110 protein-coding genes and 2 tRNA genes (2 of these 112 cut by a window edge) are annotated in these 115,343 nt (G+C 31.6%); 79 read left to right on the top strand and 33 right to left on the bottom strand.

Features of this window, described 5'->3' with window-relative positions; genetic code table 11:
• The 41 genes from gmd to ACTJIW_RS01365 form a co-directional block, all read left to right on the top strand.
• Positions 1–612 carry the 3' portion of a GDP-mannose 4,6-dehydratase gene (gene gmd, locus ACTJIW_RS01565; RefSeq protein WP_121360123.1) on the top strand. Its footprint begins 507 nt before the window's first position, so the window shows 612 of its 1,119 coding nt (coding positions 508–1,119); the start codon falls outside the window, past its left edge; the stop codon is at positions 610–612.
• Between the two features lie 47 nt (positions 613–659).
• Positions 660–1,592 carry a GDP-L-fucose synthase family protein gene (locus ACTJIW_RS01560; RefSeq protein ID WP_440715321.1) on the top strand — a complete coding sequence of 311 codons (933 nt, stop codon included), beginning with the start codon at positions 660–662 and terminating at the stop codon, positions 1,590–1,592.
• 9 nt (positions 1,593–1,601) lie between these two features.
• Positions 1,602–2,573, top strand: a complete 972-nt coding sequence (locus ACTJIW_RS01555) for an MraY family glycosyltransferase (RefSeq protein WP_121360125.1) — start codon at positions 1,602–1,604, stop codon at positions 2,571–2,573.
• Entirely contained in the window at positions 2,563–2,988 is a 426-nt protein-coding gene (locus tag ACTJIW_RS01550) for a WxcM-like domain-containing protein (RefSeq protein WP_121360126.1), read from the top strand. The genes ACTJIW_RS01555 and ACTJIW_RS01550 overlap by 11 nt, the downstream gene beginning before the upstream one ends.
• Positions 2,981–4,114 carry an aminotransferase class I/II-fold pyridoxal phosphate-dependent enzyme gene (locus tag ACTJIW_RS01545; RefSeq protein WP_121360127.1) on the top strand — a complete coding sequence of 378 codons (1,134 nt, stop codon included), beginning with the start codon at positions 2,981–2,983 and terminating at the stop codon, positions 4,112–4,114. The genes ACTJIW_RS01550 and ACTJIW_RS01545 overlap by 8 nt, the downstream gene beginning before the upstream one ends.
• A gap of 30 nt (positions 4,115–4,144) precedes the next feature.
• The gene (gene rfbC, locus ACTJIW_RS01540) at positions 4,145–4,693 is read left to right on the top strand and encodes a dTDP-4-dehydrorhamnose 3,5-epimerase (protein WP_121360128.1); all 549 of its coding nucleotides are present in this window, start codon (positions 4,145–4,147) and stop codon (positions 4,691–4,693) included.
• Positions 4,693–5,538: a dTDP-4-dehydrorhamnose reductase gene (gene rfbD, locus ACTJIW_RS01535; protein WP_121360129.1), complete on the top strand. Its 846-nt coding sequence runs from the start codon at positions 4,693–4,695 to the stop codon at positions 5,536–5,538. Before rfbC ends, rfbD begins: the two co-directional genes overlap by 1 nt.
• A 36-nt stretch (positions 5,539–5,574) precedes the next feature.
• Complete coding sequence (rfbA, locus tag ACTJIW_RS01530) at positions 5,575–6,459, top strand: glucose-1-phosphate thymidylyltransferase RfbA (RefSeq protein ID WP_121360130.1); 885 nt, start codon at positions 5,575–5,577, stop codon at positions 6,457–6,459.
• 82 nt (positions 6,460–6,541) lie between these two features.
• Complete coding sequence (locus tag ACTJIW_RS01525; RefSeq protein ID WP_121360131.1) at positions 6,542–8,509, top strand: nucleoside-diphosphate sugar epimerase/dehydratase; 1,968 nt, start codon at positions 6,542–6,544, stop codon at positions 8,507–8,509.
• A 122-nt stretch (positions 8,510–8,631) separates the two neighbouring features.
• Entirely contained in the window at positions 8,632–9,498 is an 867-nt protein-coding gene (locus tag ACTJIW_RS01520) for an ABC transporter permease (protein WP_121360132.1), read from the top strand.
• A gap of 30 nt (positions 9,499–9,528) precedes the next feature.
• On the top strand, positions 9,529–10,803 hold the full coding sequence (locus tag ACTJIW_RS01515; protein WP_440715322.1) for an ABC transporter ATP-binding protein: 1,275 nt from the start codon (positions 9,529–9,531) through the stop codon (positions 10,801–10,803).
• A gap of 2 nt (positions 10,804–10,805) precedes the next feature.
• Entirely contained in the window at positions 10,806–11,495 is a 690-nt protein-coding gene (locus ACTJIW_RS01510; protein WP_121360134.1) for a WbqC family protein, read from the top strand.
• Positions 11,496–11,591: 96 nt separating this feature from the next.
• Complete coding sequence (locus ACTJIW_RS01505; RefSeq protein ID WP_121360135.1) at positions 11,592–12,221, top strand: acetyltransferase; 630 nt, start codon at positions 11,592–11,594, stop codon at positions 12,219–12,221.
• Positions 12,221–13,348, top strand: coding sequence for a dTDP-4-amino-4,6-dideoxygalactose transaminase (gene rffA / locus ACTJIW_RS01500; protein WP_440715323.1), 1,128 nt, complete (start codon positions 12,221–12,223; stop codon positions 13,346–13,348). Before ACTJIW_RS01505 ends, rffA begins: the two co-directional genes overlap by 1 nt.
• Entirely contained in the window at positions 13,341–14,510 is a 1,170-nt protein-coding gene (locus ACTJIW_RS01495; protein ID WP_440715324.1) for a hypothetical protein, read from the top strand. The genes rffA and ACTJIW_RS01495 overlap by 8 nt, the downstream gene beginning before the upstream one ends.
• The gene (locus ACTJIW_RS01490; RefSeq protein WP_121360138.1) at positions 14,510–15,541 is read left to right on the top strand and encodes a glycosyltransferase family 2 protein; all 1,032 of its coding nucleotides are present in this window, start codon (positions 14,510–14,512) and stop codon (positions 15,539–15,541) included. The genes ACTJIW_RS01495 and ACTJIW_RS01490 overlap by 1 nt, the downstream gene beginning before the upstream one ends.
• Positions 15,538–16,377 carry a glycosyltransferase family 2 protein gene (locus ACTJIW_RS01485; protein ID WP_440715325.1) on the top strand — a complete coding sequence of 280 codons (840 nt, stop codon included), beginning with the start codon at positions 15,538–15,540 and terminating at the stop codon, positions 16,375–16,377. The genes ACTJIW_RS01490 and ACTJIW_RS01485 overlap by 4 nt, the downstream gene beginning before the upstream one ends.
• Positions 16,378–16,386: 9 nt before the next feature.
• Positions 16,387–17,280, top strand: coding sequence for a glycosyltransferase family 2 protein (locus tag ACTJIW_RS01480; protein WP_121360140.1), 894 nt, complete (start codon positions 16,387–16,389; stop codon positions 17,278–17,280).
• A gap of 7 nt (positions 17,281–17,287) precedes the next feature.
• A complete protein-coding gene (locus ACTJIW_RS01475) occupies positions 17,288–18,217 on the top strand; it encodes a nucleotide-diphospho-sugar transferase (protein ID WP_433813690.1) in 930 nt (309 codons plus the stop codon).
• Complete coding sequence (locus ACTJIW_RS01470; protein WP_440715326.1) at positions 18,193–19,032, top strand: DUF5672 family protein; 840 nt, start codon at positions 18,193–18,195, stop codon at positions 19,030–19,032. Before ACTJIW_RS01475 ends, ACTJIW_RS01470 begins: the two co-directional genes overlap by 25 nt.
• Entirely contained in the window at positions 19,029–19,820 is a 792-nt protein-coding gene (locus ACTJIW_RS01465) for a glycosyltransferase family 2 protein (RefSeq protein ID WP_121360142.1), read from the top strand. The genes ACTJIW_RS01470 and ACTJIW_RS01465 overlap by 4 nt, the downstream gene beginning before the upstream one ends.
• Positions 19,805–20,695: a glycosyltransferase family A protein gene (locus ACTJIW_RS01460; RefSeq protein WP_121360143.1), complete on the top strand. Its 891-nt coding sequence runs from the start codon at positions 19,805–19,807 to the stop codon at positions 20,693–20,695. The genes ACTJIW_RS01465 and ACTJIW_RS01460 overlap by 16 nt, the downstream gene beginning before the upstream one ends.
• Positions 20,696–21,724: a glycosyltransferase gene (locus ACTJIW_RS01455; RefSeq protein ID WP_121360144.1), complete on the top strand. Its 1,029-nt coding sequence runs from the start codon at positions 20,696–20,698 to the stop codon at positions 21,722–21,724. It begins immediately after the preceding gene.
• On the top strand, positions 21,721–22,821 hold the full coding sequence (locus ACTJIW_RS01450) for a glycosyltransferase family 4 protein (RefSeq protein WP_121360145.1): 1,101 nt from the start codon (positions 21,721–21,723) through the stop codon (positions 22,819–22,821). The genes ACTJIW_RS01455 and ACTJIW_RS01450 overlap by 4 nt, the downstream gene beginning before the upstream one ends.
• A 39-nt stretch (positions 22,822–22,860) precedes the next feature.
• Positions 22,861–23,544 (top strand): cytidylyltransferase domain-containing protein, encoded by a 684-nt coding sequence (locus tag ACTJIW_RS01445; protein WP_433813680.1) that lies wholly within the window; start codon positions 22,861–22,863, stop codon positions 23,542–23,544.
• Positions 23,531–24,625, top strand: a complete 1,095-nt coding sequence (locus ACTJIW_RS01440; protein WP_121360146.1) for an acyltransferase family protein — start codon at positions 23,531–23,533, stop codon at positions 24,623–24,625. Before ACTJIW_RS01445 ends, ACTJIW_RS01440 begins: the two co-directional genes overlap by 14 nt.
• A gap of 5 nt (positions 24,626–24,630) precedes the next feature.
• Positions 24,631–25,671, top strand: coding sequence for an N-acetylneuraminate synthase (neuB, locus tag ACTJIW_RS01435; RefSeq protein WP_121360147.1), 1,041 nt, complete (start codon positions 24,631–24,633; stop codon positions 25,669–25,671).
• Complete coding sequence (neuC, locus tag ACTJIW_RS01430) at positions 25,664–26,797, top strand: UDP-N-acetylglucosamine 2-epimerase (protein ID WP_121360148.1); 1,134 nt, start codon at positions 25,664–25,666, stop codon at positions 26,795–26,797. Before neuB ends, neuC begins: the two co-directional genes overlap by 8 nt.
• A gap of 32 nt (positions 26,798–26,829) precedes the next feature.
• Complete coding sequence (locus ACTJIW_RS01425; RefSeq protein WP_121360149.1) at positions 26,830–28,263, top strand: MBOAT family O-acyltransferase; 1,434 nt, start codon at positions 26,830–26,832, stop codon at positions 28,261–28,263.
• On the top strand, positions 28,263–29,144 hold the full coding sequence (locus tag ACTJIW_RS01420) for a hypothetical protein (protein WP_440715327.1): 882 nt from the start codon (positions 28,263–28,265) through the stop codon (positions 29,142–29,144). The genes ACTJIW_RS01425 and ACTJIW_RS01420 overlap by 1 nt, the downstream gene beginning before the upstream one ends.
• Positions 29,145–29,150: 6 nt before the next feature.
• Positions 29,151–30,059, top strand: a complete 909-nt coding sequence (locus tag ACTJIW_RS01415; RefSeq protein ID WP_121360151.1) for a polysaccharide deacetylase family protein — start codon at positions 29,151–29,153, stop codon at positions 30,057–30,059.
• A gap of 5 nt (positions 30,060–30,064) precedes the next feature.
• Positions 30,065–30,898, top strand: a complete 834-nt coding sequence (locus tag ACTJIW_RS01410) for a GNAT family N-acetyltransferase (protein WP_121360152.1) — start codon at positions 30,065–30,067, stop codon at positions 30,896–30,898.
• 9 nt (positions 30,899–30,907) lie between these two features.
• A complete protein-coding gene (locus ACTJIW_RS01405; protein ID WP_121360153.1) occupies positions 30,908–32,311 on the top strand; it encodes a hypothetical protein in 1,404 nt (467 codons plus the stop codon).
• 50 nt (positions 32,312–32,361) lie between these two features.
• Complete coding sequence (locus tag ACTJIW_RS01400; protein WP_121360154.1) at positions 32,362–33,012, top strand: CatB-related O-acetyltransferase; 651 nt, start codon at positions 32,362–32,364, stop codon at positions 33,010–33,012.
• Entirely contained in the window at positions 33,013–34,170 is a 1,158-nt protein-coding gene (locus tag ACTJIW_RS01395; protein ID WP_440715328.1) for a glycosyltransferase family 4 protein, read from the top strand. It abuts the gene before it with no gap.
• On the top strand, positions 34,170–35,186 hold the full coding sequence (locus ACTJIW_RS01390) for an ATPase (RefSeq protein ID WP_274251373.1): 1,017 nt from the start codon (positions 34,170–34,172) through the stop codon (positions 35,184–35,186). Before ACTJIW_RS01395 ends, ACTJIW_RS01390 begins: the two co-directional genes overlap by 1 nt.
• Before the next feature lie 14 nt (positions 35,187–35,200).
• Positions 35,201–36,181: a hypothetical protein gene (locus tag ACTJIW_RS01385; protein ID WP_121360157.1), complete on the top strand. Its 981-nt coding sequence runs from the start codon at positions 35,201–35,203 to the stop codon at positions 36,179–36,181.
• Between the two features lie 2 nt (positions 36,182–36,183).
• Positions 36,184–37,302, top strand: a complete 1,119-nt coding sequence (locus ACTJIW_RS01380) for a glycosyltransferase (RefSeq protein WP_440715329.1) — start codon at positions 36,184–36,186, stop codon at positions 37,300–37,302.
• Positions 37,299–38,405 carry a glycosyltransferase gene (locus ACTJIW_RS01375; RefSeq protein ID WP_440715330.1) on the top strand — a complete coding sequence of 369 codons (1,107 nt, stop codon included), beginning with the start codon at positions 37,299–37,301 and terminating at the stop codon, positions 38,403–38,405. The genes ACTJIW_RS01380 and ACTJIW_RS01375 overlap by 4 nt, the downstream gene beginning before the upstream one ends.
• Positions 38,405–39,751, top strand: a complete 1,347-nt coding sequence (locus ACTJIW_RS01370) for an O-antigen ligase family protein (protein ID WP_337992966.1) — start codon at positions 38,405–38,407, stop codon at positions 39,749–39,751. The genes ACTJIW_RS01375 and ACTJIW_RS01370 overlap by 1 nt, the downstream gene beginning before the upstream one ends.
• Before the next feature lie 57 nt (positions 39,752–39,808).
• Positions 39,809–41,203 carry a sugar transferase gene (locus ACTJIW_RS01365; RefSeq protein ID WP_274251368.1) on the top strand — a complete coding sequence of 465 codons (1,395 nt, stop codon included), beginning with the start codon at positions 39,809–39,811 and terminating at the stop codon, positions 41,201–41,203.
• Here ACTJIW_RS01365 and ACTJIW_RS01360 read toward each other — a convergent pair whose 3' ends face one another.
• Complete coding sequence (locus ACTJIW_RS01360; protein WP_440715331.1) at positions 41,204–42,343, bottom strand: lipoprotein N-acyltransferase Lnb domain-containing protein; 1,140 nt, start codon at positions 42,341–42,343, stop codon at positions 41,204–41,206.
• Between the two features lie 38 nt (positions 42,344–42,381).
• Positions 42,382–43,365 carry a PorV/PorQ family protein gene (locus tag ACTJIW_RS01355; protein WP_440715434.1) on the bottom strand — a complete coding sequence of 328 codons (984 nt, stop codon included), beginning with the start codon at positions 43,363–43,365 and terminating at the stop codon, positions 42,382–42,384.
• A 327-nt stretch (positions 43,366–43,692) separates the two neighbouring features.
• On the opposite strand from ACTJIW_RS01355, the gene ACTJIW_RS01350 reads away from it, so the two are divergent.
• Together ACTJIW_RS01350 and ACTJIW_RS01345 are read left to right on the top strand one after the other, a co-directional pair.
• Positions 43,693–44,409 (top strand): CDP-alcohol phosphatidyltransferase family protein, encoded by a 717-nt coding sequence (locus ACTJIW_RS01350; RefSeq protein ID WP_044048195.1) that lies wholly within the window; start codon positions 43,693–43,695, stop codon positions 44,407–44,409.
• A gap of 10 nt (positions 44,410–44,419) precedes the next feature.
• Positions 44,420–45,259 (top strand): glycoside hydrolase family 25 protein, encoded by an 840-nt coding sequence (locus ACTJIW_RS01345; protein WP_012022392.1) that lies wholly within the window; start codon positions 44,420–44,422, stop codon positions 45,257–45,259.
• A 60-nt stretch (positions 45,260–45,319) separates the two neighbouring features.
• Here ACTJIW_RS01345 and ACTJIW_RS01340 read toward each other — a convergent pair whose 3' ends face one another.
• The 5 genes from ACTJIW_RS01340 to ACTJIW_RS01320 all read right to left on the bottom strand — a co-directional run bounded on the left by ACTJIW_RS01340 (position 45,320) and on the right by ACTJIW_RS01320 (position 48,645).
• The gene (locus ACTJIW_RS01340) at positions 45,320–45,544 is read right to left on the bottom strand and encodes a DUF5808 domain-containing protein (RefSeq protein WP_073408992.1); all 225 of its coding nucleotides are present in this window, start codon (positions 45,542–45,544) and stop codon (positions 45,320–45,322) included.
• A gap of 76 nt (positions 45,545–45,620) precedes the next feature.
• Positions 45,621–46,361: an LPS export ABC transporter ATP-binding protein gene (lptB, locus tag ACTJIW_RS01335; protein ID WP_440715332.1), complete on the bottom strand. Its 741-nt coding sequence runs from the start codon at positions 46,359–46,361 to the stop codon at positions 45,621–45,623.
• Between the two features lie 160 nt (positions 46,362–46,521).
• Positions 46,522–46,872 carry a carboxymuconolactone decarboxylase family protein gene (locus ACTJIW_RS01330; RefSeq protein ID WP_012022390.1) on the bottom strand — a complete coding sequence of 117 codons (351 nt, stop codon included), beginning with the start codon at positions 46,870–46,872 and terminating at the stop codon, positions 46,522–46,524.
• Positions 46,865–47,680, bottom strand: coding sequence for a twin-arginine translocase subunit TatC (gene tatC, locus ACTJIW_RS01325; RefSeq protein ID WP_012022389.1), 816 nt, complete (start codon positions 47,678–47,680; stop codon positions 46,865–46,867). The genes ACTJIW_RS01330 and tatC overlap by 8 nt, the downstream gene beginning before the upstream one ends.
• Complete coding sequence (locus ACTJIW_RS01320; RefSeq protein ID WP_274251365.1) at positions 47,680–48,645, bottom strand: KpsF/GutQ family sugar-phosphate isomerase; 966 nt, start codon at positions 48,643–48,645, stop codon at positions 47,680–47,682. Before ACTJIW_RS01320 ends, tatC begins: the two co-directional genes overlap by 1 nt.
• Positions 48,646–48,733: 88 nt before the next feature.
• On the opposite strand from ACTJIW_RS01320, the gene recQ reads away from it, so the two are divergent.
• On the top strand, positions 48,734–50,929 hold the full coding sequence (recQ, locus tag ACTJIW_RS01315; protein ID WP_012022387.1) for a DNA helicase RecQ: 2,196 nt from the start codon (positions 48,734–48,736) through the stop codon (positions 50,927–50,929).
• 70 nt (positions 50,930–50,999) lie between these two features.
• Here the strand turns inward: recQ and ACTJIW_RS01310 are convergent, their stop codons facing one another.
• Entirely contained in the window at positions 51,000–51,239 is a 240-nt protein-coding gene (locus ACTJIW_RS01310; RefSeq protein ID WP_073408990.1) for a hypothetical protein, read from the bottom strand.
• 332 nt (positions 51,240–51,571) lie between these two features.
• Between ACTJIW_RS01310 and ACTJIW_RS01305 the strand changes: the two genes are divergently transcribed.
• Entirely contained in the window at positions 51,572–53,131 is a 1,560-nt protein-coding gene (locus tag ACTJIW_RS01305; protein WP_440715333.1) for an NAD(P)/FAD-dependent oxidoreductase, read from the top strand.
• Between the two features lie 73 nt (positions 53,132–53,204).
• Positions 53,205–54,293 carry a DUF6630 family protein gene (locus ACTJIW_RS01300; RefSeq protein ID WP_440715334.1) on the top strand — a complete coding sequence of 363 codons (1,089 nt, stop codon included), beginning with the start codon at positions 53,205–53,207 and terminating at the stop codon, positions 54,291–54,293.
• Between the two features lie 107 nt (positions 54,294–54,400).
• Here the strand turns inward: ACTJIW_RS01300 and ACTJIW_RS01295 are convergent, their stop codons facing one another.
• Both ACTJIW_RS01295 and ACTJIW_RS01290 read right to left on the bottom strand, forming a co-directional pair.
• The gene (locus ACTJIW_RS01295; RefSeq protein WP_149206253.1) at positions 54,401–55,360 is read right to left on the bottom strand and encodes a quinone oxidoreductase family protein; all 960 of its coding nucleotides are present in this window, start codon (positions 55,358–55,360) and stop codon (positions 54,401–54,403) included.
• Between the two features lie 126 nt (positions 55,361–55,486).
• Positions 55,487–56,890 carry an aminopeptidase P N-terminal domain-containing protein gene (locus tag ACTJIW_RS01290; RefSeq protein WP_440715335.1) on the bottom strand — a complete coding sequence of 468 codons (1,404 nt, stop codon included), beginning with the start codon at positions 56,888–56,890 and terminating at the stop codon, positions 55,487–55,489.
• A gap of 262 nt (positions 56,891–57,152) precedes the next feature.
• Between ACTJIW_RS01290 and ACTJIW_RS01285 the strand changes: the two genes are divergently transcribed.
• On the top strand, positions 57,153–57,587 hold the full coding sequence (locus ACTJIW_RS01285) for an META domain-containing protein (protein ID WP_149206255.1): 435 nt from the start codon (positions 57,153–57,155) through the stop codon (positions 57,585–57,587).
• A 262-nt stretch (positions 57,588–57,849) separates the two neighbouring features.
• Here ACTJIW_RS01285 and ACTJIW_RS01280 read toward each other — a convergent pair whose 3' ends face one another.
• The 5 genes from ACTJIW_RS01280 to msrB form a co-directional block, all read right to left on the bottom strand.
• A complete protein-coding gene (locus ACTJIW_RS01280) occupies positions 57,850–59,088 on the bottom strand; it encodes an RNA polymerase sigma factor (RefSeq protein WP_440715336.1) in 1,239 nt (412 codons plus the stop codon).
• A gap of 62 nt (positions 59,089–59,150) precedes the next feature.
• The gene (locus ACTJIW_RS01275) at positions 59,151–59,489 is read right to left on the bottom strand and encodes a YciI family protein (RefSeq protein WP_073408983.1); all 339 of its coding nucleotides are present in this window, start codon (positions 59,487–59,489) and stop codon (positions 59,151–59,153) included.
• 80 nt (positions 59,490–59,569) lie between these two features.
• Positions 59,570–60,022, bottom strand: a complete 453-nt coding sequence (locus ACTJIW_RS01270; protein WP_440715337.1) for a carboxymuconolactone decarboxylase family protein — start codon at positions 60,020–60,022, stop codon at positions 59,570–59,572.
• A gap of 629 nt (positions 60,023–60,651) precedes the next feature.
• Positions 60,652–61,257 (bottom strand): peptide-methionine (S)-S-oxide reductase MsrA, encoded by a 606-nt coding sequence (msrA, locus tag ACTJIW_RS01265; protein ID WP_187775486.1) that lies wholly within the window; start codon positions 61,255–61,257, stop codon positions 60,652–60,654.
• Positions 61,258–61,264: 7 nt separating this feature from the next.
• Positions 61,265–61,819, bottom strand: coding sequence for a peptide-methionine (R)-S-oxide reductase MsrB (gene msrB, locus ACTJIW_RS01260; RefSeq protein ID WP_121360173.1), 555 nt, complete (start codon positions 61,817–61,819; stop codon positions 61,265–61,267).
• Positions 61,820–62,113: 294 nt separating this feature from the next.
• Between msrB and idi the strand changes: the two genes are divergently transcribed.
• The 7 genes from idi (at position 62,114) to ACTJIW_RS01225 (ending at position 65,223) form a co-directional block, all read left to right on the top strand.
• The gene (idi, locus tag ACTJIW_RS01255) at positions 62,114–62,641 is read left to right on the top strand and encodes an isopentenyl-diphosphate Delta-isomerase (RefSeq protein ID WP_073408979.1); all 528 of its coding nucleotides are present in this window, start codon (positions 62,114–62,116) and stop codon (positions 62,639–62,641) included.
• Between the two features lie 21 nt (positions 62,642–62,662).
• A complete protein-coding gene (locus ACTJIW_RS01250; protein ID WP_053470926.1) occupies positions 62,663–63,073 on the top strand; it encodes a 6-carboxytetrahydropterin synthase in 411 nt (136 codons plus the stop codon).
• Positions 63,074–63,076: 3 nt separating this feature from the next.
• Positions 63,077–63,535, top strand: a complete 459-nt coding sequence (locus tag ACTJIW_RS01245) for a peroxiredoxin (RefSeq protein WP_149206258.1) — start codon at positions 63,077–63,079, stop codon at positions 63,533–63,535.
• 63 nt (positions 63,536–63,598) lie between these two features.
• The gene (locus tag ACTJIW_RS01240) at positions 63,599–64,567 is read left to right on the top strand and encodes a type I phosphomannose isomerase catalytic subunit (RefSeq protein ID WP_149206259.1); all 969 of its coding nucleotides are present in this window, start codon (positions 63,599–63,601) and stop codon (positions 64,565–64,567) included.
• 57 nt (positions 64,568–64,624) lie between these two features.
• Entirely contained in the window at positions 64,625–64,891 is a 267-nt protein-coding gene (locus ACTJIW_RS01235) for a hypothetical protein (protein ID WP_012022371.1), read from the top strand.
• A gap of 76 nt (positions 64,892–64,967) precedes the next feature.
• Positions 64,968–65,041 (top strand) — tRNA-Thr (locus ACTJIW_RS01230).
• A 108-nt stretch (positions 65,042–65,149) separates the two neighbouring features.
• Positions 65,150–65,223, top strand: a tRNA-Thr gene (locus tag ACTJIW_RS01225).
• A gap of 243 nt (positions 65,224–65,466) precedes the next feature.
• Here the strand turns inward: ACTJIW_RS01225 and ACTJIW_RS01220 are convergent.
• The 5 genes from ACTJIW_RS01220 to htpG all read right to left on the bottom strand — a co-directional run bounded on the left by ACTJIW_RS01220 (position 65,467) and on the right by htpG (position 71,026).
• Positions 65,467–66,231: a DUF4369 domain-containing protein gene (locus ACTJIW_RS01220; RefSeq protein WP_440715338.1), complete on the bottom strand. Its 765-nt coding sequence runs from the start codon at positions 66,229–66,231 to the stop codon at positions 65,467–65,469.
• Positions 66,232–66,365: 134 nt separating this feature from the next.
• Positions 66,366–67,178, bottom strand: coding sequence for a hypothetical protein (locus tag ACTJIW_RS01215; RefSeq protein WP_440715339.1), 813 nt, complete (start codon positions 67,176–67,178; stop codon positions 66,366–66,368).
• 238 nt (positions 67,179–67,416) lie between these two features.
• The gene (locus ACTJIW_RS01210; RefSeq protein ID WP_440715340.1) at positions 67,417–68,526 is read right to left on the bottom strand and encodes a hypothetical protein; all 1,110 of its coding nucleotides are present in this window, start codon (positions 68,524–68,526) and stop codon (positions 67,417–67,419) included.
• A complete protein-coding gene (locus ACTJIW_RS01205) occupies positions 68,523–68,939 on the bottom strand; it encodes a hypothetical protein (protein ID WP_012022367.1) in 417 nt (138 codons plus the stop codon). Before ACTJIW_RS01205 ends, ACTJIW_RS01210 begins: the two co-directional genes overlap by 4 nt.
• A gap of 203 nt (positions 68,940–69,142) precedes the next feature.
• Positions 69,143–71,026, bottom strand: a complete 1,884-nt coding sequence (gene htpG / locus ACTJIW_RS01200) for a molecular chaperone HtpG (RefSeq protein WP_073408973.1) — start codon at positions 71,024–71,026, stop codon at positions 69,143–69,145.
• A gap of 204 nt (positions 71,027–71,230) precedes the next feature.
• Between htpG and ACTJIW_RS01195 the strand changes: the two genes are divergently transcribed.
• The 5 genes from ACTJIW_RS01195 to ACTJIW_RS01175 all read left to right on the top strand — a co-directional run bounded on the left by ACTJIW_RS01195 (position 71,231) and on the right by ACTJIW_RS01175 (position 75,609).
• The gene (locus ACTJIW_RS01195) at positions 71,231–71,728 is read left to right on the top strand and encodes a lipocalin family protein (protein ID WP_440715341.1); all 498 of its coding nucleotides are present in this window, start codon (positions 71,231–71,233) and stop codon (positions 71,726–71,728) included.
• Positions 71,729–71,746: 18 nt separating this feature from the next.
• Positions 71,747–72,442: an OmpA family protein gene (locus tag ACTJIW_RS01190; RefSeq protein WP_012022364.1), complete on the top strand. Its 696-nt coding sequence runs from the start codon at positions 71,747–71,749 to the stop codon at positions 72,440–72,442.
• Between the two features lie 106 nt (positions 72,443–72,548).
• Entirely contained in the window at positions 72,549–73,499 is a 951-nt protein-coding gene (locus tag ACTJIW_RS01185) for an ABC transporter ATP-binding protein (protein WP_012022363.1), read from the top strand.
• Between the two features lie 251 nt (positions 73,500–73,750).
• Entirely contained in the window at positions 73,751–74,758 is a 1,008-nt protein-coding gene (locus ACTJIW_RS01180; protein ID WP_073408971.1) for a 3-oxoacyl-ACP synthase III family protein, read from the top strand.
• Positions 74,759–74,937: 179 nt separating this feature from the next.
• Complete coding sequence (locus ACTJIW_RS01175; RefSeq protein WP_433813621.1) at positions 74,938–75,609, top strand: copper homeostasis protein CutC; 672 nt, start codon at positions 74,938–74,940, stop codon at positions 75,607–75,609.
• A 99-nt stretch (positions 75,610–75,708) separates the two neighbouring features.
• On the opposite strand, the gene ACTJIW_RS01170 is transcribed toward ACTJIW_RS01175, so the two are convergent.
• Positions 75,709–78,126, bottom strand: a complete 2,418-nt coding sequence (locus ACTJIW_RS01170; RefSeq protein ID WP_440715342.1) for a TonB-dependent receptor domain-containing protein — start codon at positions 78,124–78,126, stop codon at positions 75,709–75,711.
• A gap of 322 nt (positions 78,127–78,448) precedes the next feature.
• Here ACTJIW_RS01170 and argS point away from each other — a divergent pair, with 322 nt between their 5' ends.
• The gene (gene argS / locus ACTJIW_RS01165; protein ID WP_012022357.1) at positions 78,449–80,227 is read left to right on the top strand and encodes an arginine--tRNA ligase; all 1,779 of its coding nucleotides are present in this window, start codon (positions 78,449–78,451) and stop codon (positions 80,225–80,227) included.
• A 483-nt stretch (positions 80,228–80,710) separates the two neighbouring features.
• On the opposite strand, the gene ACTJIW_RS01160 is transcribed toward argS, so the two are convergent.
• Complete coding sequence (locus ACTJIW_RS01160) at positions 80,711–81,613, bottom strand: DUF6607 family protein (protein WP_274251345.1); 903 nt, start codon at positions 81,611–81,613, stop codon at positions 80,711–80,713.
• 103 nt (positions 81,614–81,716) lie between these two features.
• Here ACTJIW_RS01160 and ACTJIW_RS01155 point away from each other — a divergent pair, with 103 nt between their 5' ends.
• The 14 genes from ACTJIW_RS01155 to ACTJIW_RS01090 all read left to right on the top strand — a co-directional run bounded on the left by ACTJIW_RS01155 (position 81,717) and on the right by ACTJIW_RS01090 (position 101,125).
• Positions 81,717–83,783: a TonB-dependent receptor plug domain-containing protein gene (locus tag ACTJIW_RS01155; protein ID WP_440715343.1), complete on the top strand. Its 2,067-nt coding sequence runs from the start codon at positions 81,717–81,719 to the stop codon at positions 83,781–83,783.
• A gap of 27 nt (positions 83,784–83,810) precedes the next feature.
• On the top strand, positions 83,811–84,431 hold the full coding sequence (locus ACTJIW_RS01150; RefSeq protein WP_121360184.1) for an HmuY family protein: 621 nt from the start codon (positions 83,811–83,813) through the stop codon (positions 84,429–84,431).
• 365 nt (positions 84,432–84,796) lie between these two features.
• Positions 84,797–86,269 (top strand): SGNH/GDSL hydrolase family protein, encoded by a 1,473-nt coding sequence (locus ACTJIW_RS01145; protein ID WP_440715344.1) that lies wholly within the window; start codon positions 84,797–84,799, stop codon positions 86,267–86,269.
• 82 nt (positions 86,270–86,351) lie between these two features.
• Entirely contained in the window at positions 86,352–87,683 is a 1,332-nt protein-coding gene (locus tag ACTJIW_RS01140; protein ID WP_254796540.1) for an SGNH/GDSL hydrolase family protein, read from the top strand.
• A 1-nt stretch (position 87,684) separates the two neighbouring features.
• Positions 87,685–89,367 (top strand): MBOAT family O-acyltransferase, encoded by a 1,683-nt coding sequence (locus ACTJIW_RS01135; RefSeq protein WP_440715345.1) that lies wholly within the window; start codon positions 87,685–87,687, stop codon positions 89,365–89,367.
• Between the two features lie 359 nt (positions 89,368–89,726).
• A complete protein-coding gene (gene ffh / locus ACTJIW_RS01130; protein WP_012022351.1) occupies positions 89,727–91,079 on the top strand; it encodes a signal recognition particle protein in 1,353 nt (450 codons plus the stop codon).
• Positions 91,080–91,218: 139 nt separating this feature from the next.
• Positions 91,219–92,106, top strand: coding sequence for a bifunctional 5,10-methylenetetrahydrofolate dehydrogenase/5,10-methenyltetrahydrofolate cyclohydrolase (locus tag ACTJIW_RS01125; RefSeq protein WP_440715346.1), 888 nt, complete (start codon positions 91,219–91,221; stop codon positions 92,104–92,106).
• A 402-nt stretch (positions 92,107–92,508) separates the two neighbouring features.
• Complete coding sequence (locus ACTJIW_RS01120) at positions 92,509–93,435, top strand: magnesium transporter CorA family protein (protein WP_440715347.1); 927 nt, start codon at positions 92,509–92,511, stop codon at positions 93,433–93,435.
• A gap of 470 nt (positions 93,436–93,905) precedes the next feature.
• Complete coding sequence (locus ACTJIW_RS01115) at positions 93,906–94,499, top strand: hypothetical protein (RefSeq protein ID WP_440715348.1); 594 nt, start codon at positions 93,906–93,908, stop codon at positions 94,497–94,499.
• Positions 94,500–94,571: 72 nt separating this feature from the next.
• Positions 94,572–96,611 (top strand): outer membrane beta-barrel protein, encoded by a 2,040-nt coding sequence (locus ACTJIW_RS01110; protein WP_440715349.1) that lies wholly within the window; start codon positions 94,572–94,574, stop codon positions 96,609–96,611.
• 107 nt (positions 96,612–96,718) lie between these two features.
• Positions 96,719–97,333 (top strand): hypothetical protein, encoded by a 615-nt coding sequence (locus tag ACTJIW_RS01105; RefSeq protein WP_440715350.1) that lies wholly within the window; start codon positions 96,719–96,721, stop codon positions 97,331–97,333.
• A 4-nt stretch (positions 97,334–97,337) separates the two neighbouring features.
• A complete protein-coding gene (locus tag ACTJIW_RS01100) occupies positions 97,338–97,628 on the top strand; it encodes a winged helix-turn-helix domain-containing protein (protein ID WP_179007906.1) in 291 nt (96 codons plus the stop codon).
• 58 nt (positions 97,629–97,686) lie between these two features.
• Positions 97,687–99,072: a DUF4153 domain-containing protein gene (locus ACTJIW_RS01095; protein WP_440715351.1), complete on the top strand. Its 1,386-nt coding sequence runs from the start codon at positions 97,687–97,689 to the stop codon at positions 99,070–99,072.
• A gap of 145 nt (positions 99,073–99,217) precedes the next feature.
• Complete coding sequence (locus ACTJIW_RS01090) at positions 99,218–101,125, top strand: outer membrane protein assembly factor BamB family protein (protein ID WP_121360193.1); 1,908 nt, start codon at positions 99,218–99,220, stop codon at positions 101,123–101,125.
• A gap of 63 nt (positions 101,126–101,188) precedes the next feature.
• Here the strand turns inward: ACTJIW_RS01090 and rluF are convergent, their stop codons facing one another.
• From rluF to ACTJIW_RS01070, 4 genes are all read right to left on the bottom strand, one after another.
• Entirely contained in the window at positions 101,189–102,007 is an 819-nt protein-coding gene (rluF, locus tag ACTJIW_RS01085) for a 23S rRNA pseudouridine(2604) synthase RluF (RefSeq protein WP_121360194.1), read from the bottom strand.
• 90 nt (positions 102,008–102,097) lie between these two features.
• Complete coding sequence (locus tag ACTJIW_RS01080) at positions 102,098–102,961, bottom strand: alpha/beta fold hydrolase (RefSeq protein WP_121360195.1); 864 nt, start codon at positions 102,959–102,961, stop codon at positions 102,098–102,100.
• A gap of 169 nt (positions 102,962–103,130) precedes the next feature.
• Positions 103,131–103,910 (bottom strand): zinc ribbon domain-containing protein, encoded by a 780-nt coding sequence (locus ACTJIW_RS01075; protein ID WP_012022342.1) that lies wholly within the window; start codon positions 103,908–103,910, stop codon positions 103,131–103,133.
• 3 nt (positions 103,911–103,913) lie between these two features.
• Positions 103,914–105,008 carry a Nif3-like dinuclear metal center hexameric protein gene (locus ACTJIW_RS01070; protein WP_073408956.1) on the bottom strand — a complete coding sequence of 365 codons (1,095 nt, stop codon included), beginning with the start codon at positions 105,006–105,008 and terminating at the stop codon, positions 103,914–103,916.
• Positions 105,009–105,230: 222 nt separating this feature from the next.
• Here ACTJIW_RS01070 and ACTJIW_RS01065 point away from each other — a divergent pair, with 222 nt between their 5' ends.
• From ACTJIW_RS01065 to lpxK, 3 genes are read left to right on the top strand one after another with little or no spacing between them, the layout of a single operon-like run.
• Positions 105,231–105,479 (top strand): DUF2683 family protein, encoded by a 249-nt coding sequence (locus ACTJIW_RS01065; RefSeq protein WP_012022340.1) that lies wholly within the window; start codon positions 105,231–105,233, stop codon positions 105,477–105,479.
• A complete protein-coding gene (locus ACTJIW_RS01060; RefSeq protein ID WP_012022339.1) occupies positions 105,455–105,736 on the top strand; it encodes a Txe/YoeB family addiction module toxin in 282 nt (93 codons plus the stop codon). Before ACTJIW_RS01065 ends, ACTJIW_RS01060 begins: the two co-directional genes overlap by 25 nt.
• A gap of 4 nt (positions 105,737–105,740) precedes the next feature.
• Complete coding sequence (gene lpxK, locus ACTJIW_RS01055) at positions 105,741–106,763, top strand: tetraacyldisaccharide 4'-kinase (protein WP_121360197.1); 1,023 nt, start codon at positions 105,741–105,743, stop codon at positions 106,761–106,763.
• 13 nt (positions 106,764–106,776) lie between these two features.
• Here lpxK and ACTJIW_RS01050 read toward each other — a convergent pair whose 3' ends face one another.
• The 3 genes from ACTJIW_RS01050 to lipA all read right to left on the bottom strand — a co-directional run bounded on the left by ACTJIW_RS01050 (position 106,777) and on the right by lipA (position 110,919).
• Positions 106,777–108,951, bottom strand: coding sequence for an ATP-binding protein (locus ACTJIW_RS01050; RefSeq protein WP_121360198.1), 2,175 nt, complete (start codon positions 108,949–108,951; stop codon positions 106,777–106,779).
• A gap of 26 nt (positions 108,952–108,977) precedes the next feature.
• On the bottom strand, positions 108,978–109,976 hold the full coding sequence (gene gap, locus ACTJIW_RS01045) for a type I glyceraldehyde-3-phosphate dehydrogenase (protein WP_440715352.1): 999 nt from the start codon (positions 109,974–109,976) through the stop codon (positions 108,978–108,980).
• 76 nt (positions 109,977–110,052) lie between these two features.
• Entirely contained in the window at positions 110,053–110,919 is an 867-nt protein-coding gene (gene lipA, locus ACTJIW_RS01040) for a lipoyl synthase (RefSeq protein WP_345146528.1), read from the bottom strand.
• Positions 110,920–111,214: 295 nt separating this feature from the next.
• Between lipA and ACTJIW_RS01035 the strand changes: the two genes are divergently transcribed.
• A complete protein-coding gene (locus tag ACTJIW_RS01035; protein WP_012022334.1) occupies positions 111,215–112,084 on the top strand; it encodes a M48 family metalloprotease in 870 nt (289 codons plus the stop codon).
• Positions 112,085–112,290: 206 nt separating this feature from the next.
• Complete coding sequence (locus ACTJIW_RS01030) at positions 112,291–113,163, top strand: M48 family metalloprotease (RefSeq protein ID WP_440715353.1); 873 nt, start codon at positions 112,291–112,293, stop codon at positions 113,161–113,163.
• Positions 113,164–113,219: 56 nt separating this feature from the next.
• Here ACTJIW_RS01030 and ACTJIW_RS01025 read toward each other — a convergent pair whose 3' ends face one another.
• From ACTJIW_RS01025 to ACTJIW_RS01010, 4 genes are all read right to left on the bottom strand, one after another.
• The gene (locus ACTJIW_RS01025) at positions 113,220–113,600 is read right to left on the bottom strand and encodes a PH domain-containing protein (protein ID WP_440715354.1); all 381 of its coding nucleotides are present in this window, start codon (positions 113,598–113,600) and stop codon (positions 113,220–113,222) included.
• A 188-nt stretch (positions 113,601–113,788) separates the two neighbouring features.
• Complete coding sequence (locus ACTJIW_RS01020) at positions 113,789–114,619, bottom strand: energy transducer TonB (RefSeq protein ID WP_440715355.1); 831 nt, start codon at positions 114,617–114,619, stop codon at positions 113,789–113,791.
• A 155-nt stretch (positions 114,620–114,774) separates the two neighbouring features.
• Positions 114,775–115,326, bottom strand: a complete 552-nt coding sequence (locus ACTJIW_RS01015; protein ID WP_012022330.1) for an RNA polymerase sigma factor — start codon at positions 115,324–115,326, stop codon at positions 114,775–114,777.
• Positions 115,317–115,343: the end of a glycosyltransferase gene (locus tag ACTJIW_RS01010; RefSeq protein ID WP_012022329.1), read on the bottom strand. It continues 1,080 nt past the right edge of the window; only the last 27 of its 1,107 coding nucleotides appear in the window; its start codon lies off the right edge, out of view; its stop codon occupies positions 115,317–115,319. Before ACTJIW_RS01010 ends, ACTJIW_RS01015 begins: the two co-directional genes overlap by 10 nt.

Below are 115,343 nucleotides of genomic sequence, written 5' to 3'. Positions count from 1 at the left end.
TGGATTACCAAAAATTATCGTGAAGCTTATAATATGTTTGCTTGTAATGGAATTTTGTTTAATCATGAATCACCAAGAAGAGGAGAAACTTTTGTAACTCGTAAAATAACCATGGCTACAGCAGCTATTGCGTTAGGAGAACAAGATTGTCTATATCTAGGAAATTTAGATGCGCAGCGCGATTGGGGACATGCTAAAGACTATGTAGAGGCAATGTGGAGAATTCTGCAACAAGATGTTGCTGAAGATTATGTTATTGCTATGGGAGAAACTACTTATGTGCGTGATTTTGTTAAAATGTCATTTGCAGAGGTAGGTATAGATATCGAATTTAGAGGAGAAGGAATAAATGAAAAAGGATATGTTGCTTCTTGCAGTAATCCTGCTTATCAAATCGAAGTAGGGAAGCAGATTATTGCAGTTGATCCACAATATTTCCGACCAACGGAAGTGGATTTGCTTATTGGAGATCCTACGAAATCGAAAACTCAATTAGGCTGGGTGCCTAAGTATGATTTGGCTGGATTAGTAAAAGAAATGATGGCAGGAGATCTTCAGTATGTTTTAAAAGAAAAAATGTTAAAAGAAGTAAGATCAGCTATTAAATATTAATTTAGATAAATCAGAATAATTTTATTCTTAAATTAGAAATAAGCATTATGAATTTAAACGATAAAATATACATAGCTGGACATCGTGGAATGGTAGGTTCGGCTATTTTGCGTCAATTAAAGGGAAAAGGATATACAAATTTTGTACTAAAGACTTCTTCAGAATTAGATTTGCGAAATCAGCAAGCTGTCGCAGATTTTTTTGCAGCAGAAAAACCAGATTACGTTTTTTTAGCAGCAGCAAAAGTTGGGGGTATTATTGCTAATAACACTTATAGAGGTGATTTTATCTATGAAAATTTGATGATACAAAATAACATAATTCATCAATCGTACTTGAATAACGTACAGAAATTAATGTTTTTAGGATCCTCTTGTATTTACCCTAAAATGGCTCCGCAGCCATTAAAAGAAGAGTATATGCTCACGGGAGAATTGGAGTCTACAAATGAGCCTTATGCAATCGCTAAAATTGCAGGAATTAAAATGTGTGATGCATATAGAGACCAATTTGGGTGTAATTTTATTTCTGTGATGCCAACAAATTTGTATGGCCCCAACGATAACTATGATCTAAAAAACTCGCATGTCCTTCCAGCGATGCTGAGAAAATTTATTACTGCAAAACGTAATGATGATGCTTCAGTTACAATTTGGGGAACAGGCAGCCCGAAAAGAGAATTTCTGCATGCAGATGATCTTGCTGAAGCTTGTTTGTTTTTAATGGAAAATTATAATGAACAGGGATTAGTAAATATTGGTGTAGGTGAAGATATATCAATTTTAGATTTGGCAGCTTTGGTTAAAAAAGTAGTAGGTTTCGAAGGAGAAATTCTGACAGATACATCTAAACCTGACGGAACTCCTCGTAAGCTTATGGATGTTTCAAAATTAAATAGTTTTGGATGGAAAGCGAAAACAAGCTTGGAAGAAGGCATTCAAAAAGTTTACAATGAAATAAAAGACACTCACTGGGGGTAAATTCGTCAAATGGAATATACAATTTTAGGAATTATTTTAATGGTCATCATACTGCTTTATTTTATGGCGGCTGATCATTTTAATATAATTGATAATCCTAATCAAAGAAGTTCTCATACTGAGGTAACGTTGAGAGGAGGAGGAATAATTTTTTGGTTTTCTGCTTTATTATATTTTGTACAGCATATACACAATAATTATTTTTTCTTTACTGGAATAACATTAGTTAGTTTGGTCAGCTTTTGGGATGACATCAAAAGTTTGTCTAATAAAATCAGAATTGGAATTCATTTTCTTTCAATCACGTTAATTTTTTATGATTTAAACTTATTTACTTTAGTTCCAATTTGGGCTGTTCTAATAAGTTACATACTAGCCATTGGATTAATTAATGCCTATAACTTTATGGATGGAATTAATGGAATTACTGGTCTTTATACTTTAGCTGTGATGGGGGCATTATTATATGTAAATGAAAAAATTCAACTTTTTATAGATGGAGAATTCATAAAGTATGCAATAATTGCAAGCTTAGTTTTTTTGTTTTTCAATTATAGAAAAAAAGCAAAATGTTTTGCAGGTGATGTAGGAAGTATTGCAATCGCTTTCTGGATAATTTACTTAGTTTTAAAACTAATTTTAATTACAAATTCTCTAATTTGGATTTTGTTTTTAGCAGTTTATGGAGTAGATGCGGTATGTACAATTATTCATCGTCTTTTTTTAAGACAAAATATTTTTGAAGCACATCGTTTGCATTTATACCAAGTGTTAAGTAATGAATATAAAATGCAGCATAGATTGGTTTCTTTATTTTATGCATTAGTTCAAACAGGGATTTCTTTTTTAGTTATACCCCTTTATAATAAAGTCGAAGATTCAATTTTGTTTTTAATTATACTTATACCTTTACTGTTGGTATACACATCAAAGTTTTATTTATTAAACAAGCATAATTTAAAATTAAAGCATGATTCCTAAAATTATTCAGGGAGGAAATTTTTCAGATCATCGTGGGACTATCTCATATGTAAATGATTTTAATTTTAAAGAAATTGAAAGGTTTTATATCATTAGTAATTCTGATGAAAATCCAATTCGTGCATGGCAAGGCCATAAATTAGATTCCAAAAACTTTTATTGCTTAAGAGGTTCTTTCAAGATTCATTTTATAAAAATCGATAATTGGGAGAAACCTTCAAAAGATTTAATTATTGAAACTGTCATGGTTTCAGAATTTGATAGTAAAATAGTTCATATTCCTGCTGGTTATGCCAATGCTATAGAATCTATAGAAACAGATTCAAAACTAATTTCTTTTTCAACTTTACCACTTGCAAATGTTACTGAAGATGATGTGCGATATCCTTCAGATTACTGGTCTATAAATGGATAATAAAAGAATTTATTTATCACTTTCAGTACAAAGTGGCTTCGAACAAGAATATGTTCAAAAAGCATTAGAAACAAATTGGATAACTTCCGGAGGTCCAAATGTTGATGATTTTGAAAATAAACTTGAGAATTATTTTAATAAAGAATCATTTGTGACAGCATTAAATTCTGGGACATCAGCTATTCATTTAGCACTGATTTTATTAGATGTGAAAGCTGGGGATGAAGTAATTTGTCAAAGCATGACATTTTCGGCATCCGCAAATCCTATTTTATATCAAGGTGCTATGCCTGTTTTTGTTGATAGTGAAACTGATACGTGGAATATTTGTCCTGAAAATCTTGAAATAGCAATAAAAGATAGAATATTAAAAGGGAAAAAGCCTAAAGCTATTATTGCTGTTCATTTATATGGAATACCTTATAAGGTTGATGATGTTCATGCCATAGCAGATAGATATGGAATACCAATTATTGAAGATAGTGCAGAAGCTTTAGGAAGTACATACAATGGTAAAAAATGTGGAAGTTTTGGGAGCTTTGGAATTCTTTCTTTTAATGGTAATAAAATTATTACAACCTCAAGTGGAGGGGCTTTAATTACAAATTCTAAAAAATTAAAAGAAAAAGCAATTTTTTATTCAAATCAATCAAAGGATATTGCTGTGCATTATCAACATAGTGAAATAGGGTATAATTATAGGATGAGTAATATTTGTGCTGGTATCGGTTTAGGACAAATAAAAATATTAGATAAAAATGTTGAAGCGCGAAGAAAGAATCATTTTTTTTATAAAGAGATTTTTAAAGAGATCAAAAATGTAAAACTTTCTGAAGTATTAGATGAAACTCTTTTTTCGAATTTTTGGTTGAATACAATTCTTATAAAACCAAGTAATGATATAAATAAGGAGAATTTAAGATTGACACTAGAAAATGCCAACATTGAAAGTCGTCCTCTTTGGAAACCGATGCATTTACAACCAATTTTTAATAAATATCCTTATTACGGAAGCAATATTGCTGAGAAGCTATTTAATATGGGCTTATGTTTACCATCAGGTTCAAACTTAACAATTGAAGATAAAAATAGAATTAGAAAAGTAATTGAAACTTTTTTTAATTAAGCTAAAAATAAAGAAGAATTATATTTTAAAATGAAAATTGAAAAAACGTTTATAAAAGATTTAGTAATTGTAGAGCCAATAATATTTGGAGATGAAAGAGGTTACTTTTTTGAATCTTACAGTAAAACTAAATTTGAAGATCTAGGCATCAATATTGATTTTGTTCAAGACAATCAATCGTTCTCAAAAAAGGGAACCTTGAGAGGTTTACATTATCAAAATCCTCCATTTGCACAAACTAAATTAATACGTGTTCTAGAAGGTGAAATTATTGATGTTGCAGTAGATTTAAGAAAAGATTCAGAAACATTTGGAAAAGCATTCAGTATCCTATTGTCAGCTGAAAATAGAAAGCAGTTATTAGTACCTCAAGGATTTGCTCATGGATTTTCAGTTCTTAGCGAGACAGCTTCAGTAATGTACAAATGTGATCAATTTTACAATAAAGCTTCAGAAGGAGGAATTAAATTTGATGATCCTTCTTTAAATATTGATTGGGGAATGGATTTAAAGGATGCCATTGTTTCTGAAAAAGATCAAATACTTCCTTTTATAGATAATTGTAATCGTTTATTTTAATGAAAAAGATTCTTGTAACAGGAGCAAACGGACAGTTAGGATCTGAACTTTTTGTTTTATCAACTTCTTATCGAGAATTTGAATGGGTTTTTGCAGATAGAACAAAAGTTACATTAGATAATTTAGAATTACTTAAAAATCAGTTAAACGAAATTAAACCTGATATTGTTTTTAATTGTGGTGCTTATACTGCAGTGGATAAGGCTGAAACTGAAAAAGGACTAGCTTTTACAATAAATCATTTAGCTGTAGAATTAATAGCAAAATATGCGTTTGAAAAAAACATAAAATTAATTCATATTTCAACAGATTATGTGTTTGACGGGTCTTCTTCGTCAGCTTTAAATGAAGAAGCAAAGACTAAATCAATAAATGTATATGGAGAAAGTAAATTAGCAGGAGAATTAGCGTGTTTGAAAGAAAATCCAAATTCAATTATAATTAGAACATCTTGGGTTTACAGCAAATTTGGAAATAATTTTGTAAAAACGATGCAGCGACTAATGCAGGAAAGAGATGAAATTAATGTTGTAAATGATCAGGTAGGTTCGCCAACATATGCTGCAGATTTAGCTCAAGCAATGATTGATATTCTAAGATCTTCAAATTGGGTTCCAGGAATTTACAATTATTCAAATGAAGGGGAAATTAGCTGGTATGAATTTGCGCTCTCTATAAAAGAATTTGGAGAATATAATTGTAAAGTTGGAGGTATTTCATCTTCATCCTATCCTACTCCAGCAAAACGCCCCAAATTTTCGTTATTAGATAAGAAAAAAATAAAAGAAACTTATAATTTACAGATACCTGATTATAAGAAAAGTTTAAAAAAGATGTTTATATAATTAAGATCCTAAAGATCTAATTTAAATTCAAGATTTATGAAGGGAATTATTTTGGCTGGAGGTTCTGGCACACGTTTACATCCTTTAACATTAGCAATGAGCAAACAAATGATGCCTGTTTATGATAAACCAATGATTTATTATCCATTATCAACATTGATGATGTCAGGAATCGATGAAATTCTTATCATATCAACTCCTCATGATTTACCAAATTTCAAAAAGCTATTGGGTGACGGATCAAGTCTAGGATGTAAATTTAGTTATGCAGAACAACCTATACCAAATGGCCTTGCACAGGCTTTTGTAATTGGAGAAGAGTTTATAGGTAACGATGATGTTGCTTTGATTTTAGGAGATAATATATTTTTTGGATCTAATATGCAAGAGTTGTTAAAATCTAACACAAAGCCAAAAGGCGGTGTTGTCTTTGCTTATCATGTTTCTGATCCAGAGCGTTATGGAGTCGTTGAATTTGATGAAAACCTGAATGCAATTTCTATTGAAGAAAAACCTGAAGAGCCAAAATCTAATTTTGCAGTTCCTGGACTTTATTTTTATGATAACTCTGTAGTAGAAATAGCTAAAAATATAAAACCAAGTGCTCGTGGAGAATATGAGATTACTGATGTTAACAAAGTATATTTAAAAAACAATGCTTTGAAAGTAGCCATTTTGAGCAGAGGTACAGCTTGGTTAGATACAGGAACATTTAACAGCCTAATGCAAGCGGGGCAATTTGTACAAGTTCTGGAAGAACGACAAGGTTTAAAAGTTGGCTGCGTTGAAGAAATTGCTTGGAGACAAGGGTTTATTAATGATGAACAATTGGAAAATTTAGCATTGCCTTTAGTTAAATCTGGTTATGGAACATATTTAATAGAATTTTTAAAACAAAAGAAAAAAGGAGCAAAAGTTTAATTTGTGTAAGAAATAAATTTTTAATCCTTTAATTTGTATTTTTGTAAGAAAGACAAAGTTTACAAAATTAAACCAAACCAAATTGGATACAGATAATAAAAACAAAATATCGTCGATATTATATAATTCTTTGTCCCCAAGGAATTTAAGAGCAAATATTAATAATCTTAGTTATTTGCCTCGATGGATTATCGTTGCAATTGATGTAATGGTTCTTATTTTTTCATTTTCTTTTACTTATATGCTTTTCGAAGGAACAGCATTGGGGTATATAATTACTTCACATCAATTTGCTTTTGTTGGGGGATTACTTTTTGTAAATATATTTTTCTTTTGGCTATTTAGAACATATTCAGGAATTATAAGGCACTCATCTTACATAGATGCCATAAAGCTGTTGTTTTCACAAATGTCGGTTTTAGTGTTTTTCTTGTTTTTTAATTTAGTATTCGAATTATATACAGGGCACAAGGCATTTTTAAATACGGCATTATTTATTAATCTTGTGTTATCATTTTGTGGTTTGTTTTTATATCGAGTAATTGTAAAACAGACTTTCGAAATGTATTTTTCTGAAAAAACAAATTCAAAGCTAATCAGAACTGTAATTTATGGAACAGATGCTAATGCAATTTCTGTGGCTAATGCATTAAAATTTGAAACACCATCTAGATTTAAAATTGTTGGTTTTGTAGATAAAAATAATCAAAATGCATCTAAACGTATGTTAGATTTGCCAATTTTGATTTTAAGAAAAAAACTTCCTGCTTTAATGCGTTCAGTTGCTGCTGAAGGAGTTATTATTGCTGATAAAAGTTTAACAAAAGATGAACAATTAATTATCGTTGATCAATGTCTGGAGTTTAACTATAGAGTTTATACAGTTCCTTTGATTTCAGATTGGGAAAATCAAAAAGAGATTTCCCAAAAAGTAAAAAACATACAGATTGAAGATTTATTAGAAAGAAAACCAATTGTGTTAGACAGTAAATCAATTTCTAAACAGTTAAAAGATAAAACAGTTCTTATAACTGGTGCTGCCGGATCAATAGGAAGTGAAATAGTAAGGCAGGTTCTTGGTTTTAATCCTAAAACAATTATTATTCTGGATCATGCTGAAACCCCATTGCACAATTTGTGTTTAGAAACCCTTAGTATGAATTCCTCAGCTAAAATTGTAGCAGTGATTGCTGATGTAAAAAGCAAAAAGGCATTAGAAAAAGTATTTAAAAATTACAACCCACATGTGGTTTATCATGCTGCAGCTTATAAACATGTTCCATTAATGGAAGAAAATCCATCGCAAGCTATTTTAACAAATATAAAAGGGACAAAAAATCTTGCCGATTTATCTTGTAAATATCATGTGAAAAAATTTGTAATGGTATCGACAGATAAAGCTGTTAACCCAAGCAATGTTATGGGAGCTAGTAAGCGAATAGCTGAGAAATATGTACAATCTTTATCTTTAAAAAATCAAAAAGAAAATATTCCAGGAGTAACTAAATTTATTACGACACGTTTCGGAAATGTTTTAGGTTCTAATGGATCTGTAGTACCCTTGTTTACTAAGCAAATTGCTGAAGGAGGACCAGTCACCATAACTCACCAAGATATCATCAGATATTTTATGACTATCCCAGAAGCTTGTCAATTAGTTTTAGAAGCTGGTGCGATGGGTAATGGTGGAGAGATTTACATTTTTGATATGGGTAAACCAGTTCGAATACTTGATTTGGCTAAAAAGATGATAAAACTTGCTGGATTTATACCTGACAAAGAGATTAAAATAAAAATTGTTGGATTAAGACCTGGAGAAAAGTTATATGAAGAATTATTAAATGATACTTCTAAAACATTACCAACGTATCATAATAAAATTATGATTGCTCAGGAAATTCAAGATGAATATGAAGATTTGCATATTGATATTGATGAGCTGATTGGTATTGCAGATTTTTATGAAAATGATGATATTGTTGCAAAAATGAAAAAAATTGTTCCGGAATTCAAAAGCATGAATTCTACTTTTGAGGTTTTAGATAAATAACTTTTTGAATTCTACTTTTAAGATTTATTATATAAAAGAGGTGCTTTTTAAGTACCTCTTTGTATTTTAAATAATTTTTAAAATAGTAAAAAACCTATTAAATAAAAGATAACTAATTAAAAATGAATAATACAAAATTGTCAGATGATTGGCTGTTTGAAATAAAACCCAAGAATAAATTTTTATCACTTAATTTTAAAGAAATTTGGCAATATCGTGATTTACTTCTTTTGTTTGTTAAAAGAGATATTATTACAGTTTATAAACAGACAATTTTAGGTCCTTTGTGGTATTTAATTCAGCCTTTATTTACTTCGGTTACGTTTACTATAATATTTAATAATGTTGCGGGAATTTCTACAGGAGCAGTTCCTCCTTTTCTGTTTAATCTTGCAGGAATAACAGTTTGGAATTATTTTACATCCTGTTTGACAGGAACTTCAGATACATTTAAAACAAATGCTGCGATTTTTGGAAAAGTTTATTTTCCAAGAATTATAACACCACTATCAGTTGTAATTTCTAATCTGATAAAGTTTGGAATTCAATTTTTAATTTTTGTTTTCTTTTACATCTATTTTTACTTTAATGGAGCAGATTTGAATCTAAATATATGGCTCGTTTTTTTTCCATTATTAATTGTTATTATGGGAATTTTGGGACTAGGACTTGGAATGTTAATCTCTTCTTTAGTTACTAAATATCGAGATTTTTCAAATTTAATTGGTTTTGGGATACAGTTATTAATGTATTTATCTGCGGTAATTTATCCCATGGAACTTGTTAGAGAAAAGTTGCCAAAATTTCGATGGCTTGTCGAACTTAACCCTCTCGCTTATGTAATTGAAGCTTCACGTTTTATGCTTTTAAATATTGGAGAGATATCTATTACTGGACTTTTATATATAATTATAGTAACGATGATTGTGTTTTTTGTTGGGCTTTTAATTTTTAATAAAACAGAAAAGAGTTTTATAGATACTGTTTAAATTATTTTTATCATTAATAACCTGTTTAATTTGAAAGATATTATTTTAAAGGCTGAAAATATTTCTAAGCAATATCGTTTAGGACAAGTAGGTACTGGGACACTCAGTCATGATTTAAATCGCTGGTGGCATCAAATACGAGGAAAAGAAAATCCGTATTTAAAAATTGGAGATACAAATGATCGTTCTACAAAAGGCAATTCGGATTATGTTTGGGCATTAAAGGATATAAATTTTGAAGTAGAACGAGGTGAAGTTTTAGGAATTATAGGTAAAAATGGAGCAGGAAAGTCAACTCTTTTAAAAATACTTTCAAAAGTTACAGCACCAACAACAGGAAGTATAAAATCTCGAGGACGTATTGCTTCTCTATTAGAAGTTGGGACTGGATTTAATGGAGAAATGACCGGTCGAGAGAATATTTTTCTTAATGGTGCTATTTTAGGAATGACTAAAAAAGAAATCACCACAAAACTTGATGAAATTATTGAATTTTCTGGTTGTGAACGTTATATAGATACTCCTGTGAAAAGATATAGCTCTGGAATGACAGTTCGTTTGGCATTTGCCGTTGCAGCTTTTCTTGAGCCTGAAATTTTAGTAATTGATGAGGTTCTGGCCGTTGGAGATGCTGAATTTCAGAAAAAAGCAATTGGAAAGATGCAGGATATCTCCAAAGGAGAAGGTAGAACCGTTTTATTTGTGAGTCATAATATGGCAGCTGTTGAAACACTTTGTAGTAGAGTTATCAGTATGAATAATGGAAGTATTTTTGGAAATGGAAATCCAACTAAAGTAATATCGGAATATTTACAAAGCAATTCTTTTTCTGAACGAATCATTAGTTTTGATAATATTGATAAGGCCAAAGGAAATGAAAATATAAAAATTCTTTATGCCGCAATCGAAAATGCATCAACCCAGGATAAAAATGAAGTTATTGATGTCACATCTGCAGTCGACTTTAGAATTAAAATTGTCAATAAAACAAAGAATGAACGAATTTCTATAGGATATGACTTGCTAACCATAAAAGGTGATGTAGTATTTGGTTCAGGAGGTAAATTTGATTGTAAGATTGGGGAACTTACAGATATTAGCTGTCGAATCCCAGCAAATTTTTTGAACGACGACGTATATCAAATTTACTGTTATTTTCATACAAATGAAATGAAAGAACTATTTAGTGATGAAGAGTTATTAACTTTTGAAGTAAAGGATGTTAAGAGGGAATCTGGATATTTAGGAAAAGTCAATGGTTTTATTAGACCTTCGTTGACTTGGAGCTTGAATAATAAAATTTAAAAATGAAAAAAATAGTTATTACTCAATCTAATTATATCCCGTGGAAAGGCTATTTTGATGCTATTGCTTTATCAGATGAATTTGTAATATATGATGATATGCAGTTTACCAAAAGAGATTGGAGAAACAGAAATATTATTAAAACACCTAATGGTAATAAATGGTTGACAATTCCTGTTGAAGTAAAAGGCAAATATTTTCAAAAGATAAATGAAACCAAAATTTCAGATAAAAAATGGAATGTAGATCACTGGAATAGTATTAAGACTAATTATTCTAAATCTAAAAAATTTATAGATTTTAAAGATTTTTTTGAAGAATTATACCTTAATTCCACATCACTTTATTTAACAGAAATAAATTTTAGATTCATTTCTGCTATTTGTGAAATATTAAAAATAGAATCAAATATTAGGTTTTCTTCTGAATTTAGACTGAAAGAAGAACGTTCAGAACGATTAGCAGATATCTGTCTAAATTTAAATGGAACAGATTATTATTCAGGTCCCTCCGCTAAATCTTATATGGATGAAAAGGTTTTTAATGAAGCTGGTATAAAAGTCCATTATTTTGATTACTCAGGTTATCCAGAATATCAGCAGTTACAAGATCCTTTTGAGCATCATGTGTCTGTTTTGGATTTGATTTTTTGTGAGGGAAAAAATGCAGTTGATTTTTTAAAAAAAAGCTAAAAATGCTTAATCAAATATATTTGACAGAAATAATATTTTATCTGATAGTACTAATATAATAATATCTTTTTTACAATTAAAGAAACCGATATTAATATGAAAACATTAGCAATCATTGGTTCAGGAGATTTAGGACGGCAATTAGCATATTATGCTTTATCTGATTTACATTATAGTAGTGTAGTGTTTTTTGATGATTTTTCCGAAGAAAAAATAGTAAACGGTATTCCCATAATTGGAAGAACAGAGGATGTCGAAAAAGCTTTTGAATTGAAACAATTTGATGAATTGCTGATTGGAATTGGATACAAACATTTGGCAGAAAAAAAAAAAATATTCGAAAAATTTCAGATAAAAATCCCTTTTGGCAAAATTATACATTCAACGGCTTTGATAGATTCAACAGCAATAATAGAAAAAGGTACAGTAATTTATCCTGGTTGTATCGTTGATACTAATGCAATAATTAAAGAAAATACAGTTTTAAATATTGGCTGCACAATTGCACACGATGTTATTATTGGTAGCCACTCATTCTTATCACCAAGAATTGCCGTTGCGGGATTTACAATAATCGAAGAACAATGTTTTTTAGGAATAAATTCGACAATAATAGATAATATTAATATTACAGCTAAAACTCAAATAGGAGCTGGATCACTAGTCACAAAATCTATAAATAAAAAAGGTTTATATGTGGGGAGTCCGGTACGATTTATACGATAATGATAAATTTTAATAAGCCATATTTAACAGGTAAAGAAACTCAATATATTGAGGATGCTGTAGCTTCCGGGAAAATATCAGGAAATGGAAAATACACACAATTGTGCCAGCATTTTTTTGAACAAAAGTATGGTTACGGAAAATGTTTGTTGACAACATCTTGTACAGATGCACTAGAAATGGCTGCTATTTTAATAAATATAGAGCCCGGCGACGAAGTTATAATTCCTTCATACACTTTTGTTTCTACTTCAAATGCATTTGTACTAAGAGGAGCAAAGATTATATTCGCTGATTCAAGTGAAGAAAACCCTAATATAGATACTACTAAATTAGAAGCTTTAATAACACCTAAAACCAAAGCTATAGTTCCTGTGCATTATGCAGGTATTGCTTGTGATATGGATACTATAATGGAATTAGCCAATCGATACAATTTATTTGTTATAGAAGATGCTGCCCAGGCGGTAGATAGTTTTTATACAGGGAAAGATGGTGTAAAAAAAGCTTTAGGATCTATAGGACATTTAGCAGCTTTTTCATTTCATGAAACCAAAAATATTATTTCAGGAGAAGGCGGAATGTTAGCCATTAATGATATGCAATTTGCCAATCGAGCTGAAATTATATGGGAAAAAGGAACTAATCGATCTGCTTTTTTCAGAGGAGAAGTAGACAAGTATGGCTGGGTAGATATAGGATCCTCATTTTTACCATCCGAAGTTATTGCAGCTTTCCTTTGGGCGCAAATAGAACAACTAAATAAGATACAGGTAAATAGAAAAGAAATTTGGACACAGTATTATAATGGTTTAAAAGATATCAACAGTAGTTTTAAATTACCGCAAATACCAAATTATGCCACAAATAATGCACATATGTTTTATTTGGTTTTTGAGTCTCTAGAAAAAAGAAATGAATGTATTTCTCGCTTGAAAAATAATCAAATTCATGCTGTTTTTCATTATCTGAGTTTACATAGAAGTTCATATTATGCAGACAAATATAAAGGGGAAGAGTTGTTTTGGAGTAATCATTATTCTGACAGGTTATTACGATTACCATTTTATTATGAGTTGTCAAATGCGGATATTGAATTAATCGTAACTATAATTAAGAATGAGTAAGAAAAAGATATTATTTGTTGTTTCTGATTTTTACCACAATGGTGCACAACGAGAGATGTATGAGTTAGATTGTGCATTAAATAAAAATAAATTTGAAGTAACCCTGTTAAGTCTGACCGGTTTAAATACCAGATTGGATCTGCCTGATTATTTTTACGAAAAACATCTCAGATTAGGCTCTAAAATTCTCTTTTATCAAGATGTTGTGGTACAATTAGAAAATAGACTGGGCACTAAAATATTAAAAAGATTATTGAATAAGATATTAAATAAAAAGATAAAGAAAAAAAACAGCAAAAATCTTACTCTTCTTTTTAATAATTACGACCAAGTAGTGTTCATGGGAGAATATGTATATCAATATTTATCACCAGTTATTTTAAAGGATTATTTTAAAGAAATATTAATTTTTGTTATGTCTTCAAGATTTCAATCTGAAAGTTACAGAGATTTTGAAAAGAATAATCGATATCTATTTATAGGCGGTTTTGATAGTTTAAAACAGATAGAATATGAATTTGAAGGTTTTAGTGATTATAAATATCAAATGTTGTATCTGAGTCTAACCGTTACAAAAGAATATAATAAATGGGGATTTAATGAAAATAATGAAACAAAGAAAGTAGGAATATTTACCCGATTACATAGAGATAAACCTTTAGATCCTTTTTTATACGCTTATCAGGTTTTGTTAAATCAGGGTTTGAATATAGAATTGCACATATTTGGAGTTGGAGATGTTAAATATGCTGGATATGATCGTTACATTAATAATCTTGATTTAAATGGAAAAATTCATTTTAGAGGACATCAGATTGATATGAAAAAAACTATTTTGGAAGAAAAAATAGATATGGTTTGGTTTCAGGGATATAATAACTTACCAGCTGGTTATGCAGGATTAGAAGTTTGTTTGACAGGAACTCCTCAGCTTTTTTGGGATTTTTTTATAGGTGAAAATCAACAAATAAATAGATTAGATGAAAATGTTATTTACCCTCATTATAAAGATTTATTATCATTTGTCGAAGCCAGTAAAAAAGTTTTGTATGATTTTGAAGTGGCTGAATCGCTTTCAAAAAAGCAATTTCAAGATGTTTATGACAATCGTGATATTTTCAAAAATGTCGAAACCATCGAGAAAATATTTTTAGAGGAATAATGTACAATAATAAAAATCCCAAAATAACTGTATTGTTGCCTGTATATAATTGCGAATTATATATTAAAGGAGCAATAGATAGTATTCTAAATCAAACTTTTGATGATTTTGAATTTTTGATTATAGACGATGCCTCTACTGATAAAACAGTTCACTTAATAAAGACATATAGTGATGAAAGAATAAGGCTGATTGAGAAAACAATTAACAAAGGTTTGACAGATAGTTTAAATTTGGGAATACAGCTGGCTCAAGGAAAATATATTGCTAGAATGGATGGTGATGATGTAAGTGTCAAGATACGATTTGAAAAGCAAGTTACTTTTTTAGAGTTAAATCCAGATGTTGTTTTGTGCGGATCAAATTTTACAATCATAGGAACAGAAGATAGAATTATAGTACCTGAAAAGAATGAAGATATTAGGTTGGCATTACTGGAAAGAAATTGTATAGCACATCCTTCTGTAATGATTCGAAAGCAAACCTTAGTAGATTTTTCACTACTCTATGATGAAACAAAAGAGCCGGCAGAAGATTATGATTTATGGGTTAGATTGATGGCTAAAGGAAAACTACATAATTTGCAGCAAGAATTGTTAAGATATAGGATACATAATGCACAAGTTTCTCAAAAAAGAATTGAAGAGCAAAGTAATTTAACATTAGAAACAAGAATTCAAGCTTTAAAATGTTTAGAATCTTCCTTAGATGGCACTGAAATTAATTTGTTAAAAAAGATAATGACAGGAAGCATTTTTTATACTTTCAATGAAATTGAAGTTTTTATTGAATTACGTAGAAAAATGATTTTGGCTAATTCAAAACATTTTTTTGAATTTCAGAATTTTAAAAAATATTTTTTTGATTTCGAGTATAAATTGATGAAGAGATATTTTTTTAAAGCTAAAAGATTTTCACCAACATTGTATATTCAATATTTTAAAATAAAATCAAAACTCGAGGTGAAATTTAGAATTGCTGATGAATTTAAGTTGCTTGTTAAGTCGCTATTTTATTACAAGGTAAAATGAAAAAACAATTAGTTTCAATTATAGTCCCTTCTTATAATCAAGCTCAATATTTAGATGAAGCATTACAGTCAGTTTTAGATCAAGCATATCAGGAATGGGAATGTATTATTGTCAATGATGGCAGTCCAGATAATACTAAAGAAATAGCAGAAAAATGGACCGAAAAAGATTCTAGATTTATTTATTTAGAAAAAATAAACAGTGGTTTAAGTGGCGCTAGAAATTACGGAATCGAACGTGCAAAAGGTGTTTTTATTCTTCCTTTGGATGCAGATGATAGAATATCTTCTGAATACATTAGTTTAGCAATAAAATCTTTTGAAGAGAATAATGATATAAAAGTTGTGTATTGTAAAGCGGAGAAATTTGGAGATGATTTTGGCATTTGGGAATTGCCGGAATTTTCTCGATTACTTTTATGTCAAAGAAATTTGATTTTCTGTTCAGCAATGTTTCGAAAGTTTGATTGGCAAACAGTTGGAGGTTACGACGTAAAGATGATATATGGATGGGAAGATTGGGAGTTTTGGATTGCTATTTTAAAGAATGGCGGTGAAGTAAAATGTTTAGATGAAATTGGTTTCTATTATAGGATTAAAGAGACTTCTATGCTCAAGCAATTAGATGAGGGCAAAATAAATTATTTATATGAATACATAAGTATTAAACATGCCGATTTTTTTGTTAAACAATTAGGCTCTTTTCAAAAATTACTCGAAAATGTAGAAAATGCAAAAAATGAAAACAACCAACTACTAAAAAGTGAAAAATTTGTTATTGATGCTTTTTGTTCTAGATTTTTTGGTTTTTCTCTATTTGGTATTTATAAAAAATAAAAAATAGGCATGATAGGAATAATAATCCCCTATTACAAACGTACTTTTTTTGAGGAAACTTTAGTGTCTTTAGCACTTCAGACTGATAAACGATTTAAAGTTTACATTGGTGATGATGCTAGTCCAGAAAATCCAGCTTTATTACTTAAAAAGTATAAGGAAAAGATTGATTTCGTATATCACCGTTTTGAATCAAACCTTGGAAGCATTTCTTTAACGCAGCAATGGGAAAGATGTATTAAACTTTCTAATGGAGAAGAGTGGCTGATGATTTTAGGTGATGATGATTACTTAGAAGAAACAGTTATTGAAAATTGGTATAAAAATTATAAAGATTTTAACGAGAAATCAAACGTAATACGATTTGCAACAAAAGTTGTATTAGAAGAAACAAATGATATTTCAGATGCTTATACACATCCTGTGTGGGAATCGGCTGGGGATTCTTTGGTTAGAATTTTTAAAGGAATCACAAGAGCTTCACTTTCAGAATATATTTTTTCAAAAGCAGTTTATCTAAAATTTGGTTTTAAAAATTATCCATTAGCTTGGTGCAGTGATCATAAGGCGTTCTTAGATTTTGCCGATGGCAAATTAATTTATACAATAAATGAATCAATAGTGTTTTTTCGAATTTCTGCAATAAATATTTCTGGACAGTCAAATATACTCTTGAAACAGGAAACAAATACAGTTTTTTTTAAAGATGTGATTGCAGATTATATACATTTGTTTAATAAAACACAACGCTTAGAACTATTAATGAACTATGAGATTGCAGTAAAAAAGTATCGAAAACTATTTTTTAGTGAGTGGATTTTTTTATTACAGCGATACCTGTTAAACTTTCAATTTATTGCATTTGCTAAATTGGTGAGAAGAATTTTTATGAGTATTTTTTAATTTAATTATGTTTGAAACTCCTATTCTATTTCTAATATTCAATCGGATCGATACTGCTTCCAGAGTTTTTGAAGAAATAAAAAAACAAAAACCAAAATTTTTATATATAGCTGCCGATGGAGCACGTAAGCATATCGACGGAGAATATGAAAAATGTAGAAAAACCAGAGAAATTATTATTAATAATATCGATTGGGACTGCGAAGTAAAAACCTTATTTAGAGATGAAAATTTTGGTTGTGGACTTGCAGTATCAGAGGCCATAACTTGGTTTTTTGAAAATGTTGAGCAAGGAATTATATTGGAAGATGATTGTCTTCCGCATTTTTCTTTTTTTAAATATTGTGAGGAGCTTTTAAATAAATATAAAGAGAATGAAAGTGTTTTTGCTATTGGAGGGAGTAATCTTCAGGGAGGAAAACAAATAGGAAATGCTTCTTATTTTTTTTCTCAGTATGCATACATTTGGGGGTGGGCAACATGGAAAAGGTCCTGGGATTTATATGATTTTGAGTTAAAAAAGCTAGATGAATTTAAAAATAACAAAATAATTAATAAAGTTGATAATAGAGCTGTTTTTAGTGACTATTGGATTTCAATATTCGAACAAGTCAAAAATAAAAAAATTGATACTTGGGATTATCAATGGAATTTTTGTGTTTGGAATAATCAGGGAGTTACGATTGTTCCCAATGTAAATTTAATATCCAATATAGGGTTTGGAGAAGATGCGACTCACACTATTGAGGAAAGTCCTTTTGATAGTATGAAGACAAACGAGATAGCTGAAATTATTCATCCAAGAAAAATCAAATTCAATAAAAATGCTGATAAGTATATAACAAGAACAGCTTACAAAATCAGAGAAAATAAAAAATATAATCTAAAAAGTCTTATCAAAAGTATCATTTTATGGGGAAAGAAGAAATTTGCATAGTAATACCCATATTTAAAGAAGAATTAAATGTTTACGAAATAAAATCTGTAAAACAATGTATAAGCATTCTTTCTGATTATTCGATTTATTTTATACATCCGCATGGATTAAATTTAGATTTCTATAAAACAAAATTTCCAGATATTGAACTTTTTATGGATTTAGATAAATCCTATTTTAAAGGTATTGTAGGTTATAATAAGTTAATGCTAAATGTAAGTTTTTATAAGATTTTTAAAAAATATAAGTATATGCTTATTTATCATACTGATTGCTATGTTTTTCGAGATGAGCTATTGGACTGGGCTAAAAAAAAATACGATTATATAGGAGGAATATGGTTTGAAGGATTTGTTAGTGATCCCTATTTAGGTGCAAAAATTTGGAAAGCAGGAAATGGTGGTTTTTCACTGCGTAAAATTGATAGTTTCATAAAAATATTATCATCAAAAAAACCAATAAAATATTTTTCAGAATTATTTAAACAAAAGAAAAAATTTTTAAAGATTAATAGATTACAATTTATTAAACAATTAGTTTTTCTACCATTAAATATGCTTGGGTATAAAAATAATTATTCCTATTATGCTAGGAATTATAAGCTAAACGAAGACTTTTTTTTTGTAGAAGCGTTTGAAAACAATAAAAGCTTTAAGATTCCTTCAGTAAAAGATGCTTTGTTTTTTTCTTGGGACAGGCATCCAGCTTACTTATATCAGAATTTAAATAGCATCCCTTTTGGATGCCACGCTTGGTTTCGAGATGATGTTCCTTATGAACAAAATAAAGATTTTTGGCTAAATAAAATAAAATGAGGAATCTGACACTTTCAATTATTACTATAAACTATAACAACCTGCAAGGATTAAAAAAAACGATTGCTAGTGTTGTTAATCAGACATGGAGAGATTTCGAATTCATAATTATTGATGGAGGATCAACAGATGGCAGTGCCCCATATATAAAAAGTCAAACTGAGACTATCGATTATTGGGTCTCAGAACCTGATAAAGGAATCTATAATGCTATGAATAAAGGTGTTAAAATAGCAAAAGGAGAATATTTATTGTTTTTAAATAGTGGTGACTTTCTTAACAGTTTAACCTCTTTAGAAGATTTTATTAATCATGTGGATTTTAAGGGAGATATCATTTATGGAGATTACCAATTTGAAGACAGACGTAAAAATTACCCGGATTATTTAACTCCTTTATATTTTTTACAAGGTACTTTACCACACCAGAGTACATTTTTTAGAAAAAAAGTTTTTAATGAAATTGGACTATTTTCAGAACAATATAAAATAGTTTCTGACCGAGATTTTTATATAAGATGCTTTTTAAGTAATAATTTCGTTTTTAATCATGTTAGTTATCCATTGACTTTTTTTGACTTGTCAGGTATTAGTAACAATATTTCATATGAAAAGAAACAAATGGAAGAAAACGAAATGATTTTTAAGAATAATTATGGAATTTATTATGAAGATTATAAAAACATGATACTCTTGAAAAAAGACATCGATAAGTTAAAAGAAAGGAAGTTTTCTCTAATAATGTATAAAGTTTTAAAAAAAATTAAAAATGCATGCAAAAGCCATTAGTCTCGGTTATCATTACAACATATAATAGGAATAATTATTTAAAAAAAGCTCTTGAATCCGTTCTTAATCAAAGCTATAAAAATTTAGATATTATTGTAGTTGATGATGGAAGTTTTGGAGATGAAAATCAAAATTTATGTTCTAAATATAGTTTCATAAATTACATAAAAATTGAAAATTCTGGAGGTCCATGTAAACCAAGAAATGAAGGAATAAAAATATCAAAAGGCTCTTACATTACATTTCTGGATGATGATGATATTTGGGAATTTAATAAAATAGAAATACTGTTAGATGTCTTAGAAAGTAATCCTTCATTTGGATTAGCACACCATTATTGTAAGCTAATTGATGAAAATGATAAAGATTTAGAAAAATATGTGGGTAGACCTGGAAAATTAGAAGATAAGCACGGAAATATATCAATGAAAATGATTGGTAATTATACTGTGAGTGATTATCCTCTTTGTAGGACAGAAATTATAAAAAAAGTTGGTTTTTTTAATGAAAGAATGATTGCCGCTGGAGAAGATGTAGAGTATTGGAATAGAGCATCTTTTTTTACGAAATTTTATTATGTTGATTTACCGCTTACAAAATACAGAATCCATTTTTCGAATAATTCAGAAATTAATAGACAAGAATATTTAAAATTAAATATTTTTAATAAGTATTTTTTAACTGAGTATAAAAATAGAGGGATTATTTCTGAAACCGAATTCAATGTATATATTCAAAAATTAGTTCATAATCAGATAAAGATGTTTAAAACTAATTTTTTAAAAAGCTTGATTATTTTAAATAAGTTAGATCCTTTTTGGTTTATGAAATGGAAAAGTATTAAATTATTTATTTTTATTTTAATAAAGAGGTAAATGCGAATAGGTTTTAATCCTAATAAAGACAAAGTACAGAAAATCAATGATTTTTTTCATCAGGTCATAGTACCTGTTTATATCCCTAATCATGAAGGATACTTTAAAGATAGTTTTAAAATATTACAGCATTGTTTAGAATCACTTTTTAAGACATGTCATAATAAAACGTATTTTACAATTGTTAATAATGGGAGTTGTACTGAAGTGATATCTTATTTAGACTCTTTGTATCATGATAAAACCATAAACGAATTAATTCACACTACCAATATTGGCAAACTTAATGCTGTTTTAAAAGGTATTTCGGGACATGATTTTCTTCTTGTAACTGTTACAGATTGTGATGTTCTTTTTTTAAATGGATGGCAGTTAGAAACATATAACGTTTTTGAGAAGTTTCCAAAAACAGGAGCAGTTTGTCCAACACCATCTTCAAAATCTTTAAAAAATTATACGTTTAATATTTGGTTTGATTTATTTTTTTCAAAACTGCTTCGATTTACAAAAGTAAAAAACCCAATTGCTTTAAAAGCTTTTGCAGAAAGCGTAGGAAATCCGGATATGTATAATGAAATCCATTTCGAAAAGTATCTGACTGTATCAAATGGAGACTTTAAGGCTGTTGTTGGTGCGGGGCATTTTGCAACAACTTATAGAAAAGAAGTTTTTGAAAGTAATGAGATTAAAAGTTCCAGTTACGTGCTTGGCGGAGATAGTGAAGCCAAATTACTAGATCATCCTGTTGTAAAAAAGGGATTGTGGAGACTTTCAACAGAAGAAAATTTTGCTTACCATTTAGGAAATGTTGAAGAAAACTGGATGAAGGAAATTTTAGAAAATATAAAACAAAACGATTTCCAACCTCTTGAGACGCTTTTTCTGCAAAAAAATAGACCTCCAAATAAAGCAACTATTTTTTGCCATAAATTGTTTTCAAAAATTCTAACTAGAAAAAAAATATGGTATTATTGTATGCAAATGAAAGGACTCTCTAGAGATGAGACATTAAAATACAATAAAAAATGAATAAGTCTCCTAAAGTAATTCTGCTATCACAAGTGCCATTGCCTTTTGCAAAAATTGGAAGCTGGACAACTCTCTATAAAAGTTATTTAGAAAGTGAACATAAAATAGATTATATCGTTTGTCCGGAACCCGAAAAATTATTTGATGGTATAAAATATAGTTTTGTTGTTTCTAATTTTTGGCATAAAGTTCAACGAAAATTTTTTAAAAAGAAAAATCTAGAATTTTTTGAGGCTTTGGATAAAATTATTTTTCCTAGCGAGAAATATATAATCCAAATCATTGATAATTATGGAATCGTAAAACCTCTTAAAAACTATCTTCTATCAAAGCGCATTGATAAACAATGCTATATACAGTTTTTTTACCATGGTTATCCACCATATAATTATCAAGATTCACAGCAGAATTTTTATCAAATTATAGATGAAATTATTTTACTTACTAATGATAGCTATGTAGAGTACAAAAAACAGATTAATACCTTGCCAAACTATTTCTCAATTTTACCAAATGGGATTGATACTGAAAAATTTAAAAAGGTATCAAATTTAGAAAAAACTAAACTGAAAGATAAATTAGGTTTTGGTGATAAGAAGGTGTTTATCTGGTGTTCACAAGATAGACCCAAAAAAGGGCTTCATTTAATTTTAGATGCATGGAAAAGAGTTTATGCTTCGCATAAAGAAATTGTATTATTAGTTATTGGCTGTAACCCAAGAAAAGAAATGGATGGTGTTATGTTTTTAGGCAAAATATTTAATGATGAACTTCCAAAGTATTATCAAGCTTCAGACTGTTATTTATTCCCAACATTATGTCATGAAGGATTTGGGCTCAGTCTTGTCGAAGCATTACATTGTGGGAACTATTGTATCGCTTCTGCTTTGGGCGGTATTCCAGAAGTATTGCAATATGGAAAATTGGGAAAATTAATTGAAAACCCGCATTTTGTAGAAATGTGGGAAAATGCTATTGTCGAATTTATAGAAAATCCACTAAAATTTGATTTTCTTTTAGAAGATTTATATACAACTGATAAATGGAATTTAGGTATGAATGAAATTATTGAAAAAGCTAAATCAAGATTAGCATAATCAAATTGTAAAACCAGATCAGATTTAAATATTAGTAGATTGAAAAAAGAAATGAAGACAATAGCTATAATTCCAGCTCGAGGAGGATCGAAACGAATTCATAAAAAAAACATTCAATTATTGGGAGGGCTTCCTTTAATTGTTCATTCAATATTATATGCTAAGGAGAATAGTGATGTAATAGAAAATATTTACGTTTCAACTGACGATGCTGAAATAAAAAAAATTGCATTACAACTAAGCGTAAAAGTTATAGATAGACCACTTTCTATTTCGGGAGATTTAGAACCAACGGTTTCTGCTTTAAAACATGTTTTAGAATCGATTGATTCAGATGTAGAAAATGTTGTTTTATTACAACCGACAAATCCATTAAGACCTCAGAATTTATTAAAAGAAACTTTCAAAAAGTATAAAAAAGATAAATTGGACAGTGTATTTACTGTTTCAAGAAATCATCAAAAATTAGGAAAAATTATTAATAATAAATTTAAGCCTTTTAATTACACTATAGGGCAGAGAAGTCAAGATTTAGAGCCGCTTTTTTTTGAAAATGGACTACTTTATATTTCAAAAGCATCTTTAATCATGAAAGATATTATTATTTCTGAAAATGCATTACCTTTTGAAGTAAATCATCCATTTGCACAAATTGATATTGATACTCTCGAAGATTTAGAATACGCAGAGATTATATATAATAAGATTAATGGAAAAAAGTAGTGGTTATTTTCCAAATCTTAATGGAGTAAGATTTATTGCAGCTTTAATCGTAATAATTAGTCATATTGAATTAAATAAATCTTATTTTGAGTATAGTAATAGCTTTCAAGCAATAAAATTTTTAGGGAAATTAGGTGTGTCACTTTTCTTTGTTTTAAGTGGTTTTCTAATTACTTTTTTATTATTGAAGGAAAAAAAAGACTATAAAAAAATCAATCTTAAATTCTTTTACTTTAGAAGGATTTTAAGAATTTGGCCGCTTTATTTCCTTGTTGTAATAATGTCTTTGTTTATCTTGCCGAATTTTGAAATATTCAATATTCCAAATTTAAAACTTGAATATACAAGTAGTATTGAATTTGTTAAAGTTCTTGTTTTACTAATGTTTTTTCTGCCAAATGTACTCATTATAATAAAGCTTATTCCTTTTGCCACACAAACATGGTCAATAGGTACTGAAGAACAATTTTATCTTATTTGGCCACTGTTGATTAGTAAAACAGATCATTTAAAAAGATATTTTTTAGGAATAATTCTGTTTTATAATTTAGTCTTGATATTTATGTACAATTCTTCTTTTGATCATATTGTTTACATTAAATTAATACGGGGTTATATCGAAACAATTCAATTGGATTCTCTTACTTTTGGGGCCCTGGGAGGGTATTTTTTATTTCATAAAAACAAAATAATTGATGTAATAATAAATAATTATATCTTTTGTTTAAGTATTCTTCTAATGATAATAAGTTTGTTTTTTGATCCTTATATAATTTATTTTAAAACATCTCTGAATGCTGTTTTTTTTATAATAATTATATTGAATTTGGTTCAGAATAAAGATATTGCTGGACTTTTGGAAAACAGATTTTTTTTTAAATTAGGAGAGATTTCCTATGGTTTATATATGTACCATCAAATAGTTATTGTTTTTTTTATAAACTGTTTTATAAGGCTGAATTTTTTCTCAAATTCTATGCTTTACATTTTTACATTTGCAGGAACAATTTTAGTTTCACATTTATCATATAAGTTTTTTGAAAAACCCTTTATATTAAAAAAAGAAAAATATAAATTTTAAAAAGAATGAATCCATATATAGAAATTGCAGGTCGTAAAATTGGGCCAGATTTTCCACCATTAGTTATTGCTGAAATCGGAATCAATCACGAAGGTTCTTTAAAAACAGCCAAAGAAATGGTTGATGCAGCTTATCGAGCAGGAGTTGAGGTTGTAAAACATCAAACTCATATTGTAGAAGATGAAATGTCTGGAGCTGCAAAAAAAGTGATTCCAGGAAATGCAGATGTTTCTATTTATGAAATTATGGAAAGATGCTCGTTAAATGAATCTGAAGAGCTAGAATTGAAAAATTATGTTGAAAGCAAAGGAATGATTTTTATTTCCACACCTTTTTCAAGAGCTGCTGCCGAAAGATTAAAGAAATTTGATATTCCAGCTTACAAAATTGGTTCAGGAGAATGTAATAATTATCCATTATTAGAACATATTGCCTCTTTTGGCAAGCCTGTAATATTAAGTACGGGTATGAATACAATTGAAAGCATTCGAAAAGCAGTTGATATTTTTGATAAACATAATATCCCAGTAGCTTTATTGCATACCACAAATTTATATCCAACTCCTATTCATTTAGTTCGGTTTGGTGCAATGGTTGAGCTGCATAATGCTTTTCCAAATAAAATATTTGGATTAAGTGATCATACTTTGAATAATAATGCTTGTTTAGGAGCAGTCGCTCTTGGAGCAAGTATTTTGGAAAGGCATTTTACAGATCATATGCAGCGAACAGGCCCAGATATTGTTTGTAGTATGGATGAAAAAGTATGTGGAGAATTGATTGTTTCAAGTGCAGAAATTGCCTTAATGAGAGGTGGAACGAAAAAACCGGCTCTTGAAGAACAGGTTACAATTGATTTTGCCTTTGCTACTGTTTGTTCTATAAAATCAATTAAAAAAGGAGAGATTTTATCGAAAGAGAATATTTGGGTTAAACGTCCTGGAACTGGTAAAATTTTAGCAGAATATTTTAATGATATAATTGGAAAAACTGCTGTGAGAGATATTGAAAATGACGAACAATTAGACTTTACTGATTTTGAGTAATTCTTCAAAAAAAATATTATTCCTCACAGGAACCCGTGCAGATTTCGGAAAAATAAAGTCCCTTATTCAAACTCTCGAAGAACAGCAGGATTTTGAAGTTTTTGTTTTCGTTACTGGAATGCATTTACAAGAAATTTATGGTTATACATTGATCGAAATAGAGCGCTGTAACTTTAAAAACGTTTTTACTTTCGAAAATCATACACATGAAACGACTATGGATTTGACTCTGGCAAAAACAATTGAAGGTTTATCGAGTTATTCCAAAACAATAAATCCTGATATGATTGTGGTTCATGGAGATAGGGTAGAAACTCTTGCGGGTGCTATCGTAGGATCTTTAAATAACATTTTAGTAGCTCACATTGAAGGCGGAGAAGTTTCTGGAACTGTAGATGAACTAATACGCCATAGTGTTAGCAAACTAAGTCATATACATTTTGTATCTAATAAACAGGCAGCTAAAAGATTGCTCCAAATGGGAGAAGTAAGAGAATCTATTTTTACTATTGGTTCGCCAGATATAGATATTATGTTTTCTAACAATTTACCATCTATTGAAACTGCGAAGAAATATTATGTAATTCCGTTTGATGATTATGCGCTTGTAATGTTCCATCCTGTTACTACTGAGTTTCATTCTATGAAACAATATGCAATTGATTTTGTAGATTCTTTACTCGAAGATAGTCACAATTACATTGTAGTTTTTCCTAACAATGATTTAGGCAGTCAGTATATAATTGATGAGTTTAAAAGATTAGAAGCAAACACAAGATTTAGAATTTTTCCGTCACTCCGATTTGAATATTTTTTAACATTATTAAAAAATAGCCAGTTTATAATGGGGAATAGCAGTGCAGGAATTCGTGAAGCTCCTTATTATGGAATTCCAATTATAAATATTGGAACACGCCAGCAAAACAGAGCAATTCATGCAGATATTATTAATGTTGATTATTCAAAAAAAAATATAAAAGAAGCGCTTTCTAAAATCGATTCTCACAAAGTTCAAATTTCTGAAAATGATTTTGGTGAAGGAAATAGTAACGAATTGTTTTTGCAATCATTAAAGAAAAACGATATTTGGCTACTAAATCATCAAAAACAATTTAGAGATATATAATTGCGTTTTTGCTAATACCACATTAAGTACCTATGTTTTTTAATTCTATAGCATTTGCTATTTTTCTGCCAATTGTTTTTTTTCTATATTGGTTTGTTTTCAATAAAAACAAAAGCACGCAAAATGCTTTACTAATTGTCGCCAGTTATTACTTTTATTCATGTTGGGATTGGAGATTTCTATTTTTATTAGTTTTCTCAACATTCTTAGATTACTATACCGGAATTCAAATAGAAAAAGGAAAATCGGAGAAAAGCCGGAAATTTTGGTTTTGGCTGAGCATTCTGGTAAATCTTGGTTTTTTAGGGCTGTTTAAATATTATAATTTTTTTGCATCGTCTTTCTCAGAGTTATTAAATTCTGTGGGAATTAAAGCAAGCCCTATTTTGTTAAATGTTATTCTTCCGGTTGGTATTTCCTTCTACACCTTTCACGGACTTTCCTATGTAATCGATATTTATTTTAAAAGAATAAAAGCAGAATACAATTTTGTAGATTATTCCTTATTTGTTAGTTATTTCCCGCTTTTGGTCGCTGGACCAATAGAAAGGGCTACACATTTATTGCCACAGGTAAAAGTTAAACGCGAATTTAATTTTCAGACGGCCAAAGAAGGAGTTTGCCAGATTATTTGGGGATTAGTAAAAAAAGTAGTTATTGCAGATACTTGTGCACCATATGCAAATGCCATTTTTGATAATTACACTTCAATGAACTCTTTCTCATTAATTATGGGAGCTGTATATTTTGCTTTTCAGATTTATGGAGATTTTTCTGGATATTCAGATATAGCTCTTGGTGTTTCAAAATTATTTGGTTTAGATCTGTTGAGAAATTTCAATTACCCATATTTTTCAAGAGATATCGCCGAGTTTTGGCGTCGCTGGCATATTTCACTTTCATCATGGTTTAGAGATTATTTATATATACCATTAGGAGGAAGCAAAGGCGGGTTATGGATGAAAATTAGAAATACATTCATAATTTTTATAGTTAGTGGTTTTTGGCACGGAGCAAATTGGACATACATTGCTTGGGGTTTTATAAACGCAGTATATTTCCTTCCATTGCTGTTAACGAAAAGTAACAGAAACAATATTGAGGATATAGTGTTGAAACGAAATTTTGATTCAGTAAAAGTACTTTTAAGTATTTTTTCAACTTTTCTAATAACTTGTGTAGCTTGGGTGTTTTTTAGGGCAAAAACAATATCTGATGCTTTTTTGTACTTAAAACGAGTTCTTGTAAACAGAGATTTTAGCTTTCAATATTTAGATAATGAGCGTTACAGTTATGAATTACTTCTTTTGATTGGATTATTTGTTTTGATCGAATGGAATAATCGAAATAAAATAGAACCACTTTCGGGAAAATGGAGTATGCTAAAAGTAGCTTTGGCAATTTTAGCGATTATGGCCTTAGGAACTTTTTCAGATTATAAAGAATTTATATATTTTCAATTTTAATGAAGAAATTTTTAATTTATATAACTAAGATTATTTTAGTTATTATACTCATAGCATTTTTATTAGATGGATTGTATACTTATATTTTCATGCATTCTAATAATAGAGGGAAAATTGAAAAAGTTTTTAATTCAAAAGTTCAGAAATATGATGTAGTGATCTTGGGGTCTTCAAGAGCAAATAATCATTTTGTTGCACAAATGTTTGAAGAAAAAGGACTCAAAGCTTTTAATTACGGAATGAGCGGTGGACATTTATTTGAAGCATCTTTGATGTTGAAATTAATGATTGAAAGAAAGTATATAATAAAGAATGTTGTTTTAGAAGCAGACTTAAATCTATCTAATGATCATCAGGCTGAAGGTATTTCTGCTTTATTTCTGCCTTATATTCACAATTCTGAGATAATTAAAGAACATTTTAAAGAAGAAAACGACTTTGCAGAGTTGTATTATTTACCCTTTTACAGATATATTAAATACGATAATAAAATTGGTTTTAGAGAAACACTATTTGCCGCATTTCAAAAAAAGACAAATACATTAGATAATCTAGGCTATTATCCTTTGGTTAAACATGAAAATGCAAATATGAAAAATGATATTGTAAATTTAAATCCTCTGATTCATAATAAGTATTACGAAGAAATTAAAAGTATTTGCAAAGCCAATAATATCAATTTTATTGCAGTAATGACTCCAATATGTGAAAATACGAAGGGAATGAATTATTTCGAAAAAGTAAAAAAAAACTATCCGGAAATTCATAATTATGAAAATGTAGTTATAGAAGATAAATATTTTTCGTCATGCGGACACATGAATGATGCTGGAGCTAGAATTTTTACGGCTAAAATATTAAATGATTTTTTTCAAAAATAATATTTTATGCTTACAGTTATTAACTATCATTATGTCAGAGAGGATTTTAATTCAAAATACCCCAGTATTTTTGGAGTAACTCCTTATGAATTTAAAAAACAATTATTATTACTAACTAATAAAGGAGAGTTTATAAATCCACCTGATTTAGTCAATAATATTGATAAAGTCCTACCATCGAAAAACAATTACTTTTTTGTCACCTTTGATGATGGCTTAAAGGAGCAGTTTGACTTGAGTCTGCCTATATTAGATGAACTAGAGATACCGGCAGTATTTTTCGTAAATACTTTAAATTTTGAAAATAAAAAAGTTAGTACAGTTCATAAAATACATTTATTGAGATCCATAATTGATCCTGAATTATTTCTAGTAAAAATTAATGAGAATGTTAAAATTGATTTTTCAGATGCGGATAAAAATAAATCGCATGCTATATATCGTTACGATACTAATTTAAATGCTGAGTTAAAGTATATTTTAAATTTCAAGTTTTCTTTTAAACAGCAAGAATTGATTATTAATAAAATGTTTGATAATTATTTTGATGAAACACAGGTTTTACAAGATTTATATATGAGCGATCAAAATTTACAAGTTTTGGGACAAAAAAAATATCTAGGGAGTCATACACACAGCCACTATCCTCTAGGATTAACAGATTCGGAAATAATTAGATTTGAGTTAGAACATAGTAAGAAATATTTAGAAAAACTTACGGATTCAAAGATAAATATGGTTTCGTATCCATACGGCACAGATGAAGTCTGTACAGACGAGGTATCTATAATTGCAAAAAATACAGGTTACAATTTAGGATTTACCACAAAAAGAGGTAGTAATATTGGAAATGAAAATCATCTTTTATTAAATAGATTTGATTGTAACGATTTACCAGGAGGAAAAAATAGCTAAGATATATGATAACAAGAGAAGCAACAATAAACGATTGGGATAAACTGCAAGAATTTTTTACTAGAATTTACAGAGAGAATCATCCATTGCAAAATAAAAAGTTTTGGGAATGGCAATATGGAGATCCTAATTATGGACAATCTTTTATCTGTTTAAATGATAACGGGAAGATTGTTGGTCATGTTGGAGGAAATTTTCAAGGGGGTATTGCATGGATAATCAATGTTTATCTCGATGAGGAATGTAGAGGAAAAGGAGTTTTGGGCAAACTTTACAATTTAGCAAGAAAGTATTACCCTTTAGCAGCCACGGCAGCAAATGAGGCAGGTCTCGGCTTATACAAAAATATGAGATGGATTCGTTATTATGATTTAGTTAGATATGTGAAAATTAATCCTGATTTTAAAGATGAAAATTTTGAATTCTTGTGTAAAAAGATTGAAGTGTCAATAGATGATTTAATTATTAAAGATACTCATTATTTTCAACAGCCATCAATTAAAGGAATTAAACTAAAAGATGGTTCACGTGCAGTAAGTCAGGAAAATACAGGAGGTTTAAGGGTAGTTGATATTGAGAACATTGATTTACTGGAAGAAGAGGCATGGAAGTTAGGATACCTTTGGACAGATTATATTACTTCATGGAATGATCTTAAAACAAAAGAGCTAGAAAAAAATGGTTGGGTTTTAGATTATAAAAGTGTTATTCCCTGGAGATTAAATCCTGTTGAGCAAAATTATTTTTGTGATATTACATTTCTTTCAGAAGAGCCATTGGATAAAGAATTTATTGTGCATAGATCCTTTTCTGATCATGGTAGAATTGGAAGTTTATAATTACTTAACATGAGAGTTCTACTAATAGTACCAGATGGTGTAGCGGTTCGAAATTATTTGTATTCCAGTTTTATTGCTGAATTAGAAAAACAGGGTTGCAAAGTAATGCTTTATCATCAAATATCTGAAAAAGCAATTGAAGAAGTAAAATTAGTCCAGCCCAATATAATACTTATTAAACAAATTCCAGCTTTTATCGAATCACCAAAAGCTAGATTGTTGAGAGAAAGTAATGTTTATGCAAGATTATTGAGAAATAGAGAAATCCTTTCGAACAATAGCATAATGACTTTTTGGAACAATAAAGTAAAAGGATGGAAAAAAGGAATACTTCTGAAACTCTCAGAAATATTAGGAGCTGCAATTTCAAGCTCATATAAAACTATATTGAAATTTGATAAACTCTATGAAAAAGAAATTGCCAGAAGTACATTTATTAGTAAAATAGAAAAAGATTTTGATGTTTTTAATCCTGATTTTGTTTTAAATCTACATCAAAGAGCACCAATTAGTGCGCCGGTTATAGTTATTGCAAAAAAACGAAAAATTAAAACAGCAACAGTGATTTTTTCGTGGGACAATGTACCCAAAGCCAGATTAATTTCGCGCTATAATAGATATTTTGTTTGGTCAGAGTTAATGAAATCAGAATTATGTCTATTATATCCTGAAATTAAGAATGATAACGTTGAGGTTGTTGGTACGCCGCAATTTGAGTTTTATTTTCAAGATAAATTATTTAGGAATAAAGAAGATTTTTTTACAGAATATGGTTTAAATCCAAATAAAAAAACAATATGTTTTTCGGCTAACGATAGTTCATCTCCTTATGAACAAAATTATTTAGAAGATTTAGGAAGTGAATTGAGTAAAATTGATGAAGATATTAGACCTCAAGTATTGTTTAGAAGATGTCCAGTTGATAAAAGCGATAGGTTTGATGAGGTTTTAAGAAAGTATAAATCATTTATGTTCCCAATAGATCCTGATTGGAGACTTGGAAGCAATGAAAGTAATTCTTTCAGCATAACTTATCCGTCATATAATGATCTGCAATTATTAGTTAATACTATAAGGCATTGTGAGGGGGTAATAAATTTTGGAAGTACAATGGCTCATGATTTTGCAGTATTTCAAAAACCATGTTTATATCTAAATTATAACCCAATTAATAATTCTGTTTATAAAGTTGAGGATGTTTACAAATTTCAACACTTCAAAAGTTTAGATGAACTAGATGCTGTTGGCTGGATTAATCACAAAAATGAAATAATTGAAAAAGTAAAACAAGTGATTGAAGATCCAAATGAAGTTGGAAAAGATAAAAAAGTTTGGATGGAAAAAATTGTTAAGTATCCATTACAGGATTGCAGTGAAAATTTAGCTAAATATATATCCGATCTAGTACAATAGTTATTTTTCAAAATTATCAGTGCAAGCTTTAAACTCAATAAAAACATCATATGATTCAGTATGTTAGAAAAATGTTTTGGAAAATTCTGGGAATTAATTATTATAATTATTTAAAAGGGATAAACAAGACATATTTAAAAGATGCAAAATGGGCAAGTGTCGGGAATAAAACATATGATAATGGCGCTTTTGTATGGAAATGGTTCAATAATTCTAGTTTAGTAATAGGGAAATATTGTTCCATTGCAAATGATGTAAATTTTATTTGTGATCCTGGGTTTCATACACAAAGTGAAATCACTTCTTTTCCGTTATTTCATGAAGTTCTAAAGAAAAACGATAAGGTTACAATTAACGATGTATTTTATAAAGTTAGTGACATAAATGAAAAACTAAAATCTCAAAAAGCAAATATAGTAGTAGGCAATGATGTTTGGATTGGGATGAATGTGACAATTTTACCTGGAGTTAAAATTGGAAACGGAGTAACTGTTTTAGCAGGAGCTGTTGTTTCAAGCGATGTCCCAGATTATTCAGTGGCTGGTGGAGTACCAGCAGGAATAATTAAATTTAAACACAATCAACAAATTATTGATGCATTAAATAAAATTAGCTGGTGGGACTGGCCGGAAGAAAAGATTAAACTAAATATTAATGATTTCTATTTGCCAATCGAAATTTTCATTCAAAAACATTCATAAATGCATATCTGCTTCTTAACAAACGAATTTCCTAAAGAAGGATTTCCACATGGAGGAATAGGCAGTTTTGTAAAAAATATGGCAACTGCATTGGTAAAAAATGAACTGAAAGTATCTGTTGTGGGTATTAATTATATTGCAAAAGATGAAACAGAAATTCTAGGTAACATAAAAATTTATAGATTAAAAAAAAGTACAATAAAGGGACTTGCATGGTATTTAAATTCCAAAAAGATAAACAATAAAATTAAGGAAATTCATCAAAAAGATCCGGTACATATTGTCGAAACTTCTGAACTTGGATTAGCTTTTATCAATAAACTAAAAGATATAAAATACATTGTACGGTTACATGGAGGGCACCATTTTTTTGCAGAAAGTGAAAACAGAAACATTAATGAATGGAAAGGATTTCAGGAAAAAAGATCTTTTAGAAAAGCAGATGCATTCATTGCTGTTTCTCAGTATGTTAAAAATCATACCGAAAAATATTTAAGTTACCAAAATAAACCCTTAGCTTATATTAGTAACCCAATTGATACTAATTTATTTACCCCAATAATAGGAAAAGAATCTGAAAATAAAATTGTATTTGCGGGGACTGTCTGTGAAAAAAAAGGAATAAGACAGTTAATACAAGCTTTTCCACTGGTAAAAAAAGAATTCCCAAATGCAACACTAGAAATTTACGGACGAGACTGGTTTTATCCTGATGGCAGCTCTTATATTCAAATGCTTAAAGAAAAAGAATTATCTAAAATTGAAAAAATAGCCACAGATGTTCACTTTCATGGAAGTATTTCTTATACACATATACCTTTAGCATATTCTGAGGCTTCAGTTTGTGTTTTTCCTTCACATATGGAAACTCAGGGTCTTGTCGCTCCAGAAGCTATGGCAATGGAAAAACCTGTCGTTTTTACACTTTTAGGACCGGGACCAGAGACAATAGAAGATTATAAAACCGGTTTATTATGCGACCCATATAATCCGGAAAATATTGCAGATAAAATTATATGGTATTTTTCTAATAAAGAAAAAGCAAAAATTATGGGTAAACAAGCAAGAGAATTTGTAATTCAAAAATATGGTTTAGCCCATATAATAAAACAAAATATCGAATTTTTTCAGTCGTTATTATTTCAACACGATAAATAATGATTTATATAATTAAAAAAAAGATTTCAAAAAAGCTTAAGGAATTTAAGGAATATTATTCATACGTTCGTTTTTACGAAGGTGATCAGCCAGTAGTATATCTTAATGTAGCTCATCGTACAAAAGTGAGAACTTATTTAAATCTTTTTTTTAGAATTAAAGCAGTATATAAAGAACCTATTGTAATTCAATTTTCAGTTGTCCGAATGTTACTTTTGGCAAAATGGTTTAAACAGCTCGATTATATTTATTTTGCTAAACCCTTTTCAAAACTCAATAAATTAAAAACGTTTAGTCATCATAAAAGTGCAGATTTTGTTGTGAATTATAATTATAAAAAAGTTTATACAACAAGTGATTATCAAAAAAATGTTCTGCCTTACATCATGCACCCTTTCAATTACTTAGAAACTCAGGCTAATCTTTCTTCTAAAAAAATAGGAATAATACTGAGCGGGAATTTTGAAGAAAAAATTTATAATACAACTTTAATTCCGGATAATTTTAGATTACTTAACAGATGGGATATTTATCAGGAAGTAATAAAGCATAAAAGGGTACTTTCAATTTCTGGAAAAGAATTAATGGAAGATCTGGATACTAAAAAATTCAGTGATAAACTGGTTGCAATGCGATGGCAGTCCGGCGCAATTCCAAATCAAAAATGGAGATACTATTTAACAGCCGCCGATTTTATTTTTTGCGCTCCCGGAATGACAATGCCTATGTGTCATAATGTTCTAGAAGCTATGTCTGTTGGTGTTATTCCAATTTTGAATTATCCGCATTGGTTAAATCCGTCATTGCAGGATGAGTTTAACTGTCTGGTGTATCAAAGCATTTCAGATATTGAATTGATAATTGATAAGGCACTTTCATTGTCTCAAGAATTAAAAAATGAAATGGCCAAAAATGTGATCAATTATTATGATGCATATTATGGCAAATATGTTTTTGATGAAAATCAAAATACAGAACTTATCGTGTTAAATGAAAACATAAAGGATTTGATTTAAGTAAAGTTGAGTAAATGAGTGTAAAAGTATATGTTTATGGTCTTTGTAATGTTTTTTATGACGGCTATTATATCTTTGGGATTAAAAAAGTATATAAGAATTATAAGTTTAATGTTTCTAAATTTCCAGATTTAAGTCAAGGGACTTTTGCATTTATAGTTGAAGAAGGAAGTAATTTCAAGAAGATAATTATCGATTCTGGTGATGCTTCTACAATCGATTTAAAAGCATTGGATTGGTGCGACATTTACGGAAAAGTAAATTATAATTCGAATAATATTGAAACTGGAAATCAAGGAAAAATCATTTCTATAGGACCAAGTTTTGGTGTTAAAATTTGGAATCTGTTTCAAACATTTTATCATCTTACATTAAATTATTTTAGATTCAGAAAACAAATTTCAAATGCAAAAGAATTTGCAGTAAACTACTGGAGACAGCTTAAAAGACTGAAGTTAAAGGAATATGTACCAAGTGAGTCATCTCGTTCTGATGTTTTTTTTATAAATAGTATCTGGAAAAAAGAAAGTAATACCAATGCGAACCGCGCTATGTTTATACAATGCTGTAAAAGTAATAGTAATATACATTTTGAGGGAGGATTTGCACCAAGAAGTAATGGTGATAATTTAGGATATGATCATTTGATATATCCAAAGAAAGTACCATTAGAAATTTATATTAAAAAAATTAAAAAAGCAGCTTTTGTATTTAATACTCCTGCTGTACTTTCATGTCATGGCTGGAAATTAGCTGAATTTCTGGCTTTGGGAAAAGCAATCATTTCAACTCATCATTACAATAAACTACCTGCTGGATTAATACATAATCATCATTTGATTTATGCAGAGAATACTGAAGAAATAAATTTGGCAATCGATAAAATAATTGGGAATCATGATTTTAAACAAATGTTAGAGACACAAAGTAAGAAGTATTTTGATGATTATTTAGCGCCCGAAAAAGTTGTAAAAAGATTGATTGAAAAAAAATAGAAATGAAATTTGCAATAATCACACACGTCAATCATATAGAGAGAGAAAAACAATATTTTGGTTATGCGCCGTATGTGCGTGAAATGAATATTTGGTTAAAATATGTTGATGAAGTAGTAATAGTTGCACCTTTATCCAGAGGAGTTCCTGCTGAAATAGATAGTTCTTATGATCATAATAAAATAGATTTTACGAAAATTCCTGATTTTAATTTTTTAACCATAAAAAACATTTTGATTAGTCTTTTCAAAATTCCATATATTATGTGGAAGATATTTTGGGTTATGAAAAGTGCTGATCATATTCACTTAAGATGTCCGGGAAATATGGGGCTGCTGGCTTGTATAGTTCAAGTGTTTTTTCCTAAAAAAAAGAAAACAGCCAAATATGCAGGTAATTGGGATCCTCAAAGTAAACAGCCATGGACGTACAGGCTCCAGAAATGGATATTAAATAATACCTTTTTGACCCAGAATATACAGGTTTTAGTGTATGGAGAATGGAATAACCAATCTAAAAATATTAAATCATTTTTTACAGCAACATACTCAGAGAAGGACAAGGTTTTGATTAAAAAGACGGATTTTGATCAGCTTATAAAATTTATTTTTGTGGGAAGTTTAGTTACAGGAAAAAATCCGATATATGCAGTTAAAATAGTAGAAAGACTAATTAAATCTGGAAATAATGTAATGTTGAATTTATATGGAGATGGAATTGAAAGAGCTGTTTTGCAAAAATATATAGTTGAAAATGAACTTGATAAAAATGTTTTTTTAAATGGAAATCAAAATAAAGAAGTGATAAAAAAAGGATTTCAAGAAAGTCATTTCGTAATATTGCCATCAAAAAGTGAGGGGTGGCCCAAAGCCATTGCAGAAGGAATGTTTTGGGGTTGTGTTCCAATTGCGACAAAGGTTTCTTGTGTTCCTTTTATGCTGGATTATGGTAAAAGAGGTGTTTTAATGGATATGAATTTAGAGAATGATCTAATACAAATTCAAAATGCTTTTACAGATAAAAACAACTTCTTTGAAAAAAGCGCACTAGCATTGCAATGGTCACGTAATTATACTACCGATGTTTTTGAAACCGAAATTGAAAAATTACTGAGACAATGAGAATTGTACAAATTATAGATTCTCTAGAACCTGGCGGAGCAGAGCGAATGGCGGTAAACTATGCTAATGTTCTAAGTGAAAAAATCGAATTTTCAGGGTTGATTTCAACACGAAAAGAAGGATTGCTTTTGAATCAAATAGATAAAAAGGTCTCTTATTTGTTTTTAAATAAAAATAAAAAAGTTGATTTAAAAGCGGTTTTTGTATTAAGAAGATTTCTTAAAAACAATCAGATAAATTTAATTCAAGCCCACAGTTCTTCATTTTTTACAGCAGTTTTAGTGAAAATTATTTATCCTAAAATTAAAATTGTATGGCATGATCATTATGGAATTTCACAAGATTTAAATTCGCGAAAAAATTTGGTTTTAAAATTTAGTTCATTTTTTTTTGGAGGTATTATCTCTGTAAATTCAGCTTTAAAAAATTGGAGTGAATCATACTTATGGTGTTCAAATGTGAAATATTTTCCGAATTTTGTGAGTGATTTATCTAACACAGATGAAAAAAAATTATTGAAAGGAGTTCATAGAAAAAGAATTGTTTGTGTTGCCAATTTGCGTCTCCAAAAAAATCATAATTTATTGATAGAAACAGCAAATGTTATTAAAAATCAATTCCCGGAATGGACTTTTCATTTATTTGGGAAGGACTTTTTTGACGGCTATTCAAAACTATTAAAACAAAAAGTAAAAGATTTACAGCTTCAGGAAAACGTCTTTTTTTATGGAGCTGTAGACAATATAGGCGACGTTTTAAAAAACTTTGATATTGCAGTTTTACCATCACTTTCAGAAGGCCTTCCTTTGGCAGTTCTAGAATATGGATTACACAAGCTGCCCGTAGTTGCGACGAATGTTGGAGAGATTTCAAAAGTAATTATTTCAGATAAATATGGATTAGTTGTTGAATCAAATAATCTAAACCAGTTAGTACAATCAATCCAAAAGCTGATTGAAAATGAAAATGTCCGAATAGAAATGGGAATAGAACTAAGTAAATTTATAGAACTGCATTATGGTCAGGAGTCGATCATAAAAGAATATCTTTTTTGGATAGATTCTGTTTTTACTTTTAAATTGACTGATAATTTCTTATTATAATGAAGAGTAAATTGTCATATAGTTTTTTGTTGTTGCTTCATGCAGGAATTGCTCTGGCAGTCTTTGTTGTTCCCTTTCTATCCAAAGTTTATGCTTTCGTCATTCCTGTAGTGGGCTTTTTTATTGTATATAGGAATAAGAATAAAAACAATGAAGTTCTTTTCATTTCTGCATATTTAGTTGGAGCTGAAGTTTTTTTACGAATGACAGGAGGTAATTTTAATAATGAATATATTAAAGTGACAGTAGCTCTTTTTATGTTACTGGGTATGATTTATAGTAATTTTTCTAAAACTGCTTTTATATATGCCTTCTTTTTAATTTTATTAATTCCTGGAATTTTAATCACCAATGCAATTGCTTCTTTTGAAACAGATATTAGAAAAGCATTATTTTTTAATTTGTCAGGTCCATTTTGTTTGGCTATTTGTTCTATTTATACATTCAAGCGTAGAATTGCATTTTCCGATTTACAAAATATATTATTTACAATGGGGCTGCCAATTGTAACAACTGTAGTTTATTTGTTTGTATACACTCCAAGTATTAAAGAGGTAGTGACAGGAACAAGCTCCAATTTTATTACTTCAGGAGGTTTTGGACCTAATCAGGTTTCAACTATTTTAGGACTAGGAATGTTTGTTTTTTTTACACAATCGATCTTGTTTTCAAAATCAAAAAGGCTGATTATTTTAAATGCTGCACTCCTTATTTTTATAAGCTATAGAGGTATTGTTACTTTCTCCAGAGGAGGAGTCATTACTGGAGCCGCAATGATTTTGTGTGTTCTATTATTGATTTATTATTTTTCAAACTCTAAAGGTAAAACTAAGGTTGGTATACTAGTGATATTAACAGGATTATTAAGTGTTGGAATCTGGACCTATAGTTCTTTACAAACCAGCGGACTTATAGAGAAAAGATATGCAAATCAAGACGCTAAAGGAAGGATAAAAAAAGACAAACTTGGAGGGCGGGAAGCTATTATGAATGCAGATCTTAAAATATTTTTAGACAATCCAATTTTGGGAGTGGGAGTTGGAATGGGGAAAGAAGCTCGTAAAGAATCATATGGAACTGAAGTGGCTTCACATAACGAAATTTCACGTATGTTAAGTGAACACGGCATGTTTGGAATCCTTGGATTGTTAATTTTAGTTGTTACTCCGTTTATACTTTATGTCAATAATAGACAACACTTATATTTTCTATCCTTTTTTATCTTTTGGCTTCTTACAATAAACCATGCGGCAATGCGAATAGCGGCGCCAGCTTTTGTTTACGCTCTATGCCTTCTTTCTGTTCAGGTAAAAATTCCCGAAAAAACTGAACACTCTATTAGGTAAATTGTTTTTTTATAATACATTTGCCTCGAATTTAAGCCCTTAAATCTACATAAAACTATGCGTTCAAATAAGAAAATGCATTTTGAAATCTCAGAACGAAAAGTTTTACTTTTTGTATTTGATGCTTTTTTCGTTATTGCGATATTGTATCTTTTAAATTTATTTTTTGAGTTTCATTACTTTGCATTTGAAAGCAGTATTATTTATAGACCGATTATATTTGTTGGCTATTTATTGATTTTTGGAACTATTTTCGAGATGTATAATCTTCAGATTGCCAGCAATCAATTTCAAATAGTTAAAAGTGTAGTGCTTTCTGTTTCTACTGCAGTCTTGGTCTATTTACTTACTCCAATTTTATCACCGGAACTTCCAAAACAACGTTTAGTAATTGTCATTTTTTACTTTGCAGTATTACTTATGATGCTGCTTTGGCGTTTTTTTTATGCTATTTTTCTTGCTTCACATCGATTCTCTCAAAATGTAATTTTAATTTGTGATAAAGATCAGGTGGAAGAATTGGTTTCTGGACTTGAGAATGTTGATCCGCATTATAGAATAATTGGTTTTGTAAATTCAGATTCACTTATGGAAACAAGTTCTAACTCCTATTACGTAAAAGAAATTAAGAAAAGTTACCTTGAGAAGTTTGTAATCAAACATAATGTTTCTGAAATAGTGATTGCTTCTCAAAAAACAGACGGTATTACTGCTGATTTGTACCAGCAATTATTACATTTATTAGAATCGGGAAATGTTATTAGAGAATATACTCAGGTTTACGAGAGTAAAACACAGCGTATACCTGTACATTACATAGAACGTGATTTTTATCGTTTCTTTCCCTTTAGTCGAAGCAATAACAACAAGTTGTATTTATTCTTAATACGATTTTTAGAACTGTTGTTTTCTTTTACAGGGTTATTGGTCTGTTTTGTTTTTATTCCTTTTATTTTTATAGGAAATCTTTTAGCAAATAAAGGAAGCTTGTTTTACACACAAGAAAGGGTTGGAAAAAATGGTGTTGTTTTTAAGATTTATAAATTCAGAACCATGATTGCAGCTTCAGAAACTAATGGTGCTGTTTTTGCCGTTTCAAACGATAAACGTGTAACGCCTTTTGGGAAATTCATGCGTAAATCCAGAATAGATGAATTACCGCAGTTTTATAATGTTTTAAAAGGCGATATGGCTGTAATTGGTCCAAGACCTGAAAGGCCTTTTTTTGTTGAAGAAATTGCCAAAGTAATGCCTTTTTATGAAACCCGCCACGTTATTAAGCCGGGACTTACAGGATGGGCACAGGTAAATTACTCATACGGAGAATCTATAGACGAGAGTTTGATCAAATTACAATACGATCTTTACTACATCAAACATCGAAGTATTTTCCTCGATTTAAGTATCACTTTTAAAACCATAACCACGGTTTTATTCTATCGCGGACAATAATTAAATTATTATTGGAATACGCTTCTTATTTCGTATTGCCACTCTCACCAAAGCAAAACCACTCGTAATAATCATTGGCAGTACAATTAAAAAATGCGCCTTGTTTATTATAAAAATGTTGTAAACAATTAAAAAGAGTAAATGTAAAACAGCAAATCTATAAGTCCATTTTTTGTTTTTAGCAATCGAAAAAAGAAGCAAAACCAATAAAAGCGGACTAAATAACAACACGTTATAATTCATCGCCAGTTCTTGGTGAAAAGAATAAAATCCAACCGAAACAAAAAATACTCCCATTAAAGATAAAATCAACAAATAGATTTTGTCTACTATTTTGTTATGTGCTAAAACTACAAATCCCAGAATAAACAGATATGTGTAAATATTATTCCACCAAGATGATGGTGTTTCTTTTTCAAAATTTAAAAGTGTTTTACTTTTTGCTGCCAATAGATGCCCCTGAAAAGTAGTTTCATCTAAACTGTTCTTTAATTCAAAAGGAAGAAAAATTCGGGTTCCTAATTGGTCTACTTTCGTTCCAAAAATAATGCTTGTTCCCAGCTGATCATAAAAATGCCCATTGAAATAAGGGAATAAAATAGAACGATATGTTTTGTCTGTATCTCCTTTTTTAACAATTACACTGCTGCCTAGAGTCGAATTGATAACATCAACAACCATTGAAGTACAATTTTTATCAATAAATTTATAAGTATAATAACGCTCGTCTGATAGTAAAACAGCATTTAACTTGTCAAAAAGTTTCTGTTTTAAGTCTTGCGAAATAAGTAATTCCTGTTCAAAGACGCTTCTTTTCTCATAAGTGTAATCATTTAGAAAATCAGAAAAGGAATGAGCGACTACAAAATATTGTAAATCGCCTTTTGCAAATTTGGCAACGAAATTTGGAGTTCTAAAATCAAAAGCACCGTAATTGTAAACTACATCAAGATTGTTGATTGGATCTGCAACACGAATTGCAGTATGGCCAAAATAAGAATAAGTTTCATTTCCTAATCCGCAGGTAATCACGCTTATTTTAGCATAATTAGATAGAGGCACATTTTGCCCAAAGCTAATTGTAAAATTTAGAAATAATACTAAACTGAAAAGTATTTTTGGAAAAAGGACTTTTTTCATAATTTAAAATTTTGAAGAAGTTCAAAGAGGTTTAATAATTATCTAAAAATACCAAGATCTACTTTTATCGAAAAAATATTCGAGTACAAAGCAGCGCTTTGATTTCCTAAATCGGTTAAGGCATAATCAATCTGAATGCCTTTGTATTTAAAACCGAGACCAATATTAGGCTGGAAACTTAATTTTTCGGTGTTATCCAACTGCATTACATTTTGAAAATTTCCTGCACCAGCTCTTAAAAAAACTAGATCTGTATATCCAAATTCGAAACCAACTGCAGGATCAATACTTATTGCTTTAGAAGAAATAATATCATTTGTCTGCTCAAAACGCATATTTAAATTTGCTGCAGCTAAAAGGCTGTAATCGTTATGAAATTCAAATTTTCTTGAAACTCCTAATTGGGCTTTTGGCAGTGTAATTTCGGTACTTTCTGGCAGCTCGTTGTTTTCTCCAGGAATAGCATCAGCAATTTTTTTGTACTCTTCTTCATCAATATTCCAAACATTGTAAGTTGTTGTAATATCGCGTAGCATTAAACCGAATTTCCAGTCATTGTGAGTAAACTGCAATCCAACATCAAAGCCAAAACCCCATGAATTGGCAAATTTTCCAATAACTCTTCGAATAACTTTTGCATTTATTCCATACTGAAATCCTTCAACAGGTAGTTTTCTGGCGTATGAAAAAGTAAAACCATAATCGGCTGTAGAAAATAAACGAATTCTATTGTAATCAATATTTCCCTGACTGTCGATTAATTGGGTCGTATCCATAATATCATCGACACCAAAGCGGATCATCGAAATTCCCCACGCACTTCTGTCGTCAATTGGGCTTGCATATCCAATAAAATCAAATTGAGCGATATTGGCAAAATAACTGGCGTGCATTAAAGACAACTGATGATCTTCAAGATTAGTTAAACCTGCGGGATTCCAATAAACAGCATTTACATCATTTGTAGAAGCTGTCACTGCGCTCGACATTCCTAATGCAGCAGCATCGACACCAATATTCATAAACTCATTCGAATATTTTCGAACAGTTTGGGCATACTGTGAAGTAAAAATCCAAAAGAATGAAAACGCTAAAAGTTTCTTCAAAAGTTAGTTTTTTGCAGACTGAGGCCTGTTTTTAAATTTTCATCAAAAATAGAATATTTTATGTATCTAATTTGTTCCTTCCTGGAAATATTGTGAAAGTTTAATGCTGAAATCGATTAATTGGTAAACTTACTATCCAGATATAAATAAATTTATACACTAGTATAAACTATTTGTACTATTTGTATAAATATCATCATATTTTATGCGAAATTTGTCCTTTAAAATTTATCAAATCTAAACATGAATATCAAAAAACACATTCCGAATCTAATTACTTTAATTAATCTTTTTTGTGGCTGCGTTGCAATAGTTTTTATTTCTGAAGCTAATTATGAAATGGCTTTCTACATGGTTTGCCTTGGAATCTTTTTTGATTTTTTTGATGGTTTTTTTGCCAGGTTATTCAAGGTTTCGAGTCCGCTTGGTCTTCAGTTAGACTCTCTTGCAGATATGGTTACCAGCGGTGTTGCTCCGGGATATGTTATGTACAGTTTGTTCTTAAAAAGTGCTAATCCGAATGATGTAATTTCATCTGTATATATTCCCTTTTTAGGATTTATAGTTACATTAGGTTCTTGCTACAGATTAGCTAATTTTAATATCGATACACGTCAGACAGATTCATTTATTGGTCTGCCAACACCTGCAAATTCGCTTTTTATTTTAAGTCTTCCTTTAGTTATTAAGTTTTCAGAATCATTGATGATTTTTGAAATGCTAACCAATCACTGGGTTCTGTTAGGAATTACTTTATGCAGTGCTTATATCTTAAATGCTGAAATTCCGTTATTTTCTTTAAAAGTTAAGAAATTCAATTTTAAAGATAATGCGTTACAAATTGTCTTTTTGATAATTTCCTTTATTTTGGTTTTACTGCTTCATTTTACAGCAGTACCGTTAATTATTATTATTTACGTATTGCTGTCAATAGTAAATAATATCTTTTTGAAAAAGTAGTTATATCCGAATGGCAAGAAGAACTACCAGAAAAACAAAACAAGGAGGATCTTTTTTCGGCAGAGTAATTCGTTTTATCGTGTTTTCTCTGCTGGCAGTACTTTTCTTCGGAACAATTTATCATTATCGTGCCGGATTGGCATATTATCTTGGATTTAAAACAGATAAAGTTTTAGATGAAGATGAGGTTGATAAACACCTTTCTGATGTTAGAAATATTCGCGTTCTCGAAAATCACAAAGGAAAAGTGGTTGGGATTGATGTATCTGAATTTCAGGGAAAAGTTGATTGGGAAGAAGTTGAAATTCTGGATGAAAAATATCCTGTACAATTTGTTTTTATTCGTGCAACAGCCGGAAACGATCGAGTTGACAGACAATTTAAACGTAATTGGGAAGGGGCGAAAGAAAATAAAATTATGCGGGGGGCTTATCATTATTATCGTCCAAATGAAAATTCAATAGAACAAGCCGATCTTTTTATTAAAACGGTAAAACTGCAAAAAGGAGATCTGCCTCCAGTTTTAGATATTGAAAAACTACCGAAAAATCAGTCTTTAGACAGTTTAAAAAAAGGTTTGAAACGCTGGTTAACTAAAGTGGAAAAACATTATCAGGTTCGCCCGATAATTTATTCCGGAGAAAGATATTATTCTGATTTCTTAAAAGAAGAATTTGGAGAATATTTATTCTGGATTGCCAATTATAATTTCTACAGAGAAAAAATTGAAGATGACTGGCTGTTTTGGCAGTTTACAGAAAAAGCGTCTCTGCCGGGAATTAAACATCGTGTTGATGTCAATATTTATAATGGTGATATAGAGCAGCTACAGTTTATTACGGTTGAATAGTTTTGCAGTCGCAGTGGCAGTTTTTAGTATTTACTGAGACTGAATACTTTTTTAAAGGTATTATTTTGAGAATAAAAGTGCGAGCGGAATTAAGGCGATGAAAGCTAGAAAAATTAAGACTGAATAAGGATTAGCAAAATTTACTGTATATCCCATCCATTGAATTCTTTTTGGTGGAAGCAATCGTTTGTCTTTCGGATTATAATAAAAACATCCCAAATACCAATTGTTTGGATCTTTGTGCCAATTGTCGTAATCTTCCTGAGTTGGTTTTTCTGAATTCATATTTTAAAAAGTTTTCAGTCACAGTTTTCGGTCGCAGTCAAAAATTGAAAACTGCGACCGAAAACTGAATACTTTTTTAAAACTCTAATTTCTTCTTACGAAGTTCGAAGTTTTGTCCAAGATAAACACGGCGGACCATTTCATCTTCTACTAATTCTTCTGGAACTCCCGCTTTCAGAATTCCTCCCTCAAACATCAGATACGTTTTATCTGTAATTGCCAATGTTTCCTGAACGTTGTGATCGGTAATAAGAATTCCGATATTTTTATTTTTTAGCTGAGCTACAATTCTTTGGATATCTTCAACCGCAACGGGGTCAACTCCTGCAAAAGGTTCATCCAATAAAATAAACTTTGGGTCAGTTGCCAGGGCACGTGCAATTTCGGTACGACGGCGCTCACCACCCGAAAGTAAATCGCCTCGGTTGGTACGAATGTGTTCTAAGCTGAATTCTTCAATTAAACTTTCCATTTTAGCGATTTGATCTTCTTTAGAAAGTTTCGTTAATTGTAAAACACTTAGAATATTATCTTCAATACTTAGTTTTCTAAAAACAGAAGCTTCTTGTGCCAGATAACCAATTCCTTGCTGTGCACGTTTGTACATAGGATAATCGGTAATATTTAAGTCATCAAGATAAATGTTTCCCTGATTTGGTTTTACCAATCCCACAATCATGTAAAATGAAGTTGTTTTTCCGGCGCCATTTGGGCCTAAAAGTCCAACGATTTCTCCTTGGTTTACTTCAACAGAAATTCCTTTTACAACACTACGTCCTTTATAGGTTTTGATTAAATTATCGGCTCTTAGCTTCATTTTTTTTAATTAGATAATATCTTAATTAGATAATGTGTCAATTTGATAATGAGATAATTATTATCTCTGTTGGCAAAATAAGATAAAATAAATTAATCAATTAAACGAATTAACATATCATATGAAAATTATCTAATTGACTAATTATCTCATTCTCTAATTATTTTCCCGCTTCTTCTAAAGCTTCCCAAAATTCGTAAGCTCTTCTTAAATGCGGAATTACGATTGTTCCTCCAACAAGAGTTGCGATTCCCATTGCTTCCATCATTTCTTCTTTAGAAATGCCTTCTTTATAACTTGTTTCTAAATGGTATTTTACGCAGTCATCACATCGTAAAACTGCTGAAGCCACTAAGCCTAAAAGTTCTTTTGTTTTTACATCAAGAGCTCCCGGTGCATATGCATTGGTATCAAGATTAAAAATTCGCTTTACAATTTTGTTATTGTCAGCTAATAATTTTTCGTTCATTTTAGAACGATAGTCGTTAAATTCTTGAACTAAATCAGACATTTTCTTTCAATTTATTTTTATAAACAACCTTCGAAATCCAGATACTGATTTCGTAGATAATTAACATTGGGATTGCTACAATAGTCTGGCTCACAACATCTGGAGGTGTTACAATTGCAGCAATGATTAGGATAATAACAACAGCATATTTCCAATATTTTCTTAAGAATTGAGGAGTAACTAATCCTAATTTGGTTAAGAAATAAATGATAATAGGCAGTTCAAAAAACAATCCGCTTGCCAGAATACTCGTTTTTACCATTCCCATATATGAGTCTAAAGTAAACTGATTTACAACGACATCACTTATTGAGAAAGTAGCAACGAAATTTACAGACATTGGGATTACAACATAATACCCGAATACTACTCCTAAAAAGAAAAGTAAAGATGAAGTAAAGATGAAAATCTTAGCATGCTTTCTTTCTTTTTCATAAAGAGCCGGACTGATAAATTTCCAAAGTTCCCATAAAATATAAGGGAAACTTAAAATGAAACCGGCCAAAAGACACATCCATACAAAAATGTTTACCTGACCTTCCATTTCGGTGTTTTGAATAATAAAATTCAGTTCAGTAATACAGATGCTGTCTGCAAAACCTAATTGATGTGATAAATCACAAAACCATACATAAGTAAAAAATGTTGGTCGGGTTGGTCCCAAAATGATTTCATCAAATAAATAATCACTAATAAAATAAGTAACAAATGCCATAATGCATATTGCAATTGTACTTCTAACTAATAACCATCTTAGTTCTTCAAGATGATCAAGAAATGACATCTCGCCAAGGTTTTTCTTTGCCATTATACGATTCCTTCTTTTAAAATGTCATGTAAATGTAATACTCCTTTGTACTCGCCGTTGTCAGAAACAATAAGCTGTGTAATCGAAAAATCTTCTAAAATATTTAAAGCATCGACCGCCATAGTTTCTGATGATACTAATTTTGGATTTCTTGACATAATATCTTTTGCAGTTAAGTCAGCAATAGTATCTACGTCATTTAGCATTCTTCGGATGTCTCCATCGGTAATAATTCCCACAATTTTATCATTTTCGATAACAGCAGTTACGCCTAATCTTTTTTCTGAAATTTCAAAAATTACCTTTTTAACCGAAGTGTCCGGAGTAACAGCTGGTTTTAATGAATGCTCGATCATGTCTTTTACACGAAGGAGTAATTTTTTTCCTAAAGCACCTCCCGGATGATAAACCGCAAAATCTTCTGGTTTAAAATCGCGCATTTCCATTAAGCAGACCGCAAGAGCGTCGCCCATTACAAGCTGTGCTGTAGTACTGTTTGTTGGTGCTAAATTTATTGGGCAGGCCTCTGTGTCAACTGTAGTATTTAAAACGAAATCAGAACCTTTTGCTAAAAAAGAAGTAGTGTTTCCGGTGATAGCGATAAGCGTATTTCCAAAGCGTTTTAAAAGCGGTACCAAAACTTTAATTTCAGGACTGTTTCCGCTTTTTGAAATGCAGATTATGATATCGTCATTTTGAATCATTCCTAAATCTCCATGAATTGCTTCTGCAGCGTGAAGGAACATAGAAGGTGTTCCGGTTGAGTTAAAAGTAGCGACCATTTTTTGAGCAATAATGGCGCTTTTTCCTATTCCGGTAACGATCAATCGGCCTTTAGTTTCGTAAATACGCTGGACAGCTTCGAAGAAATTTTCGTCCAGAAAATCAATTAACTTTGTAATTGCTTCACTTTCAGAAAGTATGGTTTTTTTGGCGATTGCCAGTATATTTTCTTTTGAGATCAAAACAGAATATTTAAAATTTGTATGTATAAAAGAAAGTTGTATCTTTATGTGTTGCAAATTTATACAAAAATATCCATTTAAATAAAGAATGAATTCAAACGAAATTGAAATACACAAGGAATTAAAGAAGTATTTCGGCTTTAGCCAATTTAAAGGCTTGCAGGAGCAAGTCATTACGAGTATTTTAGGTAAAACGAATACTTTCGTAATTATGCCTACGGGCGGCGGTAAGTCTCTTTGTTATCAATTGCCCGCTTTAATTCAGGACGGAACAGCTATTGTTGTTTCTCCTTTGATTGCTTTGATGAAAAACCAGGTCGATGCAATTCGAAGCCTTTCTTCAGAAAACGGAATTGCACATGTGTTGAATTCCTCTCTTACCAAAACAGAAATTGCACAAGTAAAAAAAGATATTAGTTCTGGTTTAACCAAACTTTTATATGTTGCTCCCGAATCTTTAACAAAAGAAGAATATGTTGCTTTTTTACAAAGTGTGCCTATTTCTTTTGTTGCGATTGATGAAGCGCACTGTATTTCAGAATGGGGACATGATTTTAGGCCTGAGTACAGAAATCTTAGAACCATTATTAAGCAATTAGGAAAAGTACCTATTATTGGACTTACTGCAACTGCAACCCCAAAAGTTCAGGAAGATATTCTTAAAAATCTGGATATGTCTGATGCAAACACTTTTAAAGCATCATTTAACAGACCTAATTTATATTACGAAGTACGTACAAAAACAAAAAGTATAGAATCGGATATTATTCGGTTTATAAAACAACATAAAGGTAAATCTGGAATCATTTACTGTTTAAGCCGTAAAAAGGTAGAATCGATTGCCGAAGTGCTACAGGTAAACGGAATCAGCGCGGTTCCTTATCACGCAGGTTTAGATGCAAAAACCCGTGCAAAACATCAAGACATGTTTTTGATGGAAGATGTAGATGTGGTGGTAGCAACAATCGCCTTCGGAATGGGAATTGATAAACCAGACGTTCGTTTTGTAATTCACCACGATATTCCAAAATCATTAGAAAGTTACTATCAGGAAACGGGTCGTGCCGGTCGTGATGGAGGAGAAGGACACTGTTTGGCTTATTACTCCTATAAAGATGTAGAAAAGCTTGAGAAGTTCATGTCGGGAAAACCAGTTGCCGAACAGGAAATTGGTTTTGCTCTTTTGCAGGAAGTGGTGGCTTACGCCGAAACTTCGATGTCACGCCGAAAATTCCTTCTGCATTATTTTGGAGAAGAATTTGACAGCGAAACCGGAGAAGGCGCCGATATGGATGACAACGTTCGTAATCCGAAAAATAAAATTGAAGCCAAAGAACAAGTTGTAAAACTGCTTGAAATTGTTCGTGACACCAAACATATTTATAAGTCAAAAGAAATTGTATTTACATTAATTGGCCGTATAAATGCGGTAATTAAAGCGCATAAAACCGATACACAATCTTATTTTGGTTCAGGTTCAGACCATGACGAAAAATACTGGATGGCTTTGCTTAGACAAGTTTTAGTTACAGGATATTTATCTAAAGACATTGAAACATACGGAGTAATTAAAATTACTCAGGAAGGTTTAGACTTTATTAAAAAACCAGTTTCGTTTATGATGTCTGAAGATCATGAATACACAGAAGCTGATGATGAAACTATTGTAACCGGAGGAAAATCATCTGGTACTGCCGATGAGGTTTTAACCGGAATGCTTCGCGAACTTCGCAAAAAAGTTGCCAAAAAACTTGGAGTTCCTCCATTTGTAGTTTTTCAGGATCCTTCTCTTGAAGATATGGCTTTAAAATATCCAATTACTTTACAGGAATTATATAATATTCATGGTGTAGGTGAAGGAAAAGCTAAAAAATATGGAAGCGAATTCGTTGCCTTAATCAGCCGATATGTTGAAGACAATGATATCATTCGTCCTGATGATTTAGTAGTAAAATCTACCGGAGTAAATTCTGCCAATAAATTATACATTATTCAAAATATAGACAGAAAACTGCCATTGAGTGATATTGCTTCTGCAAAAGGATTAACGATGGATGCTTTAATAAAAGAAATGGAGCAAATCGTTTATTCTGGTACCAAATTAAATATCAAATATTGGCTTGATGATATTTTAGATGATGACCAGCAGGAAGAAATTCACGACTACTTCATGGAATCAGAATCTGATAAAATAGAAGATGCCTTAAAAGAATTTGATGGTGACTACGATATTGATGAATTGCGTTTAATGCGTATTAAGTTCATCAGCGAAGTCGCTAATTAAGAAGTTTACAGTCGCAGTTTACAGTCTCAGTGAAGAAACTGTAAACTGCGACCGAAAACTGTAACTTTGATCATCCTTCATAAACCTCCCCTCGATGCGGTTTCAAAGCATCTCTTACCTGAATCATATTTTCGTCAGTAACCACCATAAAAGCGGTTGCGTGCATATCGTTTATGATTTTAAATCCTGTAATATTTAAAGGCAGTTTTTCGATTGCTATATATTCTTTAAGGTGTATTTCGTGGTGTTCTGCAGTTTTTGCAGAAGCCGGACCGCGAAAATCCCAAATCAGTTTTATTTTTCTAGACATTTTTTGTTAGGTGCAAAGGTTCAGAGTGGCAAAGGTACAAAGTCTTTCTTAAAGGTTCTAAGATTCTGAGATACTAAGGTTCTGAGTTTTTTTTCTGTAGAGATGCACTGCAGTGCGTCTATCGCATTTAAAAGAAATCTTTTTAATCCAAATAATCTGTGGCTAAAAATAAATATTAAAGATTTTACGAAAGATAGATTAAGGATAAAATCGGTTTAAACCTGCGTAAATCTGTGGGCAAATTTTACAGTAAAGATAAAATCTCATTTCAAAATAGTACTTTTGCATCTTCTTTTCATAGAAAGAAAAGCTAATAGAATAAATAAGATACAATGCCAAGAGAACTTTTACTTCAGGTAACACCAGAAATTGCAGCAAACGAAATCCTGCTTAAAGACTATTTATCTAAACAAATAAAAGTTTCTGCGCAGGAAATTCAGCATGTTTCAATTTTAAAACGTTCGATTGATGCGCGCCAAAAAGCAATTAAAATCAATTTAAAAGTTCTTATTTATTTAAAAGGTGAACCGTTTCAGGAAACTAAAATAGAACTTCCTATATATAAAGATGTTTCTTCTGCACAAGAAGTTATTGTCGTGGGTGCAGGTCCGGCCGGACTTTTTGCAGCTTTGCAATTAATAGAATTAGGCTTAAAACCAATTGTTCTTGAACGCGGAAAAGACGTTCGAGGTCGTCGTCGCGATCTAAAAGCAATAAACCGTGAACATATCGTAAACGAAGATTCTAATTATTGTTTTGGCGAAGGCGGAGCAGGAACGTATTCTGACGGTAAATTATATACCCGTTCTAAGAAACGCGGCGATGTCACTAGAATTTTAGAACTTTTGGTAGCTTTTGGGGCTTCAGAAGATATTTTAGTAGAAGCACATCCGCACATCGGAACCAATAAACTTCCAAAAATTATCGAAGATATTCGAAACAAAATTATCGAATTTGGCGGTGAGGTTTTATTTGATACCAGAGTTACAGATATTTTGGTAAAGAATAATGAAGTTGAGGGAATCGTAACGCAGAACGGAGATAAAATTCACGCTAATAAATTGATTTTGGCAACAGGACATTCGGCGCGTGATATTTTTGAATTACTGGATAAAAAGAAAATTTTGATAGAAGCAAAACCTTTTGCTTTAGGCGTTCGTGCCGAACATTCTCAGGAATTAATAGACAGCATTCAATATAGTTGCGATTTCCGTGGGGAGCATCTGCCTCCGGCGCCATATTCTATTGTAAAGCAGGTAAACGGACGCGGTATGTATTCGTTTTGTATGTGTCCGGGAGGTGTAATTGCACCTTGTGCTACAAGTCCCGGCGAAGTAGTTACAAACGGCTGGTCGCCATCAAAACGTGATCAGAGTACTGCAAACTCTGGAATTGTTGTTGAATTAAAATTAGAAGATTTTAAACCTTTTGCCAAATTTGGTGCTTTAGCCGGTGTTGAATTCCAAAAAAGCATCGAACAAAAAGCATGGCATTTGGCAGGGCAGACTCAAAAAGTTCCGGCACAAAGAATGGTCGATTTTACTCAAAATAAAGTTTCTGCTGATATTCCTAAAACCTCTTATGTTCCGGGAACTACTTCGGTAGAAATGGGACAGGTTTTTCCGGGATTTTTATCACAGATTATGCGCGAAGGTTTTAGAGAATTTGGGAAATCAATGCGTGGTTATTTAACTAACGAGGCTATTTTGCATGCGCCTGAAAGCCGAACTTCATCACCGGTCAGAATTCCAAGAGATCCAATGACTTTAGAACATTTGCAGATAAAAGGTTTGTATCCTTGTGGAGAAGGAGCAGGTTATGCGGGCGGCATTATTTCGGCAGCAATTGATGGTGAAAAATGTGCTTTGATGATTGCTGAATCATTGAAATAATTCGTTGGCGGGGCTTTCGGGTTATTAAATTTTGTAATATATTTATTGCTATATTTTAATAATTATACGCCCAATGAAAAACTTCTTTTCTAATTTGTTTAATAGAAACAACGATCCAAAGTCGATAATTTCTTTTGATGTTATTGATCCCATATATTCTTATTTGTATAACCAGCAGTCAAGTCTTGAATTTAAAGTAAAAGGCATTAAAGATAATGTTGCGGTTAATTTATTTTATTTTCCTGGTTCATTAGATCACGAAGAAGGCAGGGCAGAAATTAAAAAAGCAGGTTTTAATAATTCGTATGAAGTTTTAAATGAGCTTTATAAAAAAATGAATATTGGTATTCTTTCTGATGAGCAGATTCAAGAAGGATTAGAATATGATTTTATACACGTTCAGTTTTATTCAGAACCGACTTCTGATGAAAAAAAGTTCTTTAAACAATCCATTAAAAATTTTGTTATCTTTTTTTGCTGTACAAATAGTCTGGAAATAAACGATTTTAAAATTCTGTATTCAGGAACACATTTCTTTGATTATACAAAAAGTCTGCTCGAAAGTGAGCTTTTAGATTTTAATAATCCAAAAAATGAAAGCCAGGCAATAGGAGTTAGGGATTTTAAACTGGTTTTACAAGGTATCTGCCAGTATTTAAATCTCGAAATACCTGAAACAGTTGAACTTCCTTCTCAGGAAAATTTAATAGAAACCGAAGAAGTTAAGCTGGAAACTTTTGAAGAGTTTATAAACTTAGTTTCAAGAGGCAGTATCGAAGAAAAAGAACTAAAAAAACAATCCAAAAAGCTTTTCAAAAACTACCAAAAAGACACAGACGAATATCACGATATTATCGAGGGGTATTTTGATTTTTTCGAAAGTATTGATGCCTGGAACAGCGACTGGAAATTTGATCCTGAAGATGCTGAATATTTTATTTCTGAAATGATTGGTGAAGATCTTAATTTCGAATATCCCGAAGAAACCTACAGCCACGATTTGTTTCCTTACATCCAATCGGCGTTAGAAAAACGAGGTTTAGAATTAATGAGCTACAATACAAATGGAGATAACTATTTGTTTTTTGTTGCCAATAAAGAAAATGTTGGCAGGATTTTAGAATTGTCTGAAATTACTAAGATTGAGATTGATCAATTGTAGCTTTATTAATCGCAACAAATTATTTTATAGAACCTTTGTCAAAGTTTAAACTTTGACAAAGGGATGAGAAGATTGCTGAAATTGATCCTGAAAATTTATAACGACAATTAAGGAATTAAAATAATTTTCCCTGTACTTTTTCTGCTTTCCAAGAAATCATGTGCCAGTTTTCCTTCAGATAATTTAAATGATGTTGGTTCAGAAAGTTTGATCTTTCCTTCGATAATCCAATTAAATAATTGAGCTGCACGTTTAATTCGTTCTTCTTTTGAATTTAAATAACTCCATAAATCGCCTCCGGTTAAAGTTTTAGAACCGTCCATAAGCATTCTTGGATCTACAGGTGCTGGATCACCGCCCGCCATCCCGAAGAAAACGACTTGTCCGCATTCTTTTGTTACTTCGAAACTTTCCATTAAAGTGCTCCCAATACTATCATAAACAACATCGACTCCATTTGCAGCAACTTTAAAAACCTGAGATTTCCAATCGTCATTATAAAGAAAAATATGATCTGCACCTTGTTCAAATCCAGTTTTTGCTTTTTCAGCTGATGAGGTTAAACCAATAACAGATGCGCCAAGAAGTTTACTAATTTGAGTTAGAATCTGCCCAACTCCGCCGGCAACCGCATGTATTAAAACAGTTTCTCCTTTTTGAGTTTTATGGCTGTCTGTAGCCAGATAATGAGCTGTTAAACCCTGAAGTAAGACAGAAGCAGCAGTTTCAAACGAAATATTTTCAGGTAATGGTAAAACGTGATTTATATTTACAGCAACCAGTTCTGCATTGGCAAATGGCGCATCGGCAAAAGCCACACGATCGCCAACTTTGTATTCAGAGTGATTATTAGCATCAACTACGATTCCGGCTCCTTCATAACCTGCAATAAAGGGCGGATTTCCTTTTAAATGATAATTCCCCTTTCGTCTGTAAACGTCAGCAAAATTTAGTCCGATAGCTTTCATCTCGACTAAAATTTCATCGTTCTTTAATTGTGGATTCGGAATTTCGATATATTCTAAAACATCTGAATCTCCGAAAGTAGAGAAGGTAAGTGCTTTCATTTTTAATTTATTTAAGAATGTAAAGTTCGGGAAAAATCAAAAGAAAAAGCCTCAAAATAATTTGAGGCTTTGGTTTATTTTTTCTTGGCCACTCCCGATAGTTATTGGGAGTGGCAAAAAAACTAATTATATCTTAGGAAATTTCATGTCATTAAAAGTGCTTTTTTGTTTAGCCAAAGCTTCGATATCCTGCCATTTTCTAGGAGATTCAGCAGACAGATTTTCGTACGAATCTTTAAGCATCAATATATCATCTTCGATACGAACGCCAATATTCCACCATTTTTTATCGCATTTACTGTTTGCTGGAATATAAATTCCAGGTTCAACAGTAAGGATCATGTTTTCTTTTAAAGTTCCCATATAGTTTCCTTTGTCATGAACATCTAAACCAAGAAAGTGAGAACAACCGTGCGGATAATAAATTCGGGCATCTTTTGGATCTGTAATAATTCCTAATTTAATTAATCCTGCAGCTACAACTTCCTTAGATCTTTTGTTTAAATCCTGAATTGGTGTTCCTTCTTTGCAAAGTTTGAAAACTTCTTCCTGAGCTTCGTAAACTATCTGATAAATTGCTTTTTGTTCCTCAGTAAATTTTCCGTTTGCCGGAATTGTTCTGGTAACGTCTGCAGAATAACCGTGATATTCTGATCCAACATCCATTAATAACAATTGGTTGTCAATTTTAGTGGCGTTGTTGTCATTATAGTGTAAAATACAGCCATTTCCTCCTGCGCCTATAATTGGCGGATAACCTTCGCCTTCGGCACCATAATGTCTATGAACGTAAGCATGAATTCCATCAGCTTCGTTTTCGCTCATATCAGGGCCCACTGCTTTCATTACTTCGTTATGAGCAATACAGGAAAGTTTTACAGTTTTGCGCATTACTACTAATTCTTCGGGAGTTTTAATTTCACGAAGCGAATTTGTAATATTGTTAAACAAATCTACAGAAGCTTTGTCTTCTGCTATAATTCCGGCTTTCGTTTTAAAAGATTGTAATAAGGAATATAGATTGTCAATGTTCTTGCTTGCCTCAACATCGGTTGGGATATTATCGTAAATGATTTTATCAAATTTTTTAAAATCAATTTCAAAAGTATTAAAGTCTTTTCCGTTGTAAACTTTTGTAAATCCTAGTTTAGATTTTGCGCCTTCAATTCCTAAACGTCTTCCAGTCCAGGTTTCTTTTTGTGCATTTCTCTCTCTTACAAAAAGAACTTCGGTATATTTTTCGGTTCCCTGCGGTTCTTTAAAAAGCAATAAAACAGCATCTGGTTCTTTGTAGCCGGTTAAATAATACATATCCGGATTTGCATGGTAATTGTAATTAACGTCTTTAGAGAAAACTCTTTCAGGATAAGAAAAAACTACAGCTGCAGAATTTGCAGGCATTAAAGCTCTAAAAGCTTCACGTCGTCCTTGATGAAATTCTTTTGTGAGATAATCTGTTGGAAGGTTTTCCTGCGATTGAACAAATGAAGTGGTCAATGCAAATACAAACAAAAATAGGAATTGTTTCATTTTTTGGTTTTTTATTGATGATTTTGGTCTTTTTGATAGATGCAAATTACAAAAAAAATAGTGTCACTTGTTTTATTTTAAACATCTGGGCTATAAAACTTTAAATAATTTGTAGTAACTTAGAGACAGAAAATAACGGCTTTAGATAAAATTTAAACTTAAGAAAAGCTGTAACTGGGCATGAATATTGAGAATAGGATTTTATAGAATTATTTTAGTTCAAAAAAACAAAAACAAATTATAAATCTTAAAAAACATTTTTATGAAAAAATACACATTTGCCGTCCTTTCAGTTTTAATGCTATTATTGGCTTCATGTAATGCATCGAAAACAGATAAAAGTGCCGACGATTTATTTGGCACAACTTGGGAATTAGAATATATCTCTGGACCAAGAATTGCTTTTCAGGGCTTATATCCAAATAAAAAACCACAGCTTACTTTTGACCAAAAAGAAACGAAAGTTTATGGTAATAACGGATGCAACGGCTACAGTGCTTCTTATACTTTAAAAGGAAAGTCTTTGACTTTTGGAGAAGAAGGACCAACTACAATGATGTTTTGTGAGGGTGGAGGTGAACAGGTATTCTTAAAACAAATTAGACAAATTACAAGTTATTCTATTGATAAAGATGGAAAACTAAATTTAATTCAGGGTGATATTCCAGTGATGAGATTTAAGAAAGTCGCTAAGTAATAGGATTCAAAATCAAAATAAGAAAATAAAGCTGTCTCAAAAGGACAGCTTTATTTGTAAGCTCCGGAGGAGCGAAATATTTATAGCAAAGAATAAATGTTTACAACATAAAGCTCCGGAGGAGCGACAAATGTTAGATTAAAAAATATGTCGCTCCTCCAGAGCTTTTTTTATTTGTCTTATTGAAATTCTATAAATATTTTACCCCGCTGGGGTTTTGCAGATAAAATAAATTTTATAAATATTTCGTTCAACAAAAAAGCTAATTTGTTTTTAATTGCTCAATGTTTTTGTTGATGATGTTTTTGTCGGATGCAGTTTTGGCTAAACCAAATGCGGTTTCAAAATGTTGTAATGCTTTTTTTGGATCAACTTCAAAATAGAGATTTCCGAGTAAAGAGTAAAAAAAATGATTATCAGTTAAATTCAATTTTTCGGCTTCTTTAATGGCTTCTTCTTTGCCTTTTACTTTAGATAAAGCATAAGTTCTGTTTAATGCTGCAATTGGCGAGTATTCTAAAATAATTAGATTGTTGTAGAGTTCCAGAATATTTTCCCATTTCTCTATGGTTTCTTTTTTAATAGTGTGCCAATACGCAATTCCGGCTTCTAAGTGGTATTTTGAAAGTGAATTTCCAGTTGAGGACTGACTCAGAAAATAAGTTCCTTTGTTTATTAATTCCTGATTCCAAAGCGATTGATCCTGATCTTCGTATAAAATAATTTCACCGTTTAAACCAGTTCGGGCATCAAATCTTGAAGAATGAAAACACATTAACGCCATTAAAGCGTTAGTCTGAGGCAGATTGATGCTTTCGTTCTCAATCAATAAATAAGTCAAACGCATGGCTTCGGTACAAAGGTCTTTTCGTAAAGTAGTATTTTGCGAAATAGAGTAGTAGCCTTCAGAATAAAGCAGATAAATCGTTTTGAGAACGGTTTGTATTCTGTCTTTTATTTCAGAGCTATTCGGGTGTTGAATTTTTATGTTTTCTTCTTTGAGTTTTTCTTTGGCGCGATTTATCCTTTTATAAATAACTTCTTTATTAGATAAAAAAGCATCAGAGATTTCACTTACTCCAAAACCACACAGTAAATTTAAGGCAAGAGCAATTTGAGCTTCTTCAGAATTACACGGATTGCAAACTGTAAATATCATCGCAAGTTGACTGTCGGCAATATTTTGATCAGATAAATCAATGTCGATTTCGGGATTGTTTAAGGGAGTATTGTGTTTTATTTCGCTAACTATTTTGGTCTCAAAAAGGTTATTTCTTTTCAGATAGTTTTTGGTTTTATTTTTGGCAACCGTATACAACCACGCACTTGGATTTTCTGGAATTCCTTTGATGGCCCAAGTTTCTGAAGCAGTCAAAAAAGTGTCGCTTACAATATCTTCTGCAATTTCGATATGCTGAATTCCGAATAAGCTGCAGAGAACTGAAACTATTTTTTGATATTCGGTTCTGAATAAATTGGGAATAAGTTCTTTGTGCTCCATATTTTAACGAAAAATGCCTAAGTAAAGATACAAAGGCATTTTTATATAAGTTAGTTCAAAATCTAAACCGCCATTCTAATTTCGACATTTCCGCCAAAATTCAACACCGGGCATCCTTGTGCAATTTCGGCAGCTTCATCATAATCTTTGGCTTTAATAATGATTAAACCGCCAATAGATTCTTTGATTTCAACAAAAGGTCCGTCGGTAATTCCTTTATTTGAATTTACAAGTTTTCCTTGTCCGTCCCAGCGTTGTAAAGGTCTTGCTAATTTATCTTGAGCAGCAAGACTTCCAAACCAGTTTTGCCATTGCTGTAAATGCTGCTGCAATTCTTCTGGAGACGGCTGTGTTTCTTTTGTTTTAAAATCTCTTCTGAAAATCAATAAAAACTCATTCATTTTTTATGTTTTATAATTGAATAATCTGCTTTTAAGTCGTATAAAGTTAATTATTTTTAGAGAATAAAATCAATTAGGGCTTACCCGAATTGTCCCACTCTGTAAGTTCCTGGTGTATTAGCAAAAGTAATGTTTAGGCGATTCCAAGCATTAATTGCAGCAACAGCAAGTGTAAGATCGATTAATTCTTGTTCTGTAAATTCAGCTTTTGCGATTTCGTAGATTTCGTCTGGAACATCACAAGCATTTACCGCTTCTGCCAAAGCAAGAGCAACTCTTTCTCTTTTTGAGTAATAAGGAGCTTCTCTCCAAACACTTAATCCAAATAGACGCTGTGTTGTTTCTCCAGCGGCTAAAGCTTCTTTTGAGTGCATGTCTAAACAATAACCGCAGTTGTTGATTTGAGAGATTCTAAAATTGATTAATTCCATAAGAGATGATTCGATTGTTGCTTTTTTTAAGTAACCGCTTATTCCAAATAATGTACTAACTGCTTTTTGACCTTGTTCGAATAAATTAAGTCTAGTTTCCATAATGTATATTTTTTAATTGTTTATACCTTAATAACAATCGAACTTTCAGGATTGGACAAAAAAGATGAAAAAAAATAAAATTATTTTTCAATTAAGGGGAGAAGCCAATATTTATAAGGGGTTAGTAAGCAAAAAAAGAATGATTAAATCAAATAATTTATAAAATTATCTTGTCAGCAAGCCCCAGCGTGGTATAATATTTATAGAATTTCATAAGACAAATAAAAAAGCTCCGGAGGAGCGACATATTTTTTATTAATCTAATTATATGCCGCTCCTCCGGAGCTTTGTATGCTAAAAATAATCTTGCTAAAAATATTTTGCTTCTCCGAAGCCTGCTAAAGATATAGGCGCTTTCAAAAGGATATCTTTTTAGGTTAATCGAATATTTATAGAATTGTTCTATTAGCAAGCCCCAGCGGGGTAAAATATTTATAGAATTTCGATAAGACAAATAAAAAAGCTCCGGAGGAGCGACATGTTTTTTATAATCTAATTATATGCCGCTCCTCCGGAGCTTTATGTTGTATACATTTATTCTTTGCTATAAATATTTCGCTTCTCTGAAGCTTGAAAAAAAAAGAGACTGTCTCCGAAAAGACAGTCTTTATAATATAGGTTAATATTCTTTATTTCTTTTTGAGTTTGTCTTTAAAAACTTTTTCAAACTTTTCTAGTTTAGGCTGAATTACCATTTTGCAATACGGCTGGTTTTTATTGTTTGCATAATAGTTTTGATGGTAATCTTCGGCTTTATAAAAAACTTTAAAAGGCTCTACTTTCGTTACAATTGGGTTGTTGTACACTTTAGCTTTGTTTAATTCGGCAATAATACTTTCTGCGGCTTTTTTCTGTTCGTCATTTTTGTAGAAAATAACAGAACGGTATTGTGTTCCCACATCTGCTCCCTGACGATTTAAAGTTGTGGGATCATGAACCGTAAAAAAGACTTTGAAGATTTCATTAATATCAGTTATGTTTTTGTCGTATGTTATTTGAACTACTTCGGCATGACCAGTTGTTCCGGTGCAGACTTCTTCGTAAGAAGGATTTGCGGTTTTTCCTCCTGAAAATCCTGAAACAACAGATTTTACTCCGTCCAGATTTTCATAAACAGCTTCAACACACCAGTAACAGCCTCCGCCGAGTGTAATAGTTTCCAGATTCGCTTTTTTATTTTGCGAAATGCCATTCAGCGAAAATGCTAAAAGACATATTAAAAGTATATTTTTCATTTGTAGATTATTTAGTATCCGGAACAAAATCAAGAGCAATCGAATTCATGCAGTAACGTTTTCCGGTTGGTTCCGGACCATCATCGAATATATGGCCTAAATGTCCGCCGCAACGTCCGCAAAGCGCTTCGATTCTTTCCATTCCAAGTGAATTATCATCTTTAAAAACAATGCTTTTTTTATTTTCCTGTTCAAAGAAACTCGGCCATCCGCAGCTGCTCGAAAATTTGGCTGTCGATCTAAAAAGCAAATTACCGCATGAAGCACAATAATAAGTTCCTTTTTCGTCAGTATTCCAATATTTTCCCGTAAAAGGTCTTTCGGTATCGGCTTCACGCATTACGGCATACACATCTTCAGGAAGGACTTTTTTCCATTCGGCGTTGCTTACATTGAGTTTTGTTGTGTCGGTATTTGAATAATAAGGATTTCCGGGCTTATTGATTTTATTTTCCATAACGGCCGTTTTTGCAGGTTGTTTTTTTGTGTTTTGCGCGCATGCCTGAAGAATAAAAAGCGGAATCAAAAAGCAAAGGCTGAAAATTAGGTTTTTAGATTTCATAAATTTTTGGATGTATTTATCTGTATTTCAAAGATACGTCGAGATTTAGCTTCAAATTACAGTGTTTCTTATTATTGAGATTTTTTTAAGTGTGTTTTAACTTTTTATTAGTTACGTAAAATAATGCAGTGTAGTTTTTATGTCTTAATTTTAACAGCTTTTAATTTTTAGCATAAATTATAATACTGTAAATCAGAAAAATAGAAATTCAGTCTGGAGTTGAGTTTTTGACAATCTTAATTAGCATTTTTAAGCCATTTCTTTTTTCGTATTTTTGTTTGCTTAAGAAGCCTTATGACAGAAGAAAACGTAATACTAGTTAATCAAAACGATGAACAGATTGGCTTAATGCCAAAATTAGAAGCACATGAAAAAGCGCTTTTGCATCGTGCCTTTTCGGTTTTTATTTTGAATAGTAAAAACGAAATTATGCTGCAGCAGCGAGCACATCATAAATACCATTCTCCTTTGCTTTGGACAAACACTTGCTGCAGTCATCAAAGAGAAGGCGAAACCAATATTGAAGCAGGAAGCCGAAGATTGTTTGAGGAAATGGGTTTTAAAGCTGAATTGAAAGAGTTGTTTCATTTTATTTATAAAGCACCTTTTGATAACGGTTTGACAGAACATGAACTGGATCATGTTATGATTGGTTACTATAATGAAGAACCAAACATAAACCCGGATGAGGTAGAAGACTGGAAATGGATGAGTATTGAAGATGTTAAAGCAGATATTGAAAAACAGCCCGAAATTTATACCGTATGGTTTAAGATAATTTTTGATGAATTTGATCATTATCTGGAAGACCATAAATTATAACCAAACCAACCAAAGACCTAAATGAGAGTAACCATATCAAGAAAAGCGCATTTTAATGCTGCACATCGACTGCATAGGAAGGACTGGTCATTAGAAAAAAACAATGCCGTTTTTGGAAAATGCAACAATCCCAATTTTCATGGTCATAATTATGGTTTAACAGTAAGTGTTACAGGAAAAATTGACCCGGAAACTGGTTTTGTTTTAGATGTGAAAGTATTAGCGGATATTATACTTGAAGAAGTAGAAATTCCGTTTGATCACAAAAACCTGAATCTGGACGTTCCGGAATTTCAGGATTTGAATCCAACTGCAGAAAATATTGCCGTTGTGATATGGAATAAAATTAGAAAAAGAATTCAGCCCGATTTTGATTTAGAAATCGTGCTTTATGAAACAGACCGCAATTTTGTAACTTATAAAGGAGAATAATAAATGTCATTGAAAATAGGAGATATAGTTCCGAATTTTACTGCCAAAGATAGTCACGGAGAAGTTTTTGAAAGCAAAAATGTGTTAGGACGAAAGCCCTTAGTGATTTATTTTTACCCTAAAGATAATACGCCTGGCTGTACTACAGAAGCCTGCAGTTTTAGGGATCAATACGAAGATTTTAAAGATTTAGGGGCTGAGGTAATTGGAATAAGTGCCGATAGTGTAAAATCGCACCATAAATTTGCCAATAAACATAAGCTGCCTTTTATTTTACTTTCTGATGAAGACAAACGATTACGACATCTTTTTGGTGTTAAAAACAATTTGTTTGGACTTATACCGGGAAGAGTAACTTTTATTATTGACAGAAACGGAGTAGTGATTTATATTTTTGACAGCATGAATGCTGCAAAACATATTCCGAAAGCACTCGAGATTATAAAAGAATTAGTATTGTAGATTTAAAAAATAGTATTAGATCGTTGTTTAATTAATATAGATATTAGCCCTTAAAATTAGAACATGAAACCAAACTTGTACCCATTGCAATTTGAACCAATCCTGAAAGAAAGAATCTGGGGAGGTGAGAAATTAAAAACAGTATTAAACAAACCGATCACTTCTAAAATTACCGGTGAAAGCTGGGAATTGTCTACTGTAGAAGGAGATGTAAGCACCGTTGCTAACGGAGAATTAAAAGGAAAATCATTAATGGATTTGATTAATGAAACGCCAGACGAAATTCTTGGAACAAGAGTTTACGAGCGTTTTGGAAAACAGTTTCCGTTACTTTTTAAATATTTAGATGCACGCGAAGATCTTTCGATTCAGGTGCATCCAAACGATAAACTGGCAAAAGAACGTCACAATTCATTTGGAAAAACTGAAATGTGGTATGTTATGCAGGCCGATGCTGATTCTAGAATTATTGTAGGTTTTAAAGAAAACTCGAGTAAAGAAGAATATTTAAAACATTTGCACGATAATACCTTAGTTTCTATTCTGGATGATGTAAAAGCAAAAGCGGGAGACGTTTTCTTTTTAGAAACCGGAACTGTTCACGCAATTGGAGCAGGTTTAGTAGTTGCCGAAATTCAGCAGACATCTGATATTACGTATCGTTTATATGATTTTGACCGTGTAGATGCGCAGGGAAATAAAAGAGAATTACATGTAGATCTTGCACTTGATGCTATAAACTACAATAAAGTTGATACGCAGAAGAAATACGATTCAAAAGCCAATATTTCAAATAAGGTTGTAGATTGTCCTTATTTCACGACAAATTTTATTCCGTTAGAAGATAAAGTACAGATTTCTAAATCTGGAGAAACATTTACCGTTTATATGTGTATTGAAGGAAGTTTTGAAATCGAATATGACGGATTCAAACATACTTACATTAAAGGAGATACTGTTTTGGTTCCGGCTGCGATAAATGCATTTGTTTTGAGCGGAAAAGCTTCAATTTTAGAAATTTACATTTCTTAACACTTATTCTAAAGATAATCTGTACTTTTGCAGACGCAAATTAAAATTATAATAAAAATGGCAAACGTTAAAAATTTAAAGAAAGACATCAATTTTGTATTAGGAGATATTATTGAGGCAGTTTACTTGTTTGAGATGTCTACAACAGGAAATCCTACTCCAGAAACGAATGCTTTGATCGATGAAGCTATTGCTGCATTTGATACTTTAATTACAAAAGTGAACGCTAAGAACGTTGAAAATAAAAAAGCACATTTCAAACAAATCAATGTTGAATTAGAACAAACTGCTAATCAATTGATTGAAAAAATCAACGCGCTTTAAGCAAAAAAAAGTGTAAAAAAGTGCAAATTTATTTTGGGAAATTGAAAAACCGCTTTATATTTGCACCCGTAATGACGCCGATGTAGCTCAGCTGGCTAGAGCAGCTGATTTGTAATCAGCAGGTCGTGGGTTCGAGTCCCTCTATCGGCTCAACGGAAACCATCACAGAAATGTGGTGGTTTTTTTAATTATAGAGAGAGGTGTGAAATTTTTTTTGGAATATTAAAAAACATTTATATCTTTGCACTCGCAAAATAGGCCGATGTAGCTCAGCTGGCTAGAGCAGCTGATTTGTAATCAGCAGGTCGTGGGTTCGAGTCCCTCTATCGGCTCAAAAACCATCACAGAAATGTGGTGGTTTTTTTATGCTCAAAAATGAAAATCCCAATTTCAGGTTTCTGTTTGTTACTAATAAAAAACAGGTCTAAGTAGTTTTGTTTTGGTGATATGACTGCCTTTTAATGCTCGAAATTATCAATAACGACATTCTTAGTCTTCGGGTAGAAATTTGTTGATTTAAGGCGTAAAAAAAGCCCTGAATTTCTCGGGGCTTTTTTTATGCTTGTAAACGAAAATTATTTTTGTGCTTCAGCTGCTGTAGTTTCAGTTTGAGCAGCTGCAGGAGCTTTTTGTTCTTCTTTTTTAATGTCAGCTACATATTTTGTCAGTTTCTTTCCGTAAAGTGACTGCGCTACTTTTGGAGTCATTGATTTTTGAATTGTATCAAGAAACTTAAGGTTAATGTCGTAAATCTCTGCTAAAGCAATATAAGGTGCTACTTCGTGATCTTTATTGTTAATGGCAAAGTTTGTAGCATATAAATATTTTCTTTTAATGTTTGATTGCTGCTTTGCGTCAAGGCTGTCAAGAGTTTTTTGATCTTGTCTTTTTAAAGCTTTGAATTTTGCTTCAACCATCGAAAGATTTTCATCTCTAAAACGAGTGTTTATTTTTTGATATTCTTCGTATAATTCCTGGTTTTTAGAACCTGTGATTTTTGCGCTTGCAATAAAATTATCCAAATTAGTTTCGATATTCATATTTCCAGGCTCAGCAAAGAATAAGATATTATTGTCTAAAGAATTCGTTACACCGCGATCTAAAAATAAGTAAAGCATTTCTGGAGATTCTAATTTAATATCTCTTTCAAAAGCTGAATTTCCGTCGATTTTAATACTGTCAATGGCAACAAGAGATGTATCTACAATTCTCTGGATATATAAAGTTCCGGTTTTTAAACCTTTTATGTTTCCTGTAATATGTAAGTTATCAGCAGATTCTTTTTTGTTGCACGATGCAAGCAGTGCAAGAGTAACAAAGGCAATAATTGATTTTTTCATTAGTTTATTGGATTTTGGTGCAAAATAAAGAAAATAGTTTGAATGTAAATAAGACGCTGTTTAATTTTTCTAAAAAATAAAATCCCAATCTGTTTCTAGATTGGAATTTGTATATTTTTTTTAAAATGAAGGAGTTACATTCCTAAATTATAAGTTGCTCCATTTTGATGCGTGTAAGTATATTGAGCATCGCAGGCATTATTTCCGTAATCTATAACACCATTTAATGATCCGCCTTCAATTTTTAATTTTCCTTTAGAAATATATTCGCAAGAGTATTTTTTTATCAGCGTTTCCTGTACCGTTAAAGTCAGAGTTCCTTTGTCTGAAATTATAGTGTGGTTTCCTTCCGGCATTTCGTAAATGTTATCTTCTAAAATATAAGGAGTATCTACGCCGGCAGTCTGTTTAACCGTCTCAGTTCCTGAACTTGTAAAAACACGGCCAGAATTATCAGTAAGTTTTCCGTTAGTTACTTTTCTTGTCCATTGCGGTACCGTTGCAACAGTTGTTGTATTTGTGTATTCTATTGTTCCTTCAATTTTATAAGGACCAACATAATAATCTATTCTTTCGATAGTCATTTTGCTTCCGGTTGTAATTACCGGACCAGAAAGAGTAATTTTTAGTTTTCCTTTTCTTGTAATTTGGTTAATTGTGCATCCTGTTCCATAATCTACAGTAAAAACTTTTGGGTATGTAGTTTCTGAAGGTATGGTAATGTTTGCGCAGGTTCCTGGTGAAACTTCAGATGGTTTTGCCGCAGGATTACTATTTGTTGCAGACAATGCGGTTTTAATATCCATTTCATTTATCGCATCGATTACTAATGATGCACTTACAGTAGTTGTGTCGGCTTGATTTACAACATCATCATTGCTTGTGCATGAAATGTACATAAGTGCCGAAGCACAAAAAGCGGTAATTAAAATAGCTGTTTTTTTCATATTGGTTTTTGTTTAAGATTAGATTAAAGGCGATCAAATTTAATAAAAAAAATAATCTGTAAACTAAAACTTGAAAATTCTGCTTTTTATTGTTTTTAATTTTAACTTGTTGTAAGTCAGTATGTGTAATCGGAATTTTATTGACCGTTTTAAAAGGATAGAGTTTCTCTTTTTACAATTGGAAATCATAAAAAAAATCCCGCGTTTGCAGGATTTTAGTAAAGAATGTTTTTTAAAACTATTTTTTTGCCACGAGATCGAGATCATTTTTTGAGGCTATTCCCCAGCTTATTCCAAGAAAAGAAATCAGGTTGTCTGTTTTTTCAAAGTTTTTACCAAAACCTCCATTTATAGTAAATCTTTCGTTTATTTTATATTTAAGATTCCCAACAGATCTGTAATTGTCTTTTTGATTTGTTCGGTTTATGTATTCATAAGCAATTGAAAAATCATTAAACTGAAACTCAATTTTTGCTCCAACATCCAGATTTTTTTCTTTTTTATAAGCCAGAACCGCGGGATCAAAAATTGTTTCGTCAATTAAATATCGTGTGTATTGGTAAAAATTTAGATAATTTTTGCTGGATTTGCCAAGTTTCACATTTGTGTTTAAAGTAAGCCAGGCTCCATAACGGCCAAATTTTCCTGATTTAAATTCATTTTGATCAAAAAAATGATTGTAAGCTGTTCCAAAATCAGCGGTAAATAATGGTTTTATGGTTTCTAAAGTATCAATTGAAGTATAAATTTCGGCAGTAAACTTTTTATATTCATCTATTGTCGAAAGTTTATTGATTTTATCTAAATCCCATTGATTGTATTCTGGGGTTCCTGATTGATAAGGATTTGTATCAAGCATTAAATTTTTATCGACTATTTCGGCAAATTTGTCCAGTTTTTTTAAAAGAGTATCAACAAATGCCTGTCTTTCTTTTCTATTGACTGTTATTAGATTGGTTCTAATTCCAATAGAAACATTTTGAATAGTATCTTTTTTTACTGCAGCTAATGAAAAAGAAAGGTTTTTATAAGGCTTGGAATATGCTTTTTGATTTTCTTTAATCACATAATCAGTCAGGTTTCGCTTCTTTTCAGAAAATATCCAATAAGGTGTGAATTCCAATGCATAATCTGTTGGAAAACCTTTGCTTTCGTTTACGCTGTTTATTACGCTTAAAGTAAAAGCTTGTGTGGTAGACGGTGTGCTGATAATAGTAGGCGAATAATCAAGTATTGTAAAAGCCGGAGCATTTGGCAGTTCTAGATCAGTTATTTTAATTTCGTTTGCTGCTTGCGAAAATAACTTAATAGTAATCAGAAACAGAATGATTATCAATCTTGTTTTCATTTGATTTCGATTATTTTAGTTACTAATAAAATCATTTTATTATCAGAAATGATCATCTCATCTGCTTTGCAGTTGTAAATTATACTTTGATGAAAGTTTCCGGGTTTATCATCATCTTCAAGCAGATTGTAGTTGATTTTGAGTTTTTTTATAAACTCATCTGTATCTTTTATTTTTTGAAGATCAAAATAGGTTTTAATCAAAATTCTGAATTTGTCTTGATAATCGCTGCTTTTGCCAGCTTCAAAGAAATCAATATTTCCATTTCCCGGGGTAGAATCTTTAATAGTCGTTTTTTTCCAGGTTTCAGTATCTTCTTTTTCAACCCAGGTTCGGGATAAATACTTGTAGTCAAAATTAACCTGCAAAAATAGTTTGGATTTTTTAGGTTCTTTTGTTTCAAAAGTTTCCATAGTATATTGGTTAAGTTATGTTTTTGGGTTATTACAATGCAATTTCTTGTTAATTGTAATGAAGTAAAATTACATAAAATGGAATTCTTAGAGTACGTACAAATACTTGTTTTTTAGTGAATTATCTTTTTGTTAATATTGTAAAAATAAAAAATCCTGCAAAAGCTAATTTGCAGGATTTAAGAAATATTCTATATGAAAGATTATTTAATCATTTCAAAACTTCTTTTTACGAAAGCCGTTAATGCTTCACCTTTTAATAGGTTTTGAGATAATTTAGCTAAATCTAAAGCTTGTTTTACCAAATGCTCTTGGTGTGTTTTGTCTTCGGTATTTAAAATGCTCGATGCTAAATCTGAATTTGTGTTTACAACCAAATTGTACATCTCCGGCATATTACCCATTCCAAACATTCCGCCGCCGCCAGTCTGGCTCATTTCTTTCATTCTTCTCATAAATTCTGGCTGCGTAATAATGAATGGTGCTGCCTGAGAATCCATAGCTTCTAGCTGAACGCTGTAAGCTTTTGGAATATAAGCTTCTAATGAAGTTTTTAAAGCTGCTTTTTCGTCATCAGATAATCTTGAAATTGTATTTTCTTCTTTTTTGATTAAGTTGTCAATGTGGTCAGAATCTACACGAACAAAAGTTAATCCGCTGTTATCATTTTCGATTTTCTGAATTAAGTGCGAAATAATCGGCGAATCTAAAAGTAATACTTCGTATCCTTTATCTTTTGCTGCTTCAATATAAGAGTGCTGTGCATCTTTGTTTCCTGCATAAAGAACTACAAGTTTACCATCTTTGTCAGTTTGGTTTTCTTTTAGTTTTTCTTTCAATTCATCTAATGTGAAATAAGTATCGTCTACCGTTGGATATAAAACAAATGCACCAGCTTTTTCGTAGAATTTCTCTTCAGAAAGCATTCCGTATTCTAAAACGATTTTAATATCGTTCCATTTTGCTTCAAAATCAGCACGGTTTTCGTTAAATAAAGATTTCAGTTTATCAGCTACTTTACGAGTAATGTAGTTTGAAATTTTCTTAACAGCGCCGTCTGCCTGCAAGCCAGAACGAGAAACGTTTAACGGAATATCCGGAGAATCAATTACACCTTTTAACATTGTCAAAAATTCAGGTACAATTCCTTCTACATTGTCTGTAACGTAAACTTGGTTTTGGTACAATTGAATTTTATCTTTCTGGATCTGCATATCTGTACCCAATTTAGGGAAATACAAAATTCCAGTTAAGTTAAACGGATAATCTACATTTAAATGAATGTGAAATAACGGCTCTTCAAATTGCATTGGATACAATTCTCTGTAGAAGTTTTTGTAATCTTCGTCAGATAATTCAGAAGGCTGTTTTGTCCATGCCGGATTTGGGTTGTTAATGATGTTGTCAATTTCAACAGTTTCATTAACGTAATCTTCCGGAGCATCTTCTGGTTTTGGAAGAGTTTCAGTTCTTGTTCCAAATTTAATTGGAATAGGCATAAACTTGTTGTACTTGTTTAATAAGCCAGAAATTTTAGAATCTTCTAAGAATTCTAAAGAATCTTCAGCAATATGAAGAATGATTTCTGTACCACGTGAAGTTTTGTCAGCCGGTTCTAAAGTAAACTCAGGGCTTCCGTCACAAGTCCAGTGTGCAGCTGGCTCATCTTTGTAAGATTTTGTGATGATTTCTACTTTTTCTGCAACCATAAAAGCAGAATAAAAACCAAGACCAAAATGTCCGATAATTCCTGAATCTTTAGCAGAATCTTTGTATTTGTCTAGGAATTCTTCGGCTCCGGAAAAAGCAACCTGATTAATGTATTTTTCTACTTCATCAGCCGTCATACCTAAACCTTGATCGATAATGTGGATTTTTTTACCTTCTTTATCAATTTTGATTTCGATAATTGGATTTCCGTATTCAACTTTAGCTTCGCCAATGCTGATAAGGTGTTTTAACTTTAAAGTAGCGTCTGTTCCGTTTGAAACCAGCTCACGTAAAAAGATTTCGTGGTCGCTGTATAAGAACTTTTTGATTAAGGGAAAGATGTTTTCTACCGAAACATTAATTTTACCTGTTGTCATATTTTTTTATTTTTTGAATTTAACTTGATGATTTTCATTTAGTCAAATAAAATACCATTTTTTTGAAGGTGACAAATTGGCGTAAATGTTAATTTTGAAAGAAAATAAATAGATTCTAAAACGGGAATTCTCTTAATGAATCGTATATTTGTGGTACAATAATTGTTAAAAAGGCAAAATAATAATCTTAAAAAATTGTATAAAATGAATAAGAGTATCTTAATGTGCATGATTGCCGCAATGTTTTTTGCGTGCAAATCTGCTTCGTCCACAGCTTCAACAGACACAACGCTTTCAAAAAAGCTTGACCGACCAACTCAGGTTGCTCTTAAAGGAAACTGGGTGCTTACAAATGTGTCTTATCCGGGTTCAGATTATATCAAAGTAAACTCATTTGATCTTGCAGATTCTAAATGTTTTATTGGCAGTACCTGGAGTTTTATTTCAAATAATAATAAAGGTACTATGGCTTTAACTTCACCAAGCTGTACTTCATTTTCTTCGCCAATTGTGTGGAGTATTAACAATCAGGGAATGTTTATTCTTAAAATTCTTGATGCTGGTGAAAAAGCTAAGAAAGTAAGAGATGGTTATCTGCTTAAAGTTGCAGGTGTAACTGAAAGTTCTTTTCAGTTAATTGACAACATCAACGTTGGCGGACAAGTAAAAGATGTTGTTTACCAATTTCAAAGAGCTAATTAATATTTAAAAAAGAAAAATATGAAAAAGATAACTGTTTTAAGCTTAAGTGCTTTATTTATATTCACTAGTTTTTTTACAAGCTGTGATTCAGTAAAAAATGCAAATAACACGCAAAAAGGAGCTGGAATTGGTGCTGTTGCCGGTGGTGTAATTGGTGCTGTTTTAGGAAATAATTTAGGGAAAGGCGGAAACGCTGCGTTAGGAGCTGCAATTGGTGCTGCTGTTGGTGGTGGAACTGGTGCTCTTATTGGAAACAAAATGGATAAACAGGCTCGTGAGATCGACCAGGCTTTACCAGGTGCTTCTGTAGAAAGAGTAGGTGAAGGGATTCATTTAACTTTAAATGAAAATTCTGTTCGTTTTGATACTAACAAATCAACTTTAACACCTACTGCAAAAGCTAACTTAGATAAATTAGTTCCTGTATTTAATGAATATGGAGATACTGATATTCAAATTTTTGGTTACACAGATAATACAGGAAAACCAGAATATAACTTAACACTTTCTGGACAAAGAGCTGCATCTGTGCAGGCTTATTTAGTTTCAAAAGGATTAAAGTCAAGCCGTTTTAAAACTTCAGGTTTAGGTATTGCTGATCCTATTGCAACAAATGATACTCCAGAAGGAAGAGCTCAAAACCGTCGTGTTGAATTCTCAATTACAGCAAACGACAAAATGGTTAACGACGCAAAAGCTGAAGCTGGAAAATAATTTTCAGATAAAATAAAATATAAAAAAAGCTGTTTCATAATTGAAGCAGCTTTTTTTTGACTTTAGTAATTAAACATCGTAAATTTGACCTCTCTAATTACAACACATGCTTGATATTCAAAATATATCTTTTTCGTATACTGACAAACCAGTTATAAATAATGTTTCTTTTACGATCAATAAAGGCGAGAATATTGCCATTATTGGTGAAAGCGGTTGTGGAAAAAGTACGCTTTTAAAGCTTATGTACGGTTTGTTCGATTTAGATGAAGGAAAAATATTTTATAACGAAAAACCTATTCTTGGACCAAAATACAATTTGATTCCGGGAATGCCTTATATGAAATATCTGGCGCAGGATTTCGATTTGTCTCCTTACGAAACTGTTGCTGAAAACGTTGGAAAGTTTCTTTCGAATGGATTTGCCAATATGAAAAAACTTCGCGTTCAGGAGTTATTGGAAATGGTCGAGATGGACCAGTTTTCAAATGTAAAAGCTAAATTTTTGAGCGGCGGACAGCAGCAGCGAGTAGCACTGGTTAGAGTTTTGGCTCTTGAACCGGAAGTTATTCTGCTGGATGAACCTTTCAGCCAGATTGATGCTTTTCGTAAAAATGCTCTGCGCAGAAATCTATTCAAATATCTAAAACAAAAAGAGATTACGTGTATTATTGCCACACATGACAGCACTGATGCTTTGTCGTTTGCAGATGAAGCTATCGTAATGCGTCATGGTGAAATTGTTGTTAAAGGGGATCCTTCAAAAATTTACGAAGATCCTCAGACAAAATATGTTGCTTCGTTGTTTGGAGAAGTAAATGAAGTTGCAACACATTTACTGCTTCCTTATGAAGATGAAACACATAAAACTTTGGTATATCCGCATCAGTTTAAAATGGTTGCAGAGTCAAAACTTCCGGTAAAAATTAGAAGAACTTATTTTAGAGGAAGTCATTATTTAATTGAAACTGTTTATAAAAGACAATTAATATTCTTCGAAAGCGAAATTGATCTTCCGCTCGAACAGGAAATTTTTCTTGGCTTGAATTATTTATAAAAAACAACCCGGCAGTTAGAAATTGTCGGGTTTGTTTTTTTAAGAAGTTTTTACAGGTCTAAATTGTAGTTTTCGTTTTTCTTCAATGTTTTGGTTTAAAAACTGTTTTTTCAAAAAGCAAATGTTTTTAAACAGTCTCATAATTAAAGTATATTAAATTGCTAATAACGAAAAAAATAGTAATTTGTACTCTAATGTTTTAAACTATACTTAAATTTGCATTCTAAATTTTTAACAAATAACAATACAATATGTATCATTCAAAAATAGCAGGCTTAGGATATTATGTTCCTTCAAATGTTGTAACAAACGATGATTTGTCTAAGATAATGGATACCAATGACGAATGGATTCAGGAAAGAACCGGGATTCAGGAAAGAAGACATATTATTCGCGGAGAAGACACTACAACTTCTATGGGAGTAAAAGCGGCTAAAATTGCAATAGAACGTTCTGGCGTAGCCAAAGAAGATATTGATTTTGTAGTTTTTGCTACATTAAGTCCAGATTACTATTTTCCAGGACCTGGAGTTTTAGTACAGCGTGATTTAGGATTAAAAACGGTTGGAGCATTAGATGTTAGAAATCAATGTTCTGGTTTCGTTTATGCAATTTCTGTTGCAGATCAATATATTAAAACCGGAATGTATAAAAACATTTTGGTAATTGGTTCTGAGGTTCACTCAACTGGTTTAGATATGACTACCCGCGGGCGAGGCGTTTCAGTAATTTTTGGAGACGGAGCCGGAGCAGCTGTTCTAAGCCGTGAAGAAGATGTAACAAAAGGTATCTTGTCAACACATTTACATTCAGAAGGACAGCACGCCGAAGAATTGGCTTTGCAGGCACCGGGAATGGGAGCGCGCTGGGTAACAGATATTCTTGCTGATAATGACCCAAATGACGAAAGCTATTATCCTTACATGAATGGTCAGTTTGTATTTAAAAATGCAGTTGTTCGTTTTGCAGAGGTAATTAATGAAGGCTTAGAAGCAAATGGACTTCAGGTTTCAGATATCGATATGCTGATTCCGCATCAGGCTAACTTGAGAATTTCGCAATTCATTCAAAATAAATTTAAACTAACAGACGATCAGGTTCACAATAATATCCAGAAATACGGAAATACAACGGCTGCGTCTATTCCGATTGCTCTGACTGAAGCTTGGGAACAAGGAAAAATCAAATCTGGAGATACTGTAGTTTTAGCAGCCTTTGGAAGTGGATTTACTTGGGCAAGTGCTATTATTAAATGGTAAATTAATTCATCTTACATTATATTTAAAACCTGCTTCGTTTGGAGCAGGTTTTTTTATACTTTAGTGCTGTCATTGCGAGGAACGAAGCAATCTCACGAGTAATATTGCGTTACTATTTAAAAATGAGATTGCTTCGTTCCTCGCAATGACAAACTATGAGAAAATAGATTAGACTTACAATGAAAAAAAATCAACTTGAAATAGCTTGTTTTAATTACGAGTCGGCGATAATTGCACAAGAGAACGGCGCAGATAGAATCGAGCTGTGCGAAAATATGAAACTAGGCGGTACAACACCAAATTCTATTTTGGTGGTAAAAGTCCGTGAAAGTTTAAATATAAAAATGCATGTTATCATCAGGCCTCGAGGTGGTGATTTTGTTTATTCGGATGAAGAACTTACCGAAATGAAACAGGATATTAAACAGTATAAAAAACTTGGAGTTGATGGTTTTGTTTTTGGAATTTTAAAAGACAGCGGTAATATTAATAAAAGACAAAACAAAGAATTAGTACATCTGGCGCATCCGCTTCCTTGTACTTTTCACCGCGCTTTTGATGTGGTTAAAAATGTAGAAAAATCTCTTGAAGATGTTATCAATTGCGGATTTAAAACCATTTTAACTTCAGGTCAGGCCGTAAATGTAGAAGAAGGTATTTTAGCTTTAGAACGAATACAAGAACTTGCTAAAAACAGAATTGAAATAATGCCCGGAGGAGGTTTGCGATCCTCAAATATTAAGTTATTACAAGAAAAATTAGATTTGACTTTTTACCATTCATCGGCCATAACAAACAATTCAGAAACTGCAAATCCCGAAGAAATAAAAGAACTGAAAAATTTTCTTTAGTTTATAAAAATAAAAAAAGCCTGGAGTTGGCATACTCCAGGCTTTTTTCTACAAGAAAATTATTCAAAATTATTAAAATATCATCTAATAAGGTGGTGATTAGAACATACCGCCGCCACCTTGATTCGTATTGTCTTCTCTTTGTTTACGTTCTAATTTTTTAATTTTAGCTCCTCCAAAGTTGTAAGTCAAACCTAAATAAACAGTTTGGCTTTCCCATGTAAACTGACCAGTTTGAGGATAAGGATAAATACCGTCAAATGAGAATTTCATTGTATTGAAAACGTCGTTAAAACGTACGCTGATATTCATTTTGTTGTCTAACAAAGTATAGCGTGAACCAATATCCATTTTGTACATTTCGTTTCTTTTCTGCTGAATCTCATCAACTGGACCTCTGTAAAAACCAAATAATAAAAAGCTTAAGCGTTTTGTTGGTTTAAAGTTTGAGTTCATACGAGCATTAAATGCTGAAGTTGTAACGCTGCGTTGAAATGGTGAACTTGTGTTTGTTGCCGGATCAAACTGAAATACAACACCTTCCTGTTTAATGCTAGAGAAATCAATTGCTGGCTGAATATCCCACCATTTTGTAAGTTTATAGTTAAGAGAAACATCAAAACCATAAGCGCTATTGTGATCATAATTTGCAAAACTTAAAATTTGTTTGTATCCAGAAGCATCATTTGGGTCCGGGCTTAAAGTTCTGCTGATTTGGTCGTTAATGCTTCTTACAAATACTCCTGCGGTGATGCTACCTTTTTCAAGAGTTTTAGTATAATTTACTTCAACTGAATTGGTAAACTGAGGTCTTAATTCTGGATTTCCATATGAAGTTACTAATGGAGTAGAAAACTCACGAATAGGTTTTGTCTGCTCTAAACTCGGACGGTCTACACGACGGCTGTAGCTTAATTGTAAAACGTTTTTCTCATTCAAATTATATGTTAAATAAGCAGATGGATATAATGTAATATAATCATCATCAAATTTACTTTGACCGCTGTTTAAGTTTGCTGCAACTTTATAGCTCTCAAAACGAGCTCCTAACTGATAGCTGAATTTTTTGTATTTCTGGCCAAAAGTTACGTAAGCAGAATAAATATCAGTGTCGTATTTGTAATTAGAAACTTGTTCAGCAGTTGGAACAGAAGGATTACTTGTATTGTAATCGTTGTCTGTTCGCGTGATTCTCGCTTCAGCTCCCGCTTCAAGTGTTGTTTTATCGTTTAGCGGATTAACATAGTCAACATTAAAAGTTTCTAGTTTTCTGCTTTCATGAATATAATCGTTGTAAACTACACTATTTACAGCATTTGCAGGATTTGTTGTTTGTGTGTCAAAGTTTGCATCTTGACTTTCTGCGGTTTTACTGTAATTCCCTTCAAAATCCAGCGTATGTCCCTCTTTTTTAAAGATGTGTTTGTATGCTAAATTATAAGTTCCAGTTTGGTTAGGTCCCTGATATCTTGATTTTTGATAAATGTTTTTAATATTTGGATCACCGTTGTTATAATCAATGTCAGTATTTACAATACCAGTTCCAGAAGATTTATTTTGATTAGTGTAAAAAGATAAAGTATTGTGATCGTTGATTAAATAATCCATACCTACTTTGTACAAATAATTATCATTGTCATTTGAAATTTTTAATTTTTGCACTACATCCTGATCTAATCTTTGAATATTTCCATTGTTGAAATAAGTTCCAAAGTTATTACCGGCATTTCCAAAGAAATTTACTTTTCCGGTTTTATAGTTCAAATCTAAAGACTGGTTGTATTTTGCAGTTTCTCCAAAAGTAATACCGCCGCTGTAACTTCCGTTAAAGCCAGTATTAGCATTTTTGTGTAAAATGATATTGATAATTCCAGACATTCCCTCTGGGTTATATTTTGCACTTGGATTTGTAATCAACTCAATTTTTTTGATAGAAGTTGATGGAATTTGTTTTAATAACTGAGCAGGATCAATATTTGATGGACGCCCATCGATCAATACACGAACATTGTCGTTTCCGCGAAGCGAAAGCTTTCCATCCTGATCTACGTTTACAGATGGAATATTGTTCATGATATCTGATGCCGAAGCTCCGGCTGTTGTTAAGTCTTTACCAACGTTGACTACTTTTCTGTCGATTTTTTGTTCTATTGTAGAACGTTCTGCAACAATATTTACTCCTTTTAACTGCGTTGCTTCTTCTTCAAGAGAAACATTTACTGTTGCTGTTTTTTTATTGTCATTTAAAATTACAGAACCAACATATTTTCTAAAACCAATATATTGAATTTCGATTGTGTAGCTTTTTAGAGCTAAATTTTTAAAAGTAAAATCTCCATTGTCATCTGTGTTAACACCTGTCACTACTTTTCCGTTTTCTTTAAGAGAAACAGTTGCGTAAGAAATTGGCGCATTATTAGATTTTTCTACAATTTTTCCCGAGACCGATCCCGAGTTTTGAGCTTGTGCTGTTGCAATTATCCCCAATATTGCAAACAGAAAAAATTTTAGTTTCATAGCTTTTACTTGATTATTTTGATTTGATTGATGATGATGATTATTGTTTTTTTGTTTTTTGATTTTTTCCTTCAATTTAATTTGAAGTTGTTATTAAGACTCATATGTGAACGTTATGTTACATAAAAAAATGAAAAAAAAGATTATTTTTTTGTGAACCGCTGTTTTGTAAGAGATTAACGTTTTGTTTTTTTGATAATTTTAACATTCAACACAAAACGTTTTTTAAGAAATTCTGAGAGAAATATGTTATTTTATATGTTTTTCATTTTCTCTAATTGACGAATAAGCAGTATCTTTGCTCACTTTAAAATAAGTTTACATGTCATTATCACAAATTCTTACACCTTCTATACAAAAAGCAATACAAGTATTATTTGACGTTTCTGTCGATAAAATCGAGTTTCAGACTACCAGAAAGGAGTTTGAAGGCGATATTACAATGGTAATTTTTCCTTTGTTGAAAGTTATTAAAAGCAATCCGGCAGAACTGGGAAATAAAATAGGAACTTATCTGGTAGAGAATGTTTCTGAAGTTGCCCGCTTTAATGTAGTTTCAGGTTTTTTGAATATTGTAATTTCAGACAGTTATTATGTAGATTTCTTTAACGGAATAAAAGATCAAAAGCAGTTTGGCTTTTTATCTCCAAATCCAGAAGAAAAAGCAGTAATGGTTGAATATTCTTCACCAAATACAAATAAACCATTACACTTAGGTCACGTTCGTAACAACTTGTTAGGATATTCTGTTGCAGAAATTCTAAAAGCTTCTGGTAAAAAAGTATACAAAACCCAAATTATCAACGACCGTGGTATTCATATCTGTAAATCGATGCTGGCCTGGGAAAAATTTGGAAACGGAGAAACTCCTGAAAGTTCAGATTTAAAAGGTGATAAGTTAGTTGGTAAATATTATGTAGAATTTGATAAAGCTTATAAAACAGAAATTAATCAATTAATTGAAACGGGTAAAACCGAAGAAGAAGCTAAAAAGCAGGCTCCAATTATTATTGAAGCGCAAGAAATGCTTAAAAAATGGGAAGCCGGTGACGAACAAGTTATAGCACTTTGGAAAAAAATGAACCAATGGGTTTATGATGGTTTTGCAACAACTTACACAAACCTTGGAGTTAATTTTGATAAATACTATTACGAAAGCAATACTTATTTATTAGGTAAAGATGTAGTTCAGGTTGGTCTTGATAAAGGAGTATTCGAAAAAGATCCTGACGGTTCAGTTTGGATTGATTTGACAGATGAAGGTCTGGATCGTAAAATTGTATTACGTTCTGATGGAACTGCAGTTTATATGACTCAGGATATCGGGACAGCAATTCAGCGTGTAAAAGATATGCCGGATGTAGGCGGGATGGTTTACACTGTAGGTAACGAACAGGATTATCATTTTAAAGTATTATTTCTAATCCTGAAAAAACTTGGTTTTGACTGGGCTTCAAGTTTATATCATTTATCATACGGAATGGTTGATTTGCCTTCTGGAAAAATGAAAAGCCGTGAAGGAACTGTTGTTGATGCCGATGATTTGATGCAGGATATGACCGATACAGCTAAACAAATTGCTGAAGACTTAGGAAAATTAGACAGCTATTCGGCAGATGAAAAAGCAAAATTGTATAAAACAATTGGGCTTGGTGCTTTGAAGTATTATATTTTAAAAGTTGATCCTAAAAAACGTATTTTGTTTAATCCGGAAGAATCTGTAGATTTTGCTGGAAATACAGGGCCTTTTATTCAATATACTTACGCGAGAATCCAATCCATTATTCGTAAAGCCGATTTTGATTTTTCTAATAAAATTGAAATTGAAGAACTGCACGAGAAAGAAAAAGAATTGGTAAAACAAATCGAACTTTTCCCTGAAGTAATTCAAAATGCGGCACAAAATCACAGCCCTGCATTAATTGCAAATTACACTTACGATTTGGTAAAAGAGTATAATTCATTTTATCAATCTGTTCATATTTTAGGTGAAGCAGATTTAACAAAGAAAATTTTCAGAGTGCAGCTTTCTCAAAAGGTTGCCGAAGTGATAAAATCAGCATTTAGCTTATTAGGAATTGAAGTTCCGGAAAGAATGTAAGAAACTTAATAATAATGAAAATTTAAAAGCCGATAGTTTTTTAAAACTCTCGGCTTTTTTTGTTTAATTTTTCTATAGATAATTTAGACGCAATATCGTTCTATAACGTTGTAGAAGTTAATTTTTAAGTTAAAAGCGTAATTTTTGTAGGAAGAGTTTTTTAATTGTATTAATTTTCCTGCTTTATTTAAGATTAGGCATTGTTTTAGTTTTTTTTAAATGAATTTTAGCATTTTGTGAAATGCATTTTTGGGCAAGGTTTTTTAGTTAAATTGCTGCTGCAGAGATAAAAGATAGATGTATAATTGAGTGAATAGCTGAATTTAAAGATACCTCCTTATATTCATTTTTAACTATTTTGAATTAGTACCCCTTTTAGTAAAAATAATAAGGAACAAACCGTCTCTCAAGACGGTTTTTTAATTAATAAAAAAAGCCGGCAGTTTTTAAACTACCGGCTTTTTTATAACTAACACAAATATTTTATTTTACGAATTTATTGATGATCGCATCAGATTCTGCTTTTGCAGCGTTTGGTTTTAAATCAAACAATAAAGAGTAAAGCGCTTTTCTGTCAACTTTAGCTTCTAAATTCAAATCCTGGTGTCTGTCAAAAAGAGTCTGCCATTTGTCACGAACGTTTTTCCAAAGAGCATTATTTTCTTTCCACCATTTTTGAGCAGCGATACATTTAATATCCGGAACTTTAGTATAAACATCAAATCCTTTTTCCTGAGCTAATAAAACATCTTTACCAGCATCGTCACGAACAAGTTTATCATTATCCTGCTCATGATTCCATCCTGTTGCAGTTATTTCGTGAATGTTTCTTCTTTTTAATACGTTATAATCGTTACGTTTTGTCTGCTCTCTTCTTGGAAGCGGAGCATCTGCAACGTTAGCCCAGTAATCCTGCCCGTCTACATGTACCCAAGTTGAAGATCCTTCATATCTCGGACTGTCGTCTACCTGATATACTTTTTGAGTCCATTGACCTTTAACAGCTTTTTTGTCTAATTTTTTATATTTCCAAGAATTTCCTTTATCAAACGAATATAAGTCTGTGTTTTCATATAACCAGTCTTGTCTCCAGTGTTTAATGATCATATCATCACTTACAATTAATAAGTGCTGCATTGAGATTTTATTTGGAGTATCTTCTAATAACTCAACCCATTCTAATGCTGATTCATGTTTAGTTTCAGATGGTTTGTATGTAAGAGAATCTTTAGGATATGAAAATGTTTCTGTGAAATTAAACTTTACTTCATAACAACCACACATAGATTTGATAGATTTTATGTCTTGTTGTTTTTTGTCCTGACTGAATCCAAGACTGCAAGTTAAAGCCATAATGGCTGAAAGATAAAGGCTTTTTGTAATCATAACTTTTGTTGGTTTTTAAATTTTTTGCAAATATATAAATTTAATTTAGAACAATTAAAAATAGTTATATATTTGCATCGATTATTAAGACTTAATAAAAATAATGAAAATAAAAATTACTCTTTTTGCAGTTTTGCTTTTGTCTCAGGTTTCTGTTTCTCAAGAAGTTAAAAAAGATAGTGTTTCAGCAAACGAATTGTCAGAAGTTAAAGTTACTACTGCGACAAGAACAGAAAGGGTACTTTCATCATTGCCTTTGCCAATGACAATTATTACATCTGAGGCAATTATAAAATCTGGAGTTACAAGATTAAATGAAATTTTAAGTGAGCAGACAGGAATTATTTTGATTCCGGACGAAAGTGGTTTTGAGGGAATTCAAATGCAGGGTTTAGATGCTGCTTATACTATGATTTTAATTGACGGTGTACCGCTTGTTGGAAGAAGCGCCGGTGTTTTGGACCTTTCAAGAGTTTCGGTTGGAAATATAGAGAGAATTGAAATTGTAAAAGGAGCTTCCTCAGCATTGTATGGTTCTGAAGCTATGGGAGGAGTAATAAATGTGATTACTAAAAAACCTAAAAAAGATATGTTTTCGGGTAGTCTTTCTTATAGATATGCTACATTTAATACTAATGATGCAAATACAAATCTTCTTTGGAAGAAAAAGAAATTTTCAGCAAATCTTTTTGCAAATTTTTATTCTACAGATGGGTATGATTTAGATAAAAGTACACCGTTGAAAAATGTAGAGCCATTTTACAACTTTACGATTCAGCCGAAAATATATTATGATTTCTCAGAAAACTTGAAGTTAATTGTAAGTAACCGTTTTTATGACATGAAGATGGATAATGTGGCGATTATTGATTCTGAAAATTATAAAGGAGATGCAAAAGAAAAAGAATGGAACTCACAGGTTAAATTTGAACATAAATGGAGTTCTAAATTATATTCTGAATATGAATTCTATACTACTAATTACAAAAATGATTCGTTTTTAAATGATGCAAATAATGTTCTTTATGAAAGTGCTTATTATAATCAATGGCTTCTGCGTCCGGAGATTAGGACTACGCTTTCAATAAAGAATGATAAATTGACAGGAGGTCTCGGATTAAATTATGAGACTTTGGATAGGACATATTTTGATAAAAAAGTAGAGTTTAATTCACAATATTTCTTTTTGCAATATGATTGTAATCCAACAGAAAGATGGAATATAATCGCTGGATTTAGATATGATAATCATAGTGTATATGCCTCACAATTCAGTCCGAAACTTGCGGTAAATTTTAAGATTAATGAAAACTTTTCTTTAAAATCTTCAGTAGGATATGGTTATAAAGCACCAGATTTCCGCCAATTATATTTTGATTTTACAAATCCTTCTGTTGGTTATACTGTCTTAGGGTATAATGTAGCCGAAGCGCGATTAAATCAACTTCAGGAGCAAGGGCAGATTTTAAGCAGAGTAGATGGAGTTAACTTCAATAATCCGTTAGAAGCCGAAAGTTCAATAAATTTCAATTTTGGAACTTTTTATAAAAAGAATAAGTTAAGATTAGATGTTAATGCTTTTTATAATTCAATAGAAAATTTAATTGATACTCGTGTTGTAGCCCAAAAAACAAATGGTCAAAATGTTTTCAGTTACTTTAATATAAGCCAGATTTTTACTTATGGTTTAGAGTTCAATTCAACATACGACTTTACCAAACAATTATCTGTATCATTTGGATATCAGTATCTAACAGCAAAGGATAAATCGGTGGTTGATAATTTCGAGGATTATCAATACATACGTAACTCAGATTTACAAACTGTGCAAATTAAAAAGTCTGATTATTTCGGATTGTATAATAGATCAAAACATACTGCTAACGTTAAAGTTGCATATTCTATTCCAAAAATTAAGACCGATATTAATCTACGAGTTTTTTATAGAAGCAAATATGGGATGTTTGATACTAACGGAAATCAAATTTTGGACAAATACGACAAATTTGTCAGCGATTACTTTATAACCAACTTATCAATTTCAAAATATATCGGGGATAAATTTATGCTTCAGACAGGAGCCAATAATTTACTTGATTTTACAGACCCTAGTCAAATTAGTAACCTGGCAGGAAGGCAGCTTTTTGCACGAATTCAATATAATTTTTAATCAACATTTATTTAACACATTTACAAAATGAAAACAAAATTCTTAAAACTTTCGCTTTTAGCACTATTTATCTTTACAGCATCTTGCAGCAGCGATGATGATAAAAATGAAGTCGTGCCTGTAGTAACTACAAAAGTTTCTAATATTGCTGCACCGCAAACTGGAGGACAAGGACAACCAGCAGGAGGAGCATTTGCAAAATTCAGTTTTTCTCAAAACAAACTAGTAACAGATAATAGCTGGGATATCGCTTTTCGCGGTACTACAATTATTGTAAATGGTGGTGCTAAAATTGGTATTGCAGATGAACCTGAAAGAACAGGATCTGGTGCAGTAAGCATTGTGTCTGGTACTTTTGCAAGCGTAACTGCATTTCCTGCAGCTAGTACTTTTGCTCAAGATGCTGCCGCTGTTTATTCAATCCCTACAGGAAGCGGTAAAGGCTGGTATTCTTATAATGCAGATACTCATATCATTTCCCCTATTGCAGGAAAAGTATTTGTAGTAAAAACACATGATGGTAAATATGCAAAATTTGAAATATTAAGTTATTATAAAGATGCTCCAGCAAGTCCAACACAAACTTCTGAGTCACCATACTATACTTTTAATTTCGCATACCAGGCAAACAGCACTACAACTTTCTAATAAAGTTTTACCAACCTCGAATGAATTATTATTCGAGGTTATTTTTTAATTTATAGTTGGTTTTAACATGAAGAAAGTTACTTTTATTTTGTTCTAAGTTTTTTATAAAAAAGATTAAAACAGATAAAGTTATTTTCAAATAAATCACATCAAAAATTTAGTTAATCATTAGCTTTGTTTTTTTATTTTTTTTTGATTTAAGAGGTTAGAATTTTCTAACCTCTTTTTTTTATTTTCTTTGTTGTTAAAATCAAATAGAAATGAACGATTTAATTCTATCTTTGCGCAGCAATTTTTTAAAACGGAATTAACAGGAATATTGATAATTAATTTCTGTGATGCCATTCTCAATATATAATTAATAAGTGAATACAAAATCATATTTCTTTCAGTCTTTTGCAATAGTTGCATTGGCATTTGTTGCTTTCATTGGGTTTAAACAGATTCTTCCGGATAAGATTTTTTCAGAAGGAAAAGTAGATTCCAAAAATGTACTTATTGATAGTCTGCTTCTTGAATCAGTGGCAAAAGATTCTTTGTCTCTGGATGGGGATAATATTGCAGATAAATCTGGTCAGGAAAAAATCGTTTATGATGCATCTGAAGGAATTGAATTTCCTTCTGAAACATTTGATAATTATAAAGGATATCAATACCTGATTTCTTTTTATGAAAAATTATATCAATTAGAACAAAACCCGCAGGGGCACGTTAGAATTGCCTATTATGGAGATTCTATGACCGACGGTGATTTGATTGTACAGGATGTTCGTATGAATTATCAGGAACATTTTGGAGGAAATGGAGTTGGCTTCGTATCTATTATTTCAGAATCATCGGCTTCAAGAGGTTCTGTAAAAACATTGTTTTCTAAAAACTGGAAGATACAATCTTATTTAAATGTAAAAAAACCAACAAGTCCGTTTGGAGTAAACGGTCATGTGTTTTTTGCAAATGACAAATCTAATACGACCTGGGTTCAATATGAAGCCGGATTGAATAAATATTCAACTTCTTTAGATAATCCAACATTATTTTACGGAAGATCTTCTAAAAAAGGAAATGTAAATTTTATTATTGGAAAAGACACTTTAAGAAAAAATCTTTCACCAAACAATTTGGTGAACAGTTTAAAAGTAACTTCTGGAAGTATAAAATCTTTCAAAGCTAATTTTATCCACGCCGATTCTATTCCTATTTTTGGATTTAATTTTGATAACGGAATAGGAGTACACGTTGATAACTTTTCTCAAAGAGGAAACTCAGGACTGCCAATTTCTATGTTTGATGCTAATGTAATGCAGGCTTTCAATAATAGTCTAAAATACGATTTGGTTATTCTTCATTACGGAACAAACGTATTGAATTACGGAACTAAAAATTATTCATGGTATCAAAAAGGAATGACTAAAACGGTAAATAAAATAAAAGAGTCGTTTCCGGGAGTTTCTATTTTGATTGTTTCAACAGCTGATAAATCGACTAAATATGATTTAGAAATGAAAACAGATTCTGCTGTTGTGCCATTAATGAATGCTCAAAAAAGATATGCTTTGGATACTGAGTCAGGTTTTGTAAATTTATATACTTTAATGGGCGGTGACGGCTCTATGGTAAAATGGGTCGACGAATCTCCGGCTAAAGCCAATAAAGATTACACACACTTTAACCAAAGAGGAGCAAAAGCCATTGGTAATTTGTTATATAGTCAGTTAAACAAAGGTTATGAAGAGTATAAAGCTTTACGTGAAAAGCGTGATGGAAGCGTTAAACCTAAAGCAATTAAAAAACCTAAAGCAGATTCCGTATCTGTCAAAAAAGATAGCGTAAATGAATAAACTACTTATTTTCTTTTGTTGTCTTTTTTTCTCAACAAATGATAAACCCGAAACAACAGTCTCACTTCCAATAACTAAAAATATGGTTAGCAAAATCGATTCAACATCGGTCGAAACTTATACAGGAAATCACATCTATAATGCTAAAGTTTTAGAAAGTGTTTTTAAGAGATTGAGGGATAATGAAAGCGACAACAATCAAAAAATAAATATTGTTCATATTGGAGATTCACATATTCAGGGTGATTTAATGACCAATAAAATAAGAAAGTTACTGCAGCAAAAATTTGGAAATGCAGGCCGAGGTTTTGTTTTTCCGTATCAATTAGCCAAAACAAACGGATCGTATAATGAACGTTTCAGCTGTAACAGAATTTGGGAAAGCTACCGAAATATTTATCCGGTTAGAAATTATCCTGTAGGTTTAAGCGGTATTGGACTTTGGAGAGATACCGGCGGATTTGTAATGGAAATGAGTGTTAAAGATGCTGCATATAAGTTTAATACCATTCAGATCATTACGCCCAAAAATGAGAATATGTTTGATCTGGCTTCTGGATCTCAAACCAAGTTTGTTGAAACCACAGAACGAAAAGTAATTACTCATAAAATTAAAAAAGGAGAAGCAATCTCTGTAATTGCAGATAAATATGATGTTTCGGTTGCCGAAATTAAAAGAGCAAATCAGCTGAAATCAAATAATATTCGTGCAGGAAGGATTTTAAAAATTCCAACCAATCAAACGCAGCCAAAAAATATTAAAACATCAGAGTTTGTACCTCTGAATCTTGAATCTGATGCATTTTGTCATTATTATAAATCAGAAAAAGCTTTAGACAGAATTTTTCTTATTCCGAATAAAGAGGCTAAAGATTTTGAATTAAACGGACTTGTTTTAGAGAAAAATGCTCCAGGAATAACCTACAGCGGTATTGGTGTAAACGGTGCAAAGTTTTCGGATTATAATAAATATCCTTTGTTTTTTGAACAGTTAAAAGCATTACATCCTGATCTTTTAATTTTTTCTTTAGGAACAAATGAAAGTTTCGATAAACTGGAAGCATCAGAATACATTAGAAGATTAAGAGAGTTTATCAAAAACATAAAAGAGCAGAATATAAATGTTCCTATAATCGTCATGACTTCGCCTCCTTCTTTGTTTAGAGGAAGAAAACCAAATCATTTTGTTGGAGAATATGCACAGCGAATAAATGATATTGCCGAAAAAGATGGATTTGCCGTTTGGGATTTATATGATGAATTAGGCGGCTTAAGCGGAATAGGACAGCTGAAAGCACAAGGGTTAATAGGTAAAGACTGGGTTCATTATTCTAAAAAAGGATATGAAAAACAAGGAAGTTTGTTTACCGAGGCGTTTTTAAAAGCATACGATAATTTTAAATTAAAAAAGTAAGTTGACAACAATAGACAGCATTAATAATTGGTTCATTCAAAATTTTGGTGCAATTACAATAGAACAAGTTGAAAGCTGGTTTGTTTACAATCCAGATGAGAAGCTATTATTTAATACCGGTTTATTCTTAGGATTATTTCTGGTATTTTATTTTGTGTATGGTTTTTTACGCAAAACATTTTATTTAAGATTAACGTATGTTATTCTCTTTTCGCTTTTCTTTTACTATAAGTCAAGCGGTATTTACTTTTTACTTTTATTGCTTTCTTCGGTAGTAGATTATGGTTTAAGCCAGATTATCTATAAAGAAACCAAAGACAGCACCAAGAAAATATATTTGGTAATAAGCGTTATCTTGAATTTAGGATTATTGGGTTATTTCAAATACATGAATTTTATGATTGGAACATACAACGATATGTTCAATGGCAATTTAAAATTTCATGATATATTTCTTCCGGTTGGAATTTCGTTTTATACTTTTCAATCGATGAGTTACATTATCGAGATTTATCGCGAAGAAATTAAGCCGACAAAAAACTACATCGAATACCTATTTTTCGTTTCGTTTTTTCCGCAGTTAGTTGCCGGACCAATTGTACGCGCAAAAGATTTTCTTCCGCAGATTTATCAAAAACTGAATCTGACTAAACAAGATGTAAACAATGCCTTGTTTTTAATTATTGGCGGATTGATTAAGAAAACCGTAATTTCAAATTACATCTCGGTAAACTTTGTCGATCGTGTTTTTGATACGCCAATGAATTACACGTCATTTGAAAATTTGATGGCTTCTTACGGATATGCTATTCAAATTTATTGTGATTTCTCAGGATATTCAGATATGGCAATTGGAATCGCTTTGTTGTTAGGATTTAAACTGCCTGCCAACTTTAGAACACCTTATAAATCAACTTCGATTACGGATTTCTGGAGAAGATGGCATATTTCTCTTTCAACCTGGTTAAAAGATTTCTTGTATATTTCGATTGGTGGAAACAGAGAAGGTTCATTCGCCGGATATTTATTCCCGAGTTTGTTCTTCTTTGGATTGTTGCTTTGGGGAATTACAAATTACAATATCAGTATAATTCCGTTGATTGTTGCATCAGTTTCGATTGCTGTTTTTTGTTTGTCATTTCTGCTTTCAAGCAAAAAGAAACAAACTCTGGTAACCAATCTAAACCTTTTTACCACAATGCTTTTAGGCGGATTATGGCATGGAGCCGGAGCGCAATTTATTATTTGGGGAGCTTTACATGGATTAGCTTTAGCGGTTCATAAAATTTTCCTTGAATTCTTTCCTGCTAGAAAAGACGGAAAAAGTAATTTCTTGTGGACCTTCTTTTCAATTTTAATCACATTCCATTTTGTAGTTTTCTGCTGGATCTTTTTCCGCGCCAGAGATTTCGAAACTGCATTACAGGTAATTAATAATATTGGTCAGTTAACTTTCGAACCAGAACATTGGCAGGCTATTGTTTTAGGATATAAAAATGTGTTTTTATTAATGCTGTTTGGATACGTTTGGCATTTCCTGCCGGAAGTTATTACAAACAAAATGAAGTTCGTTTTCGACAGAACACCATTATTAATAAAAGCAATAATTCTGGGCTTTGTTTACTGGATTGTTTATGCAACTGCCGTTGCCGGTTCACAGCCGTTTATTTACTTCCAGTTTTAATTTTAAGGTTCAAAGTGACAAAGTTACAAAGGCGCAAAGGTTTATTCTTTGCGCCTTTTTTCTTTTGCCGCAGATTAGAAGGATTAAAATGATTCTTTTTCAAGCAGATTTTGCAGATTATGGCAGATTTTATTTTTTTTGAATTTGAATAATAATTTCTGTGAATCTGCTTAAATCTTTTTATCCCGATAGTTATCGGGAGCGTAAAAAAAAACTTTGCAACCTCGCGATTTTACGAGCAAAAAAACATAGCGTTCTTTGCGTAAACCTTTGCGAACTTTGCGGTTAAATGCAGCTAAATAAAAATTGCCTGAAATATCTAATTAGATTATCTTTGCACTTCAAATAAAGAAAAAGATATGTTTGATAATTTAAGTGATAAGTTAGATAAAGCGTTCCATATATTAAAAGGACACGGTAAAATTACAGAAGTAAACGTTGCCGATACTTTAAAAGAAGTTCGTCGTGCTTTACTTGATGCCGACGTTAACTTTAAAATTGCTAAAGATTTTACAACCAAAGTAAAAGAAAAAGCAATTGGTCAGGACGTTTTAACAACGCTTCAGCCAGGACAATTATTGGTGAAGCTGGTAAAAGATGAGCTGACTGAATTAATGGGGGGTGATGTTGCCGGAGTTAATTTATCTGGAAATCCAAGCGTTATTTTAATGTCGGGACTTCAAGGTTCTGGTAAAACTACTTTCTCAGGAAAATTAGCCAACTTCTTAAAAACGAAGAAAAATAAAAAACCACTTCTTGTAGCGTGTGATATCTACCGTCCTGCGGCGATTAATCAGTTACATGTAGTTGGAGATCAAATAGGTGTTGAAGTATATTCAGAACCAGAAAATAAAAATCCTGTTGAAATTGCTCAAAACGCAATTAAACACGCAAAAGCAAACGGATTTAATGTAGTTATCGTCGATACTGCAGGGCGTTTAGCAGTAGATCAGGAAATGATGGATGAAATTGCACGCGTACACAAAGCAATTCAGCCGCAAGAAACATTGTTCGTTGTCGACTCTATGACAGGACAAGACGCTGTAAATACAGCAAAAGCTTTCAACGATATCTTAAACTTCGATGGAGTTATTTTAACAAAATTAGATGGTGATACTCGTGGTGGAGCAGCAATCTCGATTAAATCGGTTGTAAACAAACCAATCAAATTTGTAGGTACAGGCGAGAAGATGGAAGCAATTGATGTTTTCTATCCAGATCGTATGGCTGAGCGTATCTTAGGTATGGGTGACGTTGTGTCCCTTGTAGAAAGAGCTCAGGAGCAATTTGATGAAGAAGAAGCTAGAAAACTTCAAAAGAAAATCGCTAAAAACGAATTTGGTTTTGATGATTTCCTAACGCAGATTCAACAAGTAAAGAAAATGGGTAATATGAAAGACTTGGTAGGAATGATACCAGGAGCTTCAAAAGCCATGAAAGATGTAGAAATAGAAGATGATGCTTTTAAACATATAGAAGCCATCATTCACTCAATGACTCCGGGAGAAAGAAGTAAACCAGCCATTATCGACGTAAAAAGAAAAGCCAGAATCGCTAAAGGTTCCGGAACTAAAGTTGAGCAGGTAAATCAGTTAATGAAGCAGTTTGACCAAATGAGCAAGATGATGAAGATGATGCAGGGGCCAGGCGGAAAAAATCTGATGAAAATGATGGGAGGCATGAAAGGAATGCCAGGAGGAATGCCGAGATAAAATAATAAAAAGTTTCAAGTTTAAGGTTTCAAGTTAAGAGACCAAAACTTGGAACTTTTTTAATTACATAAATATTTAAGTTTCGTTTTCAATTTGAAACGTGAAACAAAAGAAAACTTTAAACCTGAAACAAAAACAAATGCAGCTACTAGACGGTAAAAAAACATCTAACGACATTAAAAACGAAATTGCAGCCGAAGTTCAATCTATAAAAGCAGCCGGAGGAAAAGTACCTCATTTAGCAGCTGTTTTGGTTGGAAACAATGGAGCAAGTTTAACTTACGTAGGAAGTAAAGTAAAATCATGCCAGGAAATTGGATTTGATTCTACTTTAGTAAGTCTGCCGGAAACGATTACCGAAGATGAACTTCTAGCTAAAATTAAAGAGTTAAATGAAGATGATAACCTAGACGGATACATCGTTCAATTACCATTGCCAAAACATATCGACGAGCAGAAAATTTTATTAGCAATCGATCCTGATAAAGACGTTGATGGATTTCACCCAACTAACTTTGGCAGAATGGCTCTTGAAATGGAAAGCTTTATTCCGGCAACGCCATTCGGGATTATGGAATTGTTAGAGCGTTACAAAGTTGAAACTGCAGGAAAACATACTGTTGTAATTGGAAGAAGCCACATCGTAGGACGTCCAATGAGCATCTTAATGAGCCGTAAAGGAAATCCTGGAGATTCTACAGTTACATTAACACACAGCCGTACTAAAGACTTAGCTGAATTTACTAAAAATGCAGATATCATTATTACAGCTTTGGGAGTTCCGGAATTCTTAAAAGCAGACATGGTAAAAGAAGGTGTAACCGTTATCGATGTTGGAATTACTAGAGTAGAAGACGTATCAAATGCAAAAGGATACGTTATTAAAGGCGACGTTGATTTTGACGGCGTAAGTAAAAAAGCGTCATTCATTACACCAGTTCCAGGCGGAGTAGGACCAATGACAATTGCAATGCTGCTTAAAAATACACTTTTAGCAAGAAAAATGAGAAGCGCAAGAAATAAATAAAATTGCGTCAAAATATATTTATAAAGCCTGTTCGATTGAGCAGGCTTTTTTTATTTTTTAAACACATAGAAACATAGAATTTAATTTTTTTAAAGAATACAAAAGAAAAACAAATTTCTTCCACATAGTTTACTCGATTGCTGCTATGTTGTTTTAAAAAAAGTGAAACGCCTTTTTTTACAGTTACAATATCTACGTTTCTATGTGTTTAAAAAATCTGCCAAACTCCCATTTTAATATATAATTAATAGTTTAAAGTTTTGGATCTTAAAAATAAAGGATACTTTTGCAGCACTTAAAAAAATAACACTTCTCCAAATGGACGATTATTATTATTCGTTAGTATTAAATTAAGCAGCTTTTGAAGTTTCAAAATGCTGCGCTAAAAACCTGTATTTTGAAATGAAAGCCTTTTACACAAACAACAACGGATTGGTAGAAATCCAAAAGTGGACTTCAAATTGCTGGATTCACATCGAATCTCCAACAGAATCAGATAAAAATTACTTATTAGAAGAACTTCAGGTTCCTGAAGCTTTTTACAATGATATCGAAGATATCGACGAAAGACCACGTATTGAAATTGAAGACGGCTGGACGCTTATCATTATGCGTATTCCAGTTAAAAGTGGCGATATCAAAATACCTTTTCATACCGTTCCTCTCGGAATCATTTTTAAAGATGACATCTGTGTGACCATCAGTTTTTATAAAACAGAAATCATTGCCGATTTTGTGTCGTATTCACAACGTAAAAACATCGAAATTGAAGATAATTTCAATCTTGTATTAAGGTTGCTTTTGTCATCAAGCGTTTGGTATTTGAAGTATCTAAAACAAATCAATCACAAAATAAAACTTGCCGAGGATAACTTAGAGAAATCAATCAAAAATGAAGAATTACAAGCATTGCTTCAAATCGAGAAATGTTTTGTATTCTTCATCACTTCACTAAAAGCAAATGACGTTTTGTTTCAAAGAATCAAAAACCTAAAAGCACATAAAGCCAATTACGACCCTGAATTATTAGAAGATGTCGAAATCGAATTAAATCAGGCTCAAGACACAGCCAATATTTACAATAACATCTTGACAGGAATGATGGATGCCTATGCTTCTGTAATTTCAAACAATATGAATACAATCATGAAACAGATGACTTCAATTTCGATCATCTTAATGATTCCAACCCTAATCGCGAGTTTGTACGGAATGAACGTACCAAACGGTCTTGAAGAAAGTAGATACGGAATCTGGATCCTGCTTTTAGTTTCTATTATTTTATCCACTTTTGGAGTCTTTTTATTCAAAAGAAGAAGATGGTTTTAAAACTATAAGTTGCAAAGCAGCTCTCTTAAGAAAGCACTTTTTGTAAGCTTTAGAGAAGCGAAGTATTCGTAGCAAAGAATAAATATTTACAATACAAAGCTCCAGCCGAGCGGCATATATTTTAGATTATCAAAATATGCCGCTCGGCTGGAGCTTTTTTATCTTTTCTTATTAAAATTATATTCCGTCAGGGCTGTTTTTTGAGAACCTTTAAATGTTTTTAAATTATAAATAGATTTTTTAAGTGTGTGAAAATTAACTCTTTGTTTGATTTTAGTTTTAATTCCTATTTTTTAACAATAAGTTATTATTTGTTTTAATTTATAATGTAAGTTTGTCCCTAATAAAACAAACGATTTAAGCCTGTTACAAGTATATCAGTCCCCATGATTAAAACTTTTAAATTCCACGCATTATTCTTTCATTTAATTCTTTTAAATAAATTTTTCTCAATACGAAGCAGAATAAAAATGCTGCATTTTTTTGTGTTTTTCTTGTATAGCATTTCCTCTTTTGCACAAAAAAACACCGTTATCAGTGGTAAAGTTGTTACCGAAAAAGATTCGCCCATCGAATCTGCAACTATTTATTTAATGCATCCTAAAGATTTTTCTATAGTTGTTTATACGCTTTCGGATAAAAATGGTCACTTTAAATTAGAAACTAAATCAGGATCTCAAAACAGTATTTTAAAAATTTCGGCCGAAGGTTATCTGGAGTTTTCGGATACAATAGAAAAACCCGCTCAGAATATAGATTTGGGAGTTGTCAGACTTATGAAATATGATGTTGAACTGGATGAAATTATTATTAAAAACGAAGCTCCTATCCGAATAAAAAAAGATACCATAGAATTTAATGCTTCTTCTTTTAAGTTACGTCCAGATGCCAATGTAGAAGCTTTGTTGAAAGAATTACCCGGTGTAACAATTGATATGAACAAAAAAATAATGGTCAATGGAAAAAAGGTAAACCAAATATTAGTTAACGGGAAACCTTTTTTTGATGCAGATGGAAAAATAGCACTTCAAAATCTTCCTGCTGAGCTCATAAAAAAAGTATAGGTTTCAGACACTAAAACCAAGGAACAAGAATTTACGAAACAAGCTTCGACATCAGAAAATGTTTCAATCAATTTGACAATAGACAAAAAGAAGAATAAAGGCTTTTTTGGCAAATTATTAGGCGGTTATGGAAGTTCAGAAAGATATGAAAGCAGTGCTTTACTGAGTTATTTTAAAGATAAAAGACGTATCAGTTTTTTAGCTTCTTCAAATAATATTAATGCATCTGGTTTTTCTATGAATGAGGTTTTTGATAATATGGGAGGCGGAAGAAACGATGGTTCAGGCGGTTCTTTTGGGAGCAGAGGCGGAATAATAAAATCGAATATGATTGGGATAAGTTATACTGACGAATGGTTTAAAGGAGAAAGCACAGATTTGAACTATTATTTTAACAATTCTAATGTAGACAATACTAATAAAACATCAGAACTTACTTTACTTCCAACAGGTTCTTTATTGTCGAAATCTGCTTCAAAAAGCGATCAGGATTCTAATAGACATAATGTAAGTTTAAATTTTGAGTATAAAGTTTCCCCTTCAATAAAAGTTTTTTTTGCACCAGCTATTCAAACAGGAAAAGCGGTCTCAGTAAATGCCTTTGATAGAAAAACCTGGGATGAGAATAATCAGTTAATTAATTCCAGTAATTCTTTTAATACAACTGAAAGTAATAATACGAATTTCAGAAATAATCTTAGATTTTTTTTAAATGCTAAAAAAGAAGGACGATACTTTACCGCCTCTTTTGAAAACGAGAATTCACGAAACGATTTAGATTCAAAGGTAAATTCATTGACCGTTTTTGCAGAAGGAACAAGTCCTGACGATTTGCGTAATCAAAATGTTACTCAGAAAAACAATAGAGATAAATATACAGGAAATCTTCAATATTTTGAACCAGTAACAGATTCGTTAAGACTGAATTTTTCAGTAATTACAGATTATGAAAAAACAAGCGATGATAAAAAAACATTCGACCGCAATGGTCAGGATATGGAATACGATGTCTTTAATGAATCACTTAGTAATTTTAACTCTTTTAATAGTTTTGGTGTGAACCCTAAAGTGGGTTTTAATATGAGCATAAAAAAACTTGATTTATCGGCATCTACAGGGACTTCTGTTATCAGGACAGAAAATCATGCATTTTATTTAAATGAAACAATAGATTTGAATAAAAATTATTTTATCCCAAACGGATCCATTAGTGCCAATTACAGCATTTCACAATCTCAGAGTGTATTAATGATGTATGAGCGTAAATATACAATTCCAAGTAGTAATCAGGTTTTGGCAGTTGCTAATTTAGATAATCCTTTAGTGGTTAGAACAGGAAATCCTAATTTAAAAGCTTCAACTTTTCATTTTTTGCAGACAGGTTATTCAAGTTATAATTTTGAATCAGATTCAGGTTATTTCCTTCATTTTAGTACTACCTATTTTGATAGTCAGATTGTGGGAGCTTCTGCTTATAACAGTTCAGGTAAGCAGATTTCAACTTTTGATAATGTTGAAGGTACATATGATATGTTACTGGCAGGAGAATGGAACAAAAGGATAAAGAAAGATGTGAATACTTTTGGACTGCGGTTTTCTATGTATGCTAATTATAATTTAAATAAAGGTTTTACAAACAACCAGCTGTATGAGGCAAAAGCATTTAGACTCAATCCCGGCTTTGGATTTACGTATGAATATGGTGAATTGTTAAATATCAAGCCGTATTATAATTTTACATATAATGACATTCGATATAATAATACCTCTTTAAGTTCAACTTCAAATACAACTCATAATTTTAATGTCGAAATAACAAACTTCTGGCCTAAGAATTGGGTTTTTGGAAACGACTTTGGTTACAACTATAATTCAAATATTTCTGGGCCATATAAAAGAGATTTTTATTTATGGAACACTAGTTTGTCCTACAAATTCGCGAAACAATTTACATTCAAAGTAAAAGTTTATGATTTGCTCAATCAAAATCAGAGCACTTCGAGAACCATTACTTCAACAGCTGTTGTTGATTCAGAAAGCAATGTTTTAAAGCGTTATATCATGTTTTCTTTATTGTATAAATTTAAAAATTTTGTAACCAATGAGAGTTAGTCTTTAGAAAGTAAATTAATTCTAAGATTAGTTTTTTGAAAAAAGCGATCTTTTTTTATTGCTGTTTCAAAATAAGTGATAACTTTGTAATGCAAAGTACTTTAATTATGAATCAAAAGCACCAAGAAGATTTAGCACATATTCGTTCCATGATGGAACGCTCTTCAAGATTTATATCATTAAGCGGACTTTCTGGAGTTTTCGCAGGTCTTTCGGCTTTAATTGGCGGAATCTATGTTTACCAGCTGTTTAAAGCAAACGGAATGGATTATTTAAATGATGAGCATAGATTGTATTCTGCCAATCTGGTATCAGAATTATTCTGGATTGGAATTACAATTTTAGTATTTGCATTTGCATTCGGAATCTTTTTTACTATTAGAAAAAGCCGAAAATATAATTTACCAATCTGGACATCGGCAACTAAAAAAATGGTATTCAACCTTGCTGTGCCCTTATTTGCAGGCGGGATATTCTGCCTGGCTTTAATGCATCATGGCTATTATGGTTTAGTAGCACCGTCTACTTTAATATTTTATGGATTAGCCGTTATAAATGCTGAAAAATATACATTTTCTGATATAAAATATCTTGGTTTTTCGGAACTGATTTTAGGATGTATTGCACTTTTTAATATAGGATATGGGTTGATTTTTTGGATTCTGGGATTCGGAATTCTGCATATCATATACGGATTAGTGATGTTCAAAAAATACAAATAACCCAATGGGAATTATTGATAAACTAAATAAAGATTTTGAAAGCCGTGTCAGACTGGGTATTATGTCCATTCTGATGGTTAACGACTGGGTAGATTTTACCGAGATGAAAACACTTTTAAATATCACCGATGGTAATTTAGCGAGTCATTCCTCAGCATTAGAAAAATCAGAATATATCGAGATTAAGAAAGAATTTGTGGGCAAAAAGCCTAAAACATCTTATCAGGTAACACCGCTTGGCCGCGCGGCGTTTAAAGAGCACCTTTCTTACCTCGAAAAATTAATGAAATCGTAGTAACTATATTTTTTTGTCTAATAACTTTGAAATGCAAAGTACTTTTAATTTTAGAATCATGAAAAAACATCAAATTATTTTAGCTTGTACAGTAATATTTACACTGCTTTTTTACAATCAGTCTCCTGGGGTTAATCTCTCAATTTTTGGGGTAATACTAACGCTTTTAATTAGTTACTTCTTTCAGGAGAAGTTTGTCGACAGGTCACACTTAGTTCTGGTTGTAACCTCTATTTTGTCTTGTTTTGCTTTTGCATGGTATGGAGATGCAGCTTCATTTTTTGCTTTAGCATTGTCAATTCTGTTTTTACAATTTAAAACCCACGATGGAGAACTTAAAATTGTACAGATTTTTCCATTGATATTCTTAAACGGAATTACATCGTTAGGACGAGTTTTTCTTTTTAACCAATGGCTTCCTGAACGAAAAATTCATAATGACTTTGCCAAGAGGATAGTGGCATTTTTTGTAATTCCGCTCCTGTTTTTAGGATTGTTTTTTATTGTTTACTCTTTCGGAAGCAATCATTTTTCATCATTATTTACAGATTATACTTTAGATATTGATATTTTTCAATTGATCTTAATCAGCATACTTGGATTTTATGTTTCATTCAGTTTCTGGAATTACTGGGTGCCAGATGTCTGTTATGAATTCAACCCAAAACTTAGCAGCGAATTCAGTAATATTTCTGAAGTAAAAAATCAAAGTACATTTTCATTTCTCGATTTGGATTTTGAAAGAAAAAGCGGTGAAATCACATTATTTCTATTGAATATTATGCTTTTGGTTTTCATAGGAACGTATAATTACGAACAGTTTTTTGAAGTAATCGAAAAAACGAACCTAAGTGCAGATACGCACGAACGTGTAAATGCAGTAATTTTTTCAATTCTAATGGCAGTCGGTGTAATCCTGTTTTATTTTAAAGGAGGTTTTAATTTTGATGAAAAAGCGCACTTACTAAAAAAACTTGCCAAAGTATGGATTGCCTTAAATGTGGTTTTGATTGTAAGTGCCATGATTAAAAACACAGAATATGTTTCGTTTTACGGTTTAACTTATAAACGTTTGGAAGTTTACGCTTTCTTAATTCTTGCCATTATAGGATTAGTTTATTCTTTTTTAAAAATAACAAAACAAAAAACAAATGCCTACCTGGTAAATCAGATGGTTTGGTATTTCTATGGTACCATTTTAATATGCAGTTTTTTTAATTGGGGAAATCTAATTACTAATTATAATATCTCAGTAAATAAAGGTGTGGAACCTAAATTTTTAAGCGGTTTGAACTTCAATGATGAATCTCGAAGAGAGTATTTTAAAAAGAATAACCTAGATGGACAATACCCTGAAGCAGTGAGAGAAGAAATGATAGGAAATTATCAGGCAGCAGGGTTTTTATCGAAGGCTTTATATTATGATTTTGTGGAAGTTAAGTGATAAAAATGTTAAGAAATCTTTATGGAAAATTAATTTATTTTTATAAAGATTTTTTTTACTTATAGCCTTGCTAATTAATTTCTATTATAAGATATTTGCTGACAAATTGTTAAAGTTAATATAAAATCTTAACCTGCAGAAAACTATGAAAAAAATTACTATGATTCTTTTTATAACATTCGCCGGCTTAACTGGTTTCGCCCAGAGAACAGCTGATGAAGTTTTAAAAATGAACTCAAAAATCGAAGATTTAATGCAAAATCCTATCACAGGGGTGATTGTTGTTAAAGAAGGGAATGTTGTAAAGGGGATCAACCCTGAAACTAAAGCAGAAGCTTGGAGTTTTGATGCTGATAAAGCTGTTGGTGAAGGAACTACACTTGAGGCATTAAGCAAATTAGACACAGACAACTTATTTGCAAGCAAAAGAATTTTAAAGAATATCGATGGTACTCCATACATTGAAGCTTTAGTGAACTACAAAACTGTTTTAATCAATACTCTTGATGGAAAAGTAGTTTACAATTCTGCTAACTATAAATACACTGTTTTTAACAGTCAATTTTTATATGGTGAAAACCAATATTTAGTAAAAGGTGCAGAAAACGGAAAAGTGATCGCGTCATTAATCGACCTTAATACAGGAAACGTATTATGGAAAACAGAGCAGGGAGATGCAAAAAGCGCATTTGCTTCGATGTTTACTTTTAAAGCAAACTTTTCTAACGAAGCAGAAGTAAGTGCTAATACAATCTATTCTCTTTACATGGGTAGATTATCTGCAATTGACAGAAATACAGGTGCTTTAAAATGGGTTGGAGAATTAGAATACACAAAAGTATTCCCAACTCAAAATGATAAAAACTTAGTTGTAATTAACAGCAAAGGATTAATTTCATTTAAACAATACTTAAACGTATTAGATGCTGAAACTGGAAAACCAATCTGGGAAGATGCTATCAAAACAAAATACATTGTTTATTTAGAAGACTGGGGAGATAAAATCCTGGTAGCTCACAACAGCGGATTCAATTTTTATAATTTAAAAGACGGATCTAAAGTTTGGAAAAAAGATGCTCGCGGCGACGGATTGAAAAAAGTAATTTCTATTGATGGTGATTACTTATATGTTGCTGAAAACGAAATGATGCTGATTGACAAAGACGGTCAGAAAAAATGGAAAAGCTTCATCGAAATTTCTGATGATAAAGAAGATGCAATTAACTATTTAGGTAAAGTTGATGATAAAGTTTTATACTTAACAGCTACTTATGGTAACATGGTAGATTATAAAACGGGTAAAAAATTATGGAGAGGAAACTTGAAATTCAACGCAAAACGTCCTTTATTAAACGTTTTTGACGAAGAAAATAATCAATTCTTAGTGTATAACGACGAAGAACTTTTCAAATTCAATACTACTGTAAAAGATAAACCGGACGCATTTGCAAAGGTTAATATCAAAAAAGAAAAAGAATTAAATTCTATCGAATTATTTTCATGGGGAGTAGCCCTTTCTGGACCTACAGAAGTTATGGGAGTAAGTAAAGAAGGAAAAGTTTTATACCACAGAATCTATACACAGCCAGGTGACGGAGGAAGAGCTTGGGGTCAAGCTTTAGCAACTGCAGGATCTATTGGTTTAGGAGTTTCTGCTGGATATAATGCTGCTGTAGGATCTGAGTGGAGAATGGTTTACATTGATCCGGCTACAGGACAGGAAACAGGTTCAAGTGTTATTAAAAAACAAAACGACAAACAATTAAACAGAGCAGCAAAACAAGCAGCAGGTTCTGCAGCATTAGCTGACGTTTCTAAAAGATTTTCACAGCGTTTTGATGCAATGAGACAAAGCCGTGATTTCTCTTATATCTTTGCTAAAGATGAGGCAACTCAGAAAAAAGTTTTAGTTAAAGTAAGAAAAGATGACGGAACAGAATTAGATAAAATCTTATTCGAAAACATGCGTCCAATCTATGAAGTAGATTTTGCTACGCAGTCAGTTTACTACATTTTTGAAAATGAATTAAGAATTTTTAACAACAAAATCTAATTCAAAATTTAAATAAAGCAAAAGGCGTATTGATATTCAATACGCCTTTTTTTATGAGAGAAATTAATTGTTGCCTCTTTTTTTAAATCTAGGATCATTTTTAGAAATAAACGTTGATCTTCGGCTTGGAGTTGGAGCTGCAGCTTTCGGAAGACTCGCTTCTTCAGTTTTACTCGAAGGTTCTATTAATTTATTTAATTCTTTAATTTCAGCATCGGTTAAATCACGGTAGCGCCCAACGGGAACATCCAGTGAGATATTAATGATTCTAATACGTTTTAAGGCCGTAACTTCATAGCCCAGATATTCAGACATTCTTCTAATCTGACGGTTTAATCCCTGCGTTAAAATAATCTTGAAAGTGTATTTGCTGATTTGCTCTACTTTACATTTTTTTGTGACAGTATCTAAAATAGGAACTCCATTACCCATACGCTGAATAAAACGTTCTGTAATAGGTTTGTTAACTGTAACTGTATATTCTTTTTCGTGATTGTTTCTGGCACGCAAAATCTTGTTTACGATATCACCGTCATTAGTCATAAAAATTAATCCTTCACTCGCTTTATCCAGCCTTCCAATTGGGAAAATACGTTTAGGATAATTAATATAATCGACAATATTATTTTTAACCTCTAAGTTTGTAGTACATTCAATTCCTACCGGTTTATTAAAAGCCAGATAAACCAATTTTTCGTGTTTTTCAACGATTAATTTACCGTCAATGCGTATTTCATCATCTGATGAAACTTTAGTTCCCATTTCAGCAGCTGCGCCATTTATTGTTACGCGTCCTTCTTCAATTAATCTATCGGCTTCACGACGAGAACAATAACCCGTTTCACCTATAAATTTATTAAGACGTTTTAAATTTTCTTCCATATTGCAAAAGTAGCTAAAATTTAGACTTCTTAGAATTTTAGATTTCAGACTTTATATTTAAAAGAAACCTTTGCCCCTTTGAGTCTTTGTTTACTTTGTTCCTTCAGAAGAAAAAAGAAACTCAATTACTTTGTCGTACAATTCATCATCATGCATTCCGTGGCCTAAACCGCTGGTTTCAATAAACTGGCTGTTTTTCCAATTACTGGCTATTTTTTTTCCTTCATCAAAAGCAACTATTTTGTCTGAAGTATCATGAGCAATAAAACCAGGGATAGTAAATTGAGATGCAAATTTTTGTCCTGAGAAATCTTCTAGTTTAAAATTAAAACGGTCCAGGAATTTGCTCTCTAAAAGAGAAAACATCTTGGTGTTTAAACTCAGCATTGAAAAATAATTGTCAATCAAAGTTTTTAATTCAGAAGGAGCGCCAAGAATTACCATTTTATTGATGCTCGTATTCGGAAATAAATATTGATGATAAACGCAGGCTGCGCCGCCAATAGAATGTCCAATTATAATTTCCGGCTGATATTTTTCGACTGCTTTATTGATGAATTCAGCGTAAAGAGGAATATTAAATTCTTTTCCGCTGCTTTGTCCGTGTGCTGGAGCATCAAGTGCTATAATTGTACTTCCGGATTTTTGAAGATGAGGCAGTGTTTTTTTCCATCTTGAGGAGTTGCTTTCCCAGCCGTGAACTAATAAAATTTTGGTTTCATTTCCTTTCCAGACATAAGTTTGAAAATGATGTTCATTGTGGTGAAAAATTTCTGTCTCTGTATTTTTTAAAACTTTTGGAAGTTTTTCTTTTTGTAATCTGCCTATTCTCGGCTGGCTGAAAAGTGCATAAGAAAGTTCCATAGCTTTTTGCGGACGAACATAACTCAAAAAATTAATGTAAGATCCAACTGATTTTAATGTGATGAACCGAATTCCTTTTTTAATTCCCAAAACTTAAATTTTTTCTAAAGATAAAAAAAGGTCTGCCACGAATTACACAAATGGGCACGAATTTTTTATTCTCAAACGAATAGATTAAAAAAATAATTTGTGAAAATTCGTGGAATTCGTGGCAAAATAAACGTAAAAAAAAAGTCCCGATTTAATCGGGACTTGATATTTAGAATTTTGAGAACAATTGTTCCATTTTTTCTTTTTCTTCTTCAGCTAATTGTGTGTCAACTAAGATTCTTCCAGAGTGTTCATCAGTAATGATTTTTTTTCTTGAAGCGATTTCAACCTGAGTTTGAGGCGGAATCGTGAAGAAAGATCCTGCAGAAGCTCCTCTTTCGATAGAAACTACAGCTAATCCGTTACGAACACTGCTTCTGATTCTGTTGTAAGCAGCTAATAATCTGTCTTCGATTTGTGCTGAATATTCAGCAGATTTCTCAGTTAAGAAAGTTTCTTCTTTCTGAGTTTCTGCCATGATAGCATCTAATTCAGATTTTTTATGTTTTAAATGAGAGCTTTTAGCATCAAGTTTTTCTTTTAAGTTAGAAATAACTTCTTTTTTATGCTCGATAGAAGCTTTCATTTCTTTGATTTGCTTTTCAGCCAATTGAATTTCTAATTCCTGAAATTCAACTTCTTTTGTCAAAGAATTAAATTCTCTGTTGTTACGTACTGATTCTTGTTGTTTTGTGTACTTTTTGATAACCTCTTTATGCTCCTCAATAGCAATTTTCTTTGCTTTGATTTGCTCCTCAATCACTTCAAGTTCACCTTTCAGTTTTTCTGAACGAGTGCTCAAACCTGCAACTTCATCTTCTAAATCTTCAACCTCTAAAGGAAGTTCTCCTCTAACGTTTCTGATTTCGTCAATTCTAGAGTCAATAAGCTGTAAATCGTATATTGCTCTTAACTTGTCCTCAACACTTAATTCTTTCGTATTCGTCATATTCTATAAGTACTTAACTGGATTTGTATTTTCTTCTGATAAAATGATCGCAAAATTAAGAATTTTTTTTCGAAGATAATCAACAATATAGTTTTTTGTATAGCGTTCACTCTCAAAATGACCAATATCTGCCAAAAGTAACTTATTTTCGGCTTCATAAAACTGATGATACTTTAAATCAGCGGTTAAAAAAGCATCGGCTCCAGCCTGAATTGCATTTTTAATGGCAAAACTTCCAGATCCGCCCAAAACGGCTACTTTCTTTATTTTTTTTCCTGTAAAAGCCGAATGTCGAATACCTCTTGCAATCATAATATCTTTTGCATACAAAAGAAATTCTTTTTCATCCATTTCATTTTCAAGTTCGCCAATCATTCCTAAACCAATATTTTGATGTGCGTTTTGCAAATCGTAGATTTCATAAGCGACTTCTTCATAGATATGATTGGTTAAAAGTGCTTTTAAAACTCTGGATTGTAAATGTTTTTCAAAAATAACTTCGATTTTTATTTCAGTTCCGGTGTGTAATTTTCCTTTTTCGCCGATAACCGGATTGCTTTTTTCGTTTCCTTTAAAAGTAAAAAATCCTTCAGAGTTAAAACTGCAGTTATCATAATTTCCAATTGTTCCTGCGCCGGCTTCAAACATCGCATTGCGGACTTTTTCTGCATTATCAGGTACGGTATAAGTAACTAATTTTTGAATAAACTGCTGTTTTGGAATTAAAATCCTGGTATTGATTAAACCCAATGCATGACTGAAAATTTTATTAACGCCTTGCGAATGGTTGTCTAAAGCAGTATGAACGGCATAAATAGCAATATCATTTTTGATAGCTTTTAAAATGGCGCGTTCAACATAATTTTTGCCTGTAATTTTTTTAATTCCTGAAAATAGAATTGGATGAAAACAAACAACAAGATTACAGTTTTTGGTTTTTGCCTCCTCAATTACATTTTCCAATGCATCATGGCAGACTAAAATTCCGGTACTTTCTGTTTCCGGATTACCAACTAAAAGGCCGACATTATCAAAATCTTCTGCATAGGCCAGAGGCGCCATTTCTTCTAGTACGGTTATTATATCTTTGATTTTCATGTAAATTATTGTTTCAGGTTTCAAGTTTCAGGTTTTTTATGTTGTGTAAATTGAAACTTTAAAACAAATTAACGAAAAAAAAAAGTTTTTTGAGACCTATTTCGATCAAGGGTTTCTTGTTTTGGAATATATACTAATTATTATACATTATTTGTACTATTAATATATATTATTTATACTAAGTATACGATTTTGTATATTTGTAATTCTAAATCATAAGTCATGACTACAATAAAAATTGACGAGAAAACGAAAACAGGAAAAGCATTTATGGCTATGTTTGAGACGTTTTTTAAAGGTGTTGAAGGCATTGAAATAGTTGAGCCAGATTATGGGCAGGTTAATGAGGAGCCAAGTATTTATAGTTCTGAATTTGTTGAGAAAGTTAAAAAAGCAGAAGAAAATATTAAAAACGGTGAAACAACAACGCTAAATCCAGATGATATATGGGGAAGTTTAGGGTTGAAGTAACTAAGGTGGCCAATCAGGACATTGAAAAACACAAAAAATCAGGAAATAAAATTTCTATTAAAAATATTGCTAAAATTTTAATCGATCTTACAGAGAATCCATATGAAGGTTTTGGAAATCCAGAACCATTAAAATATGAATATTCAGGATTATGGTCAAGACGTATTAACCAAAAAGATCGGTTAATTTATCGTGTAGATGACGAAGTTGTAACTGTATTTGTAATTTCTGCAATGGGTCATTATTCAGATAAATAATTCTATGAACTTACTTCGAAAAATACTTTTTCCATTTGCCATTTTATACGGATTGATTACCAGCATCCGTAATTTTCTTTTTGATAAAGGAATCCTGAAATCAACTTCATTCGATTTGCCGGTTATAGCTGTTGGAAATCTGAGTGTAGGCGGAACCGGAAAAACTCCTCAAATAGAATATTTAATTCGGTTATTATCTAACAAATATAGAGCAGCCACTTTGAGCCGCGGTTATAAAAGAAAGTCTGAGGGTTTTGTTCTGGCCGATGAAAATTCTAATGCCGAAATTCTGGGAGATGAACCTTTTCAGTTTTATCAAAAATTTCCAGATGTTCAGGTTGCCGTTGATGCCAATCGTACTAACGGAATCACGCAATTGCTTTCGCAGAATGTAAAACCGCAGGTTATTTTATTAGATGATGCTTATCAGCACCGAAAAGTAAAAGCGGGATTTTATATTTTATTGACTTCTTATGATGATTTGTATGCAGATGATTTTATGCTTCCAACGGGAAATTTAAGAGAAAGCAGGAGCGGAGCAAACAGAGCCAATATTGTTGTGGTTACAAAATGCCCAAAAAATCTATCAGAAGAAAAACAAACCGAAATTCGTTTGAAATTAAAACTAAGCTGCTCTCAGCAGATCTTTTTTACTTATATCGATTACGATGTTGAAATTTATGGTAAAGATGAAAAAATATCGGTTGCAGAAATTAAATCAGAATCGAAATTACTTTTGGCCGGAATTGCAAAACCTAAACCATTTTTTGAGTATTTAAAAAATGAAAATGATGAATGCTTAACCTTTCCTGATCATCATCATTTTTCTGATGCCGACTTAGAATCGATTCGAAACAAAGCAAATGGCAGAAAAATAATTACAACCGAAAAAGATTATGTCCGTTTAAAAGATTCGAAGCTGGTTTCACAATTGTATTATCTGCCCATAAAAAGCACATTTATAAATCACCAGCAAAATTTTGACGTTTCGATTTTACAGTATATAAAAGAAAACTTAGTGCCTTAGCAGCTTTAAAGAATCAATCAAAGAATTTAGCAATTGTACTGTAAAATACATCAGGTACAAAAGGCTTGGTAATAACATCATTCATTCCAAACGATAAAAGCATATCTCTGTTTTCGTCCAGAGAAATAGCTGTTAATGCAATAATTGGAGTAGTTTTATCAAATTCCCTAATTTGCTGAGTAGCTGTAGTTCCGTTTATTCCTGGTAAATGAACATCCATTAAAATCATATCAAAACGTTTTACTTTTAAAAGCTCAACTGCCTCTTCGCCATTGTCCAGGATTTCGCAGGTAATCGCTTTGTTTTCAAGCATTTTTCTTGTTATCATTTGATTGATTTTATTGTCTTCAATCAACAGAATTGATTTATGCTTAAGCTGTTTGTCATTATATGGTTTTTCTTCTGTAACTGCTTCCAATGGTTCGTTATTAATTTTAAAATTTAATTTAAAAGTAAAAGTCGATCCTTTGCCAACTTCACTTTTTAGTTTGATTTCGCCCCCTAAAAGTTCAATTAACTTTTTAACAATCGTAAGCCCTAAGCCCGTTCCGCCATATTTTCTATTGACTTCAATAGAACCTTGCGAGAAGCTTTCAAAAACAGTCTGCAGTTTATCTTCAGGAATACCAATTCCGGTATCTACAATTTCAAAATAAACAGTTGCGTTTTCGTCTTCTTCTGCAAATAATTTTGCAATAACACTAACCTGTCCGTTTTGAGTAAATTTTAGGGCGTTGTTAATTAGGTTTAATATAATTTGGGATAATTTTGTTGGATCACCAATCAAGATGTCAGGAATTGCTTTGTCGATCTCAAGATTGAAGTAGTTTTTATTGGCCGTTGCGAGTTCTTTGAGAGAACTCTGAATATTAAAAAGCAATTCTTTTAAATTGAAACTAATGTTCTCGACTTCAACTTTTGTAGAATCGATTTTGTTGATTTCGAGAATTTCATTGATAAAAGTGGTTAAATAGTTCCCTGAGAATTTTAACGACTCTAAATATTTTAATTGTGCCTTTTTTGGATTGTCTTCCAGAAGTAAATGGGTAATTCCGTTGATCGCATTTAGCGGAGTCCGGAGTTCATGACTTACAGTTGATAAAAATTCAGATCTTGCTTTTGATGCTTTTTCGGCTTTGTTTTTAGCCAGGATAAGCTCTTTGTTTTTTTCTCTTAAAAGCAGATTATTTTGATTACGAATAATATTGTTTTTGTATAAAGCTAAACTTAAGAGCGATAAAATAGAGATTAAGGCAATTGCCAGAATGCTTACTAATTTTGAATACCGATAGGTTTTTAACTGAATTTTTTCTTCGCTTTCCCTTTTAATGGTATTGTTTAGGGTTTGATTTTTTTTGAATTTTTCAAATTCATTAAAATCAATTTTCGCATTTTTTAGTTTTAAGATATAATTCTCTAATTGGTAATGCTCATCTAAATACGAGTAGGCCAGGTCGTAGTTTTTATTTTGCTTATAGTACCGGCTTATTGCTAAGACAATTTTTGATTTTTGAGCCAGATCGTTTGTTTTTTCATTGTAATCTAAAGCTTTATCAAAATAAATCAAGGCAGAATCGTTGCGTTTTAACTGAGTTTCAATTAATCCGAGTTGATAATACGATTTGATTTTTGTTTTTATTACAGATGAATTATCTGGTTTTTTTATTATTTTTTGAAAAGTTTTAAGGGCTAACGGATAGTTTTTATTTGCTTTAAACGCCATTGCTTTCTGAAAGTTCAAAATTTCAGAACTGTCTATTACGCCAAGCTCTTTTAAGAGTTTCTGAGCTTTTAGGTAATAAATATCAGCAGTTTTATAGTTTCCTTGTGCAGTATTTGCTGCGCCAATATAGTGAAGGGCTAAAATTTTAGTGCAGGTTGGTTTTATACTGTCAAAAGAAGCTGCGCTTTTATGAAAGTTTTTTAAAGCTTCATCGTATTTCCGCTGATTGTAATATATTTTGCCAAGCTTAAAAGTCTGATTGCCTAAATCTTCGGGAATGTGGTTTGTTTCGCAAAAATCAATAGATTTTTTTGTTAAAAGAACTGCTTCATTGTATTCTTTACTATTCAGTTTTTTATTTGCCAGTTTGTTATAATAGGAAATACTGTCTGTATTCTGTTTGGTTTGAGAATACAAAAATGGATTTAAAAAACAAACAACAATTAAAAGATAGTAGTACTTCATGTATGGCAGCGCTTTTACAATGAATCTTATGTTTTTCTTATCAGTAAAATCAAATCGATTAATCGTGATGAATAGCCAATTTCGTTATCGTACCAACCTACAACTTTTACCATTTTGTCTATGACAGAAGTAAGCTGTGCGTCGAACAAGCACGAATGTGTATTGCCAATTATATCAACAGAAACGATAGGATCTTCTGTGTAATCTAATATTCCTTTTAAATTTGTTTTTGAGGCTTTTTGAAATGCAATGTTAATTTCTTCAATAGTAACAGCACGTTTAACATTGAACGTGATGTCTGTCAATGAACCATCGGGAACAGGTACACGAATACCGCATCCCCCGATTTTTTCGTGCAATTTAGGAAAAATTTTCGTTAATGCCTTAGCTGCACCTGTTGTTGTAGGAACAATCGACTGACTGGCTCCTCTCGCACGGCGTAAATCCTTATGCGGCTGGTCGTGAAGACTTTGGTCTGTCGTAAAAGAATGTATTGTGGTGATGTAAGCCTGCTCAATTCCGCACAGTTCTTCGATGATTTTTATCATCGGCGCAGCATTATTTGTAGTACAGCTTGCATTAGAAACAATATTTTCTGTTCCGTCTAATATATTTTCGTTTACACCAAGAACAACTGTTTTAATTGTATCAACTTCTGATGGGGCAGAAAGTATCACTTTTTTTGCTCCGGCTTCAATATGGGCATTTAATTCTTCATGTGTTTTGTATTTCCCTGTCGATTCAATTACAAAATCTATCGAATGACTTTTCCAGTCCAGATTTGAAATACTTTTTTCATGAAAAAATAAATAATGTTTTTCGTTTACGATAATTCCTTCTCCGTCAAAACTTACAGGAAAAGGAAGAACTCCATGAATACTGTCGTATTTTATTAAATGCGACATGGTTTTATTATCTGCAATATCATTAATTGCAACAACTTCAATTTCAGGATGATTTATAAGAAGACGAAATAAATTTCTTCCAATTCTTCCAAAACCATTAATAGCAATTCTTGTTTTCAATTTCTTGTTTATTCGTTTAACTGTTTAATCGTTTAATCGGTTTTACAATTAAACGATTAGACGATTAAACTTTATTCTATAAAATGTGTTTTTGTGCTTTGTATGAAGAACGAACAAGAGGGCCGCTTTCTACATGACGGAAACCTAATTCTATACCGTATTTTTCGTATTTAGCAAACAATTCAGGAGTAATGAATTCTTTTACCGGCAAATGTTTTTTAGTTGGCTGTAAGTATTGGCCAATCGTAACAACATCAACATTTGCATCACGTAAATCTCTCATTGTCTGGTACACTTCTTCCTCGGTTTCACCAAGTCCAAGCATAATTCCAGATTTGGTTCTGTTTATTCCTTTTTCTTTCAGGTAGCGTAAAACTTCTAAGCTTCTGTCGTATTTCGCCTGAATACGTACTTCGCGCGTTAAACGACGAACAGTTTCCATATTATGCGAAACTACTTCAGGATTTGCTTCAACAATTCTGTCAATGTTTCTTTCAATTCCCTGAAAGTCCGGAATTAAAGTTTCAAGAGTAGTATTTGGGTTCATTCTGCGGATGGCTTTTACAGTTTCCATCCAAATGATAGAACCGCCATCTTTTAAATCATCTCTGTCAACACTTGTAATTACAGCGTGTTTGATATTCATGATTTTAATAGAACGTGCTACTTTTTCAGGTTCGTCCCAATCTACCGTTTCGGGTCTTCCGGTTTTAACACCGCAAAAACCGCAAGAACGTGTACAAACGTTTCCTAAAATCATAAAAGTTGCCGTTCCCTCACCCCAGCATTCTCCCATATTTGGGCAGCTTCCAGAGGTGCAAATTGTATTTAAACTGTATTTATCAACTAAACCGCGCAGTTCAGTATATTTTTGTCCAATAGGTAATTTTACCTTCAACCATTTTGGTTTTGCAGGTGGTATGTTTTCAATGACTGTTTCCATATATCATAAATCTGAATACAAAGATACGGAATGTAGTTTATTTGGAGATGCTAATTTAGTTTTCGTTTGCTTTTTACACATTCTCATTGCATTTAAAAATAGTAAGTTCAAATATTAATTATTTGTATTTATAGAGTTTTTATGGTTTATTTTTTTATTCTTCTTTAATATTTTGATGTTTTAGTCTGATTTTTAAAATTTTAAATCCTGTCTTATTCTATTATAAATTTGACGTTTTTGGGTCATGTGAAATTTATGCTGTAGTAATTTTGTTGTTAATTTAAAGTTTAATAACATGAAAAAAAGATTTACTGTATTAGGAATTTTATTGGCAGCTTTTAGTTTTACTCAAATGAATGCACAAATACTTTCAGACAAAGCTATGGGAGCTTTGAGTAAAGGGGTGTCAGGATTTACTTTTAGCGACGCAGATGCTGCCGCTTTAGCTAAAGAATCAATTGCTGAAATGGATGCAAATAATCCTGTTGCAGGACCTGAGGACGGCTATTCAATTCGATTGAATCGTGTATTTGGAAAACATATTTCAAGTGAGGGAGTTACTTTAAACTATAAAGTTTATTTAGTAAAAGATATTAATGCTTTTGCCTGCGCAGATGGAAGTGTGCGTGTATTTGCCGGTTTAATGGATATAATGGATGATAATGAACTGCTTGCCGTTATTGGACATGAAATTGGCCACGTAGTAAATCATGATTCAAGAGACGCTGTAAAAGCGGCTTATAAAAAAGAAGCTTTACTAGATGCAGCTTCATCGCAGTCAGGAAAAATTGAGACTATGACAAAATCTCAATTGGGACAAATAGGAAGCGCAATGATTGACAGCAAACACAGCAGAAAGCAGGAATCTGAAGCTGATTCATTTTCGTATGATTTCATGAAAAGAAATGGTTATGATGTAAATGCTGTAGAAGCAGCGTTTAGAATTCTTCAAAATTTAAGTGAAGGAGCAGAGGCTTCTTTTATGACCAAAATGATGAGTTCACACCCTGATTCTGGAAAAAGAGCAGATGATGCTAAGAAAAAAGCAACAAAAGATGGTTTGTATAAAGCTTATGTACAGCAGAAAATTGATAATACTGCACCCGTAAAAGCAAAAACACCAGCCAAAACTACTGCTAAAAAGACAACTGCAAAAAAGAAATAATTTTTCTATAAAACCTAAAAACGGCAAATTCCCTAAGAACTTGCCGTTTTTTTTGCTTCAAGGTTACAGCTATCAATAATAGCAGCAAATAGTTATAAGCTCATTTAAAATTTATACCTTTAATTTGTTGAAAAAACAAGTTCTGAGTGAAATGAAATAGCATTTTGTTATGCTACATTTGTTGTTAAATTGTAATTATAAAAAACATGAAAAAGAAAATTATAATAGCAGGATTCTTATTTGCAGCATTTGGTTTTACAAATATGAATGCGCAGATTAATTTAGGTGATAAAGCAATTGGAGCCCTTCAAAAAGGTGTTGCCAGTTTTACGCTGAGTAATGCAGATGCTGCCGCTTTGTCTAAAGAAGCAGTTCGCAAATTAGATTCGACTAATGAAGTAGCAGGACCAAATGACGGTTATACTTTAAGATTAAACCGTGTTTTTGGAAAGCACACTGCCGGTGAAGGTTTTACCTTAAACTATAAAGTTTACAAATTAAAAGAAGTAAATGCTTTTGCAACTGCTGACGGAAGTGTACGTGTATATTCAGGTTTAATGGATATTATGGATGATAATGAATTGCTTGCAGTAATTGGTCATGAAATTGGTCACGTTGCTAATAACGATTCAAGAGACGCCATGCGTGCCGCTTATCAAAAAGAAGCTTTAATTGATGGCGTTTCTTCGCAGTCAACAAAGGTTTCAGCAGTAACAGACAGTCAGTTAGGAAAAATAGGAAGTGCTTTAATCGATAGTAAACACAGCCGTAAACAAGAAACTGAGGCAGATTTATACTCGTACAATTTCTTGAAGAAAAATGGTTATAACGTAAATGCAGAAGAATCTGCTTTTAGAATTTTGGCAAAAATGAGTGAAGGAGCTGAGGCTTCATTTATTGATCAAATGATGAGCTCTCACCCAGATTCTAAGAAAAGAGCTGATGATGCTAAAGCAAGAGCTGAAAAAGACGGTGTTTACAAACCATACGTACAGCAAAAAATAGACAATACAGTTCCGAAAGCAGCGACTGTGAAAAAAACAACTACTACAAAGAAAACTACAACGAAGAAAAAATAGTTTTTAAGAAAATAAAAAACGGCAGATTTAAATCTGCCGTTTTTTTATGCTTCAAATTAACCTAAAACATGATGTGCCAAAACTTTTTGAACATCATACACATTTACTGATTTATTAAATTGTTTTACAATGCTTGGGTTTAATTCGCTCGAAACCCAGATTTTTAATTCAGCATCAAGATCAAAAGTTCCTGCTGTTTCTATGCTGAATCGGGTAATGCTTTTGTAAGCAATAGATTTGTATTCGGTTTTGCTTCCTGTTAATCCTTGTACATCAACCAGGATTAATCTTTTGTTGGTAAAAATAAAAGTGTCACGGATTAGTTTAAAACCCATTTCAATTTCCTCGTTATCTGTTAAAAGCTGACCGTATTTCTTTAGTAAATCTTCCTGGCTTACAGTTCCTGCGTTGCCCATAAGAGCTGAAAATATTCCCATTTTATTTGTTTTAATTTTGATTAATTTTTTTAGTGTCTTGTAAAAGTAAATAAAATAGAGAATAAAAAATTGTTTCTAACCATTAAGAGATTAAGAAAATTAAGGTTTAATAAGTGCTTAATTTTTTTAATCTCTTATGGCGGATTTTTATATAAAAAAAGCAGAACCGAAGTTCTGCTCTTGTATTTTTATTCTGGTTGTGTTTGTATTGTTATTGGAAGATTGTAGGCAGTTCTAACTGCTTTTCCGTCAATCATTCCCGGAGCCCATTTTGTTTTTAATGATTTTAAAACTCTAACAGCTTCTTTTCCTAATCCATAACCCGGATCGTTTTTAACTAAAATATCAGTCATTGAACCGTCTCTTTCGATTACAAAAGAAACGTAAACACGTAAAGTTCTTTCTTCATCCAATTCTGGTCGGGTAAAATTTTTGCCTACATAAGTGTAGAAATTTTTTATCCCGCCCGGAAACTCTGGCATTTTGTCTAATGCAGCAGGCGTATAAGGTCCTTGAACTACAGGTGTGTCAATTTCACCAGTTCCTGGGCCTCCAGTTGTCGGCATTGTATTAACGCCTGTTCCAGGTCCGGCAGTAGTGTTGTCTACAACAGGAGTGTTTTCTCTGTTTGTTGCAATTTCTGTAACTGCTTGATCAGCATGAGTAATAACAGGATTTGTTAATTGAGATGAAGTAACAGGAGCTTGTGATGCAGGCTCTTGTTTTTCTACAGGAGGTGCAATGTACTCTTCAACTTTGGGTTTCACAATGTCGTTAAGATCAGTTACTACTAAAGGCTTGTAAATTACCGGTTCTGTATCAACAGCATTATCAATACTAAATTTATTAACCAGCATCGATACACTTCCCACGGCTGTTAGTAATAACAAGGCCATAAACAACGCATTGACAGTTGTTTTAGAATTTTCTTGGCGTAATTGATACGCTCCGTACTCTTTGTTTTTGTTTTCGAAAACAAGATCGGTCCACTTGCTTTCATAGATGCTTAATTTAGACATGATTTTTGGATTTTAAGGTTAAGTAACTTTAAATCATACGCGTAAAGGAGTTGGGTTTTAGCAAACAACGTAGAAGTTGTTGTTTTAGTGTGTGAATAGATAGTTTTTTAAGAAAAAATGCGATTATAATTTAATCTTTTCTTAAAGATAATAAATTATCTATTACGATTGATGATTTCTGCTAACAATTTTTTAGCGCGTAGTATTTTTACTTTAACATTACTTAAAGGTTCGTCAATCTTGTCAGCAATTTCCTGATAAGACAATTCCTGAAAGTAGCGAAGCTGGATTACTTCCTGATAATGGGGCTTTAATTCTTTAATGCATAAAAGCAAACGAGATAGATTTTGCTCTTTAATTAATGCATCTTCTGCAGATGGAGTAGTGTCGGCAATATTATATGCCTGCTGGTCTTCTGTATCAGTGATTTCGATAAAAAGGCTGGTTTTCTTTTTACGCAGTAAATCAATATATACATTTTTTGCGATGGCAATAAGCCAGGTATTAAACTGAAATTCGGGATTGTACGAAGCTATTTTGTCAAAAGCCTTAGAAAAAGTTTCTATCGTAACGTCTTCAGCAGTGGTTTCATTTTCTGTACGTTTAAGCATAAAGCTGTAAACTTCATTCCAGAAATAATCTAATAAAAAAGTAAAGGCGACCTGGTCACCTTTTTTTGCTTTTTCTATTTTAGAATTTATTTCCAATATACAGGTTTTGAAAA

It is taken from the genome of Flavobacterium sp. 22659 (assembly GCF_052044235.1).
Lineage (GTDB): Bacteria > Bacteroidota > Bacteroidia > Flavobacteriales > Flavobacteriaceae > Flavobacterium > Flavobacterium johnsoniae.
The sequence above is the reverse complement of the archived record's forward strand: the minus strand, read 5'-3'. Positions and strand labels throughout refer to the sequence as shown.

Bases quoted from the DNA above. Each gene is read 5' to 3' on its own strand.
- ACTJIW_RS01100 (WP_179007906.1), top strand. From the start codon at position 97,338: ATGGGAATTATTGATAAACTAAATAAAGATTTTGAAAGCCGTGTCAGA.
- ACTJIW_RS01020 (WP_440715355.1), bottom strand. From the start codon at position 114,619: ATGTCTAAATTAAGCATCTATGAAAGCAAGTGGACCGATCTTGTTTTC.
- htpG (WP_073408973.1), bottom strand. From the start codon at position 71,026: ATGACAACAGGTAAAATTAATGTTTCGGTAGAAAACATCTTTCCCTTA.
- ACTJIW_RS01545 (WP_121360127.1), top strand. From the start codon at position 2,981: ATGGATAATAAAAGAATTTATTTATCACTTTCAGTACAAAGTGGCTTC.
- ACTJIW_RS01180 (WP_073408971.1), top strand. From the start codon at position 73,751: ATGTATCATTCAAAAATAGCAGGCTTAGGATATTATGTTCCTTCAAAT.
- ACTJIW_RS01390 (WP_274251373.1), top strand. From the start codon at position 34,170: ATGATTTATATAATTAAAAAAAAGATTTCAAAAAAGCTTAAGGAATTT.
- ACTJIW_RS01120 (WP_440715347.1), top strand. From the start codon at position 92,509: ATGAAAGCCTTTTACACAAACAACAACGGATTGGTAGAAATCCAAAAG.
- ACTJIW_RS01070 (WP_073408956.1), bottom strand. From the start codon at position 105,008: ATGAAAATCAAAGATATAATAACCGTACTAGAAGAAATGGCGCCTCTG.
- ACTJIW_RS01035 (WP_012022334.1), top strand. From the start codon at position 111,215: ATGAAAAAAAGATTTACTGTATTAGGAATTTTATTGGCAGCTTTTAGT.
- ACTJIW_RS01485 (WP_440715325.1), top strand. From the start codon at position 15,538: ATGAAAAAACAATTAGTTTCAATTATAGTCCCTTCTTATAATCAAGCT.
- ACTJIW_RS01505 (WP_121360135.1), top strand. From the start codon at position 11,592: ATGAAAACATTAGCAATCATTGGTTCAGGAGATTTAGGACGGCAATTA.
- ACTJIW_RS01395 (WP_440715328.1), top strand. From the start codon at position 33,013: ATGCATATCTGCTTCTTAACAAACGAATTTCCTAAAGAAGGATTTCCA.
- lpxK (WP_121360197.1), top strand. From the start codon at position 105,741: ATGAACTTACTTCGAAAAATACTTTTTCCATTTGCCATTTTATACGGA.
- idi (WP_073408979.1), top strand. From the start codon at position 62,114: ATGACAGAAGAAAACGTAATACTAGTTAATCAAAACGATGAACAGATT.
- ACTJIW_RS01195 (WP_440715341.1), top strand. From the start codon at position 71,231: ATGAATAAGAGTATCTTAATGTGCATGATTGCCGCAATGTTTTTTGCG.
- ACTJIW_RS01025 (WP_440715354.1), bottom strand. From the start codon at position 113,600: ATGGGAATATTTTCAGCTCTTATGGGCAACGCAGGAACTGTAAGCCAG.
- ACTJIW_RS01420 (WP_440715327.1), top strand. From the start codon at position 28,263: ATGAAGAAATTTTTAATTTATATAACTAAGATTATTTTAGTTATTATA.
- ACTJIW_RS01205 (WP_012022367.1), bottom strand. From the start codon at position 68,939: ATGGAAACTTTTGAAACAAAAGAACCTAAAAAATCCAAACTATTTTTG.
- ACTJIW_RS01350 (WP_044048195.1), top strand. From the start codon at position 43,693: ATGAATATCAAAAAACACATTCCGAATCTAATTACTTTAATTAATCTT.
- ACTJIW_RS01475 (WP_433813690.1), top strand. From the start codon at position 17,288: ATGTTTGAAACTCCTATTCTATTTCTAATATTCAATCGGATCGATACT.
- rfbA (WP_121360130.1), top strand. From the start codon at position 5,575: ATGAAGGGAATTATTTTGGCTGGAGGTTCTGGCACACGTTTACATCCT.
- rffA (WP_440715323.1), top strand. From the start codon at position 12,221: ATGATAAATTTTAATAAGCCATATTTAACAGGTAAAGAAACTCAATAT.
- argS (WP_012022357.1), top strand. From the start codon at position 78,449: ATGTCATTATCACAAATTCTTACACCTTCTATACAAAAAGCAATACAA.
- ACTJIW_RS01170 (WP_440715342.1), bottom strand. From the start codon at position 78,126: ATGAAACTAAAATTTTTTCTGTTTGCAATATTGGGGATAATTGCAACA.
- ACTJIW_RS01360 (WP_440715331.1), bottom strand. From the start codon at position 42,343: ATGAAAAAAGTCCTTTTTCCAAAAATACTTTTCAGTTTAGTATTATTT.
- tatC (WP_012022389.1), bottom strand. From the start codon at position 47,680: ATGGCAAAGAAAAACCTTGGCGAGATGTCATTTCTTGATCATCTTGAA.
- ACTJIW_RS01330 (WP_012022390.1), bottom strand. From the start codon at position 46,872: ATGTCTGATTTAGTTCAAGAATTTAACGACTATCGTTCTAAAATGAAC.
- ACTJIW_RS01380 (WP_440715329.1), top strand. From the start codon at position 36,184: ATGAAATTTGCAATAATCACACACGTCAATCATATAGAGAGAGAAAAA.
- ACTJIW_RS01480 (WP_121360140.1), top strand. From the start codon at position 16,387: ATGATAGGAATAATAATCCCCTATTACAAACGTACTTTTTTTGAGGAA.
- ACTJIW_RS01470 (WP_440715326.1), top strand. From the start codon at position 18,193: ATGGGGAAAGAAGAAATTTGCATAGTAATACCCATATTTAAAGAAGAA.
- ACTJIW_RS01155 (WP_440715343.1), top strand. From the start codon at position 81,717: ATGAAAATAAAAATTACTCTTTTTGCAGTTTTGCTTTTGTCTCAGGTT.
- ACTJIW_RS01355 (WP_440715434.1), bottom strand. From the start codon at position 43,365: ATGAATATTGGTGTCGATGCTGCTGCATTAGGAATGTCGAGCGCAGTG.
- ACTJIW_RS01190 (WP_012022364.1), top strand. From the start codon at position 71,747: ATGAAAAAGATAACTGTTTTAAGCTTAAGTGCTTTATTTATATTCACT.
- ACTJIW_RS01300 (WP_440715334.1), top strand. From the start codon at position 53,205: ATGAAAAACTTCTTTTCTAATTTGTTTAATAGAAACAACGATCCAAAG.
- ACTJIW_RS01410 (WP_121360152.1), top strand. From the start codon at position 30,065: ATGATAACAAGAGAAGCAACAATAAACGATTGGGATAAACTGCAAGAA.
- rfbC (WP_121360128.1), top strand. From the start codon at position 4,145: ATGAAAATTGAAAAAACGTTTATAAAAGATTTAGTAATTGTAGAGCCA.
- ACTJIW_RS01270 (WP_440715337.1), bottom strand. From the start codon at position 60,022: ATGGAAACTAGACTTAATTTATTCGAACAAGGTCAAAAAGCAGTTAGT.
- ffh (WP_012022351.1), top strand. From the start codon at position 89,727: ATGTTTGATAATTTAAGTGATAAGTTAGATAAAGCGTTCCATATATTA.
- lipA (WP_345146528.1), bottom strand. From the start codon at position 110,919: ATGGAAACAGTCATTGAAAACATACCACCTGCAAAACCAAAATGGTTG.
- ACTJIW_RS01340 (WP_073408992.1), bottom strand. From the start codon at position 45,544: ATGAATTCAGAAAAACCAACTCAGGAAGATTACGACAATTGGCACAAA.
- ACTJIW_RS01065 (WP_012022340.1), top strand. From the start codon at position 105,231: ATGACTACAATAAAAATTGACGAGAAAACGAAAACAGGAAAAGCATTT.
- ACTJIW_RS01385 (WP_121360157.1), top strand. From the start codon at position 35,201: ATGAGTGTAAAAGTATATGTTTATGGTCTTTGTAATGTTTTTTATGAC.
- ACTJIW_RS01245 (WP_149206258.1), top strand. From the start codon at position 63,077: ATGTCATTGAAAATAGGAGATATAGTTCCGAATTTTACTGCCAAAGAT.
- ACTJIW_RS01185 (WP_012022363.1), top strand. From the start codon at position 72,549: ATGCTTGATATTCAAAATATATCTTTTTCGTATACTGACAAACCAGTT.
- ACTJIW_RS01125 (WP_440715346.1), top strand. From the start codon at position 91,219: ATGCAGCTACTAGACGGTAAAAAAACATCTAACGACATTAAAAACGAA.
- ACTJIW_RS01295 (WP_149206253.1), bottom strand. From the start codon at position 55,360: ATGAAAGCACTTACCTTCTCTACTTTCGGAGATTCAGATGTTTTAGAA.
- ACTJIW_RS01275 (WP_073408983.1), bottom strand. From the start codon at position 59,489: ATGAATGAGTTTTTATTGATTTTCAGAAGAGATTTTAAAACAAAAGAA.
- ACTJIW_RS01285 (WP_149206255.1), top strand. From the start codon at position 57,153: ATGAAAAAATACACATTTGCCGTCCTTTCAGTTTTAATGCTATTATTG.
- ACTJIW_RS01495 (WP_440715324.1), top strand. From the start codon at position 13,341: ATGAGTAAGAAAAAGATATTATTTGTTGTTTCTGATTTTTACCACAAT.
- ACTJIW_RS01290 (WP_440715335.1), bottom strand. From the start codon at position 56,890: ATGAAACAATTCCTATTTTTGTTTGTATTTGCATTGACCACTTCATTT.
- ACTJIW_RS01140 (WP_254796540.1), top strand. From the start codon at position 86,352: ATGGTTAGCAAAATCGATTCAACATCGGTCGAAACTTATACAGGAAAT.
- ACTJIW_RS01520 (WP_121360132.1), top strand. From the start codon at position 8,632: ATGAATAATACAAAATTGTCAGATGATTGGCTGTTTGAAATAAAACCC.
- rluF (WP_121360194.1), bottom strand. From the start codon at position 102,007: ATGGAAGAAAATTTAAAACGTCTTAATAAATTTATAGGTGAAACGGGT.
- ACTJIW_RS01115 (WP_440715348.1), top strand. From the start codon at position 93,906: ATGCTGCATTTTTTTGTGTTTTTCTTGTATAGCATTTCCTCTTTTGCA.
- ACTJIW_RS01455 (WP_121360144.1), top strand. From the start codon at position 20,696: ATGCGAATAGGTTTTAATCCTAATAAAGACAAAGTACAGAAAATCAAT.
- ACTJIW_RS01075 (WP_012022342.1), bottom strand. From the start codon at position 103,910: ATGACGAATACGAAAGAATTAAGTGTTGAGGACAAGTTAAGAGCAATA.
- ACTJIW_RS01405 (WP_121360153.1), top strand. From the start codon at position 30,908: ATGAGAGTTCTACTAATAGTACCAGATGGTGTAGCGGTTCGAAATTAT.
- ACTJIW_RS01310 (WP_073408990.1), bottom strand. From the start codon at position 51,239: ATGTCTAGAAAAATAAAACTGATTTGGGATTTTCGCGGTCCGGCTTCT.
- ACTJIW_RS01060 (WP_012022339.1), top strand. From the start codon at position 105,455: ATGGGGAAGTTTAGGGTTGAAGTAACTAAGGTGGCCAATCAGGACATT.
- ACTJIW_RS01305 (WP_440715333.1), top strand. From the start codon at position 51,572: ATGCCAAGAGAACTTTTACTTCAGGTAACACCAGAAATTGCAGCAAAC.
- ACTJIW_RS01450 (WP_121360145.1), top strand. From the start codon at position 21,721: ATGAATAAGTCTCCTAAAGTAATTCTGCTATCACAAGTGCCATTGCCT.
- ACTJIW_RS01175 (WP_433813621.1), top strand. From the start codon at position 74,938: ATGAAAAAAAATCAACTTGAAATAGCTTGTTTTAATTACGAGTCGGCG.
- ACTJIW_RS01370 (WP_337992966.1), top strand. From the start codon at position 38,405: ATGAAGAGTAAATTGTCATATAGTTTTTTGTTGTTGCTTCATGCAGGA.
- ACTJIW_RS01160 (WP_274251345.1), bottom strand. From the start codon at position 81,613: ATGATTACAAAAAGCCTTTATCTTTCAGCCATTATGGCTTTAACTTGC.
- ACTJIW_RS01235 (WP_012022371.1), top strand. From the start codon at position 64,625: ATGGCAAACGTTAAAAATTTAAAGAAAGACATCAATTTTGTATTAGGA.
- msrB (WP_121360173.1), bottom strand. From the start codon at position 61,819: ATGAAATCTAAAAACCTAATTTTCAGCCTTTGCTTTTTGATTCCGCTT.
- ACTJIW_RS01090 (WP_121360193.1), top strand. From the start codon at position 99,218: ATGAAAAAAATTACTATGATTCTTTTTATAACATTCGCCGGCTTAACT.
- ACTJIW_RS01345 (WP_012022392.1), top strand. From the start codon at position 44,420: ATGGCAAGAAGAACTACCAGAAAAACAAAACAAGGAGGATCTTTTTTC.
- recQ (WP_012022387.1), top strand. From the start codon at position 48,734: ATGAATTCAAACGAAATTGAAATACACAAGGAATTAAAGAAGTATTTC.
- ACTJIW_RS01105 (WP_440715350.1), top strand. From the start codon at position 96,719: ATGAATCAAAAGCACCAAGAAGATTTAGCACATATTCGTTCCATGATG.
- ACTJIW_RS01220 (WP_440715338.1), bottom strand. From the start codon at position 66,231: ATGAAAAAATCAATTATTGCCTTTGTTACTCTTGCACTGCTTGCATCG.
- neuB (WP_121360147.1), top strand. From the start codon at position 24,631: ATGAATCCATATATAGAAATTGCAGGTCGTAAAATTGGGCCAGATTTT.
- ACTJIW_RS01240 (WP_149206259.1), top strand. From the start codon at position 63,599: ATGAAACCAAACTTGTACCCATTGCAATTTGAACCAATCCTGAAAGAA.
- ACTJIW_RS01560 (WP_440715321.1), top strand. From the start codon at position 660: ATGAATTTAAACGATAAAATATACATAGCTGGACATCGTGGAATGGTA.
- ACTJIW_RS01440 (WP_121360146.1), top strand. From the start codon at position 23,531: ATGGAAAAAAGTAGTGGTTATTTTCCAAATCTTAATGGAGTAAGATTT.
- ACTJIW_RS01210 (WP_440715340.1), bottom strand. From the start codon at position 68,526: ATGAAAACAAGATTGATAATCATTCTGTTTCTGATTACTATTAAGTTA.
- ACTJIW_RS01095 (WP_440715351.1), top strand. From the start codon at position 97,687: ATGAAAAAACATCAAATTATTTTAGCTTGTACAGTAATATTTACACTG.
- ACTJIW_RS01400 (WP_121360154.1), top strand. From the start codon at position 32,362: ATGATTCAGTATGTTAGAAAAATGTTTTGGAAAATTCTGGGAATTAAT.
- ACTJIW_RS01465 (WP_121360142.1), top strand. From the start codon at position 19,029: ATGAGGAATCTGACACTTTCAATTATTACTATAAACTATAACAACCTG.
- ACTJIW_RS01365 (WP_274251368.1), top strand. From the start codon at position 39,809: ATGCGTTCAAATAAGAAAATGCATTTTGAAATCTCAGAACGAAAAGTT.
- ACTJIW_RS01415 (WP_121360151.1), top strand. From the start codon at position 29,151: ATGCTTACAGTTATTAACTATCATTATGTCAGAGAGGATTTTAATTCA.
- ACTJIW_RS01460 (WP_121360143.1), top strand. From the start codon at position 19,805: ATGCAAAAGCCATTAGTCTCGGTTATCATTACAACATATAATAGGAAT.
- ACTJIW_RS01280 (WP_440715336.1), bottom strand. From the start codon at position 59,088: ATGGAGCACAAAGAACTTATTCCCAATTTATTCAGAACCGAATATCAA.
- ACTJIW_RS01050 (WP_121360198.1), bottom strand. From the start codon at position 108,951: ATGAAGTACTACTATCTTTTAATTGTTGTTTGTTTTTTAAATCCATTT.
- ACTJIW_RS01375 (WP_440715330.1), top strand. From the start codon at position 37,299: ATGAGAATTGTACAAATTATAGATTCTCTAGAACCTGGCGGAGCAGAG.
- ACTJIW_RS01550 (WP_121360126.1), top strand. From the start codon at position 2,563: ATGATTCCTAAAATTATTCAGGGAGGAAATTTTTCAGATCATCGTGGG.
- msrA (WP_187775486.1), bottom strand. From the start codon at position 61,257: ATGAAAAATATACTTTTAATATGTCTTTTAGCATTTTCGCTGAATGGC.
- lptB (WP_440715332.1), bottom strand. From the start codon at position 46,361: ATGAAGCTAAGAGCCGATAATTTAATCAAAACCTATAAAGGACGTAGT.
- ACTJIW_RS01425 (WP_121360149.1), top strand. From the start codon at position 26,830: ATGTTTTTTAATTCTATAGCATTTGCTATTTTTCTGCCAATTGTTTTT.
- ACTJIW_RS01030 (WP_440715353.1), top strand. From the start codon at position 112,291: ATGAAAAAGAAAATTATAATAGCAGGATTCTTATTTGCAGCATTTGGT.
- ACTJIW_RS01250 (WP_053470926.1), top strand. From the start codon at position 62,663: ATGAGAGTAACCATATCAAGAAAAGCGCATTTTAATGCTGCACATCGA.
- ACTJIW_RS01490 (WP_121360138.1), top strand. From the start codon at position 14,510: ATGTACAATAATAAAAATCCCAAAATAACTGTATTGTTGCCTGTATAT.
- ACTJIW_RS01510 (WP_121360134.1), top strand. From the start codon at position 10,806: ATGAAAAAAATAGTTATTACTCAATCTAATTATATCCCGTGGAAAGGC.
- rfbD (WP_121360129.1), top strand. From the start codon at position 4,693: ATGAAAAAGATTCTTGTAACAGGAGCAAACGGACAGTTAGGATCTGAA.
- ACTJIW_RS01150 (WP_121360184.1), top strand. From the start codon at position 83,811: ATGAAAACAAAATTCTTAAAACTTTCGCTTTTAGCACTATTTATCTTT.
- ACTJIW_RS01555 (WP_121360125.1), top strand. From the start codon at position 1,602: ATGGAATATACAATTTTAGGAATTATTTTAATGGTCATCATACTGCTT.
- ACTJIW_RS01215 (WP_440715339.1), bottom strand. From the start codon at position 67,178: ATGAAAAAAACAGCTATTTTAATTACCGCTTTTTGTGCTTCGGCACTT.